This window comes from Bacteroides sp. 44_46, assembly GCF_001915465.1.
Taxonomy (GTDB): Bacteria; Bacteroidota; Bacteroidia; order Bacteroidales; family Bacteroidaceae; genus Bacteroides; species Bacteroides clarus.
On record NZ_MNQO01000001.1, the window covers coordinates 1 to 115,343 of the forward strand.

Annotated in this window: 90 protein-coding genes, 2 tRNA genes and 1 pseudogene (1 of these 93 running past the window's edge); 47 read left to right on the forward strand and 46 right to left on the reverse strand. The window is 44.8% G+C overall.

Going from position 1 to position 115,343, the window contains the following annotated elements:
• From BHV73_RS00005 to BHV73_RS00105, 21 genes are all read left to right on the forward strand, one after another.
• A partial coding sequence (locus BHV73_RS00005) for a glycoside hydrolase family 2 protein (RefSeq protein WP_286735714.1) occupies positions 1-2,472 on the forward strand: 2,472 nt, incomplete at its 5' end.
• Positions 2,473-2,484: 12 nt separating this feature from the next.
• Positions 2,485-3,960: a glycoside hydrolase family 28 protein gene (locus tag BHV73_RS00010; protein ID WP_087413643.1), complete on the forward strand. Its 1,476-nt coding sequence runs from the start codon at positions 2,485-2,487 to the stop codon at positions 3,958-3,960.
• A gap of 15 nt (positions 3,961-3,975) precedes the next feature.
• A complete protein-coding gene (locus tag BHV73_RS00015) occupies positions 3,976-6,522 on the forward strand; it encodes a glycosyl hydrolase 115 family protein (protein ID WP_087413642.1) in 2,547 nt (848 codons plus the stop codon).
• Positions 6,523-6,539: 17 nt separating this feature from the next.
• Positions 6,540-9,389 carry a glycoside hydrolase family 2 protein gene (locus BHV73_RS00020; protein ID WP_286735717.1) on the forward strand — a complete coding sequence of 950 codons (2,850 nt, stop codon included), beginning with the start codon at positions 6,540-6,542 and terminating at the stop codon, positions 9,387-9,389.
• A gap of 488 nt (positions 9,390-9,877) precedes the next feature.
• A complete protein-coding gene (locus BHV73_RS00025; protein ID WP_087413641.1) occupies positions 9,878-10,858 on the forward strand; it encodes a fimbrillin family protein in 981 nt (326 codons plus the stop codon).
• Between the two features lie 26 nt (positions 10,859-10,884).
• Positions 10,885-12,513: a fimbrillin family protein gene (locus BHV73_RS00030; RefSeq protein ID WP_087413640.1), complete on the forward strand. Its 1,629-nt coding sequence runs from the start codon at positions 10,885-10,887 to the stop codon at positions 12,511-12,513.
• Positions 12,514-12,617: 104 nt separating this feature from the next.
• The gene (locus BHV73_RS00035) at positions 12,618-14,561 is read left to right on the forward strand and encodes a rhamnogalacturonan lyase family protein (protein ID WP_087413639.1); all 1,944 of its coding nucleotides are present in this window, start codon (positions 12,618-12,620) and stop codon (positions 14,559-14,561) included.
• A gap of 25 nt (positions 14,562-14,586) precedes the next feature.
• Complete coding sequence (locus BHV73_RS00040; RefSeq protein ID WP_241148730.1) at positions 14,587-17,736, forward strand: SusC/RagA family TonB-linked outer membrane protein; 3,150 nt, start codon at positions 14,587-14,589, stop codon at positions 17,734-17,736.
• A 13-nt stretch (positions 17,737-17,749) separates the two neighbouring features.
• Positions 17,750-19,291, forward strand: a complete 1,542-nt coding sequence (locus tag BHV73_RS00045; protein ID WP_087413637.1) for a RagB/SusD family nutrient uptake outer membrane protein — start codon at positions 17,750-17,752, stop codon at positions 19,289-19,291.
• Positions 19,292-19,327: 36 nt separating this feature from the next.
• Positions 19,328-20,110: a hypothetical protein gene (locus tag BHV73_RS00050; RefSeq protein WP_087413636.1), complete on the forward strand. Its 783-nt coding sequence runs from the start codon at positions 19,328-19,330 to the stop codon at positions 20,108-20,110.
• Positions 20,111-20,132: 22 nt separating this feature from the next.
• Complete coding sequence (locus tag BHV73_RS00055; protein WP_241148729.1) at positions 20,133-22,106, forward strand: rhamnogalacturonan lyase; 1,974 nt, start codon at positions 20,133-20,135, stop codon at positions 22,104-22,106.
• Between the two features lie 202 nt (positions 22,107-22,308).
• On the forward strand, positions 22,309-26,628 hold the full coding sequence (locus BHV73_RS00060; protein ID WP_087413635.1) for a hybrid sensor histidine kinase/response regulator transcription factor: 4,320 nt from the start codon (positions 22,309-22,311) through the stop codon (positions 26,626-26,628).
• Positions 26,629-26,762: 134 nt separating this feature from the next.
• Positions 26,763-27,236, forward strand: a complete 474-nt coding sequence (locus BHV73_RS00065) for an arginine repressor (protein ID WP_009121886.1) — start codon at positions 26,763-26,765, stop codon at positions 27,234-27,236.
• 34 nt (positions 27,237-27,270) lie between these two features.
• Positions 27,271-27,828: a GNAT family N-acetyltransferase gene (locus BHV73_RS00070; protein ID WP_009121885.1), complete on the forward strand. Its 558-nt coding sequence runs from the start codon at positions 27,271-27,273 to the stop codon at positions 27,826-27,828.
• A 92-nt stretch (positions 27,829-27,920) separates the two neighbouring features.
• The gene (locus BHV73_RS00075; RefSeq protein ID WP_022219208.1) at positions 27,921-29,135 is read left to right on the forward strand and encodes an argininosuccinate synthase; all 1,215 of its coding nucleotides are present in this window, start codon (positions 27,921-27,923) and stop codon (positions 29,133-29,135) included.
• A 1-nt stretch (position 29,136) separates the two neighbouring features.
• Positions 29,137-29,334, forward strand: a complete 198-nt coding sequence (locus tag BHV73_RS00080; protein WP_009121883.1) for a PspC domain-containing protein — start codon at positions 29,137-29,139, stop codon at positions 29,332-29,334.
• Entirely contained in the window at positions 29,331-30,299 is a 969-nt protein-coding gene (gene argC, locus BHV73_RS00085; RefSeq protein WP_087413634.1) for an N-acetyl-gamma-glutamyl-phosphate reductase, read from the forward strand. Before BHV73_RS00080 ends, argC begins: the two co-directional genes overlap by 4 nt.
• Positions 30,300-30,332: 33 nt before the next feature.
• Positions 30,333-31,454: an aspartate aminotransferase family protein gene (locus BHV73_RS00090; RefSeq protein WP_087413633.1), complete on the forward strand. Its 1,122-nt coding sequence runs from the start codon at positions 30,333-30,335 to the stop codon at positions 31,452-31,454.
• 123 nt (positions 31,455-31,577) lie between these two features.
• Positions 31,578-32,351, forward strand: a complete 774-nt coding sequence (gene proC / locus BHV73_RS00095) for a pyrroline-5-carboxylate reductase (RefSeq protein WP_009121879.1) — start codon at positions 31,578-31,580, stop codon at positions 32,349-32,351.
• 28 nt (positions 32,352-32,379) lie between these two features.
• Positions 32,380-32,934 (forward strand): helix-turn-helix domain-containing protein, encoded by a 555-nt coding sequence (locus BHV73_RS00100; RefSeq protein WP_022218464.1) that lies wholly within the window; start codon positions 32,380-32,382, stop codon positions 32,932-32,934.
• Positions 32,935-33,039: 105 nt separating this feature from the next.
• On the forward strand, positions 33,040-34,695 hold the full coding sequence (locus BHV73_RS00105; RefSeq protein ID WP_087413632.1) for an AMP-binding protein: 1,656 nt from the start codon (positions 33,040-33,042) through the stop codon (positions 34,693-34,695).
• 109 nt (positions 34,696-34,804) lie between these two features.
• Here BHV73_RS00105 and BHV73_RS00110 read toward each other — a convergent pair whose 3' ends face one another.
• On the reverse strand, positions 34,805-36,433 hold the full coding sequence (locus BHV73_RS00110; RefSeq protein ID WP_239420191.1) for a beta-N-acetylhexosaminidase: 1,629 nt from the start codon (positions 36,431-36,433) through the stop codon (positions 34,805-34,807).
• Positions 36,434-36,578: 145 nt separating this feature from the next.
• Here BHV73_RS00110 and BHV73_RS00115 point away from each other — a divergent pair, with 145 nt between their 5' ends.
• Positions 36,579-37,796, forward strand: coding sequence for an acyloxyacyl hydrolase (locus BHV73_RS00115; protein ID WP_087413630.1), 1,218 nt, complete (start codon positions 36,579-36,581; stop codon positions 37,794-37,796).
• A 423-nt stretch (positions 37,797-38,219) separates the two neighbouring features.
• Here BHV73_RS00115 and BHV73_RS00120 read toward each other — a convergent pair.
• From BHV73_RS00120 to prmC, 7 genes are all read right to left on the reverse strand, one after another.
• Positions 38,220-38,303 (reverse strand) — tRNA-Leu (locus tag BHV73_RS00120).
• Positions 38,304-38,318: 15 nt separating this feature from the next.
• Positions 38,319-38,391 (reverse strand) — tRNA-Gly (locus BHV73_RS00125).
• A 175-nt stretch (positions 38,392-38,566) separates the two neighbouring features.
• Positions 38,567-39,907, reverse strand: a complete 1,341-nt coding sequence (gene argH / locus BHV73_RS00130; protein ID WP_009121874.1) for an argininosuccinate lyase — start codon at positions 39,905-39,907, stop codon at positions 38,567-38,569.
• Positions 39,908-39,919: 12 nt separating this feature from the next.
• Positions 39,920-40,330 carry an SRPBCC family protein gene (locus BHV73_RS00135; RefSeq protein ID WP_087413254.1) on the reverse strand — a complete coding sequence of 137 codons (411 nt, stop codon included), beginning with the start codon at positions 40,328-40,330 and terminating at the stop codon, positions 39,920-39,922.
• A 94-nt stretch (positions 40,331-40,424) separates the two neighbouring features.
• Entirely contained in the window at positions 40,425-41,063 is a 639-nt protein-coding gene (pyrE, locus tag BHV73_RS00140; RefSeq protein ID WP_009121872.1) for an orotate phosphoribosyltransferase, read from the reverse strand.
• A gap of 80 nt (positions 41,064-41,143) precedes the next feature.
• Positions 41,144-41,623 carry a regulatory protein RecX gene (locus BHV73_RS00145; protein WP_009121871.1) on the reverse strand — a complete coding sequence of 160 codons (480 nt, stop codon included), beginning with the start codon at positions 41,621-41,623 and terminating at the stop codon, positions 41,144-41,146.
• A complete protein-coding gene (gene prmC, locus BHV73_RS00150; RefSeq protein WP_195621767.1) occupies positions 41,620-42,456 on the reverse strand; it encodes a peptide chain release factor N(5)-glutamine methyltransferase in 837 nt (278 codons plus the stop codon). The genes BHV73_RS00145 and prmC overlap by 4 nt, the downstream gene beginning before the upstream one ends.
• Positions 42,457-42,511: 55 nt before the next feature.
• Between prmC and ribD the strand changes: the two genes are divergently transcribed.
• From ribD to BHV73_RS00200, 10 genes and pseudogenes are all read left to right on the forward strand, one after another.
• A complete protein-coding gene (gene ribD, locus BHV73_RS00155; RefSeq protein WP_195621766.1) occupies positions 42,512-43,555 on the forward strand; it encodes a bifunctional diaminohydroxyphosphoribosylaminopyrimidine deaminase/5-amino-6-(5-phosphoribosylamino)uracil reductase RibD in 1,044 nt (347 codons plus the stop codon).
• Positions 43,556-43,691: 136 nt separating this feature from the next.
• Complete coding sequence (locus BHV73_RS00160; protein WP_195621765.1) at positions 43,692-45,035, forward strand: DUF6242 domain-containing protein; 1,344 nt, start codon at positions 43,692-43,694, stop codon at positions 45,033-45,035.
• Between the two features lie 79 nt (positions 45,036-45,114).
• Positions 45,115-45,849 carry an isoprenyl transferase gene (locus BHV73_RS00165; protein ID WP_286735734.1) on the forward strand — a complete coding sequence of 245 codons (735 nt, stop codon included), beginning with the start codon at positions 45,115-45,117 and terminating at the stop codon, positions 45,847-45,849.
• Positions 45,850-45,901: 52 nt separating this feature from the next.
• Entirely contained in the window at positions 45,902-48,541 is a 2,640-nt protein-coding gene (gene bamA / locus BHV73_RS00170) for an outer membrane protein assembly factor BamA (protein WP_009121866.1), read from the forward strand.
• A 25-nt stretch (positions 48,542-48,566) separates the two neighbouring features.
• Positions 48,567-49,082, forward strand: a complete 516-nt coding sequence (locus BHV73_RS00175; RefSeq protein ID WP_118469185.1) for an OmpH/Skp family outer membrane protein — start codon at positions 48,567-48,569, stop codon at positions 49,080-49,082.
• Positions 49,083-49,139: 57 nt separating this feature from the next.
• Positions 49,140-49,646, forward strand: coding sequence for an OmpH/Skp family outer membrane protein (locus tag BHV73_RS00180; protein WP_009121864.1), 507 nt, complete (start codon positions 49,140-49,142; stop codon positions 49,644-49,646).
• Between the two features lie 106 nt (positions 49,647-49,752).
• Positions 49,753-49,941: pseudogene (glpT, locus tag BHV73_RS00185) on the forward strand (glycerol-3-phosphate transporter); the annotation flags it as partial.
• Between the two features lie 57 nt (positions 49,942-49,998).
• Positions 49,999-51,411, forward strand: a complete 1,413-nt coding sequence (locus BHV73_RS00190; protein ID WP_009121853.1) for a glycerophosphodiester phosphodiesterase family protein — start codon at positions 49,999-50,001, stop codon at positions 51,409-51,411.
• Between the two features lie 33 nt (positions 51,412-51,444).
• A complete protein-coding gene (locus BHV73_RS00195; protein WP_009121854.1) occupies positions 51,445-52,788 on the forward strand; it encodes a porin in 1,344 nt (447 codons plus the stop codon).
• A gap of 202 nt (positions 52,789-52,990) precedes the next feature.
• Positions 52,991-53,377 (forward strand): rhodanese-like domain-containing protein, encoded by a 387-nt coding sequence (locus BHV73_RS00200; protein ID WP_174263178.1) that lies wholly within the window; start codon positions 52,991-52,993, stop codon positions 53,375-53,377.
• A gap of 187 nt (positions 53,378-53,564) precedes the next feature.
• On the opposite strand, the gene BHV73_RS00205 is transcribed toward BHV73_RS00200, so the two are convergent.
• The 23 genes from BHV73_RS00205 to glpA all read right to left on the reverse strand — a co-directional run bounded on the left by BHV73_RS00205 (position 53,565) and on the right by glpA (position 86,168).
• Positions 53,565-54,518, reverse strand: a complete 954-nt coding sequence (locus tag BHV73_RS00205) for a Rossmann-fold NAD(P)-binding domain-containing protein (RefSeq protein ID WP_087413272.1) — start codon at positions 54,516-54,518, stop codon at positions 53,565-53,567.
• Positions 54,519-54,542: 24 nt separating this feature from the next.
• The gene (locus BHV73_RS00210) at positions 54,543-55,790 is read right to left on the reverse strand and encodes a glutamate-5-semialdehyde dehydrogenase (protein WP_087413271.1); all 1,248 of its coding nucleotides are present in this window, start codon (positions 55,788-55,790) and stop codon (positions 54,543-54,545) included.
• Positions 55,791-55,983: 193 nt separating this feature from the next.
• Positions 55,984-57,651: a beta-N-acetylhexosaminidase gene (locus BHV73_RS00215; protein WP_241148720.1), complete on the reverse strand. Its 1,668-nt coding sequence runs from the start codon at positions 57,649-57,651 to the stop codon at positions 55,984-55,986.
• A 35-nt stretch (positions 57,652-57,686) separates the two neighbouring features.
• Positions 57,687-59,249 carry a family 20 glycosylhydrolase gene (locus tag BHV73_RS00220; protein ID WP_087413270.1) on the reverse strand — a complete coding sequence of 521 codons (1,563 nt, stop codon included), beginning with the start codon at positions 59,247-59,249 and terminating at the stop codon, positions 57,687-57,689.
• Positions 59,246-60,028 (reverse strand): glucosamine-6-phosphate deaminase, encoded by a 783-nt coding sequence (locus tag BHV73_RS00225; protein WP_087413292.1) that lies wholly within the window; start codon positions 60,026-60,028, stop codon positions 59,246-59,248. Before BHV73_RS00225 ends, BHV73_RS00220 begins: the two co-directional genes overlap by 4 nt.
• Before the next feature lie 11 nt (positions 60,029-60,039).
• Positions 60,040-61,227 (reverse strand): N-acetylglucosamine-6-phosphate deacetylase, encoded by a 1,188-nt coding sequence (gene nagA / locus BHV73_RS00230; RefSeq protein ID WP_087413269.1) that lies wholly within the window; start codon positions 61,225-61,227, stop codon positions 60,040-60,042.
• Positions 61,203-62,540: a sugar MFS transporter gene (locus BHV73_RS00235; RefSeq protein ID WP_087413268.1), complete on the reverse strand. Its 1,338-nt coding sequence runs from the start codon at positions 62,538-62,540 to the stop codon at positions 61,203-61,205. The genes nagA and BHV73_RS00235 overlap by 25 nt, the downstream gene beginning before the upstream one ends.
• Before the next feature lie 6 nt (positions 62,541-62,546).
• Complete coding sequence (locus BHV73_RS00240; RefSeq protein WP_162609577.1) at positions 62,547-63,671, reverse strand: acyltransferase family protein; 1,125 nt, start codon at positions 63,669-63,671, stop codon at positions 62,547-62,549.
• A gap of 2 nt (positions 63,672-63,673) precedes the next feature.
• Complete coding sequence (locus tag BHV73_RS00245) at positions 63,674-66,316, reverse strand: glycoside hydrolase family 2 protein (protein WP_241148719.1); 2,643 nt, start codon at positions 66,314-66,316, stop codon at positions 63,674-63,676.
• A 15-nt stretch (positions 66,317-66,331) separates the two neighbouring features.
• On the reverse strand, positions 66,332-67,171 hold the full coding sequence (locus tag BHV73_RS00250) for an ROK family protein (RefSeq protein WP_087413266.1): 840 nt from the start codon (positions 67,169-67,171) through the stop codon (positions 66,332-66,334).
• A gap of 24 nt (positions 67,172-67,195) precedes the next feature.
• Complete coding sequence (locus tag BHV73_RS00255; protein ID WP_087413265.1) at positions 67,196-68,014, reverse strand: hypothetical protein; 819 nt, start codon at positions 68,012-68,014, stop codon at positions 67,196-67,198.
• 13 nt (positions 68,015-68,027) lie between these two features.
• Positions 68,028-69,704: a RagB/SusD family nutrient uptake outer membrane protein gene (locus BHV73_RS00260; RefSeq protein WP_087413264.1), complete on the reverse strand. Its 1,677-nt coding sequence runs from the start codon at positions 69,702-69,704 to the stop codon at positions 68,028-68,030.
• A gap of 12 nt (positions 69,705-69,716) precedes the next feature.
• Positions 69,717-72,854 (reverse strand): SusC/RagA family TonB-linked outer membrane protein, encoded by a 3,138-nt coding sequence (locus BHV73_RS00265; protein ID WP_087413263.1) that lies wholly within the window; start codon positions 72,852-72,854, stop codon positions 69,717-69,719.
• Positions 72,851-74,056, reverse strand: coding sequence for a DNA-binding transcriptional regulator (locus BHV73_RS00270; protein ID WP_087413290.1), 1,206 nt, complete (start codon positions 74,054-74,056; stop codon positions 72,851-72,853). Before BHV73_RS00270 ends, BHV73_RS00265 begins: the two co-directional genes overlap by 4 nt.
• 1,120 nt (positions 74,057-75,176) lie before the next feature.
• Positions 75,177-76,334: a glutamate 5-kinase gene (gene proB, locus BHV73_RS00275; RefSeq protein WP_118047785.1), complete on the reverse strand. Its 1,158-nt coding sequence runs from the start codon at positions 76,332-76,334 to the stop codon at positions 75,177-75,179.
• Between the two features lie 27 nt (positions 76,335-76,361).
• The gene (locus BHV73_RS00280) at positions 76,362-76,601 is read right to left on the reverse strand and encodes a DUF2007-related protein (RefSeq protein WP_009121859.1); all 240 of its coding nucleotides are present in this window, start codon (positions 76,599-76,601) and stop codon (positions 76,362-76,364) included.
• Between the two features lie 80 nt (positions 76,602-76,681).
• Entirely contained in the window at positions 76,682-77,521 is an 840-nt protein-coding gene (gene murI / locus BHV73_RS00285; protein WP_009121860.1) for a glutamate racemase, read from the reverse strand.
• Positions 77,522-77,728: 207 nt separating this feature from the next.
• A complete protein-coding gene (locus tag BHV73_RS00290; RefSeq protein WP_118469319.1) occupies positions 77,729-79,102 on the reverse strand; it encodes an OprO/OprP family phosphate-selective porin in 1,374 nt (457 codons plus the stop codon).
• A gap of 28 nt (positions 79,103-79,130) precedes the next feature.
• Positions 79,131-80,498, reverse strand: a complete 1,368-nt coding sequence (locus BHV73_RS00295) for a glycerophosphodiester phosphodiesterase family protein (RefSeq protein ID WP_087413259.1) — start codon at positions 80,496-80,498, stop codon at positions 79,131-79,133.
• Positions 80,499-80,627: 129 nt separating this feature from the next.
• On the reverse strand, positions 80,628-82,025 hold the full coding sequence (gene pgtP / locus BHV73_RS00300) for a phosphoglycerate transporter protein PgtP (protein ID WP_118481645.1): 1,398 nt from the start codon (positions 82,023-82,025) through the stop codon (positions 80,628-80,630).
• A gap of 24 nt (positions 82,026-82,049) precedes the next feature.
• Complete coding sequence (glpC, locus tag BHV73_RS00305) at positions 82,050-83,303, reverse strand: anaerobic glycerol-3-phosphate dehydrogenase subunit GlpC (protein WP_087413274.1); 1,254 nt, start codon at positions 83,301-83,303, stop codon at positions 82,050-82,052.
• 4 nt (positions 83,304-83,307) lie between these two features.
• Complete coding sequence (glpB, locus tag BHV73_RS00310; protein WP_087413275.1) at positions 83,308-84,552, reverse strand: glycerol-3-phosphate dehydrogenase subunit GlpB; 1,245 nt, start codon at positions 84,550-84,552, stop codon at positions 83,308-83,310.
• An 11-nt stretch (positions 84,553-84,563) separates the two neighbouring features.
• Positions 84,564-86,168, reverse strand: coding sequence for an anaerobic glycerol-3-phosphate dehydrogenase subunit A (gene glpA / locus BHV73_RS00315; RefSeq protein WP_009121849.1), 1,605 nt, complete (start codon positions 86,166-86,168; stop codon positions 84,564-84,566).
• A 326-nt stretch (positions 86,169-86,494) separates the two neighbouring features.
• Here glpA and BHV73_RS00320 point away from each other — a divergent pair, with 326 nt between their 5' ends.
• Complete coding sequence (locus tag BHV73_RS00320) at positions 86,495-87,280, forward strand: DeoR/GlpR family DNA-binding transcription regulator (RefSeq protein ID WP_009121848.1); 786 nt, start codon at positions 86,495-86,497, stop codon at positions 87,278-87,280.
• Between the two features lie 66 nt (positions 87,281-87,346).
• Here BHV73_RS00320 and BHV73_RS00325 read toward each other — a convergent pair whose 3' ends face one another.
• The 6 genes from BHV73_RS00325 to rpmH form a co-directional block, all read right to left on the reverse strand.
• On the reverse strand, positions 87,347-88,033 hold the full coding sequence (locus BHV73_RS00325; RefSeq protein WP_039950720.1) for a NigD1/NigD2 family lipoprotein: 687 nt from the start codon (positions 88,031-88,033) through the stop codon (positions 87,347-87,349).
• 55 nt (positions 88,034-88,088) lie between these two features.
• Positions 88,089-89,228 carry a 1-acyl-sn-glycerol-3-phosphate acyltransferase gene (locus tag BHV73_RS00330; protein WP_087413276.1) on the reverse strand — a complete coding sequence of 380 codons (1,140 nt, stop codon included), beginning with the start codon at positions 89,226-89,228 and terminating at the stop codon, positions 88,089-88,091.
• Between the two features lie 92 nt (positions 89,229-89,320).
• Positions 89,321-90,295, reverse strand: a complete 975-nt coding sequence (locus tag BHV73_RS00335; RefSeq protein WP_087413277.1) for a D-alanine--D-alanine ligase — start codon at positions 90,293-90,295, stop codon at positions 89,321-89,323.
• The gene (locus BHV73_RS00340) at positions 90,292-91,362 is read right to left on the reverse strand and encodes an RluA family pseudouridine synthase (RefSeq protein ID WP_087413278.1); all 1,071 of its coding nucleotides are present in this window, start codon (positions 91,360-91,362) and stop codon (positions 90,292-90,294) included. The genes BHV73_RS00335 and BHV73_RS00340 overlap by 4 nt, the downstream gene beginning before the upstream one ends.
• 60 nt (positions 91,363-91,422) lie before the next feature.
• Positions 91,423-92,076, reverse strand: coding sequence for a PASTA domain-containing protein (locus tag BHV73_RS00345; RefSeq protein WP_286735756.1), 654 nt, complete (start codon positions 92,074-92,076; stop codon positions 91,423-91,425).
• Between the two features lie 223 nt (positions 92,077-92,299).
• On the reverse strand, positions 92,300-92,461 hold the full coding sequence (gene rpmH, locus BHV73_RS00350; protein WP_004292199.1) for a 50S ribosomal protein L34: 162 nt from the start codon (positions 92,459-92,461) through the stop codon (positions 92,300-92,302).
• 190 nt (positions 92,462-92,651) lie between these two features.
• Between rpmH and efp the strand changes: the two genes are divergently transcribed.
• The 6 genes from efp (at position 92,652) to BHV73_RS00380 (ending at position 96,896) form a co-directional block, all read left to right on the forward strand.
• Complete coding sequence (gene efp / locus BHV73_RS00355) at positions 92,652-93,218, forward strand: elongation factor P (RefSeq protein ID WP_009121842.1); 567 nt, start codon at positions 92,652-92,654, stop codon at positions 93,216-93,218.
• Between the two features lie 453 nt (positions 93,219-93,671).
• Positions 93,672-94,661 carry a glycosyltransferase family 2 protein gene (locus BHV73_RS00360; protein ID WP_009121841.1) on the forward strand — a complete coding sequence of 330 codons (990 nt, stop codon included), beginning with the start codon at positions 93,672-93,674 and terminating at the stop codon, positions 94,659-94,661.
• A 39-nt stretch (positions 94,662-94,700) separates the two neighbouring features.
• Positions 94,701-95,387 (forward strand): RadC family protein, encoded by a 687-nt coding sequence (radC, locus tag BHV73_RS00365; RefSeq protein ID WP_039950718.1) that lies wholly within the window; start codon positions 94,701-94,703, stop codon positions 95,385-95,387.
• A gap of 75 nt (positions 95,388-95,462) precedes the next feature.
• Positions 95,463-95,774 (forward strand): metal-sulfur cluster assembly factor, encoded by a 312-nt coding sequence (locus BHV73_RS00370; RefSeq protein WP_009121839.1) that lies wholly within the window; start codon positions 95,463-95,465, stop codon positions 95,772-95,774.
• 22 nt (positions 95,775-95,796) lie between these two features.
• Positions 95,797-96,561 (forward strand): UDP-2,3-diacylglucosamine diphosphatase, encoded by a 765-nt coding sequence (locus BHV73_RS00375; RefSeq protein ID WP_087413279.1) that lies wholly within the window; start codon positions 95,797-95,799, stop codon positions 96,559-96,561.
• Positions 96,562-96,686: 125 nt separating this feature from the next.
• Entirely contained in the window at positions 96,687-96,896 is a 210-nt protein-coding gene (locus tag BHV73_RS00380; RefSeq protein ID WP_009121837.1) for a hypothetical protein, read from the forward strand.
• Positions 96,897-96,952: 56 nt separating this feature from the next.
• Here BHV73_RS00380 and BHV73_RS00385 read toward each other — a convergent pair whose 3' ends face one another.
• From BHV73_RS00385 to pta, 3 genes are all read right to left on the reverse strand, one after another.
• Positions 96,953-98,353 carry an alkaline phosphatase gene (locus tag BHV73_RS00385; RefSeq protein WP_087426688.1) on the reverse strand — a complete coding sequence of 467 codons (1,401 nt, stop codon included), beginning with the start codon at positions 98,351-98,353 and terminating at the stop codon, positions 96,953-96,955.
• Between the two features lie 166 nt (positions 98,354-98,519).
• The gene (locus BHV73_RS00390; RefSeq protein WP_009121835.1) at positions 98,520-99,716 is read right to left on the reverse strand and encodes an acetate kinase; all 1,197 of its coding nucleotides are present in this window, start codon (positions 99,714-99,716) and stop codon (positions 98,520-98,522) included.
• Positions 99,717-99,734: 18 nt separating this feature from the next.
• Entirely contained in the window at positions 99,735-100,751 is a 1,017-nt protein-coding gene (gene pta / locus BHV73_RS00395; RefSeq protein ID WP_009121834.1) for a phosphate acetyltransferase, read from the reverse strand.
• A 231-nt stretch (positions 100,752-100,982) separates the two neighbouring features.
• Here pta and BHV73_RS00400 point away from each other — a divergent pair, with 231 nt between their 5' ends.
• Genes BHV73_RS00400 through BHV73_RS00415 form a run of 4 tightly spaced genes read left to right on the forward strand, consistent with a single transcriptional unit; the run spans position 100,983 to position 104,046 of the window.
• Positions 100,983-101,321 (forward strand): CidA/LrgA family protein, encoded by a 339-nt coding sequence (locus tag BHV73_RS00400; protein ID WP_009121833.1) that lies wholly within the window; start codon positions 100,983-100,985, stop codon positions 101,319-101,321.
• Positions 101,318-102,013 (forward strand): LrgB family protein, encoded by a 696-nt coding sequence (locus tag BHV73_RS00405; RefSeq protein ID WP_009121832.1) that lies wholly within the window; start codon positions 101,318-101,320, stop codon positions 102,011-102,013. Before BHV73_RS00400 ends, BHV73_RS00405 begins: the two co-directional genes overlap by 4 nt.
• 50 nt (positions 102,014-102,063) lie before the next feature.
• Positions 102,064-102,978, forward strand: a complete 915-nt coding sequence (locus BHV73_RS00410) for a DUF2156 domain-containing protein (protein ID WP_009121831.1) — start codon at positions 102,064-102,066, stop codon at positions 102,976-102,978.
• A 54-nt stretch (positions 102,979-103,032) separates the two neighbouring features.
• Entirely contained in the window at positions 103,033-104,046 is a 1,014-nt protein-coding gene (locus BHV73_RS00415; RefSeq protein WP_286735888.1) for a GNAT family N-acetyltransferase, read from the forward strand.
• 6 nt (positions 104,047-104,052) lie between these two features.
• Here BHV73_RS00415 and BHV73_RS00420 read toward each other — a convergent pair whose 3' ends face one another.
• From BHV73_RS00420 to folP, 4 genes are all read right to left on the reverse strand, one after another.
• Positions 104,053-105,372, reverse strand: coding sequence for a TldD/PmbA family protein (locus BHV73_RS00420; protein ID WP_286735889.1), 1,320 nt, complete (start codon positions 105,370-105,372; stop codon positions 104,053-104,055).
• Between the two features lie 68 nt (positions 105,373-105,440).
• On the reverse strand, positions 105,441-106,925 hold the full coding sequence (locus tag BHV73_RS00425) for a TldD/PmbA family protein (RefSeq protein ID WP_286735891.1): 1,485 nt from the start codon (positions 106,923-106,925) through the stop codon (positions 105,441-105,443).
• 211 nt (positions 106,926-107,136) lie between these two features.
• Positions 107,137-107,901, reverse strand: a complete 765-nt coding sequence (gene cdaA, locus BHV73_RS00430) for a diadenylate cyclase CdaA (protein WP_009121827.1) — start codon at positions 107,899-107,901, stop codon at positions 107,137-107,139.
• Positions 107,902-107,943: 42 nt separating this feature from the next.
• Positions 107,944-108,810, reverse strand: a complete 867-nt coding sequence (folP, locus tag BHV73_RS00435) for a dihydropteroate synthase (RefSeq protein WP_009121826.1) — start codon at positions 108,808-108,810, stop codon at positions 107,944-107,946.
• A 212-nt stretch (positions 108,811-109,022) separates the two neighbouring features.
• On the opposite strand from folP, the gene BHV73_RS00440 reads away from it, so the two are divergent.
• Positions 109,023-110,945 carry a tetratricopeptide repeat-containing sensor histidine kinase gene (locus BHV73_RS00440; protein WP_229097151.1) on the forward strand — a complete coding sequence of 641 codons (1,923 nt, stop codon included), beginning with the start codon at positions 109,023-109,025 and terminating at the stop codon, positions 110,943-110,945.
• 115 nt (positions 110,946-111,060) lie between these two features.
• A complete protein-coding gene (locus BHV73_RS00445) occupies positions 111,061-112,359 on the forward strand; it encodes a UDP-N-acetylmuramoyl-tripeptide--D-alanyl-D-alanine ligase (RefSeq protein ID WP_286735896.1) in 1,299 nt (432 codons plus the stop codon).
• Here the strand turns inward: BHV73_RS00445 and BHV73_RS00450 are convergent.
• Entirely contained in the window at positions 112,356-112,748 is a 393-nt protein-coding gene (locus BHV73_RS00450) for a VanZ family protein (protein WP_009121822.1), read from the reverse strand. The genes BHV73_RS00445 and BHV73_RS00450 overlap by 4 nt on opposite strands.
• Positions 112,749-112,851: 103 nt before the next feature.
• Here BHV73_RS00450 and BHV73_RS00455 point away from each other — a divergent pair, with 103 nt between their 5' ends.
• The gene (locus BHV73_RS00455; protein ID WP_087413286.1) at positions 112,852-114,219 is read left to right on the forward strand and encodes a sodium-dependent transporter; all 1,368 of its coding nucleotides are present in this window, start codon (positions 112,852-112,854) and stop codon (positions 114,217-114,219) included.
• A 6-nt stretch (positions 114,220-114,225) separates the two neighbouring features.
• Positions 114,226-115,158, forward strand: a complete 933-nt coding sequence (locus tag BHV73_RS00460; RefSeq protein ID WP_286735897.1) for a ComEA family DNA-binding protein — start codon at positions 114,226-114,228, stop codon at positions 115,156-115,158.
• A 15-nt stretch (positions 115,159-115,173) separates the two neighbouring features.
• Here BHV73_RS00460 and BHV73_RS00465 read toward each other — a convergent pair whose 3' ends face one another.
• Positions 115,174-115,343 carry the 3' portion of an ABC transporter ATP-binding protein gene (locus BHV73_RS00465; protein ID WP_286735898.1) on the reverse strand. 487 nt of this gene lie beyond the right edge of the window, so 170 of the gene's 657 nt are visible here — the last part of the coding sequence; its start codon lies off the right edge, out of view; the stop codon is at positions 115,174-115,176.

The following is a 115,343-nucleotide window of genomic DNA, read 5'->3' on the forward strand; positions in this document are numbered from 1 at the left end:
CCCAAGAACGTATTTCTGTATGTGACGGACGAGGTATATCAGACTCTGCCTCTGTACAGCAACCTGAAAACAACCGGTGTATACATCTACGCCACCGACTTCGACATCAAAGGCCGCAAGGCGAAGATACATGCCGAGTCCGAGGTGAAAAACGACAGTCGCGAGGCACGCAGCTTCAGTTACCGGGTGACCCTGACCGATGCGGACGGTAAGCCGGTAAAGACCTTCCATGGCGGCAAGACAGTGCTGAAAGCCGGTGAGACGGGAACCGTGAAAGCCGCTGCCGATGTGAGCGAACTGCACTTCTGGAGCTGGGGATACGGCTATCTGTACACCGTGAATACAACCCTGCTGGACGACCGTGGTAATGTTTTTGACGAGGTGGTGACCCGTACCGGTTTCCGCAAGACAAAGTTCGGCCGGGGAAAGGTATGGTTGAACGACCGCGTCATCCAAATGAAGGGCTATGCCCAGCGTACCAGCAATGAATGGCCGGCAGTGGGGCTTTCCGTCCCCGCATGGCTGAGCGACTACTCCAATGGCCTCATGGTGGAAAGCAACGCGAACCTTGTCCGCTGGATGCACGTCACTCCCTGGAAACAGGATGTGGAGTCTTGCGACCGTGTCGGCCTTATTCAGGCCATGCCTGCCGGCGATGCGGAGAAAGACCGTCAAGGCCGCCAATGGGAACAGCGTACGGAACTGATGCGCGATGCCATTATCTATAACCGTAATAACCCGAGTATCCTGTTTTACGAATGTGGTAATGAGTCTATCAGCCGTGAACATATGATTGAGATGAAAGAAATCCGCGACAAGTTCGACCCTTTCGGCGGACGTGCCATCGGCTCGCGTGAGATGCTCGATATTAACGAAGCGGAATACGGCGGTGAAATGCTTTATATCAACAAGAGCAAGAAGCATCCGATGTGGGCTACCGAATATTGCCGCAATGAGGGACTCCGCAAGTATTGGGATGAGTACAGCTATCCGTTCCATAAAGAAGGGGCGGGACCATTGCATAAAGGGAAACCGGCAATGAGCTACAATCATAATCAGGACATGCTTGCATTGGAGATGGTTCGTCGCTGGTACGATTACTGGCGTGAGCGTCCGGGTACGGGCTTACGGGTCAGTGCAGGCGGTACGAAAATCATCTTCTCCGACTCCAACACACATTATCGCGGTGAGGAGAACTACCGCCGCAGCGGCGTGACCGACCCCATGCGTATAGAGAAAGACGCCTTCTTCGCCCACCAGGTAATGTGGAACGGCTGGGTGGATACGGACAAGTTCCAGACTTATATCATCGGACACTGGAACTATCCTGAACATACGGTGAAACCGGTATATGTCGTATCGAATGGCGAACAGGTGGAACTGCTGCTCAACGGCAAATCCCTGGGTAAAGGTAAACGGGAAAGCCATTTCCTTTTCACTTTCGATAAGGTCGCTTATCAACCGGGCAGGCTGGAAGCGGTAAGTTACGACGGAAAAGGCAGGGAAGTGAGCCGCTATACATTGTCAACAGTGGGGGAAGCCGCCCGTCTGGAACTTACCGCCATACAGAACCCCGAAGGTTTCCACGCAGACGGAGCCGACATGGCCCTGCTTCAGGTGGAAGTTGTGGACAAGGACGGCAGACGCTGTCCGCTGGATAACCGTACGGTCCGCTTTACCCTGAAAGGCGAGGCCGAATGGCGCGGCGGTATCGCACAGGGGAAGGACAATCATATCCTGGATATGAACCTTCCGGTGGAATGCGGCATCAACCGTGCGCTGATCCGCAGTACGGCCAAAGCCGGCAAAATAGTTGTCACCGCCGAGGCGGAAGGGCTTCCGGCCGCAAGGCTTACGCTGCAGACCGTTCCGGTGAAAGTGGCAGACGGGCTGAGTGACTACCTGCCCCAACTGACCCTGAAAGGCAGGCTGGATAAGGGGGAAACTCCGCTGACTCCTTCCTATACGGATACCAAGCGCGACATCGCCATTGTGTCCGCCGAAGCCGGCGCCAACCGCACCGAAACGGGCAACAGCCACGATGACAACGAGTTGAGCGAATGGGCGAACGACGGTCGGTTAAGTACGGCCTGGATTACCTATACACTGGCTGAAAAGGCGAGCGTCGACGACATCTGCATCAAGCTGAACGGCTGGCGCTCCCGCAGTTATCCTTTGGAAGTGTATGCCGGAGACGAGCTGATTTGGAGCGGAAACACGGAAAAGAGCCTGGGATACGTACATCTGGAAGTGGACAAGCCGGTATGTTCCGATAAGATAACCGTCCGTTTGAAAGGCAGCACTACCGACAAGGACGCTTTCGGCCAGATTGTGGAAGTGGCGGGCGGAGCGGCCAATGACATGGAGAAGAAAGCAAAGGAAGGCAAGGGAAAACATAATCTCCGGATTATAGAAATAGAGTTTCTGGAAAGCATTAAGAAAACATCAGCCTCACCGGCAACTATTTTATAAAACCATAGCTATATGAAAAGAAAAATAACGCTCTTTGCACTGATAGCGACCGGTATTTTAGCGGTTTGTATCCTGTCACAAGCCAAAGACAGTTCTTATGACTGGGGAAACACTTCCCCGGTCAACGACCTGGCATGGACTAAACAAGTAGGCTCCCGCCTGCAACCGGCCGGACAAACTTTGTCCGCCAACTCTTTCGGAGCTATCGCAGACAGTACCGTTCTCAGCACAGAAGCAATACAAAAGGCCATTGACAGCTGTGCCGCCAATGGCGGCGGAACAGTTACCTTACAATCCGGTTACTACCTGACAGGTGCTCTGTTTATTAAAAGCGGAGTAAATCTACGCTTGGATAAAGATGTAACCCTATTGGCTACTCCGGATATTCATTGTTATCCCGAATTCCGTTCGCGCATTGCCGGTATTGAAATGATATGGCCGTCGGCAGTCATCAATATTATCGGTCAAAAAAATGCATCCGTCAGCGGTGAAGGGCGACTGGACTGTCGCGGCAAAAGCTGGTGGAACAAATATTGGGAGATGCGCAGATCTTACGAAACAAAAGGCCTACGTTGGGTTGTGGATTACGATTGCAAAAGAATACGAGGCATACTGGTAGAAGAAAGTTCAGACATCAGCCTGACAGGAATTACTTTAATGCGCACCGGTTTTTGGGGTTGCCATGTTCTTTATTCCGACCACTGCACTGTCAAGGGGATTACCGTTGATAATAATATAGGCGGACACGGGCCAAGCACCGACGGTATAGATATAGACTCATCAACAAATATTCTGATAGAAGACTGTATCATAGACTGCAATGATGATAACATCTGTATTAAATCCGGCAGGGATGCGGACGGACTTCGTGTGAACCGGCCTACTGAAAATGTCGTTATCCGTAACTGTACGGCACGTAGCGGCGCAGGATTGGTAACTTGCGGCAGTGAAACATCAGGGAGCATCCGGAATATTCTTTGCAGTGATCTGAAAGCACAGGGAACATCCACCGTATTACGCTTGAAAAGCGCCTTAAGCCGCGGCGGAACGGTAGAGAATATATATGTAACACGCATAAAGGCAGACAGTGTCCGCCACGTACTCACAGCCGAATTGAACTGGAATCCCAGTTACAGTTACAGCAAACTGCCCGATTCGTTCCAAACAGAAGAACTGCCGGAACACTGGAAAACTTTACTGACTCCGGTGGAACCAGCCTATAAAGGCTATCCCAGATTTCGCAATGTCTATCTGTCGCAGATAGAAGCGACCCATGTAACCGAGTTTATCTCCGCATCCGGAATAAACGACTCTTTACGTTTGGAGAACTTCTATTTACATGATATAAAGGCGCAAACTTTAAAAGCCGGTAAAATCAGTTTCTGCAAGAACTTCAACATGACAGAGGTTACACTCAGTACGGCAGACCGTCGCCCTATCATTTCCGAAAATAATTTGTACAGTAACATTCATCCGACTATCAACTAAAAACATCTAATTACCATGTTTATACGCTCGATTCTATTCGCAGTCTTTATTCTGAACGTTTTCGCCGTATCAGCAAGCAACTTCATCTGGTATGACGGACAACAAGCCATTTCGTACAATGTTCCCCGAAACACCTCACCCGTAGTGAACATCGCTCTCGATATGTTTGCAGAAGACATGAAACTGGTGACGGGGCTCCACCCGAAACAGGTGCCATCCAAACATGCCGCCATCCGCATCATCCAATTGGATAAGGCGGATAATAGAACTCAGAAAGACCTGCATGTTGCAGGGATACCGGTAAATGATTTAATTCGGAAGCAAGATGCTTTCTACATCGCAGTTACAGACAACTCTCCCAAACAACAATTACTCATTGTAGGAAGTAATGGACGCGGAACAGCTTACGGCATCCTTGAGCTATCACGTATGGCGGGTGTATCGCCATGGGTATGGTGGGGAGACGTAACTCCGCGAAAACAAACCCAACTGACGGTTGCAAGCGATTTCAAGAGTATGCAAAGCCCCTCGGTCAAGTATCGCGGTATTTTTCTGAACGATGAAGACTGGAGCCTGCAACCCTGGAGTTGGAAAACCTTTGAACCGGGTAATCCCACAGGACAAATAGGGGCACGTACTTATAAGGAAATCTTCAAGCTGCTACTCCGTCTCAGAGCTAATGCCATATGGCCCGGCATGCATGGCATCACCACTCCTTTTTATCTTGTTCCGGGTGCCAAAGAAGCCGCAGACAGTTGCGGAATAGCCATTGGCACATCACATTGCGAACCATTAATGCGGAACAATGTAGGTGAATGGAAAGTCAAAGAACGGGGCGCTTACAACTACATCACCAACCGTAACTCCGTACAGGCTTACTGGACAGAACGCTTAAAAGAGGTAAACCGATACGAGAACATGTACACCATAGGGATGCGTGGCATACACGACGGACATATGGAAGGGGTAAAAACGATGAAAGAGAAGGTCAATGCCCTGCAACAGGTTATCAACGACCAGCGTTCTCTACTTTCACAATACGTCAATCGTGATGTTACCAAAATACCGCAAGTCTTCGTACCTTATAAAGAAGTGCTCGATATTATGGAAAACGGACTGGAAGTTCCCGAAGACATCACCCTGATGTGGTGTGACGACAATTATGGCTATATGACCCGTTTGAGCGATGAAATGCAACAGAAACGCAGCGGTGGCAGCGGTGTCTATTACCACCTGAGCTATTGGGGGCGTCCCCATGACTATATGTGGTTATGTACGACACAACCGGGCCTCATCTATAATGAGATGAAACAGGCCTACGACCACAATGCCCGTGAGGTATGGATTGTCAATGTACACGATTTGAAACCGGCAGCCTATGACTTGGAACTGTTTCTCGACATGGCATGGGACATCAACTCGGTTAGCGGAACTACTCTGAACAACCATCTTGAAGCATGGCTTTGCCGGGAATTCGGCAACCAAGCCGGAAAGAAGCTGCTACCCGCCATGCTGGAATACTACCGTCTGTGCGGTATCCGCAAACCGGAGCATATGGGATGGACACAAGTCGAATTAAGTAACCGTAAAGTACATCCCAGAGGACGTTCGCAAGTTATCAACACCGAGTTCAGCCTTACAGAATTCGGCGGAGAGTTGGACCGTTATCTGGAATCATACGAAAAAGTCAAAACCACTGTTACGGAAGCGGAAAAGCTGGTTACTCCCGACCGCAAAGACGCCTTTTACTCACATATCAAATATCAGGTATTCGGCACCTCGGCAATGGCGACCAAGATGCTTGAAGCACAGCGCGCCCGTTCCTATTCCATGGGACAATGCGACGAAGCATTATGGAAACGTAAGGACGCCATGCTCACTGCATGCGCAAAAAGCCAGAACGCCTATCAGGAAATACGCCGGCTTACAGACTATTATAACAACAAAATGGCAGGCGGCAAATGGAAACATTCCATGTGCCATGACCCTCGCGATTTATACGTATTCTATCCTCCCATACTCCCCGTCGGACTGACGGATGAGGAAGTAAAAAACTATCTCCCCACCTCTGCCGTGGCCAAAGAGCATCCTATCAAAGCCGATAAATGTATTGCCATGAACGCCTGCCGGTACATCCATGCCACAAAAGGAGCAGAAACCATTCAGGCTTTAGGGCACAGCATGAATGCCGTGTCATTGCCTCAAGGAAGTTCATTGACCTTTGAGTTCGACTGTCCGTGGGAAGGCGAAGCCGTTCTATCCACCGCCGTTATCCCCACACAACCCAATGACAAGGGGGATATTCGTTTCAGCGTAAGTATCGACGGTGAAAAACCGCAGATATGCTCCTTCCGCGAAAAAGGCCGTACAGAAACGTGGAAACAGAATGTAATGAGAGGACAGGCCCGAAAAGAGACTAAGCACACATTAAAAAAAGGCAGGCATACGCTCACCATCACCGCCTTGGACAAGCATGTCGTTATAGACCAGTGGATGCTCGACTTCAAAAAAGACCGTAAATTCTATCTATTTCCGTTAGAAGGAGAAAACCAATCATTATAATATATATCTTTATGTCCATGAATAAATTACGAACGCTCTGCGCATTGGCGGCATGCCTCTGCTGTACGCTTATAAATGCGCAAAATACAGAAAAGTTATATCTCTCCGGTACCGGACTGGGAGATACACGCACCTGGGACTTTTATTGTTCCGCCGGAATGAACAGTGGCAAATGGCGCAAAATAGAAGTTCCCTCACAATGGGAACAACAAGGATTCGGAGAATATACCTACGGACGCTTTTATTTGAATAAAGAAGCCCAGCCCAGCAGCGAAAACGGCTTGTACCGGTATAAATTCAAAGTACCTGCCGAATGGAAAGACAAACAGGTAAGTATCGTCTTCGAAGGAGTAATGACCGACACCGAGGTGAAAATCAACGGAGTATCTGCCGGAACCATCCATCAAGGCGGATTTTACACCTTCAGCTATGACATTACCGACAAACTAAAGTTCGGGAAAAAGAACGAACTGGAAGTACAAGTATGGAAAGAATCCTCCAACAAGTCGGTCAACGCGGCCGAACGGCGTGCCGACTGGTGGTTGTTTGGCGGTATCTACCGTCCGGTTTATTTAAAGGCGGTTCCTGCGGCTCACATCGAGCGCATTGCGGTAAACGCCACGGCCGACGGCACGCTGACCACCCGCCTGCATACCCAAGGCAATACTCCGGGATATACCGTAGCCCTAAGTCTCGCGCCGGTAGGAAGCCAACAAACGGCCAGCAAACAAATCATGCCGCTAAACGCCGACAGTGTCCAGACCTTAACCACCTTCTGGCAAGGCGTCCGACCCTGGGAGTGCGAACATCCCAATCTGTATACACTAACACTGGAACTGCTTAATCCGCAAAAGCAGGTGGTACACATACACGAAGAACGGATAGGATTCCGCACCATAGAGTTCCGTCCGCAAGACGGATTTTATGTCAACGGCACCAAAGTCATCATGAAAGGCGTAAACCGTCATTGCTTCCATCCGGACGGCGGACGTACCACCAACAAGCAACTCTCCCTGCAAGATGCGCTGCTCATCAAAGAAATGAATATGAATGCCGTCCGTTCTCATTACCCTCCCGACAAGCACTTTTTGGACGTATGCGACTCTTTAGGTCTTTTTTATCTGGATGAGTTTACAGGCTGGCACGGACGCTACGACGATGAAGTCGGCATAAAGCTGTTGCGTGAAATGATAGACACCGATGCCAATCATCCCTGTATCTTCTTGTGGAGCAACGGTAATGAAGGCGGCTGGAACAAAAAGCTGGATAAATACTTCTCCGAGTTCGACCTGCAGCAACGTCACGTAATCCATGCATGGGCAGACTTCAACGGAGTAGACACACACCACTACCCTGCCTATCAGACAGGAACAGGGCGTCTTGCCAACGGATACAAAGTATTCATGCCCACCGAATTTCTGCATGCGCGTTACGATCAGGGAGCCGGTTCCGGACTGGAAGACTTTTGGAGTAACTATCGTTCCAATCCGCTCTTTGCCGGCGGCTTCATTTGGGCATTTGCGGATGAAGCCGTCAAACGCTCCGACAAGAACGGAATACTCGACTCTGACGGTTCCAACGGACCGGACGGTATCGTAGGACCCTATCGCGAGAAAGAAGGAAGCTTTTACACCATCCGTGAGGTATGGGCACCCATCCAGTTCAAACCGTTACGCATTACTTCCGGTTTCAAAGGGGAGTTCCTGCTAAGCAACGACTATCTGTTCAGCAATCTGAAAGAATGCAGTATGACCTACCACATATATTCCACTCCTTCCCCACTGAAAGGCGGTAAATGTGCATTGCTGGACAGCGGCAAAGTGGATTTGCCCGCCATCGCCCCCGGTGAAACCGGCAGAGCACGCATGGCACTCCCCGCCCGCTTCTTCGAAGGAGACATACTGGAACTGGAAGCCTGCGACAGAAACGGAAAGAGTATATGTACATGGACATGGCCTATCAAATATACCGCCGCTTATTTTGCGCAACAGCAACCGGCAATATCCGCGTCCAAAGCTCCCGTCATCGAGAATGCAGGGGCACACGTCATATTATCCGCCAACGGTATTGCCGCGACTTTCGATACAGCTAACGGCATGCTGAAAGAAATACGACGGGACGGACAGATTGTTCCTTTCGGTAACGGCCCTCTGCCGGTAGGCATGAAAGCCGATTTAAAGTCAATCACTACTCGTACAGACGGTAATGATGCTCTTCTGATAGTAAAATATACGGGTGCGTTAGATACCGTAATCTGGCGTATGACGCCCGACGGTCTGTTGGGTATGGACGCTCTTATGCTGAACCGTGGTAACGGTGGCAAATATAAAGGCGAATTCTTCGATAAGAAAGTCTATCAGTTGGGACTTACATTCTCTTATCCCGAAAAGGAAGCCAAAGGGATGCGCTGGCTGGGACGCGGTCCTTACCGTGTATGGAAAAATCGTATTCCAGGCACCAACTACGGTATCTGGCAGAAAGACTACAACAATACTATCACCGGCGAAAGTTTTGAAAGCCTGGCTTATCCTGAATTCAAAGGGTATCACGCCAATCTGTATTGGGCTACGATAGAATCGGACACCGCCCCCTTTACCGTGTATTCGGAAACTGATGGTATCTACCTGCGTGTGTTCACTCCGCAGCAACCCGGACAAGGCACCTCCGAAGAAGACAGCATGCATCCTTTCCCCGAAGGTGATATATCTTTCTTATACGATATACCCGCCATGCGCTCATTCAAATCCATCAGCGAGCATGGACCTAAAAGCCAGCCAAGCAGTATCCGTATCAAATCCGGCGATGACGGGCTGCGCATGAAACTCTGGTTCGATTTTAGAAATATGCACAGTAATGTAGCTGAATAAACCGTTATTTCATCCGAAAACAGTTTGCACATTCTCCCCCTTCACCTTTCCATATCCTTTTATATATACGGGATAGCGGGTGAAGGGGGAAACTGTTGCAAACAAATTCATGCTGCGAGACGGCCAAATTCATCCTACAAGATAAAAAAATTCATCCCGTAAGCCGAATAAGTTTATCCCATAAGCTGAAAAAATCCGTCTTACAAGACAATCTTAACGTTGCATCTGTATGTAAAAACGCACTATCCGTTTATGTACGGCACATAGTCTATCAGGCACGGATACATAGTGCGTTTTACCTCAACGGATAATGTGTTTCCCTACGGGGATATTTCTTTTCAAGACTATGTAATCCTGTACATATGTATAGACAAATTGACGCAAAACCGGAAAACACATGAAAAGCACTGAATATTCCAAGCTGACACAAAAGAAGTTGGCTATGTTTGCACTCAGAAAAACAACACTTTTTTTTTAATGTAATATTTATGAGAAACATTCATTTATTGACAGGAGTTATTGCCCTTGTTTTATTAAGCGGCTGCAATAACGACGAGTATGAAGGCCGGGATATTACCGGAGCCAAACTCGCAGTCTACGGAACAGTAGAAAATACCCATACGCGTGTATCGGGTGATAATTGGGAAACGACAGACGCCATCGGTATCACTCTGACTGGCGATAACAGTGACGGCTACAACACAAATATCAAGTATATACTTGCTGATGAAAACGCAACTTCATCCGGAGCATTCACTGTATCAGATGCCGCACATGCACTCTACGTAAAAAGCAGTAATGCGCAAACATTCCAAGCATATTATCCCTATACAGGAGAAGATCTGGCTGCTCCCGAAGAAGTATCTTTCAGCATTGCGGACGGAGACGGTAAATACACTAAGCATGATTTCCTGTATGCCACAGCTGCCGCTACTCTTGAGAAGCCTGAAGTGACATTCGGTTTTGACCACATGATGAGCAAAGTAACTCTAACTTTCAACACCACCGCTGTAACCAAAGCAACAGATGCCGAAATAGAATATACGCTGAATAATATCATTGTAAACGGTACATTCAGTCCGCAAGACGGTACGGTAACATGCGGCAGTACCCTCGGTTCCGTCACAACCGTCTCCGCGATGGGTGGCACGTCATCCGTAATTTTACCTCCGCAAGCCACTACCGGAGTAGAATTATTCATTAAAGTAAATGATAAATATTACGTTACCAACTTTGATTTGAGCACAGAGTCCAAGACCGAGTATAAATACGACGTAAGCATCGATGAAACCGAAGAAGCTCCTACACTCACCATAACAGGTACATCCATCAATCCATGGACCAGCGCAGGAGACGCGAAACCTCTTAATCCGACAGAAGATCCTGCCGAGACGTTACCCGAAATTACCGGCGGACAATGGGAGTCAAGCGGTAATACGGTTACAGACATACCTGAATCCGATAATTAATTTGCCAACTTTAAATAAGTAATGATATGAAACGAAATAAACTTATATACACAATCATGTTTGTTTGCACTCTCGTTGCGACATCCTGCTCTAATGAAGAAGATATCAACTTACCTGTCACAAAAGGAAACATACGCTTTAATTTCAGCGACAGCGGTGTGCATAATACGGTAAGTACCAAAGCGGCTACCGATAAAGAATATCAAACCACATTTGAAGAGGGAGATAAAATAGGATTATATGTTTTTGCAAATGAGGAAACCACTACACCGATTGAAGGTTACAACAATGTATGCCTTACCTACCAAAATGGAGAATGGGTACTAACAGGAGAAGAAGGTAGCGCTTCATTAGACTATGACACGCAATTGAAGGATGCAGTATTCCATGCCTACTACCCATACCAAGAAAATGTTACATTAAGCGGTACACCAAATTCTCCCTTTACTACTTTAATAAGCGATTGGGAAATCAGCTCCGCTAGGTCTTATACAGAGAATGATTTAATGACCGGTTCCGGACATGCTGGTATTAATAGAAATGATATTACCGTATCTATACCCTTGAAGCATGAAATGGCAATGATTGTAGTAGGGCTCTCCGGTGGAACTACTTATAAATTTACCAATAAAAATCCTGAGCTAAGTGATTATACCGCTTCCAGCGGTGAAGCTACATTCTCTATTAATACAGATGATATGACCACCGCGATGGAAACTGTAGACGGAAAGTATCGTTTCCTTGTTAAACCCGACACAGATGCAACATTAAACGTTACTTATGGCGGAAAGACTTATAAACAAAGTGTAAATATTCCGGCAAGCAAATATCAAGAATATTCAGTAGGCAGTAATTCCTCTTCAGAACCCATTGAGTTCGAATTGAGCGTAGGTGATTATTACTGTTCGGATGGTACCTTGATTGAGTCTGATGCAGAACTGACAGATGAAATAAAAGCCAAAATTATCGGTGTAGTATATTATGTAGGTAATCCACAACCCGGTTCAACAGGATTGAATTATAATACCAGCTATATAGATATTCTTGCAGCAGAACATCCAAGTTGTACTCACGGATTAGTATATGCCATTAAAAGTGCCAATACTGATGGTACAATTGCTACATGGGGTGGAGTTTCTTTCGGTGGTGACAAGGTTTCCGATTATTATACCACATACAACTATGCTGTCGGTACAGCCAATAAGTATATTTGGGAAACTAGTAAATCAAATTATGAGGCTCGTATATTAGGCTATGATTATACCGCTGTGCTTAAAGCCAATGGTTCTGATTTTCCTAACTTATTTGAATTCCTGGATAAAGCTGATGCCCCATCAGTAAGTTCCGGTTGGTACTTACCTTCATACGGTGAACTAATACTTCTTGCAAAAGGCGAACTGAAAAAAAGTAACCAATCCACTATCAGCATTGAAACAGAACTTGTAAAAACAAGTTTGAGTAAGATAGGTGCAGAGGCTCTATTTGAAAAGGAAGATGCCCCATACGCCTCAAGTACTTTTACTTATTCCTCAAAAGATACGTTTGCTAACAAGATCCAAGCATACAAGAATGAAGGAGGTCAGATTTCTGGTACAGCTTTACCCATATCCGAAAACAACTTTCCACATAATCTTCGTTTCTCCCTCGCTTTCTAAATAAATAAAAGCCGATACACCTGCACTGTGGCAAGCATTCTGCTTGCCACAGTGCAAGCTATCGAAAGAAATACACATTTCCATACTCCAACACATCAGGCATCATGAGAAGCATCTTTTTTCTTTTCGGATTTTTCAGTTTATTGTTAGTAGGCACTACCGCCTGCACAGACAATGATACATATCTGCTGAATCCGAGTACCGACGAAGAAACATCCGAACCCGCCCCTGAAAAGTCTTCCGGAGCAGGCCGTATGTTATGGGCTTCTATCAATGCAAGAAAAGATGCCACCGGTTCTGTTTTTTCCGGTAACAATAACCGAATATTGGTAAGTTGGCGACTATTGGATACAGACAATAAAGGTATAACTTTCGACCTCTACCGTACAGCGGACGGAAGCAGTGAGACAAAGCTCAATAATGCCCCGATTAACAATACCTGCTACCAAGACAATACGGCAGACCATAACGTGAGCAACACCTATCGGCTGACTCTAAGCGGACAAAACGAGACATTGGACAAACACACTATCACAGCAGAACAAGCCTCAAACGGATTGCCATATATCTCCATACCACTACAAAACACGTCTGACATCAGCAGTACCTACGAATATAAAGCCAATGACGCCAGCATAGGCGATTTGGACGGAGACGGCAAATATGAAATTATACTGAAACGGCTCATAGCCGCTACATCCAACAATGAAAGCAATAATGATGATAGCGACGACACAGGCACTGTAATAGAGAATGCCACACATGCCATGTTATTGGAAGCCTATCGTCTGGATGGCACTTTCTTGTGGCGCATGAAAATGGGACCCAACATAGTAACCGGGAACGGAGGTTCATTCGCCGTCTACGATTTCGATGGAGACGGACGTTGTGAAATAGCCGTACGAACGGCCGAAGGCACAGTGTTTGGCGACGGAAAAAAAATAGGAGATACCAATAATGACGGGAAAACCGACTATCGCGTACCGGGAGCCAGATATGTACATGGCGGACCTGAATTTCTGTCCATCATAGAAGGAAATACAGGAAAGGAGTTAGCACGGACAGACTATATCGAGCTGGGCACCAGTGAAGACTGGGGAGACAACTATTATAAACGTTCCAGCAGTTATCGAATTGCTGTGGCACACTGTATGGGAGAACACCACTCTGTCATTATAGGGCGCGGCTGTTATAGGAAAATCGTAGTAGAAACATGGGACTACAATAACCATGCCCTAACCAGGCAATGGCGTTTCGACACGACTCAAAAAGGCAATGAAGCCTACGGTGGACAAGGCTACCACAGTCTGAGCGTAGGAGACGTGGATGAAGACGGCTACGATGAAATCGTTTACGGTTCGATGACTGTGGATAATGACGGTAGCGGATTGAATAGTTGCGGACTCGGTCATGGCGATGCACTCCATTTAGGGAAATTCGAGCCTTCAAGAAATGGGCTTCAGATATGGTCCTGTTTTGAGTCGGGAACAGTAGGTGCAGCATTGCGTGACGCCCGTAGCGGCGAAGTGATATGGAAACATGACAGTTCGAGCGATGTCGGTCGTGCGTTGGTAGCGGATATCGACCCTGCCAGTCCCGGTTGCGAAATGTGGTGGAGCGGCGGTAACGTACACAGCGCCAACGGAACGGACTTAGGTTATAAAGCCAGTTCGTGCAATATGGCTATATGGTTCAACGGTAGTCTCAGCCGACAATTGTTCAATCAAAAAACCATCGAAGAATATGGTATCGGACGCGTATTCACTCTTTACCGCTATGGGGTGACGGACATTAACGGAAGCAAATCGAATCCCTGCATCTACGGTGACTTTTTAGGCGACTGGCGCGAAGAGATAATAATGCCAACCTCCGACAATACCGAATTGCGTATATTCAGCACTTGGTATCCTACGGAATATAGTTTCCCTTATCTGATGAGCGACCATATCTATTGCATGAGCCTGCTCAACCAAAATATCGGTTATAACCAGCCTACACAACTCAGTTACTATTTAGGTTCTGATTTAGCAATTACTCAAAATAATTAATAGCAATCTCATATATCTGAAAGACATGTTAAACAGATTTATACTTCCAGGCAGACAAATGTATTCCACCTTTTGGAGTATCGTGTTCCTCTTACTCTGTGCGGCCACGGCAACAGCACAAAATACCCGTAACATCTCCGGTGTAGTACTCGATGAAAACAATGAGCCTGCCATCGGTGCCAACATTGTGGTAAAAGACGCGACATCCGTCATGGCCATTACAGGGCTCGACGGTACTTTCAAACTAACCGTTCCCGCACAAGCGCAAACCATGACGGTATCTTATCTGGGATACAAACCGCAAACCATAAAGTTACAAGGTAGAAATACTTTTAAGATTCAACTGGAAGTGGATAACGTTGCGTTGGACGAAGTAGTAGTCATAGGTTACGGTACGGCCAAAAAAGGAAACCTGACCGGTTCTATCGCCAGTGTAAAATCGGATGATATAGAAGACCAGGCCTCAAGCAACATCGCCAGCTCTCTGCAAGGTATGCTGGCCGGTGTAGATGTCAGCGCCAACAGCGGTGCGCCCGGTGAGGAACTTTCTATCATCATCCGCGGTAATGCCTCTATTCATGCCGATGATACCCCGCTTTACGTTGTCGACGGAATTCCGGTTGATGACCTGGGCGGATTGAGCAACAACGATATAGCCTCTATCGAGATTTTGAAAGATGCCTCTTCATCGGCCATTTACGGTAGCCGGGGAGCTAATGGCGTGGTACTCATCACTACCAAAAACGGCGGTGATAAGAATAAACTGTCCGTATCGGTAGCCGCATCGTTCGGTATGCAGCAAATCAATAAAAAGATAGATGTGATGAGTGCCGAAGAATGGATTTCTTTCCGCACCAAGCTGAACAATATACGTTATGTAAATAAGTATGCCGCCAAAGGAGCTAAATGGACAGACGACTATGAAACCCGACTCTCCAAAATGGGTAGCGTCAATTATGAATATCTCAACGACCCTCGCTGGAGCGAAGAGAACTACGGCGGACTGGCAATGCTGGACTGGCAAGACGCGTTCTTTCAATTAGCTCCCGTACAAAACTACTCGGTAGCCGTAGCCAACAGTTCGGCCAAAGCCAAATTCCGTGCCTCGGTGGGGTACTTTGACCAAAAAGGAGTAGCCATCGGTACCGGCTACCGGCGTGTAAGTCTGCGTACCAACTTCGAATCGAAAGTCGGTAAGCGAATTACCATCGGCGGTAATGTCACTCCTATCGTTTCATGGAACTATGGAGGAAATGTAAACGGCCGTTCGGGCGGAGCGGAAACAGCCTTGAGCATGTGTCCCGTAGCGGAAGCGGATGCCGGTTACCATACCAGTTCCGAGCCCTATCCGGCGTACGGTTGGGCTTCATCCAACATCAGTCCTGTAGCCCGTATGGAGCAAGTTACCAATGACAGTGAAACTTTACGTCTGCAAATGGCGGCCTATATCCGTGCCGAAATTATAGAAGACCTGAATTTCGAGGTTTTGGGTTCTTACAGCTTCCGTAGCCAATACAGTCACTACTTCCGTCCCAGCTCAGTTATGAGCGGGTGGAGCAGCAATGATGAGGGGCAAGAAGCCGAGGGTACTCGTAATATCCGGCGTTATCACAGCTACATGGTACAAAGTACCCTTAACTATACCAAAGAGATAGGCGATCATGGATTCAACATAATGGCCGGCGCTTCGGCCGAGATGGGAACCTCTACCACTACCCGTCTGGCAGCTACCGATTTTGCAGATAACACCCAGCTGGGATTCTCCATGAGTTCGGAAGAGGTGACTTCCGCCAGTGCCGGTTTCGGCACTCCGGGACGTATGCTTTCCTTTTTCGGACGCGCGCAATACGAATACGATAACCGCTATGTGGTAACCGCCAGTTTGCGCCGCGACGGTTCCGCCAAATTCGGACGTAATAATCGCTGGGGACTGTTCCCTTCAGTAGGCGCCACGTATCGCATTTCCAATGAAAGTTTCTGGCCGAAGAACTTTTTCATTAATTCCATGAAAATACGCGCCAGTTGGGGACTGAACGGAAACAACAGCATCCGGAGCAATGCCGCAGTAGGTTTGATGAGCGACGCGGGTTACTCACTGGACGGAAATACAGTGAGCGGTTATGCCCCCACCACGATAGACAATGTAGACTTGGGCTGGGAGAAAACCCGCAGTTGGAATTTAGGTTTGGACCTCGGTTTCTTAAAGAACCGCATTACCGTAGCTCTGGATATCTATCGTAAACTGACCGACGGCATGCTCTATGAAGTAACCGTACCCGCCTCCATGGGGTTAGAAGATAACAGGGCTTGGGATAATGTAGGAAGCATAGAAAACAAAGGTGTGGAGCTTGAAATATCTTCCAGAAATCTGACCGGTCCTTTAAAGTGGACTACCTCTTTCAATATCGCTTACAATAAAAATGAGATTCTCAGCATGGGAGACAACAATACGGCTATCTACGGTGGCTGGAACAATTCAAACACCCACGTATTCATGGTAGGCGAACCCATGCGAAGTTACTATATGTACGATGCGATAGGAGTATACCAAACAGAGGAAGACTTACGACGCTATGCCACTATGGAAGGACAAAAAGTGGGAGACATAAGATACCGTGACGTAAATGGCGATGGCATCATCAACGACAATGACCGGACATTGGTGGGTAAAGCCCGCCCGGACTTCACATGGGGACTGACAAATAAATTCAACTATAAAAGGTTCGACCTGACGGTTACGCTAACCGGACAATGGGGCGGTCATCTGTACAGTTTGCTGGGACGTACCATAGACCGTAACAGCGCCGGACCTGGACGTGGAAATCTACTTGCCAAATGGTTACACTCGTGGTTTTCGGAAGAAGATCCCGGTGACGGTATTACACCGAGCTTTCTCTCAACCACCACCAGCGACTTATATGATACGCGCTGGCTTTACAAAAGCGATTTCGTCAAGATAAAGAATGTTATGTTAGGATACAACATCCCTATCAACAAAAAGTTCGCCAGTAAACTGCGTACCTATTTCTCCATACAAAACCTGTATACATGGGATAAATATGATGGTGGATTCTCCCCCGAAGCCAGCACCTACGGCAGTAAGAAAACCGGTTACGATTTCGGTTCTTATCCGATGGCACGGGTTTATACATTAGGAGTGAATATGGAATTTTAATTCAATGTAGAATATGAAACGACTCAATTATATTATAAGTGGGCTGTTAAGCCTCAGCATCAGCCTTTCATCCTGTGATGAATTCTTGAATGTGGAACCTTCGGACGCACGCACCATTCAATATTTCTATACCAACCCTAAAGAAGCGCAACAAGCATTAATGGGCGTATATAATGGTTTACTGCCCATATCCAGTTATTATTTAATGCTGTCTGACGTACGTTCCGATGATGTATGGACTGGCATGCCGGATGATAACGAACAAAATTATATGGCCTTTAATGCTTTCAGGAAACAAATCTCGCAAATTTCCACACTGGAAGCCGCATGGACCGATTATTATGAAATAATAGCCCGCGCAAACGTCTTGCTTGAAAAAATAGAAAACTTGGCGTTCGATGAAAAGATAGAGGGTTTCAGCGTAAAGGAATCTTTCATCGCTGAAGCGCGTTTCTTACGGGCATTCGCTTACTTTGACCTGGTACGTTTCTTCGGGCGCGTACCGGCAGTAACTTCCTCACAGACTGTTGACGAAGCAATGAAAACGCCACAATCCGAGGCCAAAGATATTTATGAAAATATCATCATTCCCGATTTGGAATATGCCATAAATCATATGGGCGATATAGCCTATGGTTACAATGGTAATGAATCAGCATCCGGACGTGCTACCAAACCGGCGGCTCAAGCGCTATTAGGACGTGTATATTGGACAATGGCAGGATTCCCGTTATGGGACAACAGTAAAAAAGCACCTGCCATGGAATTGTTGGAAACAGTAATAGATAATGCCAATGCCGGCAATAAATACTGGGCAAAAGACAGCAAAGAGTGGAAAAAAATATGGATTAGTGACAACGACAACAAATATCATATTTTTGAGATACAATACGCCATGCAATCCGGCTATGGAAATCCGATGATATTCAGTTCCCTGCCGAAAGTGTCATCCAGCTTGTCTCATGTCACTATGTCGGGAAATAAAATCAATTCCTCGAAAAGCCTGAGAAACTTATACCGGGAGAACTCCGGTGAAATCCGTTTCCTGCCCACGATCCGGAAAGGAGAATCTTACTTCGAGAAACTGTTCGAGAATATTATGAAACGGGACACATTGGGATTCAGCAAGATTGACGACCAGATTGTAGACAGAAATTCATTCCCTATCAATTACCCGTTGATTCGTTTAGAAGACGTTATGTTGATGTACGCAGACTTAGCCGGACCTACCGACAAAGGAGTGGAAATGGTAAACAAAATACGTGTACGTGCCGGACTCAAAGAACTCTCCGCTTCCCAGAAAACCACAGAGGCTTTTAAAAATTGCGTTTTGGATGAGCGGCGTCGCGAGTTGGCGGGTGAAGGCATACGTTGGCACGATATCGTACGTTCAGGAAATTTCACAGAATATATTAAGGCCGCATATATCTTGGAAGGAAACGAAGGAATAAGCGCTGCCGGAAACGTGCAAGAAGGCATGTACGTTTATCCCATACCCGACAAACAGTTATTGGTAAACGACGGCTTGTACACACAAAACGAAGCATACAAATAATCAATAAAGCATATTCATATTAAAAAATCAAACATCATGAAAAAAGTAGTATTATCACTGGCTTTAGCCTTTACAGCTATTTTGGGAAATGCCCAAGTCGTAAAAAATGATTTATTGAACGGTTATACAGAAGGGAATGCCCTGGAAAAAGGAGTATATACCGAACGAGGTAAGAAAGCGCCTCTACAAAAAGATACTTGGTGCGCCGCAGCTACTACATCCCCTGTCGAAGGAGCTACAAGTCCGCTTATCGGCACTCCGCTCAAGTATGAAGGATATAGCGAAAAAGGAATGTCTATTGTGTTTGGTGGTATCCCTGAGGGTGCAGGCGGTGAACGCACCACAGTTTATTCAATGGAGAAAGGAAGAACTTATTCATCAGGAACCTATTATCTTGCCTATCTTGTAAATCTTCCGCAGGCATTTCCAAATAAAAGACAATTTGAGTTGCCAACACTCAGTTCCAGCTATAATTTTACCGGAGGCTTCGGACAAGTATTCGCATCCAATTCGGGACGCAAGTTGAAATTCACTTTGGGACAAGGCAAAGAGAATAAAAAATCTGTAGAGATGCTTTATGACTTCGGCAAGACGCACCTTGTCATATTTAAAATGGACTACGCAAACAACCAACTGTCACTGTTTATCGATCCGGAACTGACTAAAGAAGAACCGGCTCCCTCAGTCACCATAGAAGGAAATCCGGAGAAATTCAAAGCTTCCATAAAAGCAATTCAGTTGAAGAACCGGAATGGATTGACAGGTAACGTAGGAAACTTCCGCTTTACAGATAGCTGGACAGGTATCGTCAGTGAATAAGTACGCTAACATATTAAAATAGATGATGAAAACAATCTATAGAAAAAGCTTCCTATGCAGCCTATTGCTTTTCACCGCTGTATCATGCTCCGAAGCAGCCCCTTATCTCCTCTCCCCTGTAGCCGGAGAGGAGAAAGATACTTCCGAGAAAACGGAAACCGCCGTCATCAGCGACAGACGTGCCATGACCGCAAGTTATAACACCAAATTCCAAAGTGACAAAGTAAAAGCGATAGAGCGTAAAGGCGTATTAGTAAGCTGGCGTTTTTTGGATACGGATCCGGATGACATAGCTTTCGACATCTATCGCAGTACGGACGGAGGAAACTTTGAGAAACTGAATAACAACCCTATCGCCAACAGTAGCAATTATAAAGATTTGACTGCCGACGTTACTGTCAATAATGAATATAAAGTCTGTAAGACCGGGAGTACAGAAACATTATGTTCCTATACTTTCACACCGGCTATGGCGCAAAACTTTTATCGCACTATCAAGCTGAATACTAATGTACCCGATCCCTCACTTGTATATCAAGCCAATGATGCCGCCGTGGGAGATTTGGATGGAGACGGAGAATATGAAATCGTATTAAAACGCTCGGTAGTCAACCATGACAATACGGCAAAAACGGTCGATCCCGGAAGTTGTTTGTTGGAAGCCTATAAATTGAACGGGGCTTTTCTTTGGCGGATAGACCTCGGAATCAATATCCGTCAAGGACCGCACTATACTCCTTTCATCGTTTACGACTTAAATGGTGACGGACGGGCGGAGGTGGCTGTACGTACCTCGGAAGGAACAACCTTCGGCGATGGAACCACAATCGGCGACACCAACGGTGACAAGCGTATTGATTACCGAAATAAAACAAATGGCCGCGTATTGGAAGGCCCGGAATTCCTGTCCGTTATAGACGGTAGTACCGGAACCGAACTTGCACGTACCGATTACATTCCCCGCGGTGAAGAAGACACCTGGATGTCCTATTGGGGAGATAACTGGGGAAACCGCATAGACCGTTTCCTCATGGCAGTGGGGCACTTCGGTTCAATGGATGGGCAGGCGAGTATCGTAATAAGTCGAGGATACTATCAAAACTGGCAGATGGCCGCCTACGATTTATCCGGCAATGAACTGAAAAAACGCTGGCATTTCAATACTTATCCCGACAATCAGCAATACAAAGGAGAAGGCAACCATAATTTAGCAGTAGGAGATGTAGATAATGACGGCAAAGACGAAATTATTTTCGGCTCTTGCTGTATAGACCACAACGGAACCGGTTTGTATGCAACCGGCCTTGGACACGGTGACGCTCTTCATTTAGGTAAGTTTGACCCTACACGTGAAGGATTACAGGTTGTAGCCTGCAAGGAAGAGTGCAAACGAAACGGAAATGTCGGTTTGGAATTCCGCGATGCCGGTACCGGCCAACTCATTTGGAGCCTGCAAGGTTCCGGTGGAGATGTAGGGCGCTGCATGGTAGCCGACATTGATCCGGATTCTCCCGGATGTGAGGTATGGGCATCTTATCCGAAAAATCAGATATTCTCCTGTAAGGGAGAGTTGCTCAACCGTTCACAACCTTCGGGCAAAGGTGGCGGCCAAAGCTATAATATGGGAATCTGGTGGAGCGGCTCATTAAATCGACAAGTCTTAGATGGAGTACTGATAAACGGCCGCGCCGGTGAACTGGAGACACGTCTCTTCACCGGAAGTAACTTTGGCGTGAAATCAATCAACAGTTCCAAAGCCAATCCCTGTTTTTATGGTGACATTTGGGGAGACTGGCGGGAAGAAATCATTTATGCAAGCAGTGACAACACCGAATTACGCATTTTTACCACAGACTTTGAAACAGAGCACCGTTTTCGTCCGTTGATGAATGATCACATCTATAAAATGAGCGCAACTTTGCAAAACATCGGCTATAACCAGCCTACTCATACCGGATTTTATTTAGGTTCGGACTTACAGAAGAAAACGAAATAGGACAATTATATTATAAATTGGTTAGAAGTTTCTCAACAGGCAGTAATTTCAAAGGATAAAAGAATCAGGATAACAAATGTCTGAGAAAAAGAGAGAATCACTTTCGGTTCTCTCTTTTCTTTTCAAATACCTTACAAAGGCCTTTTATTATTCAATCAATCTCAGTATATTTGTTCAATATTGGAAAATCCCATATTCTATCATGAGACACAAACTCTTTTTATTCTTAATTCTATTATTAGCTTATACAACCCATGTATACGGTGGAATAAAGTTATACTCCGAACACATGAAAACCAGTGACGGGCTCCCCAGTAACACAATCCGCTACTTACATCAGGATTGCAAAGGTTTTTTATGGATAGGTACTTTAAACGGGTTAAGTCGGTATGACGGAAATTCATTCATCACTTTCCAGCCTCAAGACGAAATTAAACCGGCATTGAGCGATAACCGTATCTATAATATCACCGAAGATAAACACGGCTTTTTATGGATTGGCACCGCATCACGTATATATAGCTGTTACGACCTGCAAAAAGCCTGCTTTGTACATTACACGGAAAAAGATAAACGAGGAGAGAACTATTCCAAACTCTACCTCGCTTCTAATGGAGATATATGGCTGTGGCATCCCACCAATGGATGTTTGAGAGTTACGCATCACTCCGACAGAAGTTTGGTTTCTACCGTATACAAAACGGAAGAAGGCAATATGCCTGACAATCAAATCAATTTTATAGAAGAAGATGCTTCCGGGAGAACATGGATCGGTACCAAGCGCGGCCTGGCCGTTACCATAAACGGAGAAACAAAAATTATAGATAGAGCGCTTAATTGGGCTTCCGTTTTCTCGCATAAGAATATGGTCTACCTTCTTACACAAGACGGTACTATTTACAAGTATAAAGAGCTTGATAACAAACCTATTAAAATCGCATCATTACCCGATAAACAGGAAAAGAAAACGTCCTTCGACAATTTCTTTTTATTGGGTAAACAGATTATCCTGACCTCAACCGGAATTTACAATTATGATTTTGAAACACAACAAGTCACGATTGACCAAGAACTGCATTTGAAAAATGGTAAAATAATCCGTGACAATCATGCAAACTATTGGATATATAATCATACCGGAATTGTATGGTATGTACAATCAGAAAGCGGTAATATTAAAGAATTCCAACTCATTCCGAAAGAGCAAATAAATCATATCGACTTTGAACGTTATCATATTGTACACGATTCAAGAGGCATTATTTGGATTTCGACATATGGAAACGGACTTTTCACATACAACACAAACGATGGTACACTGCAACATTTTACAGCAGATACGGCGAGTACCGGCTGCATCGATACGGATTTTTTATTATACGTGACAGAAGACCGTAACGGTGTAATCTGGGTTGGTTCCGAATTTCTGGGTATAACCCGTATAACTGTACAGAATGAAAGCCCCGAACGTATCTACCCTGAAAACCAGCAATTGTTAGACCGCTCCAACAGTATCCGCATGATCGCTCAGATGCCTGATGGAAATATAGGAATAGGGACACGCAAGGGAGGGGTCTATATGTATAATCCCTCATTGGAGAAAATGGTGCAGAAAACAGACTTCAGTTCCAATATATATGCCATCGCATCGGACTCCAAAGAGCAAATATGGTTAGGAACACGAGGAGATGGAATTAAAATAGATTCCCAATGGTATCGCCACAGTGACTCCGAACCTTATAGTCTGTCCAATAATAATGTATTTACTTTTCATAAGGACAGAGACAATCGTATGTGGATAGGGACATTCGGCGGCGGCTTAGACCTTGCCTTACCGGATTCTAACAATCGATATAAATTTAAGCATTTCTTTCAATACATACACGGAGTAAGTGAAATCCGAACATTGCTTGAAGATGAAAACGGTATGTTCTGGATGGGTACCAGCAATGGTATTTGCCTGTTTCATCCGGATTCCCTGATTAGCAATCCTAACAACTACCATTTATTCAGCCACACCAACGGCAGATTCTGCAGTAACAGCATCATCTATCTTTTTCAAGATAGTAAAAAACGGATTTGGGCAGGTACATCAGGGATGGGAATAGTATTATGCTCTCCCGAAAACAACTATACCAACCTGAGATATGATTGTTTCGATACCCAAGACGGGCTTGTAAACAATACCGTTCAATCAATACTTGAGGACGACAAAGGAGATCTATGGATTGCAACAGAATACGGATTATCTCAATTCAATGTTGAAAGCCATTCCTTTAACAATTACCTGTTCGCCTCGCAGACATTAGGTAATGCGTATAGTGAAAACTGCGCATATAAAAAAGAAGACGGAAAACTAATATTCGGCACCAACTATGGACTTGTCATTATTGATCCGCTAAAAATGCAAGGTAGCATTCCGTCCGTACCGGTAACCTTCACAGACCTGTATATAAATGGAATACAGGTACTTCCCAATGGGAAAGACTCCCCACTCATACAATCATTATCTTACTCCGAAGAAATCCGGCTCAAACACTTCCAAAACTCGTTCCAAATCTATTTCTCAACATTTGACTATTCAAGCAACGGACATCACCAATATATGTACCGGCTTGAAAACTATGACAAGGAATGGAGTACTCCCTCTTCCCTTAATTTTGCCTCTTACAAATACCTCAAACCGGGCAATTACACACTCCACGTAAAAGTACGGAATGAAACCGGTACTTGGGATGAACGGGAAACAACATTAAGAATAATTATTCGCCCGCCCTTTTGGAAAACGGATTGGGCTTTCTCCTGTTATGCATTACTCGCATTGACTTTGCTTTATCTCAGTTACAGAGTCATTCGCAATATCAATACTCTGCGCAACCGTATCAATGTAGAAAAACAACTGACAGAGTATAAATTAGTATTTTTCACCAATATATCCCACGAATTCCGTACCCCCCTCACTTTAATACAGGGAGCGATGGAAAAAATGCAACACATCAGCCATTTACCCCAGGAAGCGGTGCGTCCGTTGCAAACGATGAACAAGAGTACCAACCGAATGTTGAGACTAATCAATCAGCTACTGGAATTCAGAAAAATGCAAAACAATAAGTTAGGGCTTTCATTGGAAGAAACCGATGTGATGGCTTTTCTCTATGAAATCTTTCTCAGTTTTGGGGATGTAGCAGAACAAAAAAAGATTGACTTTCAGTTCAAGCCTTCAATCCCCTCTTACAAAATGTTCATAGATAAAGGCAATATAGATAAGGTAACCTATAATTTATTGTCCAATGCATTTAAGTACACACCCTCGGGCGGTCGTATTATATTGTCCGCCACAATAGATAATACACAAAAACACCTGCAAATCCAAGTATCGGATACGGGGGTGGGTATACCAAAAGAAAAGCGAGGAGAACTCTTCAAGCGTTTCATGCAAAGCAACTTCTCACGCAACAGCATAGGAGTAGGACTTCATTTGTCTCAGGAATTAGTTCTTGTGCACAAAGGAAGAATTGAATATTCAGAAAATGAAGGCGGGGGCTCGATTTTTACAATATATCTGCCCGCTGATAAAGCTGTTTATGAAGAAAAAGATTTTTTGATAGCAGGAAATGCCCTTTTAAAAGAGGAAGAAAACAGTCTTGTTTTTCATCCTCTCGACATATCTTCGTCCGAACAGGACGATATTCAGCAGAATGCTCCAATCACAGAGGATAAACGTAAAATTCTAGTTATAGAAGACGATAATGATATCCGCGGTTTCCTGCAGGAAGAGCTTTCTCCTTTTTTTGAAGTAGAAACAGAAGCCGACGGTAAATCCGGATTTAAGAAAGCATGCACATATGATGCCGACTTGATAGTCTGTGATGTACTCATGCCGGGTATGACCGGATTTGAATTAACCAAAAAACTAAAGTCGGATTTCACTACCAGCCATATACCTATTATATTGCTGACAGCCTTAAGTTCATCCGAAAAGCATTTGGAAGGAATTGAAGCCGGAGCAGATGCTTATATAGCGAAACCTTTCAGCATAAAATTATTGTTGGCACGTATCTTCAAATTGATAGAACAGCGGGATAAACTACGTAGAAAATACTCCAATGAACCCGGTATCATACATCCGGAAACTTGTACAACAGACCGCGACAAAGAATTTGTCGACCGCCTGAATCTCGTACTCGAACAGAATCTCTCCCGTCCGGAACTCAGCATTGACGAGTTTGCCGCGCTGATGCGATTAGGGCGTACTGTTTTTTATAAGAAACTACGTGGGCTGACCGGTTGTTCTCCCAACGAATATTTACGGATGGTACGCATGAAAAAAGCCGCCGAATTATTACTTTCACCGGATAATCCCACTGTGGCGGAAGTAGCTTATCAAGTGGGCATCAGTGATCCTTTTTACTTCAGTAAATGTTTTAAAGCGCAATTCGGAGTAGCCCCCTCGCACTACCAAAAAGGTACGACCAAAGACTCTTCAGTAGTGGAAGAAGCCCCTTCTGATGAGAAGACTTGATAAATGGAAAGCGATATTTTATGCATTTTCGCATACTTATTTGTATAAAAAGCATAAAAAAGCCATCCTTTCTGTATATTCTTTCCAAAATATTCCCTACTTTTGCGCCGTTCTAAGAATAATTATACAGAAAGATGAAAAAGAAAGCTAATCGGTTAGATGCCATCAAGATGATAATCTCAAGCAAAGACATCAGTTCTCAGGAAGAATTGTTGCAGGCTTTGGGGAAAGAGGGCTTTGAACTGACGCAAGCCACCTTGTCGCGCGACTTAAAGCAACTGAAAGTAGCCAAAGCGGCCAATATGAACGGGAAATATGTATATGTACTGCCTAACAACATCATGTACAAACGCAGCAACGACCAAAGCGCCAGCGAAATGCTGATGACCAGCGGATTCGTTTCACTTCATTTCTCCAAGAATATTGCCGTCATCCGTACCCGTCCGGGCTATGCCAGCAGCATGGCCTACGACATCGACAACCGCGAATGTCCCGCCGTACTGGGCACTATCGCCGGGGACGATACGATAATGATGGTTCTGCACGAGGCTGCATCCCATGAAGAGGTGCGTGTTTTTCTGTCACAAATCATTCCTAACATGAAGTAAGTCAGTATAACTATAATATAACGAAATAAAAGAAATGGATTCGAAACAAATTGATGTGATGGTAGCTGATGCCTCACATGAAGTTTACGTGGATAAGATTTTGGATACCATCCGAGAAGCTGCCAAGGTACGCGGAACGGGCATCGCAGAACGCACGCATGAATACGTAGCGACTAAAATGAAAGAAGGAAAAGCTATTATAGCTTTGTGTGGAGAGGAATTCGCCGGTTTCACTTACATCGAGAGTTGGGGAAACAAGCAATATGTAGCTACATCAGGACTTATCGTACATCCCGACTACCGCGGCCTGGGACTTGCAAAACGTATTAAGACGGCTTCTTTCCGCCTGGCACGCCTGCGATGGCCCAAGGCCAAGATTTTCAGTCTGACCAGTGGGGCTGCTGTCATGAAGATGAATACCGAACTGGGCTACGTACCGGTTACTTTCAATGAGCTGACAGACGACGAGTCTTTCTGGAAAGGTTGCGAGGGCTGCATCAACCATGACATATTAGTAGCCAAAAACCGGAAGTTCTGCATCTGTACGGCAATGCTTTACGACCCGAATTTACACGAAGAAGATAAAATATAAATAAATGAGGAATTATGAATGAAGAATTACTATGCAGCATAAAGCGCAGCCAAATTCTTCATTCTTAATTCTTCACTCTTAATTTAAAAGTTATGGAAGCAAAGAAGAAAAAAGTAGTGGTCGCATTCAGCGGTGGTCTGGATACTTCATTCACAGTTATGTATCTGGCTAAAGAGAAAGGATACGAAGTATATGCGGCTTGCGCCAACACCGGTGGTTTCAGCCCCGAGCAGTTGAAAACCAACGAAGAAAACGCCTACAAGTTGGGTGCCGTAAAATATATCACTTTGGACGTAACGCAGGAATATTACGAAAAGAGCTTGAAATACATGGTATTCGGCAATGTGTTGCGTAACGGCACTTATCCCATATCCGTAAGTTCCGAACGTATCTTCCAGGCATTGGCCATTGCACGCTATGCCAACGAAATAGGCGCAGATGCCATTGCGCATGGGTCTACCGGTGCGGGCAACGACCAGATACGCTTCGACATGACTTTCCTTGTAATGGCTCCGGGCGTGGAAATCATCACCTTGACACGCGACATGGCATTGAGCCGCCAGGAAGAGATAGACTATCTGAACAAACACGGCTTTGCAGCCGACTTCGCCAAACTGAAATATTCCTATAACGTAGGTTTGTGGGGTACTTCCATTTGCGGCGGTGAGATTCTGGATTCCGCACAGGGACTTCCCGAAAGCGCTTACCTGAAACATTGTACAAAAGAAGGCAGCGAGCAGTTGCGCCTGACCTTTGAAAAGGGTGAACTTAAAGCGGTCAATGATGAAAAGTTTGACGACCCCATCAAAGCCATCCAGAAGGTAGAGGAAATCGGCGCGGCTTACGGCATCGGCCGTGACATGCACGTGGGCGATACGATTATCGGTATCAAAGGCCGTGTAGGTTTTGAAGCCGCCGCTCCCATGCTGATTATCGGCGCGCACAAGTTCCTTGAGAAATACACATTGAGCAAATGGCAGCAATACTGGAAAGACCAGGTAGCCAACTGGTACGGCATGTTCCTGCACGAAAGCCAATATCTGGAGCCGGTAATGCGCGATATTGAAGCCATGCTGGAGTCTTCTCAGCGCAATGTAAACGGTACCGCCATTCTCGAACTCCGCCCGCTCAGCTTCTTCACCGTAGGCGTGGAGAGTGAAGACGACCTTGTAAAGAACAAATTCGGCGAATACGGCGAAATGCAGAAAGGCTGGACTGCGGAAGACGCCAAAGGCTTCATCAAAGTAACCTCCACCGCACTGCGCGCCTATTACTCAAACCACAAAGACGAAAAAGAAAACATCTGATATGGAAAAGAAACTGACACGTTCCGTCAACGACAAAATGCTTGGCGGTGTATGTAGCGGCCTCGCCAAATACTTCGGTCTGGACCCTACACTGGTACGCTTGGGATATGCCTTTCTCTCGATATTCACTGCCGGGTTTCCCGGAATCGTGCTCTACATCTTGGCCTGTATCATCATACCTAAAGACACTGCAATATGATTAAAGTAGGAATCATCGGCGGAGCCGGATACACAGCAGGCGAACTGATACGCCTGTTGCTGAATCATCCCGAAGCGGAAATCGTATTCATCAACAGCTCGAGTAATGCCGGCAACAAAATTACCGACGTACACGAAGGACTGTACGGAGAAACAGATTTAGTATTCACCGACGAACTTCCGTTGGACGAGATTGATGTGCTTTTCTTCTGCACGGCACATGGCGACACTAAGAAATTCATGGAAAGCCATAACGTACCGGAAGACTTGAAAATAATCGACCTCTCCATGGACTATCGCATCAAGAGCGATGACCATGACTTTATTTACGGACTGCCCGAGTTGAACCGCCGGGCTACCTGTACGGCAAAGCATGTTGCCAACCCCGGATGCTTCGCAACCTGCATCCAGCTGGGATTGCTTCCGCTTGCCAAGCACCTGATGCTGAACGATGACATTATCGTGAATGCCATCACCGGCAGTACCGGTGCAGGCGTCAAGCCGGGAGCGACAAGCCACTTCAGCTGGCGCAACAACAACATGAGTGTGTACAAAGCTTTCGAGCACCAGCACGTGCCCGAAATCAGGCAATCGCTCAAACAGCTCCAGAACAGCTTTGATTCGGACATCGATTTCATCCCCTACCGCGGCGATTTTCCCCGCGGCATTTTTACCACTATCGTGATAAAGACCAAAGTGGCGCTGGAAGAGATTGTCCGTATGTACGAAGAGTATTACGCCAAAGACTCCTTTACGCATATCGTCGACAAGAACATAGATTTGAAGCAGGTTGTCAACACCAACAAATGCCTTATACACTTGGAAAAGCATGGTGACAAGCTTCTTATCATTTCCTGTATAGACAACTTGCTGAAAGGAGCCAGCGGCCAAGCCGTACACAACATGAATCTGATGTTCAATTTGGAAGAAACGGTCGGCCTCAAACTGAAGCCCAGCGCTTTCTAAAGCATTTTTAATTTGTAATCAGTTACTAAAAGAATGAAACTATTCGATGTATATCCCCTTTTCGACATTAATATTGTCAAAGGAAAAGGCTGCCATGTATGGGACGACAAAGGTACGGAATACCTCGACCTCTACGGCGGTCATGCGGTAATCTCTATCGGGCATGCACATCCGCACTACGTAGAGATGATCAGCAAACAAGTAGCCACACTCGGATTCTATTCCAACTCCGTTATCAACAAACTGCAGCAGCAACTGGCAGAACGGTTGGGTAAGGTCTGCGGATACGACGATTACTCCCTGTTCCTTATCAACAGCGGAGCCGAAGCCAACGAGAACGCGTTGAAACTCGCTTCGTTCTATAACGGACGGACACGCGTGGTATCTTTCTCAAAGGCTTTCCACGGACGGACTTCATTGGCAGTAGAGATGACCGACAATCCTAAAATCATCGCCCCTATCAATAACTGCGGACACGTAACCTATCTCCCGCTGAATGACATAGAGGCAATGAAAGCCGAACTGTCAAAAGGCGATGTATGCGCCGTAATCATCGAAGGCATTCAGGGAGTGGGCGGCATACAGCTACCGACCGATGAGTTTATGCAAGCCCTGCGTGAAACCTGTACCAAATACAATACCATACTGGTTCTGGATGAAATCCAGAGCGGTTACGGACGTAGCGGCAAGTTCTTTGCCCACCAGTACAACGGCATTAAAGCCGACATCATCACCGTAGCCAAAGGTATAGGCAACGGCTTCCCGATGGCAGGCGTACTTATCAGTCCGGTGTTCACTCCTGTCTACGGACAGCTTGGAACGACTTTTGGCGGCAACCATCTGGCTTGCAGCGCAGCGCTTGCCGTATTGGATGTCATCGAGCAGGAAGAACTCGTAGCCAACGCTGCCAAAACAGGCGCATACCTGCTGGAAGAACTGAAGAAATTCCCGCAAATCAAAGAAGTGCGCGGACGCGGATTGATGATCGGTCTTGAATTTGAAGAACCTATCAAAGAACTGCGTCTGAAATTACTGAAAGAACAACATGTGTTTACGGGTGTCAGCGGTACGAACGTACTCCGCCTGTTACCGCCTCTATGCCTCGGCATGGACGAAGCGAACCTCTTCCTGGAACGTTTTAAGAAAGTACTTTGATATTTGAAGAATAATCAGCCGACAAAAGAGACGACCGAAAGAAGAATACCTTCCTGTTTCGGTCGTTTTTTATAGAAAATCCATACCTTTGCCGGAAGACAACATTTTAAATAACAAGATGATATGAAAACAGCAATTATCGGTGCAGGAAATATGGGCGGGTCTATCGCCCGCGGTTTGGCCAAAGGAACCATCATCCCGGCCAATGACATCATTGTTTCTAATCCTACGCAAAGTAAATTGGATGTACTGAAGGCAGAATTCCCGGCGTTGCAAACCACACGCGACAACCAGGAAGCCGTGACCGGAGCCGAGCTTATCATACTCGCCGTTAAACCGTGGCTGATGAAGTCCGTAGTGAGCGAACTCAAACTGAAAAGCAAACAGATACTTATCTCCGTGGCGGCCGGCATACCTTTCGAGGAGTTGGCGCACTATGTGGCAGATAAGGAAATGACTATGTTCCGCCTCATCCCCAACACCGCTATCAGCGAGATGGAGAGCATGACGCTTATCTCCAGCCGGAATGCAAGCAAAGAACAGGAACAACTGCTGCTCGACATCTTCAACCAGATGGGACTTGCCATGCTGATTCCCGAGGAAAAAATAGCGGCCGCCACCGCCATGACTTCCTGCGGTATTGCTTACGTACTGAAATATATCCAGGCCGCCATGCAAGCCGGAATAGAGATGGGCATTTACCCCAAGGACGGAATGCGCATGATAGCCCAATCGGTAAAAGGCGCCGCCGAACTGATACTGAACAACGATACGCATCCCAGTGTGGAGATTGACAAAGTATGCACTCCCGGCGGAATTACAATCAAGGGTATCAACGAGCTGGAGCACCGGGGATTCTCCTCCGCCATTATCAATGCCATAAAAGCAAGTAAATAACAGAACTAATCCACTTAATACGAACCACATGGACGAACAGATTAAACAAATCGCCGAACGCCTGCGCGGATTGCGCGACGTATTGGAGCTGACTACCGAAGACATCGCCCGCGATTGCGATATCTCGGCAGAAGAATACCGTCTTGCAGAAACGGGAGAGTTTGACATCTCCGTAAGCATGCTGCAAAAGATAGCCCGCCGTTACGGCATTGCGCTGGACGCATTGATGTTCGGCGAAGAACCGAAAATGAGCAGCTACTTCCTTACCCGTGCAGGAAAAGGAACCAGCATCGAGCGTACAAAAGCCTATAAATACCAATCACTGGCCGCCGGCTTCATGAACCGCAACGCCGATCCGTTCATCGTTACCGTAGAGCCCAAACCGGAAAACGAGCCGATACATTACAACAGCCACTCGGGACAGGAATTCAACCTCGTTCTGGAAGGCCGCATGATGCTGAGTATCGACGGCAAAGATTTAATTTTAAACGAAGGAGACAGTTTGTATTTCAACTCCAAACTGCCTCACGGCATGAAAGCGCTGGACGGAAAGAAAGTACGGTTCCTTGCTGTAATCATGTAACAACATAAATGAAGAATGAAGAACGAAGAATGAAGAACGGGGTGTATGCTTATGCCGTACATCAGGTTCTTAATACCCAATTCCCCATTCTTAATCCCTAAAGTTATGGTAGAAAGATTTTTATCGCAAACGTCCTTCACTTCTCAAGAGGACTTTATCAAGAATTTAAAGATTAACGTACCGGAGAATTTCAACTTCGGTTATGATGTAGTGGATGCCTGGGCTGCCGAACAACCCGACAAGCCCGCATTGCTCTGGACCAACGACAAGGGCGAACAAATCCAGTTCTCATTTGCCGACATGAAGCGCTATACGGACATGACGGCTTCCTATTTCCGGAGTCTCGGCATCGGGCACGGAGATATGGTAATGCTGATTCTGAAACGCCGTTATGAGTTCTGGTTCAGCATCATCGCACTGCACAAACTGGGTGCCGTCGTTATTCCCGCCACACATTTACTTACCAAGAAAGATATTGTATACCGATGCAATGCTGCAGACATCAAGATGATTGTCTGTGCAGGCGAAAGCGTCATTACCGACCATATCACCGCCGCCATGCCGGACTCTCCGAGTGTGAAGAAGCTGGTGAGTGTAGGTCCGGAGATAGCCGAAGGCTTTGAGGATTTCCACAAAGGCATAGCCGATGCCGCCCCGTTCGTAAGACCGGAACACGCCAACAGCAACGATGACATTTCCTTGATGTACTTCACCAGCGGAACCACCGGCGAGCCGAAAATGGTAGCCCACGACTTCACATATCCTTTGGGACATATCATTACCGGAAGTTTCTGGCATAATCTGCATGAAAACAGCCTGCATCTCACCATTGCCGATACAGGTTGGGGAAAAGCCGTATGGGGCAAACTGTACGGGCAGTGGATAGCCGGCGCCAACATCTTTGTATACGACCACGAGAAATTCACTCCCGCCGATATTCTGACAAAGATACAGGACTATCACGTCACCTCGCTTTGCGCGCCGCCTACCATCTTCCGGTTCCTGATTCACGAAGACCTGACGAAGTACGACCTCTCGTCATTGCAATATTGCACCATTGCCGGCGAAGCGCTGAATCCCGCCGTATTCGATACATTCAAGAAACTGACAGGCATCAAACTGATGGAAGGCTTCGGACAGACCGAAACCACCCTTACCGTAGCCACCATGCCATGGATGCAACCCAAGCCGGGCAGCATGGGACTGCCGAACCCGCAATACGATGTAGACCTGATAGACTATGACGGCCGTTCGGTAGAAGCCGGTGAACAAGGACAGATTGTAATCCGCACCGACAAAGGCAAACCGCTCGGTCTGTTCAAAGAATATTATCGAGACGCCAACCGCACCCATGAAGCATGGCACGATAACATCTACTACACCGGCGACGTTGCCTGGAAAGACGAGGACGGTTATCTCTGGTTCGTGGGACGCGCCGACGACGTTATCAAGAGCAGCGGTTACCGTATCGGCCCGTTCGAAGTGGAAAGCGCCCTGATGACGCATCCCGCGGTTATAGAATGCGCCATTACCGGAGTTCCCGATGAAATTCGGGGACAAGTGGTGAAAGCTACCATTGTACTGTCCAAAGAATATAAGGACCGTGCAGGGGAAGAACTGATTAAGGAGTTGCAGAACCACGTAAAGAAAGTGACCGCACCTTACAAATATCCGCGCGTCATAGAGTTTGTAGACGAACTTCCCAAAACCATCAGCGGTAAAATACGCCGTGTGGAAATCCGGAAGAACGATGAGAAATAACCGCTTCGAACAAAGAAGAGGTATACAAGGTTTATAAAAGAAAGGAATGTGCCGAAATGATGATTAACATATCATTTTGGCACATTCCCTTTATTTTTAGGGATGAGACTTACCGTTTCCGCACTATATCCTGCAAACGGAAAAAGGCATCCGAATAACGCGCTCCCCACAATTCATATCTTTCACACTGCGTTTCCACCTTACGTGAAAAGTTATCCCAGCTTTTCTTCTCTACCGGCGACCAGACATTCTCGGCCAACGCCGCCATACGGGGAAAGAGAGAGAACTCCACTTTCCATGTAGTGGGAATATACTCCGTCCATAGGCACCCTTGCGCGCCCCAAATAAGTTCAGTCTGTCGGTCAGTCAAAGAATCGGGAACAATTTGAAACTCATACACCTTCTCCAATGATAAAGGTCCTCTCGGCCCTATCTCGGATTGTGTACGGCTTTCTTTCATGTTGAAATACGACCATGCCGAACAGGCAAATATGGCACGGTGCCCGGTTTTCAATGCTTTCACGCCATAGTTCGGACGGCGCCAATTCATGATAATGCAATCCTCGGATATACCGCCTTCCAATATCTCATCCCAGCCGACAAGCGTTTTCCCTTTAGCGTTGACAACATCCTGTACATAATGGATAAAATAGCTTTGCAAGGCTTTCTCGTCAGCCAGACCATGGTCGCGCATGAACCGTTGCGTTTGCTCGGATTCCTGCCACCAGCGTTTGGCGCATTCATCACCCCCCACATGGATGTATTGCCCGGGAAATAAGTCGCACAGTTCCGAGAATACATCTTTCAGAAAGTCGAAAACTTCCGGCTTGGGAGCAAGCACATTATTGAATTTATTGAAGATTCCCCAGGTAAGCGCACATTTCTTCGGCTCATCCGGTGTAGTGCTGAATTGAGGATAAGTGGCAAGCACAGCCATGCAATGCCCGGGAATGTCAATCTCCGGTATAACGGTGATGTATCGCTCGGCGGCATATCGCACCACCTCGCGGACGTCTTCGTGAGTGTAGTAACCGCCATAAGGAAGCGGCTGATACTTTCCCGGATACAGTCCTTCTATTTCCCCTTCGCGCACAGAACCTTTCGCCGTCAGCTCAGGCCGGCACTTCATCTCTACACGCCAGGCCTGGTCGTCCGTAAGATGCCAATGAAAATAATTCAGTTTGTGCAAAGCAAGATAGTCTATATACTTCTTGATAAACTCTACCGGAAAGAAATGGCGTACCACATCCAGATGCATCCCCCGATAAGCGAAACGGGGATAATCCACGACCTTGGCCGCTGCAAGAATCGGCAATACACCGGCTCGTACGGGCAACATCTGAATCAAAGTCTGTACCCCGTAAAATACGCCTGCCGCATCATTTCCTTCAATACGGATACCCGTACCGGGAATAACTTCCAGCCGATAGCCACCGGAAACCTCACCGTTGTTCCGATTGACCAGAACGATACCGTTTACCGCCTTATCAGCCGTACGCTTTTTCCCCTTCTTTGGCACATCAACCCGCAGAGGGATACCTAAATAACGATTTGTATAATCGGCAAGAAAATCAGCCGACGCAACCAGGGAAGAATCGGACACGCGGACAAGCATGCCTCTTTCAATTTGAACCGTCCCCTCGCCGGCAACGGTTATCTCCGCCGGTTCGGGAATAATGCTGAACTGTTTCTCCTGAGCCTGTCCGGCAAGTGCGGAGATTGCAAAGATTGCAGTCATAAATTTCCTGAATAACATAGATGATGAATTATTAACTTTGCAAATATAAGCTTTTTATGTAGATAAAACGATAAAAGGACTATATTTGCACGTGAATCGGGCTTTGCAAAAAGAATCCAATCACTAACGAAGAACGCCACGACACATGGGTAGTAGAATGCGGGCAGGAAGAGAGATGCTTCTCTTAATGATTATCCTGTTCCTGTCCGGCCATATATGCGCGCAAGATAGCTATATCCACCGCCTCGGCATTGAAGGCCGACCGGGATATATATTCCCCACCAGCTCTTTCCTGCGGGGCGAAAATGATATGCGCAAAAGACTGGGTTCCGCCTGCTCCGCCCATCTGAAATACTCATTCCAACTGCAACCGGGTACGGCCGCCGACCGAGTATACGGAAGTTCTTATCAGGGAATGGGAGTAGGCTATTTCGATTTCGGCAACCGCAGGGAGATGGGAACGCCTGTCGCCCTCTACGCTTTTCAAGGCGCGCGTATTGCCAGGTTCACTCCCCGCTTATCACTTAATTACGAATGGGGATTCGGCGCATCTTTCGGCTGGAAACCATACGATTACCTCGCCAACGCCAATAATACCGTTATAGGAACCAAAGTCAATGCATATCTCAATGCCGGAATTCATCTGAACTGGATACTGTCTCCGCGGTTCGACCTCAATATCGGCGCAGCGGCGGTACATTTCTCTAACGGTAATACCCAATATCCCAATACCGGTTTGAATACGGTAGATTTTAAAATCGGAGTGGTATATAATTTCAATCGGGATATAGACAAAGCGTTACAACCGTCACAACAAATTCCGGTTCCGTCATTCCCCAGGCATGTCAGTTATGACCTGACACTGTTCGGTTCGTGGCGGAGGAAAGCTATCGATGTACCGGGTGGACAGGTCCCGGCTCCCGACAAATATGCCGTAGCAGGATTCTGCTTTGCCCCTATGTATAATTTCGGGTATAAGTTCCGCGCAGGAGTATCTTTGGATGGTGTGTATGATGCAAGCGCCAATATTTACGCCAAAGATTACATTACCCCGCTCGACGGCGGCAATGAGGAAGACGCGTTCGGTATTCCCCCGCTTCGCAAACAACTTTCATTGGGTGTATCCGCACGTGGAGAATGGGTGATGCCTTATTTCACTGTCGGCATAGGTTTCGGCGCCAATATCCTGCATGGCGGTGGCGACCTTCAATCATTCTACCAAATATTGGCTCTCAAAATTGACATGACCCGCGACACCTTTCTGCACATAGGATATAACCTGAAAGATTTCCATGAGCCCAACTACCTGATGCTCGGTATAGGTTATCGGTTTAATAATAAACGTCCCCGTCTGTATCATTAATCCGGACGAATACGCAACATCTCATTTTGACTATAGTGAAAAAGTTTTTTGATATATGGCAAAATGAATTATCACAGTAGAGAAAAACGATTAGAGTATGTATTCAGCAGAAATGCTGTTTATGCAAGATACCCTTTCACCTTTCATATCTTTCTATTTATGCGGGTTAGCGGGTGAAGGGGTACCAAATGTATTGATTTGATTTCATAAGAGTGTCGCTTCCTCCGTCCTGCAAGGCGAAATAATTCATCTCGCGGGATAGATTTATTCATCCCACGAAACAAAATTATCCGTCTCATAAGATGAATCCATCCATCCCGTGAGATGATTTTAAAGGATTTACGGGTTGTGCCTGTAATATACCTGCGGGAAAAGAAAAAGCTCCGCAAATCATTGATTTACAGAGCTTTTATAAAACATTTGTACTCGAAGCGGGACTTGAACCCGCACAGCCGCAATGGCCAAAGGATTTTAAGTCCTTCGTGTCTACCATTCCACCATTCGAGCATCCTTAAAAAGGAGAGCGGAAAACGAGACTCGAACTCGCGACCCTAACCTTGGCAAGGTTATGCTCTACCAACTGAGCTATTTCCGCAGGTTTCCGGAGAACGGATGCAAAGATAAATAGTTTCCCCGTTACAGCCAAACTTTTCACCGGAAAAAAGTTAACTAAGTAGCGTGTACGATGTTAACCGAGCTGTCATTGATTAGTTAACATCCTGAGCAGAGGAAGTTAACATCGTACGCCACAATAAGTTAATTCTCTACGATTACCGACCGAGCAATACTTTCTCGGCCTGTTCCATTGTCTCAAAATTAAAGCCATCTACAACTTTCCGCATCAAACCGGAGATTTCGTCATTGCACAGATTACCTATACTGCCTTCATGCGTATGATGTACCTCTTTGCCATGAGAGAACTTACCGGCTTCAATGTCCAAACCGACTTTCTTATAAGCATCCCGGAACGGCATACCTTCACGAGCCAGACGATTCACCTCTTCCACACTAAAAATAAGCAGGTACTTATCGTCGTCAAGGATATGTTCGTTCACTTTGATTTCGTTCATTATATAAGTCGTCATCTGCAAACAATCCTTCAACTCCTGAAAAGCAGGCAGAAATACTTCCTTAATAATCTGCAAGTCGCGGAAATATCCGGAAGGCAGGTTATTGGCTATCATCATTATCTGCTGGGGCAACGACTGAAGCTTATTGCATTTGGCACGTGTCAGTTCAAAAACATCCGGATTCTTCTTATGCGGCATAATGCTTGAACCGGTAGTGCACTCATCCGGCAACTTCACAAATCCGAAGTTCTGGCTATTGAACATACAGGCATCAAACGCCAGCTTGGAAATCGTACCCGCAATACTTGCCAAAGCAAAAGCTACATTACGCTCCATTTTTCCACGCCCCATTTGGGCATACACCACATTATAATTCAGCGAATCGAAGCCCAACAGCCGGGTAGTCATTGTACGATTCAAAGGGAAGGACGAACCATATCCGGCGGCAGAACCCAGCGGATTACGATTACACATCTTAAAGGCAGCCTGCAAGAACAGCATATCATCCACCAGACTCTCCGCATAAGCGCCAAACCACAATCCGAAAGACGACGGCATCGCTATCTGCAAATGAGTATAGCCCGGCATCAGCACATTTTTATAACGTTCGCTCTGCATGATAAGCACATGGAAAAGTTGCTCCACAGCTTCGGCGATTTCCTTTATCTCCGTACGGGTAAAGAGTTTCAAGTCCAGCAGCACCTGGTCGTTGCGAGAGCGACCGCTATGGATTTTCTTTCCCACATCACCCAACTTACGAGTCAGCATCAACTCCACCTGAGAGTGAACATCTTCCACCCCCTCTTCTATCACAAACTCCCCATTCTCTGCAGCCGCATAGATATTCTTTAATTCCGCGAGCAGCAGGGACAATTCATCTTTCGTCAGCAAGCCGATACTTTCCAGCATCGTGATATGTGCCATAGAACCCAACACATCATGCTTTGCCAGGTAAAGATCCATCTCACGGTCACGTCCCACCGTAAAACGCTCTATATCCTTATTTACCTGAACGGATTTTTCCCAAAGTTTCTGAGCCATAAGATTCAGTAATTAGTAATTAATCAGTGACAAGGTCTCCGCCATTTTCTCCAGTCCTTCCTGCAAAGGTTTCTGCACCATAGTTTTCATAAACGGATTTAATTCCATACCGATGGTGAGTTTCATTTTACATTCCGTTTCTGTAACGGGCACTATCTGTATCCACAGATTGAACGGCAGAGGCGAGGTTGTTGTTGCAAACTTGATACACTTACAAGGTTCTTTCTCCACAATCTGCAATACGATTTTCCCAACCGGAGGTACTTCTATCGACAGCGTTTCCGCATCAAAACTCAAATTCTTCACCTTGTCCTGCGGTAGGCGGTCTTTTACCTTATCCAAATTGCTAAGGTCTGAAAGCTTCTCATAAACAGCATTTTGCGAAGTAGGTATTACCTTCACCGCACTCTCAAATTTTGTCATAATCCAATGGTCTTTAAAAGACAAAAAGAACTATCCGGACAGTATCTATCCGAATGGCTCTTTCGTCATAATCTATCATTATATAAAATAAGTCTTATTTTCCGGCTTCCCAATGCGCAGGGTCTTTACGCCATTCGTTCAGCGTAGCCACATCTTCTTCTTCAATGTAGCCTGTACGAAGAGCGACTTCCATAACAGCTTCATAATTGGTCAGTGTCACCAAAGGAACTTTAGCATCCTTGAATGCTTTTTCCGCGATGGGGAATCCGTAAGTGTAAGCGGCAACCATACCGATTACTTCGCATCCGTCACGACGGATAGCTTCAACGGCTTTTAAGCTGCTTCCACCGGTAGAAATCAAATCTTCCACCACTACCACTTTCATGCCCGGACGAAGTTCGCCTTCTATCAAGTTCTCCAAACCGTGGTCTTTCGGAGTAGAGCGTACATATACAAATGGCAGGTTCAATGCATCAGCCACCAATGCTCCCTGAGGAATAGCTCCCGTAGCAACACCGGCAATAGCATCAACCTGACCGAAACGTTCCAGAATCAGACGCGTAATTTCCAACTTCACGAAATTACGGAGAGAAGGATATGAAAGAGTCTTACGGTTATCACAGTAAAACGGAGATTTCCATCCTGATGCCCAAGTGAATGGATTAGCGGGTTGTAGTTTAATCGCTTTAATCTTCAGCAACTTCTCTGCAAACAATCTTTCTAAAGTTTTCATAGCTAAATTAACTATTATGATAAATATGCCGCAAAAATACAGAAAGCTAACGAGAATAAAAAAAAGAATACGGATAATTTTTACTCCAAATCATCATTTTCATCAGAAAGCGTAATGCAATGACGAATATCCTTCATTTCGAATCCCCGGCTCAGAGCGAAACGTACCAACTTATTATTCAGCTCGAACTCATTTTCCGCGTGAACGCTCTTGCGCTTGGCCGCCAGTAAATCATTCAGAACGGCAAGATATTCATCTTCGTCAATCTCATTCAGGTACTGAAAGAAAACTCTTTGGGGAATTTTCTTTAATTGGAGCGCCTGCCCTATCTTTATTTTTCCCCATTTGGCAAAACGGTACTTATCATGGATAAAGGCGCGGCAAAAGCGTTCCTCATCAATGTATTTTTCCTGTTCCAAACGGTTGATGATACGGTCTATGGCATCATAAGAAATACCCCAACGCTGCAATTTCTCCGTTACTTCCGCACGGCAATGCTCTGCAGTAGAACAATAAGCGGCCAGGCGGCTTAAAGCATCTGTTTCTGTAATTTCTATCATCGTTCTGCGATTACAATTCGGTCATTTCCGGAAATATCTTTTAGAACCCGTAGATTGGTATATCCCTGCTCACAAAGCATCGTCGCCGTAGCTTCTCCATAAGCCCGGTTTATTTCAAAATACAACCGGCCGCCGGGCGCAAGCATCGTCTTGCCCAATTCCGCTATCCGCCGGTAAAAAAGCAATGGATCGTTATCCGGAACAAACAATGCCGAAAAAGGTTCCCAGTCCAGCACATTGCGCTCCATCGTTTGCTTCTCCGACTCTGTGACATATGGCGGATTACTGACAATGACATCATAACATTCGCTGTCTCCCGGTGTATAGGTCAGTACGTTTTGTCGAAGAAAGCGTACATTTCCTCCGAGCATATCGTTATTTCGTCGGGCAATATTCAAAGCTTCATCCGAAATATCCCAGGCTGTTACTTTCGCATCCGGAAAGGCTTTGGAAAGAGAGACCGCGATACATCCGCTCCCCGTTCCTATATCAAGAACACGGGCATCGGACGCAATCTCCTTTAACATCGTTTCCACCAATTCCTCCGTTTCCGGACGGGGAATCAGCACGCCGGGAGCCACGTGATAGGAACGTTCCAAAAAGCGGGCGGTTCCCTGTATATACTGTATCGGTTCAAAATTATGCAAACGAGCGAGAATGCCATCCAAATCCTGCATCGCTTTTGGGGATAAAATTATATCTTTGCCCAGATAATAATCAACCGCCGTCTGTCCCAGTATTTCGCAACAGACAATGCGGGATAGATTGGCAGCTTCTTGTGCAGAGTAACTCTCCTGCAAAGTACGGCGAATATGAGCAACGGAAATATTCATAACGTTCGGCATTTCGAGCTGCAAAAATAGTGGAAGTTTAAGAGTAATACAAAGTATGGAAGAAGAAAAATATATGCGCCGCTGCATTCAACTGGCTCAAAACGGATTATGCAATGCCGCCCCCAACCCGATGGTGGGCGCAGTAGTCGTATGCGACGGAAAAATTATCGGTGAAGGATATCATGTACGTTGCGGTGAAGCGCATGCCGAGGTCAATGCAATCCGCTCTGTCAAAGAGCCTTCACTGCTGAAGCGCTCCACAATCTACGTCAGCCTGGAGCCTTGCTCCCATTATGGAAAAACGCCGCCTTGCGCCGACCTCATCATAGAGAAGCAAATTCCTCGCATCGTGATAGGCTGCCAAGACCCGTTTGCCAAAGTAGCAGGGCGAGGAATCCAAAAGCTGAAAGATGCGGGGCGGGAAGTCACCGTCGGGGTGCTGGAACAGGAATGTAGAAATTTAATCCGCCGCTTTATTACATTTCATACCTTGCATCGTCCATATATTACGCTGAAATGGGCGGAATCCGCCGATAGATACATCGACAACTTCCGGGAAGGCGGAAAACCGGTTATCTTATCCAATCCATTGACTTCCATGCTGGTACACAAGAAGCGGGCGGAACATAGCGCCATTATGGTAGGCACACGTACAGCCGAACTGGACAACCCCGGTCTGACGGTACGCAATTGGCAGGGACGGTCGCCCGTACGAATCGTTATAGACAGAAAGCAAAAGCTCTCCCCCGAGCTACATTTATTTGATGGCAATGTCCGTACGCTCGTATTCACGGAGAAACCGCATTCTCCACAATCCAACATTGAATACCTTCCCATTGACTTCCGGCAGAATATATTGCCACAAATCATGGAGTATTTGTATGCGCAAGGACTGCAATCGCTATTAGTTGAAGGCGGGAACGTCCTGTTACAGTCTTTCATCGATGCGGGATTGTGGGATGAAGCGTTTGTTGAAGAGAGCCCTTCAATGCTGTTTTCCGGTGTTAAAGCACCTGAAATAGGCGATAAAATACCTTATGCCAACGAACAATATTTCGGTAGAAGTTTTCGACATTACACCGCTGCAAGATTAAGCTAACAGCCTTATTCAAGGGCATTTTTATCGAGAAAAACAGCCATATTATCTATAATTTTATATAAAACTTGCCGATAAAGCTGTTTATAGAAAAAAATGTTCCTATTTTTGCAACTTGTAAATAAACACTATCTTTCAAATGAGAATAAAGTTTTTAGCAATAATCGCGAGTTTTCTTTTTGTATCAATCGCAATAAGCTCGTGCCTTGACTCTGACGATACAGTAGAACTAAGCTCCGATGCAACGGTACATGCTTTTGGCATCGACACCGTATACGGCAAATATTATAAATTCACGATAGATCAACTAAGCAGAGAAATCTATAATCAGGATTCATTGCCAATTGGAGCGGATACGATTATTGACCGCATATTAATCGATACATTCACCGTAAGCGGCTGGATTACTTCGAGAGATGAAATGAACATCAACGGCGACACGATATTCAACAAAGCCGATTCGGTAGACCTTAGAAAAGCGGTAAACAATGAAACCGGAATGAAGTTTAAAGTACATGCTCCGGACGGCGTTACTGTAAACGAGTATACTCTCAAAATCAGAATGCATAAGCAAGACCCGGACTCTTTGGTATGGAACCTTATGAGTTCTCCTCTACTTGTGCCCGCTCCTGCAAGTGGTCAAAAGGCAGTATTATTCAATAACGAATTATGGGTATTCACTCAAGATGCAGCATACAAAACGGCTATACAACCTGATGAAAACAATAAATATCCAAGCGATTGCAATTGGACGACAGAAGCATATACAAACTTCCCCAATAATGCCCAATTAAGTTCTCTTGTAACCCTCAGTGGAGATAACGGGCAAAAGCTATATATTGTTGCTGATAATACAGTACACTCTTCTTCAGACGGAAAATTATGGAAGAAAGAAGCTGAATTTGGGGATAAAGTCCAAGCATTGATAGCAAGTTTTCCTAATATCCTTACCGTTATTACCGATAATGGCGTTTATACCACTAAGGACGATGGAGTTACTAAAGAGACTGGTGAATTCAGCGGTACAAACTTTCCTACTGAAAACATATATTCCACCAACTTCGAGTCTAACTACCAGCCTCAGGTTATGATAGTAGGCAAGTCCGGCAATGACCAATCAGAGCAAACAGTTCCTTGGGTTTCCTCTAATGGTAGCTATTGGGTTCCACTTAATAATACAGCCTACAATGTATATTGCCCTAAACTCGCCAACCCTGTTGTGATGTACTACGGTGAAAACTATTACATCTTCGGCAGTAAAGAAGAAAACAAGCTTGATGCCATTTACACTTCCGTTGACGGCATATCCTGGCGTAAAACCCAAAGAAAATTCTTGTTAGACAAAGATATGACAGAAATAACCGCCCCCTATTCCATTGTAGTAAATGCTCCCTATATCTGGGTAATCTTCGGCGGTGACGGAAGCACAAATGCAGTTTGGCGCGGCCATCTCAACAAGCTGATGTCGGCCGAAGTGCAGTAATCTTATTGTTTCTGTTTCCCTTATATATAAGGTATAAAACGAGAATAATAACCAAGACAAGAGATGTAAGTATAGAAAGATGCTAAATAAAGAAGAACTTGATTTAAGCCGAATTCCACAACACGTGGCAATCATCATGGACGGTAACGGACGTTGGGCAAAGCTGCGTGGACAAGAGCGTAGCTTCGGACACCAAGCCGGTGCCGAAACTGTGCATATCATTGCAGAAGAAGCGTCAAAATTAGGCATCAAATATCTGACTTTATATACGTTCTCCACCGAGAACTGGAATCGTCCTTCTAATGAAGTCGCTGCATTGATGGCGCTTCTTTTCGATTCTATCGAAGAAGAAACTTTCATGAAGAACAATATCAGATTCCGAATCATCGGAGACCTGACCAAGTTGCCCGCCAACGTGCGGGAACGCCTGGAAACGTGTGTCGCGCATACCGCCAACAACACAGGAATGTCTCTGGTACTGGCTATCAGTTACTCATCCCGTTGGGAAATAACGGAAGCTACCCGCCAAATTGCAACTCTAATACACAAAGGCGAATTAACTCCCGGACAGATAGACAGCAATCTGGTATCCCAGCATCTTACCACCAGCTTTATGCCCGATCCCGATCTGTTGATACGTACGGGCGGAGAAGTTCGCCTAAGCAATTACCTGCTTTGGCAATGCGCTTACTCGGAGCTTTATTTCTGCGACACCTATTGGCCGGACTTTCGTGAAGAGGAACTTTACAAAGCCATTTATGACTATCAGAAGCGTGAACGCAGGTTCGGAAAAGCCAGTGAACAAATCAGTTGACCGAACAAACACAAATTGTAAAATAGTAAATTGTAAAATAGTAAATAAAAAGATGTACTATCGTATTTTCTCCATACTCGTAACGTTTATCTGCCTCTTTAGCTGTGTACCGACCAGCTCGGCACAGGACATTAGCAACACCGATGAAGCCGAAAAGCCGGTTATTCTTTACTCGGGAACGCCTAAGAAATATGAAATAGCAGATATAAAGGTGGTTGGAGCCAAGAATTATGAGGATTATGTAATCATCGGTCTATCCGGTTTGTCAAAAGGCCAGACCATTACCGTACCCGGTGATGAGATAACGCAAGCTTGTAAACGTTATTGGCGTCACGGTCTGTTCTCTGATGTACAAATCACAGCAGATAAAATCGAGGGCGACCAGATTTGGCTTACAATCCATCTGACAATGCGTCCCCGTGTTTCCGATATCCGTTATCACGGCGTGAAGAAATCGGAACGTGAGGATTTGGAAGCCAGAGTAGGTTTGATTAAAGGTAATCAGATTACACCGAACTTGATAGACCGCGCTAAAACGCTGATAAAGCGTTACTTTGACGACAAAGGTTTCAAGAATGCCGATGTCATCATCACCCAGAAAGACGATCCCAACAATGCCAATCAAGTCTTGGTCGACATCAACATCGACAAAAAAGAGAAAGTAAAAGTACATAAGATTACCATTACCGGTAACCAGGCCATCACCACCAAGAAACTAAAGCGCGTGATGAAGAAAACGAATGAAAAGGGAAAGCTCCTTAACCTGTTCCGTACCAAGAAGTTCGTTGAAGAAAACTTTGAAGCCGATAAACAGCTGATTATAGATAAGTACAACGAATTGGGTTATCGTGACGCCATGATCGTAAAAGACAGTATCAAGCCTTATGACGACCGTACGGTAGATATTTCCATGGAAATCGAAGAAGGTCAGAAATACTACTTGCGTAATGTAACCTGGGTCGGCAACACCCTTTATCCTTCCGAGCAATTGAATTTCCTGCTTCGCATGAAGAAAGGTGACGTCTACAATCAGAAGTTATTGGAAGAACGTACCAGCACAGATGAAGATGCAATCGGTAACCTCTATTATAATAACGGTTATCTCTTCTACTCGCTCGACCCTGTGGAAGTTAATATCGTAGGCGACTCCATCGACCTGGAAATGCGTATCTTCGAAGGCCGCCAGGCTACCATCAACAAGATTAGCATCAATGGTAACGACCGCCTATACGAAAATGTAGTTCGTCGTGAACTTCGTACCCGTCCGGGACAGTTGTTCAGCCGTGAGGACTTGATGCGTTCCATGCGTGAAATCCAGCAAATGGGACACTTTGACCCTGAACAAATCCAACCGGACATTCAGCCGAAACCGGAAGACGGTACGGTAGATATCGGCTATGACCTCGTCTCCAAAGCAAACGACCAGGTAGAATTCTCTGCCGGTTGGGGACAAACGGGTATCATCGGTAAGTTGAGCCTGAAGTTCACAAACTTCTCCGTTGCCAACTTATTGCATCCGGGTGAAAACTATCGCGGTATCCTGCCGCAAGGCGATGGACAGACGCTGACTATCAGCGGACAAACCAATGCCAAATATTATCAGTCATACAGCGTATCATTCTATGACCCGTGGTTTGGCGGCAAGCGTCCGAATGCGTTCTCGGTATCTGCGTTCTACTCTCGTCAGACAGACATCAGCAGCCGTTACTATAATTCGGCATACATGAATAACTATTACAACAGCTATTACAGCGGCATGTACGGTTATGGTATGTACAACTACGGTAACTATAACAATTACGAAAACTATTACGACCCGGACAAATCCATTCAGATGTGGGGATTGGCCGTGATGTTCGGTAAGCGTCTGAAATGGCCGGATGACTACTTCCAATTTACAGCAGAGTTGTCCTACCAACGTTACATCCTGAGTGATTGGCAATACTTCCCTGTTACCAACGGTAAGTGTAACAACCTGAGTATAAACCTCACCTTGTCACGCAGCTCTATCGACAATCCGATTTATCCGCGTCAAGGTTCCGAATTCTCGCTGTCGGCACAGTTGACACCGCCTTACTCCTTGTTCGACGGTACAGATTACAGCAAATACAGTACCAGCAGTCAGGACGACATGAACAAGATGCATAAATGGATAGAATATCACAAGTGGAAATTCAAATCCAAAATATACATCCCGTTAATGGACCCTATCAGCGTAAAACGCACTCCGGTATTGATGGGACGCGTAGAGTTCGGTTTGTTGGGACACTACAACAAGTATAAGAAATCTCCGTTCGAAACCTTTGACGTAGGTGGCGACGGTATGACAGGATATTCCAGCTACGCAACCGAAAGTATTGCCTTGCGCGGATATGAAAATAGTTCTCTTACTCCTTATGGATACGAAGGCTATGCATATACACGTCTCGGTCTGGAATTAAGATATCCGCTGATGCTGGAAACAAGTACCAGTATTTATGCGTTGACTTTTGTTGAAGCCGGTAACGCTTGGCAAGATGTAAACAAATTCAACCCGTTTGATTTGAAACGTTCTGCCGGTGTCGGTGTCCGCATCTTCCTTCCTATGATTGGTATGATGGGTATCGACTGGGCTTACGGTTTCGACAAAGTATTCGGAAGAAGTGAGTACGGCGGCAGCCAGTTCCACTTCATCTTAGGACAAGAGTTCTAATTTGTTTAACTAAAACCAGAACGTTATGAGAAAGAGTTTATTAATCATGTTTCTGCTGTTTACCGTAGGTATGACAGCCAATGCACAGAAGTTTGCCCTGATTGACATGGAATATATCTTAAAGAATATCCCGGCTTACCAAAGTGCAACCAATGAGTTGAACCAGGCTTCCAAACAATGGCAAAGCGAAGTTGAAAAGCTGGGCAAGGAAGCCAAGAGTTTATACGACAGCTATCAGGCGTCTATCAAAACCCTTTCCGAAGCACAAAAATCAAAGAAAGAAGAAGAAATTGTTGCCAAAGAGAAATCTGCGGCGGAATTACGTCGTAAATACTTCGGCCCGGAAGGTGAGCTTTTCAAAAAGCGCGAAGTGTTGATGCAACCTATTCAAGATGAAATTTATGAGGCCGTAAAGGAAATATCCACACAAAAAGGTTATGCCGCAGTAGTAGACCGTGCATCCGCATCAAGCATCATCTTCGCTTCTCCAAGTATTGACATAAGCAATGAAGTGCTTGCAAAATTAGGATATTCAAATTAATTTCATACATTTGCATCCTATACAAGGAATAATCATTCAAAATAAATAATAAACATTATGCTTAAAAAAATCGCACTGCTCGTAGTTATGTTCGCTCTCCCTTTGGGAGCTATGGCGCAAACTAAATTCGCTCACATGAACTCTCAAGAAGTTATTATCACCATGCCGGAATATACAAAAGCTCAAGCCGACCTGGATGCTATGTCTAAAGAGTACCAAACGGAAATGCAGCGTACTCAGGAAGAGTTCAATAAGAAGTATCAAGAATTCTTAGCACAAGCTGACTCACTGCCGAAAAACATTGCCGAAAGACGTCAGAAAGAATTGCAGGATATGGCACAACGCCAGGAACAATTCCAACAAGAAGCTTATCAGTCTATGCAAAAGGCACAGCAAGACGCTATGGCTCCTATCTATAAGAAATTGGACGAAGCCATCCAAGCGGTAGGTAAGGCTGAAGGTGTAATATATATCTTCGACTTGGCTCGTACTCCGATACCTTATGTAGGTGCACAAAGTGTAGATGTAACCGCTAAAGTTAAGACACAACTCGGTATCAAATAATATCGGTATCAAATAAACCGCATACCTCTAAACGAGGAATTCATCGAAAAGGTTAAGCTGCTTGCAGCTTAACCTTTTTTTATATCCTATCACCTTTTATCCCCGTACCAAGTTCTTCGGGTACTTCTTCGGAACAGCCATCCTTGCCAATGTGGTTCTCGGCTATGTAGCCGAAATGGCAGGCTGGGACTGGACTTTCATACTCCTGCTTATTGCTTGCGCCTTGTCCATTTTGTTGATGTCTTTCACTTATAAAGACGAGAAAGCATTGCTTGCAGAAAGAAACAAAAAATAATCTTTTTAAGATAATATAGAATGACTTTAAACCAGTATTTACCTTAAAAATTAAACTATGTTGAAGAATCCAATCAAATTAAGCGCAACCTTGTTAGGTATGGCCTTAGTAGCTTTCACTTCCTGTGAAGACCAAGATTTTACAGATGTGAATAATGATGCAACACGTGTTGAAGTAAACACAATCTCTGCCGAAATGGCAAAAGTGCGCGACTATGTACCCGATTATGCTGTAATGGCGCATCGTGGCTCTACTTTCTGGGCCCCGGAAGAAACAGAGTCTGCCTGGCGCTGGGCACGCGAAATGGGTGCGGACTATCTTGAATCCGACCTTCAGTGTACAAAGGACGGTGTTATCCTTGCCAATCACGATGATAACCTGAAACGTACCACCAACATTGAAAACGTATATAGCGAACTGGTACCTGCAACCCGTAAGGCGTTTTATATGCGTCATGGAATGAGTGAGGCAGAAGCTGAAAAGCTTGTTGCAGCCGATAAAGCCAGTTTTCGTCCTTACTATGCAATGTCCTATATGTATGAGGAATTACTTGCTCTTGATGCCGGTAGTTGGTTTAACGAAACAAGCATTGAACAGGCTCGTGAGTCTTTTTCCGAACAACATCAGTATATCTCGGCTCTTGAAGACCAAATCCGTTATGCTGAAGGAAAAATGCTGGCGCGTGATGCCGACGGTGAGCGTATATACACCGTTACCGGTACTTGGAATCCGGATAAACCCCGTGATTGTTTGACGTATAAGTTTGAATATGTGGATGACCCGCAGGATACCGGTAACCGTCCGGGTGTCTATATTGAGTTTAAAGAGTCATGGCTGAACCCTTCGGATTTTGAAAAACGCGTTTATAACAAACTTGATGAACTCGGCTGGAATATCATTACCAAGCCTTGCGACGGAGAACCTTTCTATAAAAATAATAAAGTTAATGTAGGTAATACTAACGGTAAGGTTATTCTTCAGACATTCTCTCTTGAGAGTCTTCGTCGTACAGCAGAAGAGTTCCAGGGTAAGATACCTATGTGTTTCTTGTTGTGGGAAGGTAATGGGGCTACCGACTTGAAATATGACACACCTCAAGGTTATGCTTCTTTCATTAATCTCGGTTTGGAATATAAGGCTCATATCATCGGTCCTTGTATCGCAGGCGCTCCTAATGACTATCCGGAAATGAATGCTCCGTGGCAGGCTTATCTTATCAAGAAATCAGGAATGCTCAATCATCCGTACTCATTCGACTCTTATGCGCAAATGGGAAAATATTTCGGCCAGTATAACTGGGGAAATACCGTACAATATGATGAAGTTCTGCATGGTATCTATGGTGACGGTTTGTTTACCAACCGTTCTGAAATGAGTCTGAAATACTTAATTGACAATGGTCTGCGTAAAGCACCGGCTCCTCAAACGGTTCCGGATGCGGTTGAAACACTTAAAAGACTTGGTTACTAATTAATTTATTAACACTAATACAGATTATATTATATGAAAAAGTATATTTTAATGCCGGTATTGGCTGCATTGTCACTGTCAGGATCGGTAATCCAAGCTCAGGACTTTGATAATAAGCCGGTTGTTAATGTTAGCAACGCCAAGGAAAACTTGAACTTTACGATTGGTGCACGTTTTATGATGGACGGTGCATACTATCACTCGGACTTCACTCCGGTGAAATCGGGAGCTGCTATTACCGATGCACGCATTCGTACCTCAATGAGTTATGAAGACTGGTACTTCTATGCGGATTTTGATTTTTCCAAGGGTAAATTCTCACAGAAGAATATTTTCCTGCAATACTCGTTGGAAGGTGCAAAGGGCACTCATCGCTTTAAAGCCGGTTACTACAACAATCCGGCATCAATGGCAAACAATACCAGTCGCGGAAGTTTGCACTTCATTTCCCGTTCGGCTGCCGCCAACGCTTTCTCGCCATCCCGTGAGTTGGGGTTGAGCTATATTTTCTACAATGATCATTTCTTTGCCAATCAAGGTGTATTTGCGGAAAATAAATACAATGACCAGCCTGCAGGCTATCAAGGTATGTCATTCGGTGGCCGTTGGGTATGGCGTCCTATCAATAACGAGGACAGAACATTCCACGTAGGAGCTGCTTTCCGCTATGCCAATATTGCTACCGGTACAGTAGAAAATAACGTATTGAAAACAGAGTTGAACATCGGTTCTTCATTGGAAACTTATGTAGACGCCACTCAGGACTTCTTGTCAGCCCAACTGCCGTGGGCGAAAAACGTATTTGATGTGGGTGCTGAGTTTTTATACAAAACAGATAATTTCTTTACTCGTGGTGAGTATATGTACAAGCATGTTACTAAAGACCGTGACGACCAGGCATTGTTTGAGGCTAATTTGGGCTCTATCGATTCTTGGGGAACACTTGAATCATGGCAAAAAGGTAATCCGCTCGGCGAGAACTCTTTCCATGGCGCCTATATTGAAGCCGGTTATAAAATCTTCGGTGATCCGTATCAGTACAGCAATTCTGATGCTTTGTTGAAAGGTTTGAATGGCAGAGCGCTTGAAGTGGTTGCACGTTACAGCTATACCGGATTAAATGATATCGTTGAAGGTGAAAAGTATGTTCCCGGACGTGACCAATACTACCCTAACGGACTGTTGGCAGACTATCCTTCTACTTCATTAAGTGTAGGCGGCGGTAATATGCATTCCGCTACTCTGGGTGTAAACTACTCTTTCAATAAGTTTGCCCAAGTGATGTTGAGCTACACATACAATCGTCTTGACCGTGATAAATTCCAATATGACAAGAATTTCCACGTGCTTCAAGCTCGTTTGATGTTCCAATTCTAATTGTGTGCATTTGTTTATAATAATGGTTAGTGAGCCTCTGTGGTAGAGGTAACAAAAGGAAAGAGGATGCCGGTTAAGCGAGCATCCTCTTTTTTGTTGTATAGTGAAGACTATGCAGATATTTTCCGCGATATCCGGCATCATAAACAAAAAAGTTATAACTTTGATTACATTTTCAATTCCGACTAAAATGAGTAAACTTATGAAAGCGTTTTTTGCAGGTATTTGCCTGTTCTTTTCCACTCTTGTTTCCTGTCAGCAGAAAGGAGAGGATTTCGAATCCGTTTCGACGGATGAGTTTGCAACATTGATAGCTGATCCCGATATCCAGCGATTGGATGTACGCACGGTTGCCGAATATTCGGAAGAACATATTCCGGGCAGTATCAATATCAATGTGTTGGACGAACAGTTTGCTGTTATAGCAGACTCTACACTTCAAAAGGATAAACCGATAGCTCTTTATTGCCGCAGCGGAAAGCGCAGTAAGAAAGCCGCTACTATCTTGAGCCGGAAAGGCTATAAGGTTTATGACCTTGACAAGGGCTTTATCGGTTGGAAAGAGGCCGGGAAAGAAACGGAGAAATAGTTTATCCCTCTATTTTTGATTTTGTACTTTTGGTGCATTCAAAATACCGTTACACTTATGGCTTATGTTTTTCTTCATCCCACAATTGCGGGACGAAGAAAAACATAAGCCATAATAAGATTTTGTATCGTATATAAGCGTATCATCCATAAGAGATACGGAGATTACGACTACGGGAAAGTACTATTTATAAACCTTCTATCAGACGTTTCAACACGACTGTTGCAGAAATCTCACGGTTGGCCGCTTCCGGTATCACAATAGATTGAGGACTTTCAATCACATCATCCGTTACAATCATATTACGGCGTACCGGCAGACAATGCATGAAATAAGCGTTGTTGGTTACGGCCATTTGGCGGTCGCTTACGGTCCAGTCACGGTCTTTACTCAGTATTTGTCCGTAGTTGTCGCCGGTATAGGCAGCCCAGTTCTTGGCATATACGAAATCTGCACCTTCAAAGGCCTTCATCTGGTCATATTCCACGCGAGCGTTACCCACGAATTTCGGATCGAGTTCATAACCTTCGGGATGAGTAATGACAAAATCGTAGTCCGTGGCATTCATCCATTCTGCAAAGGAGTTGGGAACGGCTTGCGGCAACGGACGAGGATGCGGAGCCCATGTCATAACAACTTTGGGACGTGCCGTTTTCTTATATTCCTCAATGGAAATAAGGTCTGCAAAACTTTGCAACGGGTGGCGTGTGGCGGCTTCCATAGAGAATACCGGACGACCGGAGTATTTGATAAACTGATTCAGTATAACTTCGTTATAATCGTATTCGCGGTCTTCAAAGCGGGCGAAAGAACGCACGCCGATAACATCGCAGTAGCAGCCCATTACGGGGATGGCCTCCAGTAGATGTTCCGGTTTGTCGCCGTCCATGATGACGCCGCGTTCGGTTTCCAGTTTCCATGCTCCTTGGTTGATGTCCAGTACAATGACATTCATGCCCAGATTCAGGGCGGCTTTTTGAGTACTGAGGCGGGTACGCAGACTTGAGTTGAAGAATATCATCATCAGTGTCTTGTTACGTCCCAGTTCTACATATTTGAAACGGTCTTTTTTGATTTCGAATGCTTCGTCCAGTGCAGTTTTCAGATTACCGATGTCCTGCACGCAAGTAAAGTTCTTCATACTTTTTTTAGTGATTAATCGTTATTACTTTCTTACCTGTCCTTCTCCTTCAATAATCCACTTGTAGGTGGTGATTTCTTCTAAAGCCATAGGGCCGCGTGCATGCAGCTTCTGTGTACTGATACCAATCTCCGCACCCAATCCGAACTGTGCGCCGTCTGTAAAGGAAGTAGGAGCATTGACATAGACGCAAGCGGCATCCACTTCGCGGCAGAACCAGTCGGCATGTCCCTTATCTTCGGTTACGATACACTCGCTGTGCTTGGAACCATACTGTTGTATATGCGCTATGGCGCTGTCTATGCCTTCAACTATTTTCACGGCCATCTTATAGTCCAGAAATTCTGTACCGAAGTCCTCTTCAGTGGCTTCTTTCAGCAGTTCGGCTGGATAGTGGCCTTGCAAAGAGGCATATGCAAACGGGTCTGCGTAGATAATTACGTTGCTTTCCTGCAACGGCGCACAGAGCGCAGATAGGTCTTTCATGCGGTCACCGTCTACGAGCAGACAGTCCAAAGCATTGCACACGCTAACGCGGCGTGTCTTGGCGTTGTTGACGATAGCTGCCCCTTTCTTTACATCCCCGTAGCGGTCGAAGAAGGTGTGGCATATACCTGCACCGGTTTCTATGACCGGGATAGTCGCATTTTGGCGGACAAAGTTGATAAGATTGCTGCTGCCGCGAGGGATAATCAAATCTACATAACCGTTGGCATGCAGTAATTCCGCAGTAGCTTCACGGTCGGCGGGTAACAGTTCCACGATGTGCAGGTCTACTTCAAATCGTTTCAGCACATCGTGTATCACGCTGATAATGGCGAGGTTGGAATAGTTCGCATCACTTCCGCCTTTCAGTATGCAGGCATTACCACTCTTGAAACAGAGTGAAAATACATCGAAACTGACGTTAGGACGTGCTTCGTAGATGATTCCGATTACTCCGAAAGGTACACTTATACGTTTTATTTTCAGTCCGTTGGGCATCACTCCCTGTTTTTGTACGCGTCCTATCGGTGAGGGTAGTTTGGCAACCTTGCGGATGTCGTCTGCAATGCCTTTCAAGCGCTCTGCCGTCAGCTTCAAGCGGTCGTACTTCGGATTGGGAATATCCATACGTTCCAGGTCTTTCCGGTTCTCGGCGAGAATAAACTCTGTTCTTTCCTCAGCTGCATCTGCAACGGCCAGCAATATCTGGTTAATCTTTTCGTCGTTCAGCGCCAATAGCTTGCGACTGGCATACTGTACGGCGGAAAAAGTCTTTTTTAAATCCATTTTTTGTGATTTATTAATTGATACTTCTGCAAATGTAGTGATTATATCGATAAGTAGTACATTAAATGTAATATCATATAAATGTAAACCTTATATGACAGAGTTGATATCTTGAATGAAAAACACCTTTCCGCAGGCATTGCTCCAATGACTTACGGAAAGGTGTTTTCATTTAGAATTTTATTCGGGCAGGCTATTCCTCTTTAGGTGTTTCACAGCTTTCTACAGGTTGTGAAGTGAAAACGTGTTTGGCATAGTTCAATCCCTCTCTTTGGTAGAGTTTTGCAAGATTGTCCAGGCGTTGCAGGAAGTTTTCATAGTTTTTCTGGGCAGGTTGCATCCATTGTACTTCCGATAATGCTGCCATGCGCGGTAGAAGCATGTATTCTATCTGGTCGACAGAAGTAATGTATTCTGTCCATAAATTAGCTTGCACACCGACGATGTATTTCTTTTGTTCTTCTTTAAGGCCGTTGGTCGGTTCCAGACTATAAACTTTTTCAACCGGTACATAACCGCCGATAGCCATATAGGGTTCATTCTTGGTATCTTTTGCTTGGTAGTAATCGAAGTAACAGAAGTCGTTGGGAACCATAATTACGTTGTGTCCCAGTTGGGCGGCTTTGATACCACCGGCACTGCCCCTCCAGGACATAACGGTGGCAGTCGGGGTGATGTCGCCTTCCAGAATTTCATCCCAGCCAATGACTTTGCGCCCTTTGCTGTTGAGGAATTTCTCGATGCGTGTCATGCAGTAGCTTTGCAGACGGTCTTCGGCAGAGTGTTTTCCATCGTCTTTCAACCCTTCTGCTTTGATGCGTGCCTGGCATTTCGGGCACTTCTCCCAACGGGTGCGTGGTACTTCGTCTCCACCGATGTGTATGTATTCGGAAGGGAATATGTCGATGATTTCACTCATGACATCTTCCAGAAATTTTAGAGTCTTGTCGTTTCCGAGGCAGAGTACATCTTCGAATATTCCCCAGTTGGGACATACTTCGTATGGACCGCCGGTACACCCTAATTCGGGATAGGCTGCAAGGGCTGCTAACATATGTCCAGGCATGTCGACTTCCGGAATAACGGTGATATAACGTTCTTGGGCGTATTTCACGATTTCACGGGCTTCCTCTTGGGTATAGAAGCCGCCGTGGGGGATGCTGTCGTATTCGGGAGTGTTATGGCCGATAACCGTACGGTTACGCATGGAACCGATTTTGATAAGTTTGGGGTATCGTTTGATTTCAATTCTCCAACCCTGGTCGTCGGTTAGGTGCCAGTGCAGGGTGTTCATGTTGTGTAGTGCCAACAAATCTATGTATTCTTTGACAACTTTGATAGGATAGAAGTGGCGGCAGATGTCAAAGTGCATAGCACGGTAACCGAAGCGAGGCTCATCCTTGATTTCTCCTGCCGGAAACAGAATGTCGGCGCCGGTGGCCTTTGCCGGAATGGATTTACGTAAGGTCTGTATGCCATAGAATACCCCCTTTTCCGTTTGTCCCTTTAAAATGATGTTATCGGCGGTAGTCGTCATTACATATCCTTCTTTATTGGGGATATCGGCATCTAATGTCAGGGAGATAGCTCGTTTGACACTTTCTCCTTGAGGGATTGCTTCTATTTTGGGGGCATATCCTGTAGCCTGCCGGATGTACTCGGACAGGAATTGTGCGTTACGTTGTAATAGTCCGTTCCCTTCCGGATAGACGATGCGTGTACTGTTGTTTAATTTAAATCCGCTTTCTTGTGTCGTATTTATCTCCTGTGGCAAGGGGATTACGGAATAAGAAGCTGGTTGCTCGTTGTGGCTACATGCTGTAAAAGCACATGCCATAAGCGGTACTAATAGTTTGTTCATGGCTTTGATTATGTAATGTTTTACGTATAGGTTGATTAATTGTGTTCAGAATATTCTTTAAGATGTTTGTATTGTTGTTGCAATGTCTCGTAGAGACCCTGCATTTTTTCATCTTTTGAGAAAATGATTTCTTCTGCCTGGCAGGGTTTCAAATAGTTCCGGTTGATAGTAGTAAAGCGTTGGTTTAATTTTTTTGCGTCGGCTATAATTACTTTCAAACGCTCTGCCAAGTTTCCGGATTGGCTAATTTCATAATTGTTTGATTCGTAGGCTGCCTCTACTTCTTTGAATTGCAGGTAGTTTATGCGTAAATCCAGCATCAAGCAGTAATGCTCGAATTCTTCCGTATGCGTACGGGGGGCTAATCGGCTGAAATCCTTTTTCAGCTTTTCACACTCCTCTATAAGGGTAGCAATAGGTTGTCCTTTTGTATCCTTGCCCTGTTGAATGGTTTCTTGAGGCATTTGGAAGTAATGGAGAAAAATAGATGCTTCTTTTGCCGAAAGCCCGTAGCGTTCTTGTGCATAGTTTTTAATGAACGTTTCCGGATGAATCGGCTCAGGGCTATCGGCTGCTTGGCAGAAAGCGTCAATCAGTATCTGAAAACCCGACATTGGGTACACTTGCCGGATAGGTTGCATTTCGGTAATTTCCCAGTTTGTATCATAATGGAATCCATACGTTCCGCTGGTAGACCAGGATGTTTGTATGATGCCTTCGTAACCTTGTTGACGGGCGAAAGGCAGGAATGTTGCCAGGTTCTCGAAATGTTTCATCCATTGTGTTAAATAGATGTTGTCCGGATGAGAGCGTAAAGAAGGAGCACCCCACATTTTTACACCTAAGTTAATCAGGTTGTCCAGCTTGCCGAAATAGTCGGGTTCCCAACCGTAATTCCAATCTACGTAGATAATATCTTTAGGAAGTTCCTGTATGGCTTCGGGATGTTTTAAAATGATGTCTGCCCAAATAACAGGCTGTTTCCCCATTTCCCGGACAAGGTCGGACATGGCTTTTACATAGTTTACGAATAAACGCGACTTGTCTACTTTGGAGCATTGCCGGCAGCTCCCCAACAGGTAGGTTTCATCTGCTCCTATATGGAAATAAGGAGAGGGATGCAGCGCTGCCACTTCCTGGAATATTTCTCTGAATATAGCTTTGGCATCTTCAATTTTGAGTGGGCACACTTGTGATACCTCTTTGGAATCTTCGCGTAATAGTGCATAGCGTTCGTGCCTGAGAATATATTCGCAATGTCCGAAACAATTTTGCAGGGGGATGACATCAATACCTAAAGAGTTGCAATAACCAACTATGTCTTTGACCTCTGCTTGTGTAAATGCTTGTTTGTTACGGAGTGTGGCATGCTTTTGAAAAGGAAAGGATGCTTCGTACTCTAAAATCAATGTGTTGATTCCTTTTTGGGAAAGGTCATATGCCAATTTTTTAATGGCAGAAACGGACATGACTTGTGTACGGAAATCCAAATGAAAGGCTCTTACGGCAAATGGTTTTTCTGCCGGATTGGCATACAAGGGAAAACTGATGCACAAGAGGAAATAGAGTATGAATATTTTATGGAGTCTTGTTTTCATAACAGGTTTGTTTTTAAGGGTAATAAAGATGCGCTGTCTTTGTCGCAAAAGAGGGTAGCTTGTGGATGCGTACGCAAAATGGAAGCAGGGCATTGGGTACTGATAGGACCATATAATGTTTCTTTTACGGCATGAGCCTTTTGAACTCCGGGAACCATGCATAATAAGCATTGGGCTTTCATGATAGTAGGGATAGTAACGGTAACGGCTTGTTGGGGGACTTCACTTAAACTGCGGAAACAGCCGTCGTGTACCTGCTGCATCCGGCATATTTCGTCCAGGAATACGGTTTTTACAGACTGTGGGTCGTTGAACAATGCAACATGCGGGTCATTGAAAGCTATATGGCCGTTTTCGCCGATTCCCATGAATACAATGTCGATAGGATACTGGTTTAGAACTTTTTCATATCGTTGGCAAATGGATTGGGGTATTTCGTTTTTTCTATACAAATAATGAATCGATTTGAAAGGAACAATGTCGAAAATGCGTTCTTTCAGAAAATTGCCGAAACGTTGAGGAGCGTCCTGGGCTAATCCGATATATTCGTCCATGTGCAGTGCATTGATGCGCTTCCAGGGAATGTCTTGGTTTTGTAGAGCAGCAAGGAACTCGTTTTGAGAGGGTGCGGCTGCAAACAGAATATTGATTTCTTCTTTTTGGTTCAGTAGCTTATTTACTTTAACGGCCGCCAGGCGAGCGGCTTCTTCACCCAACATTTCTCTGTCGGGGTATATCCGGGTGAGCAAAGTTTCTGTTTTGATTTCTTGAATGTTCATGGTTGTCGTCATTATATTAGTTTTTCTCCGTTAATAAATACTTGTTGAATTTGTACTTCTTTATCAAAAATAACGATGTCGGCATCATAGCCCCGTGCTATTTGCCCTTTGCGGTTTTGGATACCCATGATTTCAGCAGGTGTCTGCGTCATCATACGGACTGCTTCGGCCAAAGGGCGTTCTCCCATTCGGTGCATATTACGTACCAGGCGGTCAGCCGTTGCCACACTACCGGCAAAAGCTTGACGGTCGGGCAATTTGGCAACACCGTCTTCGATAATGACCTTTTGCCCTTTTTCACGGCCTCCCAGGATGCTCTCCCCTTCGGGCATACCGGCTCCGCGCATAGAGTCTGTAATAAGTGCTACCTTTTCTGCACCTTTGTTTTTTACGGCAAGTTTCATTAGCGGTGCAGGAACATGGATTCCGTCGGCAATGAGCTCAATGGTTATGTTGTCCAACAGGTAACCTGCTTCTATACAGCCGGCATAACGGAATGCATTTCTACGGGTAATGCCATTCATACAGGAATAGAAATGGGTGATGTGCGTAAATCCGTGTTTCACGGCTTCGACAATGTCTTCATAAATTGCATCTGTATGGGCAATAGAAGGAAGAATACCTCGTTGACAAAGTAAATCCCCGAATTCAAGTGCACCCGGAAGTTCGGGAGCAATGCTCCAACGAACGATGTCCTGGCTTCTTTCTAATATTGCCAAGTATTCGCTGGGGATAGGGTTACGCAGGTAACGGGCATCTTGCGCTCCGCGGAAAGCATGTGCAAAGTAGGGACCTTCCAGATGCAAGCCTCCGAATGCCGCTCCTTGATGTTGTGTTTTTACTTTGTCGTAAACGTCGAGAAAACGCAATAGTTCTTGATTGTCCGAAGCCAATGTGGTCGGAAACAGCAGGGTTGTGCCATGGCAAAGGTGTGTGCGGGCTATGTTGAGGCAATCTTCTTCCGTACAGTCCATAAAATCGGAGTTACCGGCTCCATGGGTATGAATGTCTATAAATCCCGGTGCGATATAACTACCGTGGGCATCATAGCAGATGCAGTTTGCTACTTCGTAGTCCCCACTTTCTACACCAATGATTTTTCCGTCGGCGATGATAACGGAACCGATGCCTAAATCTTTACCTGATGTCAGAATATGACCGTTATAGATTTTCGTTATTTGTCTTTTTTCAGTTTCCATAATTCAGACCAATGATTGAGTTTATATCCGTAAAAAGCGTAAAATATCAAGTAAAGAAAACATGGTATGAGTACTACATACCCGATACGTAATCCATAGTTATCGGCTATCAAGCCATAGATGACTGGCATGAATGCGTTACCGCACAAAGCCATTACCATGAACGACGAACCTAAATTAGTCCATTTGCCCAAATCGTGGATAGCGAGTGGCCAGATACCGGCATAAATAAGTGCATTGCATACTCCCATTAAACTTAGGCATAGGATAGAGAGCGAAGTATCGTGGCCGTAAATTTCGATGCTTCCTGGAATAAATAAAACGCAGAGTGATAAAATAAGTCCCCCTATCGTACAAAGACGGAATAGCTGTTGCTGACTGGCAAAACGAGGTATTAACAAAATGCCCAGGAAATAACCGAGTAAAGCGCATGTCAGGGTTAAGCTAGGAAATATTTTAGCTTCGTGCAGATTAAATCCCATGCTTTCGGCATAACTGATAATCGTGTCGATAGAAATGACTTGTGCCGCGACGTGGAAAAAGATGGCAAACACTCCGAGTACCAGGTAAGGAAAAGAGCCGATGCTTCTATGACCGTTCTCGCTGGGAATACTTCCTTTTTCTTCTTTTTCATTCCCTAATTCTGGTAACCGGATGAAATGTACAAGGCAACCGAAAAGGAAAAGAAATACGGAAAGAACTGTGTAGGGGGTGATAACGCGTTGTATCAGTTCGTTCAGTAAAGGCTCTTTGTCTATTACAGATAAATTACCCGATTTCAATGTCTCAAACAATATCGTATCGGAGTTTCTCAGGATAATAGCAGCAAATAATAATGGTGCAAGGATACCTGCCACTTTATTACATAATCCCATGATACTAATGCGTCGTGCTGCCGACTCGATAGGACCTAAAATTGTAACGTAAGGGTTGGCAACCGTTTGTAAAATGGATAGTCCTGTTCCTATGGTAAATAGTCCTGTTAAGAAAATCGGATAAGCCCTGGTGTAGGCGGCAGGAACAAAAAGCAGGGTTCCTACGGCCATTAACCACAGTCCGGTAATAATCCCTTTTTTAGAGCCAATATGCCCTATCAGTTTGGCTGCCGGAATGGACATTACCAGATAAGCAATATAAAAAGCCAATGCTACGAAATAAGATTGTGTGTGGGTCAGCTCGCATGCCACTTTAAAGTAGGGTATCAGAATGGAGTTAACCCATGATACCAATCCGAAAATGAAAAACAGTATGCCCAGCATAATCATAGGTAGCAGGTGGGGCACTACTGGAGATTTAGAGTTATCTTTCAACATATCTTTTTACAATTTTATATAAATGCGTCTGCGATATAATAAATAGCCTGGTATCCAAATAAGACCTATATATAATAAAGCATATAGTAGGGAACTTGCTTTTTCGTCTAATACCGGTTGTAGTACTTGCTGATAGACTAAAGCTTTAATGCTAAGGGTTTGTCCTTCATAAGGGATGAAGGACAGGTTGAATAGTACACTGACAATCCATGCTAAGCAATACATGAATAAGGGATTAACTCCAAATGCTTCGAAAAAGCGGGTCCATTTCTTTTGTTGGCGAATGTCTATTACTTCAATTAACAACACTAAAAATAAAGATGCAGCACCACAAGTAACCAATGTGTAAGATGTAGTCCATAACTTTTTGTTGATAGGGTCTAGGTATTGCAGCAAAAAGCCCATAAATAATGTGATAATACCGAATAGAACAATTTTCCGGATTTTCTCCTTGTTATCGGAAGTACTTGTGATAAGATATCCTACATATGTACCCAATAATACATGCGCCCAGCAGGGTATGGTACTGAGCAATCCTTCTGGTTCGAAAGGGAAATTTCCGCCTTTTGCAACTTCCTGGGTTAAATGGTTTGCTCCCAATAACTTGATATCTATAACAGATATCAAGTTATCTGCAGAATGTACATATCCATTGAAATATTGTAATAGAATAATATAGATTAATAGCAAAATCCCTGCCGTACCGAGATAATATTTCTTAGGTAACAATATAGTTAAAAAAGCACCTCCACAGTAAGCCAGCGCCAGACGTTGCATTACTCCTAATATCCGTAAGTTTTCCCATGAGAATATTCCATTGCATAAATTGGAAAAGCATTCTAATGAGATGCCCACTGCAAAAAGTGCTACTGTACGACGAATGATTTTGAATGTTACCCGTTTATCTATTCTATTAAATTTTTGCATGGAAAAATGTATTGCAACACCCATAATGAACATAAAAAAAGGATATACTAAATCGGTTGGTGTCAATCCGTTCCATTGGCTGTGTTGCAAAGGAGAATAAATGTATTGCCAAGAGCCCGGATTATTTACCATAATCATGCCAGCAATAGTAATTCCTCTTATTACATCAAGAGCCAGCAATCTGTGGTTCGACGTTTGTGCCATATTCATTTTTGACTTTGTGTAATAGTTACTTGTTGTTGAGGTACATTCCAACCAGACATAACAAGGGTTATGTTTTGGGAAAGTACAGTCGACTTAGGAATAAGACATTGTATCGTCCGTTTTTCTCCAGGAGCTAATGTTAAGTAGTTGTCTTCCCAGAAAATAGGCGATATTAATTCCTCTTGTTCATCTTTTAAGCTGAGACGGATGAAAAATGCCAATGCTTGGGGGGTATTCTCCAAAGTAATCTGCAATACTTTGTCTTTACCCTGGGGGACAAATTGGGCATTGATTTTACAGTTGCTTTTTGCCATTGTTGATAATTGGGTAAAATCTGCGGTTTGCTTTAGCGGTGTTCTTATCCATGTCGTTTTATCCCAATCGGGCTGGTCGGGTTGTGTTGCAAGATAATAAAAATTATCTGCTTTATACTCTTTTTGGGTATCTTTTGTATTTAAAAATAAGAATGAATTTTGAGATAATGCAGGAAGCTTAAAAACTTCGACCACATTGTATGGGGCAATAACCAAAGATTTTGTTTGTTGATTTTGTAGACGGTTGTCAATACCGTACAAAGACATACTTGCCTGTATGTTACAAGTATCTGCTCCTTCATTGACTGCATAAACTTTATTTTGTATGTAGTCATAAATTAATTGTTGTGGCATATTCGCTTTTTTTACAGAGTAATATGCGGCTGTAGGAATCAGATAGTAATCATATAGTTGCCAGTAGAAAGACGGCCATGCCGAATTCAACATCCATTGTACAATACCTGTTGCTTTAGGAATGTTTACACGAAATGCTTCGAACATAGCACGTGTACCTTCGTAGTTCAATAAGTCGGCCTTTTTTAAGAAATCATCCAGGTTGTCAGGGGTGCCATATCGTGCGGTAATGCTGTTTCTTAATACATACAGCGTGTTCATTGCTTCTGTTGCTGTTGTACAATGATAGTCCCATGTCTTATTTATCGGCCAAAGTTGATTGGCAGGAATCATTTTCTTTATGGATTCTATTACGGGTAATTGTGCTCCGATTCCTGTTTCTGTGTTGAACCCGAATGCACCTCCCGGAGCTTTGGGTGAGTACCAATAGTTAGGTGAAACATAGTCGTATGGCCCTGCCATTTTCATACCCGTTGCGCCTGTAACATTACTTGTTAACTCTTTTGCGGCACATATATAGGGGCGGTTGTCTATTTGTGACAATATTGCTATGTATTTTTTTTCAAGTTCAGGTCTTGGCAGCATGTCGCTTCCTAAAAACCATGCAATAATACTTGGATGATTGCGTAGCCAAAGGACTTGGTCTTTTAATGAGGTTGCGATAAGTTCCATATCCGTTTCGGATTTGATGCCACCGAATTCATCACAGGGACTTCCTAAATAATGTTCCCACTCCCAATGGCAACTCCAACCTACTAAAACTAACAAGCCGTATTTGTCGCACAGATTGTATAAGTTTTGTGAAGTGCCCCAAAAGTTTTCCAGACGGATAGAATTCAGGTTCATATCGCGAACATATTTAAGTTCTGTTTCGTTGCGCTTGGGTGAATTACGCAAAAATATATCATCGGTCCAGCCTGCACTTCTAACAAGTACTTTTTTCCCATTGAGAAAGAAACCTCTGTGTCCTTCTTCAGTAAAATAGTCTTGAATGTCACGTATTCCAAAATGAATGTTTTCTTTATCAGATGTTTTATTATTTATAAGAAATGATAGCTCCATTTGGTACATCTCGGGCTTCCCCATGTTATGGCACCACCATAATCTCGGATTTTTTAGGTGAAGAATGTCTGTTTTAGATGGAGATATCTTCTCGATACGTTTTTCTTTAGGCTGTAAGGTGATAGGAATGTTAAAGGTTTTACCTTCTAATTTTCCGGTTAATACTCCTGTTACTTGTTTGTCTGAATAATTGGTCAATTCGGTTTCTACAGTTAACCATGCCTCATCTAAGGTTTTAAGGTTGACCTTTGAACGTATAGCTGTGTAGTTTATTGAAACTTCATTGTTTAATGCAATATGGACTTCACGGAAGATTCCCATATTTTCATCGGCAGGACGTGGGTTCCAATCGACAAATCCGATATTAGGTTCTCCGGGCTGAGCTTTAAATACTTCTACAGCCAATATGTTTTTTTCTTTAACAAATGGAGTGATATCTATTTGGAATTGTCGAAATGCCCCCCGGATAGAGTTCCGATTGGCTATTTGCGTACCGTTCAACCATATGTTCGCAGAATAACTAATACCGTCGAAACTTAAAGTTGCATGCTGGTTGGGCTCTAAAGGAGGAAGTACAAATTCTTTGCGATACCACCATGATTGTTCAAAAGGACTTTTGTCGATATTTTTATAATTCGTACCTATGAAAATATCCTTGTATTTATCATATTGGCTTAAAACTCCCATAACTGTTGCAGGAAGAGTTGTAGGATACCAATCATCGGTGGTAAATTGAGGAGATGAAACTTCTTTTCCTGAAGCATTTATTTGTTGGGAAGATTGTATTTTCCAATTATCGGTTAATAATATATCAGGCTTTATTTGTATTTGGGTATTTTTATTGCCTGAAATGGCCGGTTGTACTACACAGACGAAACAGCAAATCTGGCAAATTATGGTTATAAGTTTTTTCATGGTGATAATTTTGATTTATAACGAATTGTTTTTCACTAAAGCTGAAGCTCCCAATAAGGCTATGTCTTTGTGCTCCGATGTTAATATCCTTATATTTTTAAGTGTCTCTTTATAAGGAAAACTTTGCATACACTTCCACATGGATTGTTCGAAGAGATTAAATGCAGATGATATTCCTCCTCCTATAATGATAGCATCAGGGTCATAAATATATAAAATTGCTTTTATCATTTCTCCGATATGGCGTCCAAATTCATTCCAAACAGTTTGTATGCCTGTTTCTCCTAATGTTGCTTTTTGAGCTGCTTCTTGAGCAGTCATCTCATAATACGTTTTAAAAAAGTGACTACTGCAATAATGCTCAAAGTCATATTTTAGATAAGGGAGAGAGCCGATTTCACCTGCTCCGGCATTTCGTCCGGCATATAACTTTTTATGGATGATAATACCGGCTCCAAGCCCTGTACCAATTGTTACTCCGACAATATTCTGAAAGTTTATACCTTTACCGAAAAGATTTTCTCCTAAAGCAAAACAGTTGGAGTCATTGTTTATGAATACAGGAATAGAAAAGGAACTTTCCAACTCATCTTTTAAATGAATTTCTTTCCATGAAGGAATATTGGTAACATTATATACTATTCCTTTTTTAACATCTACGACAGAAGGTACTCCGATACCTATTCCTTTTATCTCTTTGTTGATATTGTTTTTAATTAATGTTTTTAATTGACTCAGGACTTCTTCGTCATTTTCGTAGGATGGACATGAAATACATTCTTTTTTAAGAATACTGGCATTTTCTATGACACCAAGTCTTATATTGGTTCCACCTAAATCTATTCCTATATTCATTTGTTTCTGTGATTTATGTTTTATTTACTTTTTTCTAAAACACCAGAATGTGGCATCGGACCATGCTTCCGCATCTGCAGGATTCCAACATAATACCATTCTATTTTCTGTTAATTCAAGAATTTCAAAAGTTGTGATTATGTTAGTTTCATCATAATATGCATGTCCACTCAAAACAGAAACGCCACTAATCGTAAGTTGCCCGATAGACCATTGGGTTCCGTGGTCGGGATTTTGCTTAATGACTGACATATCAAAAGCAAAAGTGCCTTTTTCTATGATATTCCCATTGGCATCTTTCTTAGAAAGATTAGGACCGCCATTTAAGTCGAATACTAATTCACAATTTGCATCTTCTAAATTTTCGGGTTCACAAACATCCCACGAAGGAGCAAATTCTGTTAACCAGCCTCCTGTTCCATAAACTATGCCATTATAGTCTTCCAAATTCCAAACCCAGCTTTTGCCTGATATTTCATTGCCGGCAAATAAGCTCCATTCTTGCGTTATAGGGTGGTCTATCTTATCGATAATAACTTTTCGGGTGGTCGTTACCGTACCTCCCTTACAAAAACCGGTAAAAGTTATCTCTTGTTCTCCCATAAACGGTAGAGTTACAGTTACTGATTTCTGAGCGGCTACTCCTGTTATATAATTCCAGTAACTGCCTACTCCTGGTGTATTATTAGTCATTATGATTTCATTGCCACCTTCGGTTGTGTTATGTACATCCAAAACTAAATCATCTTCTGATACGATTTCTCCTAATGATTTATTATCAACTAAAGGTTCACAGCTACAAAATGCCATGAGTAAAAGGAGTATAGAACATATATTTTTCATATTTATTTATTTTTTAATTTAAGTTACTTTCGTTTCCCCAACCAGGATTTTGCTCTAATAATCCGGCTGATAAGTCAATCTGTGTTTGTGGAATGGGCATCAATCCTTTGGTCTCTTGAATCCGTTGTGCAAGGTCTCCCATATTCATGACTGTTTCAACCATATTATCCAAGACCTTAACACCATTTTGTTTACTCAAGGCATCTCCTGCAATTCCCCAACGTAGTAAATCCCAGTAACGTAATGCTTCGAAAGCGAACTCCCAACGTCGTTCGTCCCGTAATGCCTGTTCAGAGTAGCTAATTGCAGGAAGGCCGACTCTTGCCCGTACTCTGTTTAACGGTGTTGCATCTTGGCTTAACTCTGCAGCCATTAAAAGTACGTCAGCAAAACGAATGATAACAATGTCTTGTGTGTTATTTAGCTGGTAGTCCGAGTCGATATCAGGATACAATATACAGCTATAATTAACACTTTCTCCTGCATCATTGTAAGCGTTGATTGCCATATATTTTTTCTGCCAATATCCAGTTTCATTCATTTGCTTATCGCATCCCCATACATAGCTCGGAAGTTCTTTCTCTACGCTTAAGATGGAGCCTTCACGTCGGATGTCATTGGCCGGCCATTCATCCCATAATTTAGTATTAACAGGAGCTACGCCCCAACCTGTTCCAAAAGGAAATATATCATCTAAACTTTCCGGAGTACGCGGCGAAAAATGTAAACATGTTTCATTGCTGTACCACGGATTATCCCATGTACCTTTCGAAGAGAACTTTATGGCGAATACTGTTTCAATATTATTCCCGTCTTCACCTACCCAACTCAGATTGTTATCTTGTGCGTATTTGTAGTCTTTTTTAGTGTATTCGTTACTATAAGGCCACAAATTACGGAAGTCACCGACAAGGTCGTGCCCACTATTATTTATACAATCATTTAGAATTGTAACAACTTCATCTTTTGTCAAACTGTTATTTTCATCCATGGGGATGTTTGTTTGCTGATAGTATCCGGTATAAAATAGGAATACACGTGCCAATAATGCTTCTGCAGCCCATTTGGTTGCTCTTCCGAGTTCGGAATTATTAGCTGGGTTATATTTATTAGCGGGTAACAAATCAATTGCTTTTTTTAAATCACTGGCCATTTGCCCATATAACTCCGCAGCTGTGGCACGTGGGAGATTTTCTGTAGTTGGAGCTGTTATGAGAGGAACAGTCCCGAACATTCTACATAAATCGAAGTAGAAATATGCTCTTAAAAAATAAGTTTCTCCTTCTATCTTGTTCCGAGTTTCTTCATTTTCCCAAGATACATTATCCAATGAACCTAGTAACATGTTACAACGATAAATGCCACGATAGTTTTGTTTCCAAATATCAGCAAATGTATTCTCATCGACCTTCTTGAGCCTATCCATTGCGTGTTTTCGCCTGTTATCAGGACCGCCTCCACCAAAGCAATTATCAGAGAGAACTTCTGAAGCGATGAAAAAGTTTTGCCTGTCCGAGCCGGGAGTCATTTCGCGTAGCGAGGCATAGGCTCCTGTTAATGCAATTTCCGCATCTGCAGCGGTTTGAGGGAAATTGGAATTGTCTTTTTTGACAAGGTTCTCTGTATCAAGAAAGTCCTCACAATTGGAGAATGTCAATAATACCAGGAAGTATATTAATATCTTTTTCATAATATTTTTTATTTAGAATTTTATATTTGCGCCTACCATATAAGTTCTTGGACTGGGATAGAATCCTAAGTCAATACCGGAAGCCCAGTTGTGATGCCCTCCGTAACCGATTTCAGGATCCATACCGGAATAGCCGGTAATGGTGAATAAATTTTGGGCCGTTATATAGAGGCGAAGTTGCTTTAATGGTAAAGATCTGAACAGTTTCTTGAAATCATATCCTATGGTGATATTTTGCATGCGTAAATAATCTCCATTTTCCATATACAAATCGGAATTGTATTGCCAATTAGTGTGTGTACCAGATGTTAGCCGTGGCAGTTTATTGGATGTTCCTTCTCCGTACCAACGTCCAAAAATATCGGATGTATAATTCTGGCGTGTCAAATCTACATATGAGCGGTAAGATTTCATTATTTGATTGCCAAATGTTCCCGTCATTGCCATGTTTATGTCAAATCCTTTATAAGAAACATTCAAACTTAATCCTAAGTTTACATCAGGATGAGGGTTACCTATCATGCCTTGGTCGTTTTCGTCAATCACGCCGTTTCCATTACGGTCTACCCAAATGACATCTCCAGGTTGTGTTCCTTCAAGTTTTGCTCCTTGATAGTTGGCGATTTCTTCTTCAGTTTGAAAGATACCGGCTGTTGAGTAGCCATAAAAATAGCCGATTGGATAGCCAACTTGTGCCCGGTAAACTTCTGTTGTCAGATTACTTAAAATATCCGGGTCTCCATGAATAATTCTTTCTGAGTTAGCTATGCGCGTAACTTCGTTTTTATTGTGGGCAATGTTTATTGTTGCTCCATATTGAAAGTCACCGATATTATCGTTCCAATTAAATGAGAATTCGAATCCTTTGTTTTGAACGTCTCCACCGTTAATAAAGGGAGCCTGGGTTCCATAGATATCAAGTACTGGTGCTTCGACTAACCAGTCTTTCGTGTTTTTAATATAATAGTCGAAATTGATTCCGAGTCTGTTATTAAATAAATATGCATCGAAGCCTAAGTCGATTTGTTCTGATGTCTCCCAAGTAACCTCTTCGTTGGGTAAAATATCCGGGTAAGAACCGGAAGACAAGATAGATTTGTCAGGTCCGAAGCTGTAGTCGGCATCTTTAAAACGAATTGTGGCTAAATATTGGAACGGGTCTATATTCTGATTACCATTTTGTCCCCAACTTGCACGAATCTTAAGAAAATCCAGCCATTTTTTACTCGGTGCCATGAAACTCTCTTCGGAAATGACCCAACCAGCTGATACAGAAGGAAAGTAGCCCCACCTGTGTCCCCGTGCAAAATTGGAAGAACCATCCATACGCATTACAACGGTTGCCATATACTTGTTTGCGTAGTCATAATTTACACGTCCAAAAAATGAGGCTAATTTATTTTCTTCCCAAGGACTTCCTCCTAAAGTTGTTCTATTTGTAATTAAAGTCGTATTATTGAGATAAGCATGTTTGAAGTCATCGAAAATAGAGTTTATATTACTTCCATTCATACTGTCGCCTAATCCGTGTTTCTCTATAGATTGTCCTACTAAAACATTGATTGAATTTTGTTTGATTTTGAAATCGTAAGTAAGTGTATTTTCCCACATTAGGTTGCCACCCATAGACATTTCCTGGGAGACAGTATTACTATCTTCAAAAACATTACTTGCTAATCGATAAGCTGGCACGAAGCGTCTATAATTATTGGCACTGAATGTGTATCCGAAACTACTACGTATTTTTAAACCTGATATAGGTTGAATGGTTGCAAAAATATTTCCTTGGAGAGTATGAGACTTGGATAGGTTATTACCATTAACATAATCCATTTTTCCTATAGGATTTGCTTCGCGTCCCTCCCAGGGTATAGCATAATGATAATCCCCATTTTCGTCTTTATTAGGCAGAAAAGGGCTGGCATTTAGCATATCTCGTATATCATTGCTCCATGTGTCACCAATAGCAATACCGTTTTTCTCACTATAAGAATAAGATAGGTTCTCACCTATTTTTATTATATCTAATTTACCCTTTTTATACAGCGTGTGTTCTGAATTGATACGTGCAGTATAACGTTTATATTGAGGCTCAACAGGTTTTCCTATCGTTCCTTCTTGTGAGGTATAAGCTAAACCTATAGAATAAACAGACTGTTCTGTACCACCTGTAATATTCAAAGCATGATTTTGGATAGGGGCATTCTCGTTTCTTGCCTCTTCTAACCAATTAGTCCCTTTCCATGTACCATTCTTGATGGTTTTCCAGTTAGGTACTAATGTTTCATAATCATAATCGGGTAAGCCATCCATCATTCGGGCTTCACTCATAATCATCGCATATTCTTGTGCATTTAATATATCGGGCATTCGATATACATTTTGTACTCCATAGTAACCGTCGTATGAGATTTCAGGCTTACCTATACGTCCTTGCTTGGTTGTAACTAGAATTACACCATTTGCTGCTCGTGAACCATAGATTGCTGCGGAAGCTGCATCTTTTAGTACATCAATGGACTCTATATCGGAGGGATTAAGACTGTTTATATCTCCACCGGCTACGCCATCAATAATGTATAAGGGGGTTGCTGAACCGGTAGTACCGAGGCCACGGATTGTAACTTTGAAGCCTTCACCCGGCATTCCGGAACTTTGAGTAATATTAACGCCTGGAGTCTGGCTTTGTAATGCTCCTAATACATTTACAGTGTTTAATTTAGCGATATTATCACCTTTGACCTGTACAGTAGCTCCTGTAATTAGTTTTTTCTTTTGTACACCATATCCTACGACTACAACTTCGTCTAATAGTTCTGTTACTTCTTGTAGAGTAATTGTTAATTCTGTACGTCCATTTAGAAGAACAGTTTCACTTTTCATTCCTATGTAATCAATTTGTAGTACAGCATCTCTGGAAGTTACTTTAATGGTAAACTTACCGTCTACATCAGTAATTACACCGGTTTTACTGTTTGGATCTTGTACAGTAGCACCGATGATTGGTTCTTTGTCAATCCCGATTACCTTGCCGTTTACAGTGAAACTGTTTTGGGCAAACATAATAAGATTACAACACATACATACAGTAAGGAAAATACCTCGTCGTAAGAAAGTACTGTTTCCTGATGAATGAATACAGATTCTCATTGTTTCTCGTTTTTATTAAGGTTAATACTCAAATTTATTTTTCCATATTTATAATAATTTCTATATTGCGTTGGTGTCATTTTATAAATTCGTTTGAATGATTTATTCAAATTAATATAATCTTCATAGCCTAATTCAAAAGCAATATCCATAATCGGTTGATCAGATGTTAATAATTTTTCAGCGAAACAAGAAGTGCGAACTTCTAAAATATATTGATAGATAGAGATACCAATCTCCTTTCGGAAATGTTTCTCTAGAACACGTCGGGACACATATAAGCGATTTAAAATTTCTTTGATATTGATAAGCCCGTTTTTCTCATTCTCGATGAGTTTTAGTACATTAACTACTAACTTATCATTAACGGAATATCCTTCTGTAGATTTCCGTCGTTCAATACGTATTGGATTAATGATGATGTTGAACTGTGGTAAAGAATTATCTTTAATAATAGCATGTAATTGTTTGGCCGCTTGATACCCCCCATTTTTTACATCCAATACAATAGAAGATAGGGGAGGGTCAGACATGTTACATAAAATTTCGTCATTATCTACTCCTAAAACTGCAAGTTCATGTGGAACTTGAATGCCACAAATACCACAGACCTCAGTTATTCGAAGTGCGAATATGTCATCACAAGCGAATAAGGCAGTTGGACGGGGCAATTGTTGTAACCAGGTTTGTAGGGCTTGCAAATTGGCGGTTGAACCGTATCGTATATTTTTTTCTTCGTTGTAAGTGTATACTTTTTGTCCTACTGCAGCAAGTTTTGTACGGAATCCATCTTCACGTTCACGTGACCAAATTGTAGCACTAGTGCCATAAAAAGCGAAATTAGTGAATCCCTTTCGTAGAAAATAACTAGCAGCAATCTCACCTGTACTGTAGTAATCACCAGTAATGTTGGATATTCCTTTTACTCGATTGGTATAGTTCTGTAAAATAATTGGAATGCCAATCTCGCGTAAACGTATTGCATTATTTTCAGATAATTGTCCTAAAATAGCATTTGCTCCCCAACGTTGCGCTATTTCGATCACTGTTTCTATAGCTTTCTCATCTTTTAGGTCTTCTCGAGTCAGAGGTATACGATAGAAACGCCAATTACCTACTTCCATAGAATAATTTAGGAAACCTTTTAATAATAATCGGCTGTAAGCACTAGTAAAATCAGATAATAATAAGACTTTAATCATAATATTAGTATTAGGCATTATTCGCTTTTTATTTATTTGGTGTAAATGTATGCTGTTTTTGTTTGTCTATATGCGATAAAAAGCGGCTTTTTATTGTTTAATTGCGAATATATTGCTTTAATGAATAAGTTATGTTATTATTAGGTAGCTATAATAAAAAGATTATTTGGATATATTTAATGCTAGTGTTTTTAATATATAGGATACTTTGTAGTACAAAATATTGATGTAGTGTGCTTTGGCTGAAAATATCTTGACCACCTCCATTATGTAAACTCAATTATTATATGATTATTTTTGTGGGCTATTCTAAAAATGTGAGCCCATCAGTCATAAGGAACACCGCACCCTCAAAACCGGATTAATAGCACTGAATCATTTTTTTGATACTATGGTATTTTTTCATATCACTGATAAAGGCCCTATTGTAGTACTAAGCTCGGAAATATCCATATCTTTCGCTCTTCATTGGGAGTAAATTCCTATTCTTATGTTTTCTCATATACTAATTTGAATACTATTCAAATTATACTCTACATAACTTGTATACAGCCAGAGTTTAATTTCTGTGTAAAGTAACAGTTATTCTTTCTCTACCACACCTCCTTTTATTATGGATATGTTCCGTGTATGTGAAATCCGGTTAGACAAACTCAAGATTACTGGTACATAATGGGTATTCTTTCATATTATATTTTGACCACATCATCTATTAGGATGGTCTACTTATGTAGAATTATAATCTGATAATTCACTCAGTATTTTGAAAGTATGTATAAATATATTCATAAGGAAATACATTTATTTTCCTTGTAGCTATGTTATTTCAAGCTGAATAATATGGAGCAAGAGGTAAGTTATAGAGATTTTCTTGTCTTGAATGTGAGACAGACACTATTTTTAGGGAGATATATGACGAACTTTGCCTTTTAGAATGAAATGATTATAATATTCATGCTAAAGAGCTTTAAGGATTATTAGTCAAATATCAAACTTAGTGAGTATTAAGTTTATGAGTACTAAAAACTCACTATGGTGGTATTGAATCTTGTGGTATATATCAATTGAACTTTTTAGACCATAAAGATCACGAGAGAATGTTTTAATTATTTATTATAAGTTATTCTATATAAAGATAGTCATAATGCACCACAGGCTTCTTACCATGTTTTCCCATAGCCTCGCGAGCTTGCTCCGAACTGCAATTGGCTTTGCCCACGCCCACCGGATTCCCTTCAAAGTCTATGATACGCACAATGTCGTCCTTTTCAAATTCGCCCCGCACATCAATGATGCCTATGGGAAGAATACTGACAGCCTTGTCGGAAGTAAGCACCTGTGTGGCGCAATCGTTGATGTGCAACTCTCCTTTGGCAAAACCCTCGCTGTGAGCTATCCACTTTTTTACACTGGACACAGGCTGGGGAGAGGGAATGAAGCGGGTGTATTTCAATGAGGAATGAGGAACGAAGGATGAAGAATTGTGCTGTGCTGTCATATCTGATGAAGGTTCTTCATCTTTCATTCTTGATTCCTCATTTCTCAGGATATTGACAAGGATATTGTCACGTTTGCCGTTGGCGATGATAACTGTAATTCCTTCATCGGCCACCTTACGGGCAATATTGGTCTTGGTAAGCATACCGCCGCGCCCGAAACTGGATTTGGAAGTCTGTATGTATGAGGACAGGTCTTTACCATGCTCTATCTCCCGAATGACTTCTGATGAAGGGTCAGCCGGCGAGCCGTTGTAGATACCGTCGATATTGCTGAGGATTATCAAGGCTTGCACATCCATCATGGAGGCTATCAGTCCGGAAAGCTCGTCATTATCGGTGAACATCAGTTCGCTGACGGAAATGGTATCGTTCTCGTTGACGATAGGAATCACTCCGTTTTCCAACATTACGGTCATGCAGTTCTTCTGATTGAGATAGTGGCGGCGGGTGGCGAAGTTCTCTTTCATGGTGAGCACTTGCCCCACGGGAATACCGTGTTCACGGAATAGTTCGTAATAGCGGTTGATAAGTTTGGCTTGCCCCACAGCAGAAAATAACTGGCGTTGGTCTACGCTATCCAGCTTTTTGGTGGGATGTATCTCGCTTCGTCCCGATGCTACGGCTCCGGAAGAAACGAGGATAACTTCTACGCCTGCCTTGTGCAGTTCTGCCACTTGGTCTACAAGGGCGGACATACGGGTTACGTCCAATGTGCCATCACGGCGTGTCAATACATTGCTGCCTATTTTGACAGCAATTCTCGTTAGTTGTTGTTCCATATTTGTGTGTTTCCCGGTGTGGGAAGTTTAATCTCCGTCTTCTTTCTTTTCGTATGAGCGAACAACCTCCATGGCTGCTTCATAATTCGCTTCATTGACGAGCACTGCTACATCGACAGCAGTCTCGGGCAGGACGATGTTGACTACCATCCCATCTTTCAAGGTTGATTCGATGTCATTGTTTCCCAGCAAACTTTTTACAAGTTCAGCTTCCCAAAGCGATCCTTTGAACACTTCGATGAGCTTGCTTTTATCTTCTTCTTTCATAATGGTATGAATTTAGAGTTCTTGTTTTACAAATATAACAAGTTTTTTCGGTTTAATGTTTAATGTCAGGCAATTTGTGCCTACAACTCGATACGCTGTACCGTGACCGCCTCATTCAGAAAGATAGATGCAGATTCGACGAATTTCTCTTCCGCCTCTGTAGTATAATAAGTACATTCGCCGCCTTGTGTACATTTTGCATCTATTTCGGGATGACGGCGGAGATAATCTTTCAAACTGTCCGCCACTAATTTTCCCTGTGATACTATGGTGATACCATCAGGCATATATTGCCGGATTTTAGGCAATAGTATCGGATAATGTGTACAACCCAAAATAGCGGTGTCTATCTCCCGGTCTTTGGCCAGGAGTTCGTTTATATATTTGCGGATGAAGTAATCCGTTCCGTCTCCTTGCGCTTCGTTGTTCTCTACAAGTGATACCCATAGCGGGCAGGCCTCTCCGCTGACTTTGATGTCGGGGAAAAGTTTATGTATTTCCAAAGGATAGGATTCGGACTTGATTGTTCCGCCTGTGGCAAGAACTCCGACATGCCGGCTACGGGTTATATTACCGATACATTCCACAGTAGGGCGGATAACGCCCAATACGCGGCGTGCCGGGTCGAGATGTGGCAAATCGTTTATCTGGATACTACGCAGAGCTTTGGCGGATGCCGTATTACAGGCAAGAATTACCAGGTGACAACCCATTTCAAACAGTTTTGTGACTGCCTGCAATGTGAATTCATAGACAACTTCAAACGAACGTGTTCCGTAGGGAGCGCGGGCATTGTCACCCAGATAGACATAATCGTATTCCGGTAGGGCTTCCCGTATTTTGCTCAGGATAGTAAGCCCACCGTATCCGGAATCGAATACACCGATAGGACCGGGACTGGATGGTAGTTTTTGTTTCATACAATCTTTCTGACGCTAAGAGTATAGTGTGCAGCAAAGATAATGTAATTTGTGAGGATAGGGCACGGATTGCACAAATTTTGTGATACTGCAATTCTACCTTTTGCCGTTCCGTCTTTAATTCATACTTTACATGAGGAGATTCCTAATTAAGTATCCCCATCACATGTGCTCATGTGACGGGGACAGTTTAAATTAATTACAGCATCAGAATTCGAGCTGCAATCTCATTTGCAATGTGTGTAAATTCTTGTCATATCTGAAAGCATCGCTGTACTGTTGGTCCAGATGCGCATAAGAATAGTTGACTTTCATAGCGATATTGTGTGTGAAATAGTAGTTTACTCCTACTGTAAAGGTGTTGGCTACACCACCTACGACGGAGGTATTGGCCATACCCCAACTCGCCATCATCTCATTGGAGTAGAATTTACCGTTCATGAAGATGCTACCCGGCTCGATATAGTTGAGGTCGGTATGGTTGTAACGGGCAATCAGTTCGAGAGAATTTCTGCCGGGACGGTTCATCAAGGCATCTACCTTGTTGTAACGGTAGTTACCGCCACGAATCAACCAACCTGCCTGTACTTGATAGCCGCTGAATTCCGCGTTGGTATCAGGACCGAAAAATGACTTGTAGATTTCCGGTGTAGGGGTAAAGGTACCCATAAGTGTACCGAGTGATGTTTGGAAGTTATAATCCCAGTCTCTTTCGCGTACATACTTTCCATGTGTATATTCGCCTGTCAGATAAAGATTTCTCCAAGTAGCCAATCCCTCTATGTTATACTTGAAAGTCTGTTTAACATTATTGACTTTAGAATAGAGCATGTTTGTCTTATCAATGGCGGATTCCAGTGAAGACGCAAGTATCACGGAGCGGTTATAGTCATCATTGCCATTGGCGAACCCGTTGGCGTCAGGAATACGATAGCTGAAAGCTCCACCGGCATGAACAGCCCAATCTTCACCGGTGTAACGAGCCAGCAAACGAGCTGTTACGCCCCAACCCATATCACCATTGGAATGAGACTTACCTATTTTCTGAGAGAAAATTCCACCTTCGCCCCATAGATAGTTACTGTAATGACGGTAGGAAACTCCCAAAGCACGTCCGGGTGCGAAGGCTTCGTTGGTGGCGGACTTATTGATAAAGTTATAGTCGAATGTACTGGCTATGTTTTCAGCAGAAAACGGTTCGGCAAAATGACCGACGCGCAAGAAGCCGGCACGGTCTGTGTGCCAACGCAAATAGGCATCTTTGATAGATACGCCGGAAGCAAAGTCAATATCGAACTTCACATCAAGTTTACTACCCAATTTGGAGAAGATACGTATACGGGCCGAAGACAGATCGGCACCTGAACTGCGGTCTGTATAGTCATCGATGTAATATGCACCGTCTACCGCTAATCGTCCGCCGACGCGGAAACTATACTGTCCGTCCTGAGATTTGAATGTCACTAAACCGTCATCCATATAAGCATTGAGTTCTGTCTGTGCCTCAGTGGGCTTCGTTTGCCCCCAGCTCTGTGTACTCAGCAGAGCGAAAGCCAGTAACGGGAAAATATATTTCTTCATGATTGTCTTTATTATAATTGGTTGATATTTAGTAGCCTAACTCATCAAGCACTTGCTGTGCGGTCTTTGTACCTTTACCGGCATGTCTGTTACGGGTCTGGTCACGGAAATAGTTCTTACCTGCGTCCTTGTATTTTTGCATTGTATCGTTATAATACCGGATACATAAATCTGTCAGGTTGGTAAATGACATATCCAGATAGTTTTTATCTGCACCGCCTTCTCCCTTTGGATCACTCCAAGGACCTGTATAAGCCAAATATTGCTCATTGGTATTGAATGACCATGCATGAATATCCATGCCTGCCCGACGTATCATTTCTCCTTGCCATATTTTCAGACTGCTTGGATAACCGGTAACATAGTCAATATTGGGAGCCATAATCGTGGCACCGTTTTCAATAGCAAAGTTGATAAGGCGCGCATAAGTAGCAGGGGTCGATTCCATATCTGCATAGAGGTATGCATAAGGAATGGTACGCTTAAACACAGAATTGAAACTTTTGAGACTGGGATCGGAGAATGTCTGCAAAACGATACGTGCCGGTGTATTAGCAATATCAACCAACCCCGGTGTATTGTTTTTGTAAGGAACCCGTTTCAATTGGTTGATGTCGTCGTGATACCAGCCATATTCCACGAAGATATCATGTAAATCCTGTTCTACTCCACTGAAGAGTGACGGTGATTTGGTTTCCACGTAGATACCCGGGCGGTTACCGTTGTCCGCTTCATCCTCTACATACTTAAAGTCATATTTAACTTTTCCATCGGGAAGCTGTATTTTGTCATACATGCGTTCGCCATAACGATGACCATCCAGTACACCATTGGTATCTTTACCCCAACGCTTAAAACGATAACCTTCCGCAATTTTAATAACATCTTGTACTGTGATAATCTCGAGTCCTCTGAATGATTCCCGCCACTGTTCCGGATTAGCATCCTTAAACCATGAACCGATATCAAGTTTCAACAGTTCTTCGTACGTAAAAGCGCTTACGTAATCGTTCTGACGATTGGGGTAGATAACTTCTACATCGGTTGTACGAAGTAAGCTTTCATCGTGGAGGGCGAGTACAACTCCATCTTTAGTACGCTGTACGTCACATTCAAGGTAGTCCGCGCCCATGTTACGCGCCCAGCGCATGGCGGCTTCACTTTCTTCAGGAGCCCAAAACTCGGTACCGCGATGGGCGATGATACAGTCTTTTGGAAGATAAGCCAGAATCTCTTTCTGTACATTACTTAAGGGTAGCAGTTCTGGGATGTCATTGGTTGAAAACCCATCCGTCCGTATATCATCGGAGCAGGATACAGAAATCAAACCTAACACGGAAACAAATGCTATTTTTACAAAGTGTTTCCCCAAGTGTGTGTAAAAGTGTTTTTTCATACTTTTGTCGATAGCGGTTCATTAACAGGATTAGTTCGGCGCATATTCCAATCCTGTCAATCAACCTGTGATTAATTAATACTATACAGTAAGCGCGCCATGCTTACCATGAAGGACGATTTTAAAATTCTAACGTTTGTTTCTTTCTGCAAGCAATGCTTTCTCGTCTTTATACGTAAAAGACATCAACAAAATGGACAAGGCGCAGGCAATAAGCAGGAGTATGAAAGTCCAGTCCCAGCCTGCCATTTCGGCTACATAACCGAGAACCACATTGGCAAGGATGGCTGTTCCGAAGAAGTACCCGAAGAACCCGGTAAGTCCGGCAGCCGTACCGGCGGCATTCTTGGGAGCAAGGTCGAGCGCTTGAACACCGATCAACATTACCGGACCGTAGATGAAGAAACCGATAGCAATCAGAGACAAGGTTACAATTACATAGTTATCGGAGAAATGCCAGTAAAGGAAAATAAACACAGCTACAATAGCCATGAAGATGATAGTAGTCATGGCGCGTCCGCCCTTAAATACCTTGTCGCTTAACCAGCCGCAAACCAATGTTCCGGGTATTGCCGCAAATTCATAAGCAAAATATGCCCAACCGGCTTGCTTGATATCATATCCTTGAGCTTCTTTCAGGAAAGTAGGAGCCCAATCGAGACATCCGTAACGTACCATGTAGACAAATGCATTAGCGATAGCGATGTACCAAAGCATCTTGTTATTGAATACATGCTTAAAGAAGATTTCTTTTGCCGTAAGCACTTCTTCCTGCTTCTCGCTATAATTCTTGGGATAATCATTACGATACTTCTCAATGGAAGGAAGTCCGCAGGATTGAGGAGTGTCACGTATCAGGCAGTATGCCACTAATGCCACAAGGATAGCCACTGCCGCCGGGAATACATACGTACCGATGAGGAAGTAACGGGATGAGTCAGCGCCATAGAACCAGGAACCGAACCACAATGCGCCATAAACAGCCATCGGACCAACCAATGCACCGCCCACATTATGAGCGCAGTTCCAGATGGACATCATCGTTCCGCGTTCGGTCACCGAGAACCAGTGAGTCATGACACGTCCGCAAGGAGGCCAGCCCATACCGTTAAACCAACCTACCAGGAAGTTTAAAGCAGCCATTACGATAATAGCCAGTGATTTCTGTTCCGGACCGAAGAACTGCACCGGTACAATCATAAACATCATGGAGACAGCAGCCAAAATCAATCCTAACGGAAGGAATACGCGTGCATTACTGCGGTCGGACACGCTTCCCATCAAGAATTTGGACAAAGCGTAAGCCACGGCATTCATAGAAAGAACGATACTCAACTCACCCTTTTCAAAACCAAACTGAGCAAGCTCCGGAATGGCCATCGAGAAGTTTTTACGCACGATATAAAAACCTGCGTAACCGATAAATATACCCAGGAAGACTTGCCAACGATAACTTTTATACGTCGAATCAATCTTCTCTGCCGGTAATTCCTGCTTATGAGCAGGTGGTGCTAAAAAATTCCACATAGTACTAAGATTTTAAGAATAATATTATTTGTTACTATTTAGTTTGCTGGTTTCTTCTAAGTCCAGAGCTTCTGCAAGTATCGAAATCGGGTGTTTTACTTTTGCCGGAGTGGACATCTCGATCTGCCATTTACAAGTTTCGCAATCGGTAGCGACAAAATCGGCCGCCACTTCTTCTATCTGACGGAACAGTGAAGCGCCTATTCCCTGTGATGTTTCATAGTTTTCCTTTTTAAAACCGTATGTACCTGCGATTCCACAACATTGGGAATTAAGTACGGTGAGATTTACATTGGGAATACTGCGCAGCAAAGCGATGGAATAATACGCCCAACCGAGTTTTTCCATGTGGCAAGGCGTATGATAGGCTATCTTCATCTTTACATCATCACGGAATTTCAGTTTTACATTTCCCTCTTCGAGCAAGCGGAAAATGAAGCGGGTAGCCAATTCTATGCTGTCGCGTACATCTGCATTATCAATTCCAAGCAAATGCGGATATTCATCCCTCATTGTAAAAATACAAGTCGACGAAGCCCCGACTACCGGACGCTTATCTTCAAAAATCGACTTACGGACAGAGCGGAGATTTGCTTCAGCTTGCTTGCGCGCCTGATTTATCAAACCGTTGGAAATCAAAGCCACTCCGCAGCATTTCTCTTTTTCAAGCAAATGCACTCCATAGCCTATTGCGTTAAGCACACTCACCATATCTTTACCCAACCGGGGGAAATTATAATTGATGTAGCAACCGTGGAAGAAACTTACATGCTTCCCGTAGTTATTCTGCGAAGCCATCGCATTCTTTTTGAACCAGCTCTCGAATGTCTGGGAAGAATACTTCGGAAATACACGATGATGGTCTATTTTCAAGACTCCGTCCATTACCATTTTCACCGGCTTCAGAGACAATGTGGTATTCACTACGGGAGCAAAGGCAGACGCCATAGTACCTACGAAATCCGTATTTGCCAGCATAATATCGCGCAACGCCGGTTTCTTCTTACTATATTTGATACGTGCCAACTGAATGATGTCGCCAATCTTCACATTCGAAGGACAAGCCACTTCACAACGTTTACAATTCAAGCAATATTTCAGCGCTTCATCAAAGTATTCGCCTCTTTTCAAGCGAAGACGCTCTTCGTCCGGACCGGCCTGCTTCGGACCGGGATATTTAGGATTCACCGGGATAACCGGACAATATACCGTACAAACCGTACATTTGATACATTGCTCAAAATTGTTTTCGCTTATATTATTCTGCTGCATATTCATGACATCATCCTTTTATTAAGTTATCCGCTACATATAATGCCGTAAGCATGGAAATACCGGCACCGCAACCTTCATGTATTGTATTGGACCCGCTCAACACCGACCCAATGGCAAACAGATTCCGTTGCGCATCACCCTTAATCTTTATCCGTAACTTATCATCGGTAGCTACACCGAATGTCATATAATTCTGTTTATTGAAGAAAGCCTTGTCATACCAACTGTCACGTCCGGGAGTGAAATCGACATCACTGCCGAAAACAGGTTCGATAACGCTATCCGGCTGCGCAACCAATCCGTTGCTGAAATAGCTGCCCGAAGCAAGGATAAAGTTTTCCGCCACAAATGAGATGTCTCCATGATTGACAGAGTATACCGCCTGCACTTTATTACCGCTGAAATCAGCTTTCACTACCGTATCACCCAACATATAAACTCCTCCCAACTCTTCAAAAGAACGGCGGAGTTGTTGCTGCGCGCGAATACCCGGAACGGAAGGCGGCATTGTAGGAATCAGCCACACCGGAATATCCAACGATTCTTTCAGCTTCTTTACCGACGCCGCGGACGACAATCCGAATACGGCCGGCAAAGCAACGATGTCGAAACCGGATATCTTTCCGGTCAACTCCAGAATCAAAGCTTCAAGCGTTTTTTCATTCTCCAATACTCTGGCAATATTGGTAGAACGCATTTCCGTCGGACTGATCCGTAATCTTTCCAGTTCCGGAAGATTAATAGAGGAAATCCGGCATTCGGCGCCATACTTCTCAAAGCTGTCGGCAACAAACTTCGTGTTGAAATCAAGGAATCCGGCCATATTGACTACCAGAATCTTCTTACCGGCTATATCATTTGCCGAGGAAAGCGGCGTAAAATCAGAGAACGTCAGCCACGTCGGCTTCAACGTACCCATCGGAGTTATGCGTAAATGATTATGCTCGGCGTCACCGTTCACTTCAATGCCGCAATCGAGGAACTGCTGCTTTGCTTCACGAACGTAGTAGGCAAAATTATCGCCCAACTTAGCGTATGGATGGTTCGCACCAACCTTGTCAGCCGCAGCCACAGGATTGTCCACCTTTGTCCCGTCGGCAAGCTCGTTAAGCAAATCAAATGAACCGGAAGAAAAATGCAACGCACTTTGCCCGGTGGAAACGATAGCACATTTCACGCCATTCTTCTGCAAACGGATTCCACACGTCAGACCGGCAAGTCCCCCACCTATTATTAAAGTATCAAATTTCATCTCTATTCATTTTATTCCATTCCACAAACTCCACTGTATACCCACTGGGTATATTCACTTTCACGCAATGCTTCGCCCCATGCCACAGGATACAATCCTTTCCAGCGTTCGTTCAGGAACGAAGCCAGGTCATTCTTCGCTTTTTGAGAACAATTATGCGCCTCACCCAACAATCCTGCCGCACGACAAGCGCAGAGTTCTCCCTGACAGGTTCCCATACCGACGCGTGTGCGACGACGCAAGTCTATCAGATTATGCACATCAAGTTCGTTTACAGCATAGTTTACCTCACCTACGGTCACATCTTCACATTCGCAGACCAGACTGTTGTCATACTTGCTTTCCGACGCAATCCTGGCGGCCATTTCACCGTGACGTCCGACCGAAGAACGTTTGGGTTGATCCGTCGTCACTTGTTTACCGTCAGACCGTCCCTCTTCCAAACGCGAACCGGGAAGGGGTTCATTCATCGTAGTACAAGGCTTGTCAATGCCAAGTTTCTTGCAAGCCAGATTCGTAGCCCATTCCGCCATCAGTCGATAAGTCATCAACTTTCCGCCGGTAATAGTTACAAAGCCCGCAACACCATCACGTATCTCATGATCCAGCAACACGATGCCACGGCTGATGTTACGTCCGGAAGGGTCGTTATCGGCGGCCACCAGCGGACGAACGCCGGCGTATGCGCGCAAAATACGAGTTGTAGCCAAAGCAGGAGCCAACTTCTCCCCCTCCGACAACAACAAATCAACCTCTTCCGACGTAACCCGCACATCATCCACCTCATCAAAGCCCACGCGACTGGATGTCGTTCCAATCAGGCAGATCGTATCTCCAGGAACAAGAATATCTGCATTGGCAGGCTTGCGGCAACGGTTAAGCACAACATTATTGATTCGATGCCCAAAAATCAATAATGAGCCTTTTGCAGGGAACATGTCCACCCTTATGCCTGCTTTTGCAGCAATGCCATGTCCCCAAATACCTCCCGCATTAATAGTCAGAGGTGCGTAATAATTATGTTCTGTTTTCGTTTTATGATTAAATACAGTGACTCCGACGATACTTCCCCGGTCCTGAATCAATGCTGTCACTTCATGATAAACCAGTACTTTCGCACCGTGAGCTTTGGCATCAATAACATTTGCCAGAGTCAGTCTGAAAGGGTCTATCGAACCGTCAGGCACTTTCACCGCTCCTGTTATGGCAGGATTAACAGAAGGTTCTATCAATCTCGCCTCGGCAGGGTCTATCACTTGCGCATTGATACCTGCGGCCCGACACGATTCCACAAATAAGTTTTGATACGAAAGGTCGTCTTCCGGAAGAGAGATGAACAAGCCGCCGTTTTCTTCTACACAATGGCGCGCTATCTTCCGAAGAATCATATTCTCCTTGATACATTCGGCAGCCGATTCCCTATCAGTCACCGCATAACGGGCGCCACTATGAAGCAATCCGTGGTTTCGCCCGGTGGCACCAGCAGCAAAATCAAAGCGTTCTACAAGCAAAACACGCATTCCACGTAAGGAACAATCTCTTGCCGTACCCGCTCCGGTCGCACCTCCACCAATAATAATGATGTCAAATTCGTTAATTTCGCCATTAAGTACCATGTCTCTTATAATATTAGTTAACGTCGTTTGATTTCAAGATTAGGATAACAGCGCTTTTGCTTTCTTATCAAAACGACTTAGGTTTCATTTCGCAACAAATATAAATTCTATTTTTATAATAACGAAACATTTCCTTTGTTTTTTTACTGAAAAGCAGAAAAAAGATCTTCAGATAGGAAGTTTTATATAAAAAAGCAACAACAAGACTTACGTTTCAAAAGAAAAGATAACAGAACTACTGTTTTATAATTTCTTAGCATTATGAGTTTTCCCATACTGTTTTTTTCAAGTATATTAGCGCATTAAATACGATTTTCAAGCTTATTATGACAAAAGAAGAGAGACAATCTATCATATTAGAATTGTTGATACAGCATAATTCGATTCTGGTAACGGACTTAGCCACACACCTTAACGTTTCGTCAGTTACGATACGCAAGGACTTAACCGATCTCGAAAGAGAAAAGAAACTATACCGAAATCACGGAAAAGCGATTTTAATAGACCCCTATATCGACAACAGGAATGTTAGCGAGAAGGAAAAGCTGTATGTCGAGGAGAAGAGACTGATCGGAATGAAAGCCGCAAGCCTCATCGCTCCCAAAGATTCTATACTTATAGCATCGGGAACAACCATGCACGCACTCGCGCGCAGCATAGTTCCGGTGGACGAATTGACCGTCATTACCGCTTCCATGGAAGTATCGAATATCCTGGCAAGCGAAAAGAACATATATATCATCCAACTGGGCGGTATATTACGGCATAGCAGCCTGTCCGTAGTAGGAAAATATGCAGAGAATATATTGGCGGATTTCTCGTGCAGCAAGTTATTCATCGGTGTAGACGGTATCGACCTCGATTTCGGTATCACCACCACCAACATGATGGAAGCAAGTCTTAACCGCGTCATGATGCAAACCGCCCAGAAAACGATTGTGCTTGCAGATTCTTCCAAATTCGGGCGGCGCGGTTTCAGCAAGATTTCCGACATGGAGGATGTCGACCATATCATCACCGACTCCCGCATCCCCCCTTCCACCGCTTTACGCTTAGAGGAGATGGGCATCGAACTGACAATTGCCGATGCCGGTTATCACAATAACATGTAAAAAGAAAACAGGTGCCATAAAGTCCTTATGACACCTGTTTCATATCTATTTATAATGTATATGAAATCAATTCCCCTCTACATGAAGCCCCGTTTCATCCAGGACATAGGTTTTGAAGCTATCGGAATAAGTATAAATACTGAAATAAACATCCACGCCCTGCACACCTTCAGTCATATATTGTTTTAAGGGAACGGACAGATAGGCACGCTTACCGTAATCTTGCACATCGCTACTCACATCGTGATATAAAGTCAACCGCACTTTGGCACGTCCGCTATCTTCATCTATCGAAACTCCATCCTCTACAAAATGAAAAAGATGTTTGCCCTGCTGCTTCACCTCTAAAACAACATTCAGATAATCATATCCCAACCAAATACTCCGTATTTCAGAAGGTTCCGTTTTCACTCCCCCTTCAAATTCACCGGCAGTCAGAGGCAGGGGAGAAATCGTTTGCAACAGAGCATACAGTTTTACGCCTGAAACCCGACCGTCACCGGCGACCGACGTCTCATAATTGGCGACAATACGAACGGATGCATCCGCGTTCGTACGCAGGCCTGACGCATCCTCAAGAATTTGAAACGTCTCGCCCTCATCGGTCAACACCGACTCCAACCGTCCGTCCGCTCCGGAAAACGCAGTCATAAAATCCTGCTTCACGGAAGGATAATGATAGTCATCATCGCCGCATGATACCGACAGGCACGACACAACAGCGACAAACAGGCCACAGCAGTACTTTTTCATACCCACTTACTACACACTGTTACGATTCCTCTTTACGCAATCAATCGACAAGCCCTTACTTGGTCGCAGCCAAATAATTCGTCAACGGATTGGCATACATCAACAACAACTTCTCACGCAAGAAATCCACATCCTTGTCAGGAATAGTGATACGCTCCAGCTGACCGTCAATATAACTTGTAAAGCGCTTCTTATCCTCTGCCGTATAATGTTCGACAAACTCCTCGGCATTGTGCAGCAAGTCGTGAGCCACATAATTATTGGCAAAAATACGATAGTTGGCATGAATACGCTTATCAATCAAAGCGGATATGGCAACGAACAACTCCGGTTTCGGCAATGTTCTGTCCAATTCGCTCAAATCTTCATTGATACAAGATGCCATACGGAAACATACACGGCCTTTGTATCCCAGAAGTCCGGTCTGCATGTTCAGCAAGTCGTCATCCGTGGTTTTCTTAAAGTCGGGTATATCACGCTTCAGCTGGAATTCCTGCGCTTTCAGATAGTCGCAAGGATCATATTCGTACGAAATGGAAAGCGGAACGATATTCAGTTCCTGAAGATTGGTGATGATGTCTCCGTCGCCGCCCATCGCCAACATTTTCAGAACGCTATCCTGCGTGATGTCATTAGAGTCCTTGGCACGTCCCTCGCGTTGGGCTATCCAGATGGACTGCTTCTTTTCCGCAATCGTGTAGTGCATATAACGCGACATACGAATGGACGACTCCAACATCTGGCGCATGGTAAGCGCGCGCTGCACGGTGAAACATTTATTGATACGCACCAATTTCTTAATCCAGGGATAAATCAGCAGATTATCACCGATAGCGATTTCTACGGTATCCAACCCCTGCTCCACCAGAAGAACAGACAAGAAACCGGAGTCGAGAATGATGTCCCTGTGATTGGACACATAGGTATAGGCAGACTGCTTGTTCAACACAGCCATACTTTCCAGTATCAGTCCGTCTGTAGTATCTTTGGCTAATTTATGCAAGATGCCGTAGCAAAGGTTTTCCTGGAACTCCTGCTTGGTCTTGCTCGCACGCATTTTCTGCGCGATAGCCTCAAAAGGAACACCCGGCATAACGGCGCAAGCCACTTGTTGGAAGGCCGGGTCAGCAATTAATTCCTCAAAAATCTGAGGTAGTTCTTCGTCATGATAAGGGCGGATTTCTTCAAATTCCATGATATGCAATTTTAAATTTTAAACAATAAGCATTTGGTTTCAAGACTAATAAACGGGCATCTAATAGTCGGTTGATACCTAATAGTTAATATCTAAAATTGGTTTTCTATTATATCTGTCATTACATCTTTAATATCCAGGTTCGCCGCGCGTACCTGCTGCGGGATAAAACTGGTAGCGGTCATACCCGGAGTAGTGTTTACTTCCAGCAGATTTATCTTCTCTCCTTCGGTAATGATATAGTCTACGCGGATAATTCCGGAAGCTCCGAGGATATCATAAATGGCGGAAGTAAGTTTCTGCACGCGGTCGCGCAGTTCATCGGGAATGCGCGCCGGAGTTATTTCGTCCGACTCACCGTTATATTTGGCTTTATAGTCAAAATACTCATTATGCGATACTACTTCCGTAATAGGGAACACCACAGACTTTTCTTTGGTCTTGTAGCAACCGCAAGTAATCTCCATACCTTCCATAAAAGCCTCTACCAAGACTTCTTTCGCTTCAGCGAAAGCCTTTGCAACGGCAGGTTGTATCTGCTCTTTCGTATTCACCTTCGTCACCCCGAAGCTGGAACCGCCCAGACTGGGCTTGATGAAACAAGGCAAGCCTATCTTCTCAATCACATCTTCGTCGGAAACAGACTGCCCCTGGCGAAGCAGCAAAGAGTCGGCGATACGCACACCGAACGTTTTCAGATATTGATTGCAGGCAAACTTATCATACGTCAGTGCGGCCGCAAGCACTCCGCAACAGGAATAAGGTATATGAAGCATATCGAAATATCCCTGCAAACGCCCGTCCTCACCCGGAGTTCCGTGAATGGTGATATATGCAAAATCGAATACAACCTTCGCGCCGTTCAGCCGGAAGCTGAAATCATTACGGTCTACCGGAGCTTTCGTACCGTCGGGAAGCTGCACGTGCCAGTCCGACCCCTGCATCTCTACTATATATAATGTGTACCTCTCCTTATCGATGAAGGAGTAGATTCCTTGTGCACTACGCAGGGAAACTTCGAATTCGGAAGTGTCTCCTCCGCATACAATAGCAATTGTGCGTTTCATTCTAATTCTCTATTACTAATATAGCCTCTCCACTTATCAATCAGCCGACTCATATCATCCGGCAACTCCGAGGTAAAGTACATTTCCTCCCCGGTGACGGGATGTACGAACCCCAGCGTCATGGCATGAAGCGCCTGCCGCGGACAAGTATCAAAGCAATTGTTTACAAACTGTTTGTATTTGGCAAAATGGGTCCCTTTCAGAATCTCATGGCCGCCATAGCGTTCATCATTAAAGAGGATATGTCCGATATGCTTCATGTGCACACGGATTTGATGGGTACGGCCTGTTTCGAGGATACACTCCACAAGCGTCACATACCCCAGGCGTTCCAGCACACGATAATGGGTAACGGCATGCTTACCCTGGTCATCGGGCAGAACGGTCATCTGCATACGGTCTTTAGGATTACGCCCCACATTACCGATGATTGTACCTTCGTCTTGTTCCACATTTCCCCAGACGAGGGCGCGGTAACGGCGTTTGGTGGTTTTATTGAAGAATTGCAGACCGAGATTGGTCTTGGCATCCGGTGTTTTGGCAATCACCAGCAAACCGGACGTATCTTTGTCGATACGGTGCACAAGCCCCACATGCGGGTCGTTGGCATCGTAATCGGGAATATCTTTCATGTGCCAGGCGATGGCATTGACGAGCGTACCGTGATAATTCCCGTGCCCGGGATGTACCACCAGCCCCGCCGGCTTATTGACAACCATCAGGTACTTGTCTTCATACACTATATCCAGGGGAATATCTTCGGGGATAACCTCGTTTTCGTAACGGGGACGGTTCATCATCACCGTTATCACGTCCAAAGGTTTCACTTTGTAACTGCTCTTGACCGGCTTATCGTTCGCCATCACAAATCCGGCATCGGCGGCTTTCTGTATACGGTTACGCGAAGCATTGGTCAGACGGTCGAACAGATATTTGTCCACACGCATCATCTCCTGCCCTTTATCCACTACCACGCGGAAGTGCTCATAAAGCTGCGACTCATCACCGACAGGTTCTATATCGTCCAGTACATCATTTTCTATGTCGTCCGGTAACTCTTCGATCATCGTTTGTCCTTTTTAAGAATTAAAGACAGCTTCATTCCCGTACACCTACCTGCGTTAAATTCAAAACCAAGACTCATCGGCCGCAGAACCTTCGGAACCAACCGGCTCCTGAGTCTCCGTTCCGTTATTCGCGGACAAAGAATCGCTTTCCAGTACCTCTCTGTCACCATTGCCCACCATCAAAGTCAGCGTTGCGCCCATAGGCACTTTTTCATCGATGGCGAGCATGCGCCCCTGATACTTCACGCCATATACCCAGTCCTTTTCACCTGCCATGTATTCGATGTCGTTCAGCTTGAAGCCCGAAGCCAGAATACGCGCTTCGGCCTGACGCAAGGAACTGTTATCCGCCACATCGGGAACAGCCTGCAAAGGTATATTGATGGCATTGATTGTCAGATAAATGATGCGGCCTTCTTTCACCTTTTGTCCGGCGGCCGGATTATAGTCCCAAATGCAGCCGGCAGGTTTGTCCTTGACGTAAGTGGAATCGGAAACGACACAGGCCAGCCCCCGGTTACCGAACACCGTTCCGGCTTCCGCTACCGTCATGCCCTTCACATCAGGTACTACCACAGCCTCACCGTGGCGGGTATATATATCTATTCCTTTTAAAGTTCCGAACAGCAACAAGGCTACCACAACAATCATTGCCATGACGTTTATCCAGAAGTATTTGTTCTGCCGGAAAGAAAAAAATTCCTTTATAGTCATAATCACTACAATTTGGTGCAAAGATAATGCAAACAGAGAGCAGAATAAAAGAACTTGTTCATTTTTTATGCCGAGGTGCGGTTTATCTTCGCTTTTGTTGCAAAGATAATGCAATTTAGGCGCATTGCAATGATGTTTTCTTGAAAGTTTCACAAAAGAAAAGCCGCAAAACACTGTCACCAGTCCTTTGCGGCTTTCTTATTTCTCTATCAAAAGGAATGACTTACGCCTTCACTCCGTTGTATTCGTCAGAAACAGTCAGTTTCTTTCTGCCTTTGGCACGACGTGCGGCCAATACTCTACGACCATTGGCTGTAGCCATTCTCTCACGGAATCCGTGTTTGTTTTTTCTCTTTCTGTTAGAAGGTTGAAATGTTCTTTTCATTACTTATCTTGTTTTATGTTATTATTCTACGTAATCGGGCTGCAAAAATAGAGACTTTTTCTAAAATAACCAAGAGATAACTCATTTTATCTCAAAACTTTTTGTGTTTTTTACCGATTTCCATTACTTTTGCACCCGCAAATCAAGGGAAACATCTTAATAACATAATAATAATAAAGACTATAAAAGTATGATTAATGCCCAAGACATTAAAAACGGAACTTGCATCCGCATGGACGGCAAACTGTATTTCTGCATCGAATTCCTGCATGTAAAACCGGGAAAAGGTAATACTTTCATGCGTACCAAGCTGAAAGATGTAGTCAACGGCTATGTTCTTGAACGCCGCTTCAACATCGGCGAAAAGCTGGAAGACGTACGCGTAGAGCGTCGTCCTCATCAATATCTCTATCATGACGGCGACAACTACCAGTTTATGAACCAGGAAACTTTCGACCAAATTCCTATCGCTCACGACTTGATTAACGGCGTAGACTTCCTGTTGGAAGGAATGGTTGTAGACGTGGTATCCGACGCTTCTACCGAAACGGTTCTGTATGCCGACGTACCTGTGAAGATTCAGCAGAAGATTACATACACCGAACCGGGATTGAAAGGCGATACAGCTACCAACACCCTGAAACCCGCAACAGTAGAATCAGGCGCGACAGTACGCGTACCGTTGTTCATCAACGAAGGCGAAACCATCGAAATCGATACTCGTGACGGTTCTTACGTAGGTCGCGTAAAAGTATAAAACTCCTTCTTTAAATAGTTGGAAGCCTGTCGGGACAGTTCGCCACGACAGGCTTTTTCTTTTTACAGCACATGGCGATAAAAACGCCGCCACGAACCGAGCAATGTAAGGCCATAACCGACATGCCTGAGGAATGCCGGAACCGGAATTTGTCGTGTCCATCGGATTTAGTTCCTAATAACGGCATTCGCAGGATTTATGCGTTCCCATCGGACTTATCAGTATCTTTAATACTACATGCTAATTCGTTAGACAGCCGTTGCCCGTTCGTTAGACAGCTGTCTAACGAACGGGCAACAGTTGTTGAACGAAAGAATGACATCCGTCTGACGAATTATGACTGACGATGCGGCCTCTTGTTATTTATTGTACCATCCCCTATCTATCACCAAATAAAAGCGTATCTTTGCAACATCAACTTCCGCAACCCGATAAAGAAAAAGACACAGAGATATGCGATACTCCGTTATCATCCCCGTATACAACCGCCCCGATGAAGTGGACGAACTCCTGCAAAGCCTTACCCGGCAAAGCTTTAAGGATTTTGAAGTCATCATTGCAGAGGACGGCTCTTCCGTTCCTTGCAAGGACATCGCAGACCGTTATCAGAACATGCTGGATATCCATTATTACGCCAAACCCAATTCCGGGCCGGGGCAAACGCGCAATTACGGCGCCGAACGCAGCCGGGGGGAATACCTGATTATACTCGACTCCGACTGCATCCTTCCCGAAGGCTATTTTGCGGCGGTGGAAGAAGAGTTGCGGAAAGCCCCCGCCGACGCTTTTGGCGGACCGGACCGGGCGCATGCATCGTTTACCGATATACAGAAAGCCATCAACTACTCCATGACTTCGTTCTTCACTACCGGCGGCATCCGCGGCGGGAAGAAGAAGATGGACAAGTTCTATCCGCGAAGCTTCAATATGGGCGTACGCCGTGAGGTTTACGAAACGCTCGGCGGCTTTTCACGGATGCGTTTCGGAGAAGACATCGATTTCAGCATCCGCATCTTCAAAGGCGGATATCAATGCAGGCTATTTCCCGGAGCATGGGTATATCATAAACGGCGGACGGACTTGAAGAAGTTCTTCAAGCAGGTACACAACTCCGGCATTGCCCGCATCAACCTCTACAAGAAATATCCCGAATCTCTAAAAATAGTTCACCTGCTACCAGCCGTATTCACATTAGGAGTAGCCGTACTGCTGGCAGGCGCGCTCTTCTGTCCGTACAGCCTGCTTCCGATCGCATTGTATGCGTTACTTGTCTGCACGGATTCCGCTATCCGGAACAAGAGCCTGCGCATCGGCATCTATTCCATCGCCGCATCTTTCATCCAGCTTATCGGATACGGAACCGGTTTCTGGCGTGCCTGGTGGAACCGCTGCATACTCGGTAAAGACGAGTTTGAGGCATTCAAAAAGAACTTTTATAAATAACGGGCAGTGAAGGAGCTGCAGGCGGTAAGAAGAAAAGGCATGGAGAAATTAACAATCAACCGGTGGGCAGCCGAAGACCGTCCGCGGGAGAAAATGATGCTGAAAGGCGCGGAAGCCCTGAGCGACGCAGAGCTGCTGGCCATACTTATCGGCTCGGGAAACACCGAAGAGAGCGCCGTAGCACTGATGCAGCGGACACTTGCCTGCTGCAACAACGACCTGAACCAATTAGGGAAATGGGAAGTACGCGACTTCTCCCGCTTCAAAGGTCTCGGACCCGCCAAAAGCATCGCCATCATGGCCGCCCTCGAACTGGGTAAACGCAGAAGACAGCAAGAGCATCCGGAACGCGCCGTGATACACTCGTCCAACGACATCTACGAAATCTTCCATCCGCTGTTGTGCGACCTCACCATAGAAGAATTTTGGGTGCTCCTGCTCAACCAGGCTTCCCGTGTCATCGATAAGGTACGAATCAGCCGGGGCGGCATCGACCAAACCAGCGCCGATGTAAGAAGCATCCTGCGCGAAGCATTGCTACAACGCGCCACACAGATTGCGCTGATACACAACCATCCTTCGGGAAACCCGCATCCCAGCATGAACGACCGCCGGCTGACGCAGTTCATACAGAAAGGCGCGCAAACCATGAACATCCGCCTGATTGACCACGTTATAGTCACAGACGGCAGATATTACAGTTTTAATGACGAAGGAGCGCTGTAATGTAGTGTGTACATTCTTTGTAGTTTCAATTAAAATCTTTAGATTTGCTTCGCTAAACCAACAAACCGTACGAATATGACCAAATTTGAAATAGAAGAGAAAATAGTTGCCATGCTGAAAACCGTATTCGACCCGGAGATTCCGGTAAATGTGTACGACCTGGGGCTCATCTACAAAATAGATGTTGCCGACAGCGGCGACGCAACCATCGACATGACCCTGACGGCTCCCAACTGCCCCGCCGCAGACTTCATCATGGAGGATGTCCGCCAGAAGATAGAATCGATAGACGGAGTGAATTCCGCCACCATCAACCTGGTATTCGAACCCGAATGGGACAAGGACATGATGAGCGAAGAAGCCAAACTGGAATTGGGTTTTCTCTAACGAATAACGGAACTGTGTATAAATGAAGAACGTATATTTCCTATCAGACGCACACCTGGGTTCACGGGCCATCGAGCACGGACGGACACAGGAACGACGGTTAGTCAACTTCCTCGACAGTATCAAACATAAGGCGGCTGCCGTATATTTGCTGGGCGACATGTTCGACTTCTGGTACGAATTCCGTACGGTCGTACCCAAAGGTTACACCCGCTTTCTCGGCAAGTTGTCCGAACTGACGGATATGGGCGTGGAAGTACACTTCTTCACCGGCAATCACGACATCTGGTGCGGAGATTATCTGACTAAAGAATGCGGGATCATCATTCACCGCGAGCCTCTCACTACGGAAATCTACGGAAAAGAATTCTACCTGGCCCATGGCGACGGACTGGGCGATCCGGATAAAAAATTCAAGCTGCTGCGTACCATGTTCCACAGCCGTACGCTTCAAACTCTGTTCTCCGCCCTGCATCCCCGTTGGAGCGTAGAGCTCGGACTGACGTGGGCCAAGCACAGCCGTCTGAAAAGAACAGACGGGAAAGAGCCCGACTACATGGGCGAGAACAATGAGCATCTGGTACTCTATACCAAAGATTACCTGAAAAGCCACCCGAACATCAACTTCTTCATCTACGGTCACCGGCACATCGAACTGGATTTGATGTTGAGCGCCACCGCCCGTGTCCTTATCCTCGGCGACTGGATAAATTATTTCTCTTATGCCGTATTCGACGGTGAGAATCTTTTCCTGGAGGAGTTTATCGAAGGAGAGACCAAACTATAAACCATCCATCTCGACTTTCAAGAATCGTTTATTCTTATAAATGATTACGAAAAAGGACAAAAAGCCGGAACTTTTTGCCCGGTATCTTGTAGTATCATCATAACCATTAAAAAAACAAAAGCGTTATGGATGATATGATTTACAGAAACGATTCGATTGCCGAAGAGAACATAGACCCGAACGGCCGCCCGGCAGAGAATAAATTTGAAGAATGGAGCGAGGAAGTTTCCGAACGGACAGACCTCGGCTATAAAGAGCAAAAAGTAAAATCCGCCAAAGAACGGAAAAAACTCATTAAAGAAATGGATGAGATCATCAAAAAAGAGATAGAATGAAAATAGGGTGTCAATCATAGTTTTGACACCCTATTTCTATTATCTGACCCTTTTTCTCATTTATATCCGGCAGCTTTGGCAATGCGTTTCGGAATTTCCGTATTATCCATCTTGCCGACAAACAGCCCGGAGCCCGCACCTATTGCAAAAACAGGAACATAACCGGCTGTATGGCTGGAACTGGTCCATCCCACCATGGCTATCTGGCTCATTACCTTTTTGGCAGCGGCGGCCAACGGCTCGGTCTTGGCATAAAGGCTCTCCTCGAAAACAATCTTGTTCTTTACGAAAGACGTTTCATATTCATCACGAAGCATCTTTTCCTGTTCCCAGGTTAAAGGCAGCTCTTTCCAGAAGCCCATTTTATCGGCAAGTAACGCCTTTACCTCATCCCATGAAGCCTTACCGGATTTCTCTTTACGCAAGTCGGTAATCGCTTTGGAAAGAAGGTCTTGGGATTGTTTCTGATTCAACAGGGATTTCAAGTGCAATTCATACTTTCCGATGCCCAGACCCAGGCCACCGGTTTCGTGGTCGGCGGTTACGACAATCAGAGTTTCTTTCGGGTGCTTCTTGTAGAACTCATAGGCGACCTTTACCGCATTGTCCAAATCGATAACTTCTTCAAAAACGGTGGCAGGGTCATTACCGTGGCAAGCCCAGTCTATTTTGCCGCCTTCTACCATAAGGAAGAAACCTTTATTGTTTCCTTTTGTCAGGAACGAAATGGCGCTTTCCGTTATTTCCGGTAAGGTAAGGTCGCCTTCTTCACGGTCAATAGCATAAGGAAGGCAAGATGGAACGGCACCCTCTTTCTGGATAAGTATCATCTTCTTCGCATCCGCTGCTTTGGTCTTGTATTCGTCCAGGCCGCGGGCAATCGTATAACCCGCTTCTTCCATAATGGGGAAGATACTCGGCGCTTCTTTCTTATCGGCAGTCGTAGCAGGCTTCAGGAAGCCGCCGCCCGCATAAAAGTCAAAACCGGCTTTCGGCAAGTCGAGCGCGATTTCGTAATACATGCTACGGTTGGGCTGGTGAGCGTAGAACGCCGCCGGAGTAGCGTGGTCTACGCTGACACTGGTAGTGACACCTACTTTCTTACCGGACTTCTTGGCTTTCTCGGCAACTGTCTGCAAGACGTTTTTATCATCGTCCATACCGATAGCCCCATTGTATGTCTTTGCACCGGTGGCAAGAGCCGTACCGGCCGCTGAAGAGTCGGTCACGGAATTAGTGGCGGAAAAAGTCGTAGCCACGGTACCAACCGGGAAGGTCGTAAACAAAAGCGGTTTTACACCGATACGTCCTTCTTGTTCAGCCAGGTACATCTCCGTACCGTTCACCTGGTTCACTCCCATTCCATCACCGATGAAATAGAATACATACTTTGCCTGCTGCGCATAGGATACGCCCGTCAGCAATACAAAGAGCAATACATACATTAATCGTTTCATAAACTGTTCTATTTAAAATTATCTGTAATGTCAGTGTTTTTCCTTTATAGGGAAACAAAGATAAGAATTTTAAATCATTCACATATGACGATGTTATGAAAAAGAAAGTGCCGGAAACAGTCAAGACTGTTTCCGGCACTCGTATCAAGTCCTTATTACAATACTGTTATTTGCTCAAGATAGCCATTGTGTCAGAAGCAATCATCAGTTCTTCATCGGTCGGGATAACCACTACCTTCACCTTAGAATCGTCTGTGGAGATTACAGCTTCTTCACCGCGAACCTTGTTCTTTTCCAAATCGACCTTGACGCCCATAAATCCGAGGCCTTCGCATACTTCGCTGCGGCAGTTGCACTGGTTCTCGCCAACACCGCCCGTAAATACGATGATATCCACACCGCCCAAAGCAGCGGCATAAGCGCCTACATACTTCTTGATGCGGTAGAAGTACATCTTTTCCGCCAGAATAGCTCTCGGATTACCGGCAGCTACGGCATTCTCCAAGTCGCGCATATCGCTTGACTCACCGAAAATACCCATCACGCCGCTCTTCTTGTTCAGCAGATTGGATACTCCGTTTGCATCCAGATTTTCCTTATCCATGATGAAAGTAACGGCACCGGCATCGATGTCACCGCTACGAGTACCCATCATCAGACCTTCCAACGGAGTCAGACCCATGCTGGTATCCATGCATTTGCCGTCTTTAATGGCAGAAACGGAGCCACCGTTACCGATGTGGCAGGTAATGATTTTCTTTCCTTCCGGCTGTACACCCAGGAATTCGCACACACGCTTTGATACATAACGATGAGAGGTTCCGTGGAAGCCATAACGGCGAACGCCATATTTTTCATACAGTTCGTAAGGAACGGCATACATATATGCATAATCAGGCATTGTCTGATGGAAAGCGGTATCAAACACACCGATCTGCGGAACATCAGGCAGAATGGCGGAAACCGCATTTACACCCTTCAGGTTGGCGGGATTGTGAAGCGGAGCCAAATCATTACAAGCGGTAAACGCGTCCAGCACTTCCTGAGTCAGCAATACGGATTCGCTGAATTTCTCACCTCCGTGTACCATACGGTGGCCTACCGCATTGATTTCGTCCAAAGACTTGATGGCGCCGTATTCGGAGCTGATCAATGTATTCAGGATGAACTCTACACCTACGGTGTGTTCCGGTATGTCTTTTTCCAGAATCTTTTTCTCGCCATCAGGCAAGGTCAATTTCAGGAAGGAGCCTTTCAGCCCGATTTTTTCAATACCACCTTGAGCGATAACCTCTTTGTGGTCCATATCAAACAATTTGTATTTGATGGACGAGCTACCGCAGTTCAATACTAAAACTTTCATATTATATCAGATTTAAAGTTATTTGGTGTGTTTAGCGGCGATAGCCTGGTTCGCAGTAATCGCAATCATGCGGTAAACATCTTCGATAGAGCAGCCGCGCGACAAGTCGTTTACCGGACGTGCGATACCTTGCAGAATCGGACCGACTGCATCGGCATGTCCGAGGCGCTGTACCAATTTGTAGGAGATATTACCCACTTCAAGGCTCGGAACAACGAGTACATTCGCATTACCCGCGATAGCGGAACCCGGAGCTTTGCTGGCGCCGACTTCGGGAACCAACGCCGCGTCAGCCTGCAATTCGCCGTCGATAGCGATATCAGGAGCCATTTCTTTAGCAATCTTCAAAGCTTCCACTACTTTGTCCACCACTTCGTGTTTTGCAGAACCTTTCGTAGAGAAACTCAACAGCGCCACTTTCGGGTCCAGACCTGCGACAGCCTTAGCCGTACGTGCAGTACAAACAGCGATTTGAGCCAATTGAGAAGCATCGGGAACCGGAGTTACGGCAACATCACCCATTACCAGAATACCATTCTTACCATATTCGGGAGCATGCGTCAGCAACAGCATCGCACCGGAAACACAAGTAATGCCGGGAGCCGTCTTGATAATCTGCAAAGCCGGACGAAGCACATCGCCGGTAGTATTGCGCGCACCGGCCAACTGACCGTCCGCATCACCGTTCTTGATAATCAAACAGCCCAGATAAAGCGGATTGGTTGCCAGCTTACGAGCTTCTTCAATGGTCATGCCTTTTTTCTTACGTAACTCGAACAGCAACTGTGCGTATTCTTCCAATCTCGGATTGTTTTCCGGATCGATAATGGTCGCCTTGGAAATATTTCCAAGTCCCCACTCCGTTGCACAAGCGTTGATTTCAGCAGGATTGCCCAAAAGAATCAGGTCTGCAATACCATCTGTCAAAATTTGATTGGCAGCTTTCAATGTGCGTTCTTCCGTACCTTCAGGAAGAACAATGCGTTGACGATCGGCTTTCGCACGCTCTAAAATTTCATTAATTAATCTTTGCATGATATTTTAATTGTGTATAAGAATCGGTAGTTCGTGTTATTCACGCCGCAAAAGTACATAATTTTGCAATATACACATTGCAATTTCGAGGCTTTTTCTACATCAAATGAGAATTATTATAATATTTAACACTAACAGATGATTTACGGGATAGTTCCTCACTCCAAATAGCTAACTTTGCAGCGTTTTCAATGTTTTCAACAGGTAGGTATTATTTAATAATCAGGTATTATGATCCGTCAATGCGCCATCCTTTTCGGATGTTTGGCTTTGGGTGAATTGATTGTATTCTTAACGGGTATCAAACTTCCGTCCAGCATCATCGGCATGCTGCTGCTCACCCTTTTCTTAAAGTTGGGTTGGATAAAACTGCACTGGGTGCAGGGAATGTCCGACTTTTTAGTTGCTAACCTGGGATTCTTCTTCATTCCGCCCGGTGTAGCCCTCATGCTCTATTTCGACATTATCGCCGCCGAATTCTGGCCTATTGTCATCGCCTCATTAGTCAGCACCCTGTTGGTACTCGTGGTTACCGGATGGGTTCACCAATTAACACGTAAAATCAAATGAACTTTTTAGAAAACGAATTCTTCCTGCTGGCTATTACTTTCGGGATATTCTTCTTAGCCAAGCTTCTTCAAAAGAAGACAGGAATCATGTTGCTGAACCCCATCTTGCTCACTATCGCCATACTTATCATTTTCCTGAAAATGACAAATATCAGTTATGACACTTATAACAAAGGCGGACATCTGATTGAATTCTGGCTCAAACCGGCCGTCGTCGCACTGGGCGTTCCTTTGTATCTGCAATTGGAGACCATCAAAAAACAATTGCTGCCTATCCTGCTTTCACAATTGGCCGGATGTATTGTAGGAGTTATCTCCGTAGTCCTGATAGCGAAACTGATGGGAGCTTCCGACGAGATTATTTACTCGCTGGCTCCAAAATCCGTTACCACCCCGATAGCCATGGAAGTTACGAAATCAATAGGCGGCATTCCCGCACTGACCGCCGCCGTAGTGGTTTGCGTAGGTCTGTTGGGCGGAATACTTGGCTTCAAGACAATGAAACTCACCCATATCGGGAGCCCCATGGCGCAAGGACTTTCCTTAGGGGCAGCCGCCCATGCTGTCGGCACGTCCACAGCAATGGACATCAGCAGCAAATACGGTGCGTTTGCCAGCCTCGGACTGACGCTTAACGGAATATTTACGGCCTTGTTAACCCCAACTATTTTACGATTGTTAGGGTTACTCTAACAAAATCTTCTTATTTTTGTTATTATATTCTTAACCAATAGAAATTATTTATGATTCCATTTAAAGATATCGAACTAAAAGACAAAGACCTGATTACTTCCTTTACTCTGAACAGTCCGCGACGTAACTGCGACCTTTCATTCTCCAACCTGTGCAGTTGGCGTTTCTTATACAACACTAAGTTTGCCATTATGGACGGTTTCCTGTTATTGAAATTCTGGGCAGACGGAGAACTTGTATATATGATGCCTATCGGTAACGGCGATTTAAACAAAGTGCTGGACGCGCTGATAGAGGATGCCAATCAGGAGGGAGAGCCTTTTTGCCTGTTGGGGATCTGCGCCGGAATGTGTTCCGAACTGGAAACTTTCATGCCCGGCAGGTTCCACTTCACAGCGGACAGGGATTACGCCGATTACGTATATCTGCGCTCTGACCTCGCCACCTTGTCCGGCAAAAAGTTTCAGGCCAAACGGAATCATATCAACAAATTCAAAAAGACTTATAATTACGAATATACTCCTATTACAGCCGACCGTATTCAAGAGTGCCTCGATTTGGAAGCGGAATGGTGCAAAGTCAACAACTGCGACCAGCATGAAGGTACAGGCAACGAACGTCGCGCATTGATATACGCCCTGCATAACTTTGACGCGTTAGGACTGACGGGCGGCATTCTCCATGTAGAGGGCAAGATTGCGGCTTTTACATTCGGCATGCCTATCAACCAGGACACATTCGGAGTGCATGTAGAAAAGGCCGACACCCGTATAGACGGCGCTTATGCCATGATTAATTACGAATTCGCCAACCACATCCCGGAACAATATATTTACATCAACCGGGAAGAGGACTTGGGCATTGAAGGACTGCGGAAAGCAAAGCTCTCCTATCAGCCCGCCATTATCCTGGAGAAATATATCGCTTGCTTAAAAGAACAGCCGGTAGAGGCTATCAAGTGGTAAATCAGGGAATAAGGCAGGTGACAGAATGGTACAATTATGATAAAGGGTGAAACAATGCGGGAAAAAGTAAAGAATTTATGGAAGCTATGTTTTAACGACAGCGATGAATTTACAGATATGTATTTCCGCTTGCGTTACAGTAATGACGTCAACATCGCTATTCAAAGCGGTGAAGAAGTGATTGCCGCCCTGCAAATGCTGCCCTATCCCATGACTTTCGGAAAGAACGAAATCAAGACAGGATACGTATCGGGCGCCTGTACACATCCCGATTATCGTAATCGCGGGGCTATGCGCGAACTATTATCGCAGGCCTTTACCCGTATGCTGCACAATGACATGGCCGTTTCGACCTTGATTCCGGCGGAGCCTTGGCTATTCGGGTACTATGCCGGCATGGGCTACGCACCCGTATTCAGGTACTCCTCAACAATCTTTACGGCTTCAGAGGTTACTACCGCTAACGAAGCAGTTGTTCTGAACAAGATAAATGATTATCAAGAAGAGGTATACCGCTATTTGGACCGGAAATTACGGGAACGTCCCTATTGCATCCAGCATACGGAAACAGACTTCCGGGTGATTCTTGCCGATTTACAATTGGGGGAAGGATGTGTCTATATATTGAAGCAAGGTGATAAAATTCCGGCATTAGCCATTGTATACCCGGCAGGCAGTACTTGGCAGGCAGGAGAAGTCGTTGCGGAAACCCCTGAGATGCACTCATTATTGCTACAACGCATTTGCGGACAACTGAATATCCCGTCCATTCGAGTTATCGCTCCGGCTGCGGCAGGGCAAAACCCGCAAGTATTGGGTATGGCGCGCATCATCAATGCCAAAACGGTACTGCAACAATATGCCGCCGAGCACCCGGAACAGGAAATGAGCATTGCTCTTACAGATCCGCAAATCAGCGCCAATAACGGTTACTACTATCTAAATAACGGCAAGTGCATGAATAGCGCCAAGCGCCTGCCGGGCAGTCACTTGGCACTCACTATCGGCGAACTTACCGAAAAGATATTATCGTCCTTACACCCTTACATGAGTTTAATGCTGAATTAGCGGTTATTACAATCCGCTGAAGTCCACGTCCTCGAATACCAAGGACGGAATACGCCATGAAGAAGACAAACGGGGATCATTACCCACAGCCGATAAAGACGCCCAAAGCGTAATCATATTGCCCGTGACATTCATTTCGCTGATTGGCCGGGTCGGTTTGCCGTTCTCAATCAGAAATCCTTCGATGCCGTACGAGAAATCTCCGGAACTGCTGTTACAGTTACCGCCATTGAATCCGGTAACCAGAATGCCTTTCCGCACATCCGCCACCAAACCGTTCAAATCTTTGTTTCCCGGTTTGAGTACCAATAAGGAAGGAGAGCCAACAGTAGGTTCCACTCCCATCTTCCGGGAATTGTAAGTGTCGATGAAGTATGTTTTCAGCACTCCGCTTTCAAAGATAGGGCGTGGCTCCGTAGCCACTCCTTCGCTGTCGAAATAACGTGCGCCCCTTGCTCCTATGATATGAGGCTCGTCCATAAGATTCAACAGCCCGCCACCAACCTTGGCATTCAGCTTATCCAGCAGGAAAGAGTTCTTTTGCTGCAACGCAGAACCATACAGCGCGCTCAGCATCGGACGAAGCAAACTACTTGAATTCACAGAATCTACCACCATCGTATATTTGCCGGAAGCCACCTTCTTTTGTCCGAGTTTGCGCAGTGCGCGTTCCAAGGCCGTTGCGCCTATACCCGACTTCACCAGTTCATCGTAAAACAAAGCCGAGTCATACCAGTAAGAGGACGGACGCGCCTCTCCCTCTCCCCGCAATGCCACATCGGCAGATACTGAGAACCAGGTAGACTTGGACTCTCCTTCGAAACCATTGCTCGTCAAACGGTAAGAGGAGTTTTCACCGTCACCATACGAGGTGCTTACGGATATAACGCGGTTGTCTTTGCCCAAAACCTCCTCGGCGGCGGCACGTGCGACAGCCACCTTATCATCCGGATTGATAGTCTCGAACCGCTCGTCGAATAATTGTAAATCAGGTTTTCCACCCTTATAATAACGGGAAGTATCGGGCAGTATACGCGCCTCGTCCACGGCCAGATAACGCGTAGAGTCGATGCCATTCTTTATAAACGACTCCAGTTCCTTTTTATCCAAACGATTGGTTGAATAAGAACCGTATTTGCCATCAACATACAAACTGATACTAAGCCCGCTTTCCGAGGCTTGCTGCAATCTGTCCATTTTGCCATCGCGTAATTCAAATGAAGCGTTGGAGTTGGAGTACAGCGCCAACTTCACTGCCCGGCATCCGTTTTTCAAGGCATAATCCATTGCCCACTGCGCCAGTTTTTTATTATTGTCTGTAATCATATTCTTAGTTGACTGTGGATAGCTGATAGCCAAAGAAACATTATCAGTTATCAATTATCCGTTAGTATTTAGTTTTCCCCTCCTACGGTGAGTTTGCTGACCAGCGCCGACGGCATACCGCACGTCACCGGGCAAGACTGCCCGTCTTTACCACAGGTCCATGTACCATTGTCAATCCTATCATTGTCGGCTACCATCGTGATGTCCGCCAATGCTTTCGGCCCATTGCCTATGATATTGATATCCTTAACGGGCTGCGTCAGCTTTCCGTCCTCAATCAAGTAACCGGACTTCACAAAGAACGTAAAGTCACCGGCCCCAATCTGAACCTGCCCATTCGTAAACGTATCTACGAAAATACCGTTCTTCACCGTAGAAATAATATCCGCTTCTTTCATATTGCCGGCTTCCATATACGTAGCGCGCATACGGGGAATAGGTACGTTGCGGAATGTATCGCGGCGACCGTTTCCGGTGGGGTTCACGCCGTAATGTCTGGCACTGATACGGTCGTGCAGGTAGCTGGTGAGCACGCCTTCCCGGACGATGTACGTTTTCTGTCCCTCCACACCTTCATCGTCAAAATTCACAGCACCGCGGTTAAAGGGAATCGTACCGTCGTCCACCACATTGATATGCTCGCTGCACACTTTCTTATTCAGCTGACCGGAAAATATAGATATGTCCTTACGGTTGAAGTCCGCCTCAAAAGCGTGGCCGATAGCCTCGTGCAACAAGATTCCCGAACCGCCCGCGCCCATTACAACAGGCATTTCACCACCTTTAGGTTTGATGGCTTTAAACAGAATGGCTGTTCGGTCTACTACCTCACGGGCAATCACGTCTATAATATCATCTGTCATAAACTCAAAGCCTCTGCGATAAGACCTGCCGGCATAACCGTTCTCCATTTTTCCGTTTTCTTCCATGATACAAACGGCCATGAAAGACGCCATCGGGCGGTAATCGTAATAGCTGATACCTTCCGAATTACAAAACAGCACATGCGACGTACTGTCCTGCAAGTATGCCTGCACCTTCCGAACGCGACTATCCAAAGAAAAGATTTTCTCATTCAGCTTTTCCAGATAAGGAATCTTTTCTTTTACGCTTACGTCTTCCCAGGGAATCGTCACAGCATAACGGTTTTGAGATATCGTCCGCTCCGTCAGCCCAACAGGCACACCCGCCTTACCCGAAGACGCAATACGGGCGGCAGTGCGTGCGGCACGCAACATTTCTTCCAAAGTAACACCTTCTACGTACGCATAACCGCTCCTATCTCCGGCCAGTACGCGCACTCCCATACCAAAATCTATGTTGGAGCCGCAATTGTTTACCTTACCATCCATCAAACTCACATTGTTATTGAACGTATGCTCAAAATAAAGGTCTGCGTAATCCCCGCCTTTTTCCAAAGCAGTCGCCATTACTTTCCTTAAATCGGCTTCCGTCACACCAAAATGATTGATGGCAGCAGCGACAGCGGATTTGTTATCCGCCCCGTCCGGAGCGGTCATCCCGCCGGTTCGTAAAAAGTTTCGTCCATCCATTTTATCCAGTTATAAATTATGAATTATAAGTTACTTATCTTTACAGAGAGAGAATCTTGGGAAATAAGCCGCATATCGAGATAGCCTCAGTCGCATACTTAGGGTACCTCTGTCGCACACTTAGGGTATCTCAGTATACGACAGAGACTGCTTTATACAATTACTATTGATTATCAGATTGTTATAAATCAGCAAAACAAAGTCAATCCATTTAAATATCTTTTGTCAAAAGACTCTCCAGTTCTTCCGCGTTCAAACGCAGATAGAACTGCCCTTTATAGGCAACCGAAATGGCCCCTGTCTCCTCTGACACAATGATGGCATGAGCGTCCGATACCTGAGAGATTCCCATGGCAGCACGATGCCGCAAGCCCAATTCTTTCGGAATATCCAGATTGTGCGATACAGGAAGGATGCATCCCGCCGCCTTGATACGTTTCTTGCTGATAACCATAGCCCCGTCGTGCAACGGACTATTCTTGAAAAAGATATTCTCTATCAAACGCTGGTTTATATTGGCATTGATAATTTCGCCCGTACGCACCACATCGTCCAACGGCATATTATGTTCAATGACAATCAACGCACCGACTTTCTGCTTGCCCATACTGATGCAAGCCATTACAACGGGCATAATTTCATCGTGCTCCATACTCTCCTTCTTGTTTCCCGTAAAGAAACGCACCAGTGCACTGGCATGTTGATGCGAACCGAGCGTAAGCAGAAAACGCCGTATTTCGTCCTGAAACAAAATAATCAGCGCTAACACTCCTACACTGACCAGCTTATCAAAAATAGAACCCAGCAGTTTCATCTCCAACACCTGCGAAACCACCAGCCAAATCAAGATAAATACCAGAATACCCGTAAACACGTTGATGGACCCGGAAGCTTTCATCAGCTTGTACGTATAGTAAAGCAGGAAAGCCACCAGCAATATATCTATAAAGTCTTTTATGCCAAATTCAAAAAACACGGTTCTCTAAATATTAAGTATTAACTAATCAGCTATCAATTCTCATTCCATAGGCTTTGCACCCTCTTTCTTCATAGCCTCAACGATTTTCACCGTTTCCACCGCTTCGCGCACATCGTGCACGCGAAGGATATCGGCACCCTTCAATAAACAAATGGTATCCAATACGGTTGTACCGTTCAGCGCCTCTTGCGGAGTAGTTCCCAACAAGCGATAAATCATAGACTTACGGGAAACGCCGGCCAGCAAGGGAAGTTCAAAAATACGGAACTCTTCCAGATGGGCCAGCAACTCGTAATTATGTTCAACAGTCTTGCCAAAGCCGAATCCCGGATCCAATATAATATCCTTTACTCCTAAATCGCGCAGCTGCTGAACCTTGCGGGCAAAGTACATAAACACCTCTTTCAGTAAATTATCATAATGAGGGTTTTGCTGCATATTTTGCGGCGTGCCCTGCATATGCATCATGATATAAGGAACATTCAAGTCGGCAACCGTACGGAACATATCACCGTCCATTTCTCCGGCGGCTATGTCATTAATGATTGCCACACCGTACTCCTCAACGCACATCCTTGCCACATCCGCCCTAAAGGTATCTACCGAAACAACGGCGTCGGGCTGCACCTTTCTTAGAATACCCAGCCCCATACGCAAACGTTCCATCTCTTCCGCAGGCGACACATTCTCCGCATTGGGGCGCGAAGAGTAAGCGCCGACATCAATAATACCGGCTCCCTCGCCCACTATCTGTTCTATGCGGTGTGTTATGTCGATTTCCGTCTGCATACGGCTGCCTGCATAAAAAGAATCGGGAGTGACATTAAGAATTCCCATGACGCAGGGAGAGGAAAGGTCTAACAAGAAACCATTGACATTTATATATTTGGATTGCAGAGCTTTCATGGACAGTTCTTTTTTACTTATATATCTGCAAATGTAAACAAAAAAGGCGTTGCTGGTACACCAAGTCCAAAAAATAAAGTATCTTTGTTTAGAATATACAAGTATTTATCATGAAGGTAAGTTCAAAATATATTTTTCCCACGTTATTCTGCATTTTGCATTTCCTGCTTATGCCACATAACGTATCGGTTTGGGGACAACAGAAAAACGCGATGGAAGAATACCGTGTAGACAGTATTTTATACAAATACTATCTCCGTTGCAAAGCCGAAATATCGTCCCCCGTCATTATGCAGATGGCTGACACGCTGTTCCAAATGGCTGGCGAAAAGCATGATTTGCGTATGCAGGCAGTAGCCCTGACCAACAAACTGGATTACCATTACTTTCGAGGTACCGACAAAGACAGTATTTTATACTATGTGGAACTTGTGAAGCAGTTTGCCACAGAAACCCGGCAACCCAAATACTACTACTTTGCCTGGAGCAAAAGACTTATCAACTACCACATCAAACAGCAGCAATACAATACCGCTCTTTACGAAGCCGATAAAATGATGAAGCAAGCCGAAGCGGACAACTACCCCGCCGGCATGGCAAACGCCTATAATATATTAAGCTCCATCTATCAAGTCAAAAGGCTTTTCAAATTGGCAGCCGAGAATCGGGAAAAGGAAATCGAGATAATCCTGAAATATAAAATAGACACCTATAATTTATCAAACACTTATTCCTTACTGGCCTCTTTCTATTGTTCCCTGGGAGAAATGGAGAAAGCCAAAGAAAAACTGGACAAGGCCAAGGAAAACATATACAGCGATTCGCAGGAGTTCTATTTTTATTTGAGATCCGCCGATTATTACCAGGCCCTTAAGGACTATCCCCAAATGAAAGGATGCTTGCAAAAAGCCAAAAAGCTGTTGGACGAGAAGAAAGAAGTGAAACGGATGGCAAGCGATTATTATCTGAATGAAAGGAATTATTATATGGCCACACGCCAATATTCCAAAGCATTATCCGTTCAAGAGTATATCTCTCAAAACTATATGGACAAAATCAATCGGGGAGACGCCTTGCGGAACACGGCAATCATCTATCAGGAAATGGGAAATAATGCCAAAGCAGTAGAGTATTATCAGGCGTATATCCAGAAAACAGATTCCGCGAACCGGATTTACGAAGATATCGCCGCCGGAGAATTCTCGGCCATATTAGGAGTGGAGAAACTCAACATCGAGAAAGCAGAACTTCAGCAAGAAGCCCAACAACGGGATTTAGCCAACAAACAGCGCATCATCATCCTGCTTGTTGTATTGTTGGTTCTCGGCGCCATATTTTTCTATCGTGAACATCTGCTCAACGGAAAACTCAGGGCATCGCAAAAAGCCGTCTCCGAAAAGAACAAACAATTGCTCATCTCCGAACAGGAACTGCTCGTCGCCAAAGAGCGTGCCGAGAAAGCGAGCATGATGAAAACCGAGTTCATACAGAATATGAGCCATGAGATTCGTACCCCGTTAAATTCCATTGTAGGTTTCTCCCAAATATTAAGCAGCATCAGCGGTGACAGTACGGAAGCGCAGGAATATGCCGGAATCATAGAGCAAGGCAGTAACAACCTGCTGCAATTGGTAGAAGACGTGCTGGACATTTCGAGTTTAGACAGCGGAACGGAAATTCCGACCCATATCATGGCCGACGCCACAGAGTTATGCCGGAAATGTATAACCAAAGCCCGGCAAGACCTGAAGCCGGGAGTCAGTCTCGAATTGCAGGCCGAACAAAGCGAATTCCATTTTCATACCAATCCGGAGCGTGTCAGCCAGATACTCTCACATTTACTGAAAAATGCAACGAAGTTCACCACGAACGGACATATTCTTCTTGAATGGCATACGGACAAAGAGCGGCGGCGCATTATTTTCAGTGTATCGGATACCGGAACAGGAATTTCCGCCGATAAGCAGGAATTCGTATTCGAACGGTTTGCCAAAGTGGATACTTTCGTGCAAGGCACCGGTCTGGGACTGCCCATAGGGCGTATCTGCGCAGAAAAGATGGGTGGAAGCCTGGTGCTCGACCCCGACTACACCAACGGTTGCCGCTTCCTATTAACTTTGCCGCTAAAAGGCTAAGGAAATATAACAGTCTTTTTTTTCCACGCCGCCCCATGCAATGTAGCAAATTAAACCATATCTTTGCAGCCGTATAAACAGATTTTTCAACCGTACTTCAAAAGAAGGGGAAACCATGGATATAACTGCTCTTTATCAGATATTTCTTAGCTGTACCGGCGTAACCACCGACAGCCGCAACTGTCCGGAAGGCTCACTGTTTATCGCCTTGAAAGGCGATACGTTCAACGGCAATGCCTTTGCCTCCAAAGCGCTGGAAACGGGAAGCGCCTATGCCGTCGTGGACGAAGCCGCCTATGTTCCTGCCGGAGACACACATTACATATTAGTGGACAATTGCCTTCGCACCCTGCAACAGCTTGCCAATTATCACCGCCGCCAACTGGGCACGCGCATCATCGGCATTACAGGAACCAATGGTAAAACCACAACAAAAGAACTTATATCCGCCGTATTGTCCCAAAAGTACAACATACTGTACACGCTGGGAAATCTGAATAACCCGATCGGCGTGCCGCTCACCCTTCTCCGCCTGAAAGCAGAGCACGAACTCGGTGTAGTGGAAATGGGCGCCAGCCATCCCGGCGACATTAAGGAACTGGTGGAAATAGCCGAACCCGATTATGGAATTATCACCAATGTAGGAAAAGCGCATTTGGAAGGATTCGGCTCTTTCGAAGGTGTCATCCGGACTAAAGGCGAACTGTACGACTATCTGCGCCGGCAGGGTAACCCCACCATCTTTATCCATCAGGACAATCCTTACCTCACCCAAATAGCATGGGGGCTGAATCCGGTAACTTACGGAGAGGAAGACAATCTCTATATCAACGGTCACGTCACCGGCAACTCTCCTTACCTTACTTTCGAATGGAAAGCCGGAAAAGCAGGAGAACGTCATGAAGTGCAAACCCAACTGATTGGCGACTATAACTTCCCCAATGCCTTGGCAGCCATCACTATCGGACATTTCTTCGGAGTGGAAGCGGCAAAAATAGACAAGGCACTGCATGAATACGAACCTCGAAACAACCGCTCGCAACTGAAAAAGACCGCGGACAACACACTGATTATCGATGCCTACAATGCCAACCCTACAAGCATGCTGGCGGCCATCGGTAATTTCCACAACATGCAGGCAGGAGGCAAAATGCTGATATTGGGAGATATGCGTGAATTGGGGAAAGACAGTCCCGGGGAACATCAGAAGATAGTGGACTGTCTGGAAGAATACGGTTTTAAAGACGTGGCGCTGGTAGGTGAACTATTCGCGGCGACCCGTCACACCTATCCCACCTATCCCGACGCTCCGGCTTTAATAGCCGAACTCCAAAAGAATAAACCTTGCGGAAAGACCATCCTGATAAAAGGTTCAAACGGCATAAAACTGAATACGGTAGTGGATTATCTTTAAGACTGGCGCATCATTTTAGGTTTCAACACGAAATAGGCTACCAATGACGCCAGCACAGCCCCCGTGGTATTGGCTGCAAAATCCAGCCAATCGCCGCCACGGTAGGTAGTGCAATACTCCTGCAAAAGTTCCACCGCCCCGCTAAACAATACCGGGCAGACAAACGCTCCCAACCATGCGTGCCATATAGGAGTACGGTCTCTCCTATGCGCCCTCAAGAACTCCAACCATAACATGCCCGACATACCGAAATACATACAAATATGTACCACCTTGTCAAGATTAGGGATAGTGCCCAGCTCGGTAGCAGGCGGTTTGAAGAACGACAAATAGATTACAGCAAGTATTACTGTCAGCGATACCGGATATTTCTTAATATAATATAGCATATCTCAAATTATGAACAATCTGTGCGCAAAAGTATGGAACATTTTCTATATTTGCACGTTTTAAGAGGTATTAATAACGAATTGTAAGAAAAATCCACGTTTTATGACAAGAAATGAAAGAGCTAACTTTGGAAGTAAACTGGGGGTGATACTTGCTTCAGCCGGTTCCGCAGTTGGTCTGGGTAATATATGGAGATTCCCTTTCGAGACAGGTAATCATGGCGGCGCAGCCTTCATTCTGATTTACCTGGTATGCGTACTGATATTAGGTATTCCTATCATGATAGCCGAATTTCTTATCGGACGCCGTTCACGCGCCAATACTGCCGGAGCGTATCAAAAACTGGCTCCGGGAACCCAATGGCGTTGGGTGGGACGAATGGGCGTATTAGCCGGATTCCTGATTTTGGGCTACTACTCGGTAGTAGCGGGCTGGACTCTGGAATTTATAGGAGAGGCCGCTACCAACAGTTTTGCCGGCAAGTCCGCCGCAGAATTCATCGCCTCCTTCAACGGTTTTGTCAGTAATCCGTGGCGCCCTGTTATCTGGCTGATAGTATTCCTGTTGGTCACCCACTTCATCATCATAAAGGGAGTGGAAAAAGGCATTGAGAAATCAGCCAAAATAATGATGCCCATGCTGTTCATCCTGCTGATAGTACTTGCCATTTGTTCCGTATCATTACCCGGTGCCGGTGAGGGTATCGAATTCCTGCTGAAACCAGACTTCAGTAAAGTGGACGGTAATGTATTTTTAGGCGCGATGGGACAAGCGTTCTTTTCACTCAGTCTTGGCATGGGATGTCTCTGTACATACGCGTCCTATTTCAGAAACGATACCAACCTGCCTAAAACAGCGCTCAATGTAGCAGGTATAGACACGTTAGTAGCCATTCTCGCCGGGTTCATCATCTTCCCCGCTGCGTTTTCAGTCGGCATTCAGCCGGATGCAGGACCGAGTTTACTGTTCATCACATTGCCCAATGTATTTCAACAGGCATTCGGCAACATACCTTGGCTGGCAATTGTCTTGTCCATCATGTTCTACGTTTTACTGGCGCTTGCAGCATTGACTTCAACGATTTCCTTACACGAAGTGGTAACGGCATACCTGCATGAGGAATTCAAATTCACGCGTGGTAAAGCCGCAAGATTAGTTACAGCCGGTTGTATCATACTGGGAGTATTATGTTCGCTGTCATTAGGCGTAGGAAAGGATTACACGATTTTCGGCCTTAACCTGTTCGATTTGTTCGACTTCGTCACCGCCAAAATCATGTTGCCTTTAGGCGGTTTCTTTATCTCTCTCTTCACCGGCTGGTATCTGGATAAAAAGATTGTATGGGAAGAAGTCAGCAATAACGGAACTTTAAATATACATATATACAGATTACTTATCTTCATTCTGAAATATATCGCCCCAATAGGAATCGGACTTATTTTCATCAACGAGTTGGGTTTCTTCAAATAAACAGTAATGAAGAATCCGTTTAAAGACTTCTTATACTTCTCCCGGGGAGAAAGGCGAGGTATCCTTGTTCTCATCATTGGGATAATCCTCATCTTTCTCTCCGGATATATTTATTCTTTCCGGCAAAACAACAGGCAGCTTTCTGAGGAAGAAGCCAGGATACAGGCTGCCGCCTTGAAAGAATACGACAACTTTATCAGCTCTGTGCGGGAACAAGAAAGAAACGAGAACAGCCGTTTCAAGAAATCGGAGAGATATAAAAAGAGAACAGTTGTATTGGCTCCTTTCGACCCTAACCGTACGGACTCCGTCACCTTCTGCCGCTTAGGCCTTCCCGCATGGATGGCAAAGAACATCTTACGCTATCGAAGCAAAGGAGGAAAGTTCCGCAAGGCCGAAGACTTCAAAAAAGTATATGGGTTGACAGAAGAACAGTACCAAACGCTCTCTCCCTACATCTATTTTACGGCAGAAGACACTATAAGAAAGGCGACCTCTTTACTCACCCTTCGGCAGGCCGGGAAAGACAGTACTTATAAATATCCGGCAGGCACAATGCTCGACTTAAACCGCGCAGATACCGCCGAATTGAAAAAGATTCCCGGCATAGGCAGCGGTATAGCCCGGTTAATAGTAAACTACCGGCAACGTTTAGGCGGTTTTTACCAAATAGAGCAATTGCAGGAGATTCATTTGGATTATCGCCAACTGCAAGCATGGTTCACCGTTACGCCCTCTGAAATCCGGCGCATCAATCTGAACCGCGTCGGCATAGAACGTCTTCGCCACCATCCCTATATAAATTTTTATCAGGCAAAAGCCCTTGTGGAATACCGCAAGAAGAAAGGAACGCTCCATAGCCTCAAGCCGTTTACCCTCTATGAAGAATTCACCGAAAGTGATTTGGAACGGCTGAACCCCTATGTCTGCTTTGAATAAGAAAAGAACAGACAGCTATTCTTTGCAAACTTCACCGTCTTTCAGATGAATGGTGCGGTCGGTAATTTGCGCCAGCCCCTCATCGTGCGTCACAATCACAAACGTCTGCCCTAAACGGTTGCGCAAATCAAAGAACAACTGATGCAGCTCCTCTTTGTTATGGGTGTCCAGACTTCCGGACGGTT

What these genes read in the sequence shown, in the direction of transcription:
- BHV73_RS00440 (WP_229097151.1), top strand. Translation starts at nt 109,023, where the DNA reads ATGGAAGAATACCGTGTAGACAGTATTTTATACAAATACTATCTCCGT.
- BHV73_RS00110 (WP_239420191.1), bottom strand. Translation starts at nt 36,433, where the DNA reads ATGACTGCAATCTTTGCAATCTCCGCACTTGCCGGACAGGCTCAGGAG.
- BHV73_RS00295 (WP_087413259.1), bottom strand. Translation starts at nt 80,498, where the DNA reads ATGAAAAAACACTTTTACACACACTTGGGGAAACACTTTGTAAAAATA.
- BHV73_RS00020 (WP_286735717.1), top strand. Translation starts at nt 6,540, where the DNA reads ATGAATAAATTACGAACGCTCTGCGCATTGGCGGCATGCCTCTGCTGT.
- BHV73_RS00240 (WP_162609577.1), bottom strand. Translation starts at nt 63,671, where the DNA reads ATGGCACAAACGTCGAACCACAGATTGCTGGCTCTTGATGTAATAAGA.
- rpmH (WP_004292199.1), bottom strand. Translation starts at nt 92,461, where the DNA reads ATGAAAAGAACATTTCAACCTTCTAACAGAAAGAGAAAAAACAAACAC.
- BHV73_RS00135 (WP_087413254.1), bottom strand. Translation starts at nt 40,330, where the DNA reads ATGACAAAATTTGAGAGTGCGGTGAAGGTAATACCTACTTCGCAAAAT.
- BHV73_RS00025 (WP_087413641.1), top strand. Translation starts at nt 9,878, where the DNA reads ATGAGAAACATTCATTTATTGACAGGAGTTATTGCCCTTGTTTTATTA.
- glpB (WP_087413275.1), bottom strand. Translation starts at nt 84,552, where the DNA reads ATGAAATTTGATACTTTAATAATAGGTGGGGGACTTGCCGGTCTGACG.
- BHV73_RS00190 (WP_009121853.1), top strand. Translation starts at nt 49,999, where the DNA reads ATGTTGAAGAATCCAATCAAATTAAGCGCAACCTTGTTAGGTATGGCC.
- BHV73_RS00035 (WP_087413639.1), top strand. Translation starts at nt 12,618, where the DNA reads ATGAGAAGCATCTTTTTTCTTTTCGGATTTTTCAGTTTATTGTTAGTA.
- BHV73_RS00200 (WP_174263178.1), top strand. Translation starts at nt 52,991, where the DNA reads ATGAAAGCGTTTTTTGCAGGTATTTGCCTGTTCTTTTCCACTCTTGTT.
- BHV73_RS00175 (WP_118469185.1), top strand. Translation starts at nt 48,567, where the DNA reads ATGAGAAAGAGTTTATTAATCATGTTTCTGCTGTTTACCGTAGGTATG.
- BHV73_RS00070 (WP_009121885.1), top strand. Translation starts at nt 27,271, where the DNA reads ATGGATTCGAAACAAATTGATGTGATGGTAGCTGATGCCTCACATGAA.
- BHV73_RS00145 (WP_009121871.1), bottom strand. Translation starts at nt 41,623, where the DNA reads ATGATAGAAATTACAGAAACAGATGCTTTAAGCCGCCTGGCCGCTTAT.
- prmC (WP_195621767.1), bottom strand. Translation starts at nt 42,456, where the DNA reads ATGAATATTTCCGTTGCTCATATTCGCCGTACTTTGCAGGAGAGTTAC.
- BHV73_RS00015 (WP_087413642.1), top strand. Translation starts at nt 3,976, where the DNA reads ATGTTTATACGCTCGATTCTATTCGCAGTCTTTATTCTGAACGTTTTC.
- BHV73_RS00215 (WP_241148720.1), bottom strand. Translation starts at nt 57,651, where the DNA reads ATGAACAAACTATTAGTACCGCTTATGGCATGTGCTTTTACAGCATGT.
- BHV73_RS00040 (WP_241148730.1), top strand. Translation starts at nt 14,587, where the DNA reads ATGTTAAACAGATTTATACTTCCAGGCAGACAAATGTATTCCACCTTT.
- BHV73_RS00290 (WP_118469319.1), bottom strand. Translation starts at nt 79,102, where the DNA reads ATGAAGAAATATATTTTCCCGTTACTGGCTTTCGCTCTGCTGAGTACA.
- proC (WP_009121879.1), top strand. Translation starts at nt 31,578, where the DNA reads ATGAAAACAGCAATTATCGGTGCAGGAAATATGGGCGGGTCTATCGCC.
- BHV73_RS00060 (WP_087413635.1), top strand. Translation starts at nt 22,309, where the DNA reads ATGAGACACAAACTCTTTTTATTCTTAATTCTATTATTAGCTTATACA.
- BHV73_RS00400 (WP_009121833.1), top strand. Translation starts at nt 100,983, where the DNA reads ATGATCCGTCAATGCGCCATCCTTTTCGGATGTTTGGCTTTGGGTGAA.
- BHV73_RS00245 (WP_241148719.1), bottom strand. Translation starts at nt 66,316, where the DNA reads ATGAAAAAACTTATAACCATAATTTGCCAGATTTGCTGTTTCGTCTGT.
- nagA (WP_087413269.1), bottom strand. Translation starts at nt 61,227, where the DNA reads ATGGAAACTGAAAAAAGACAAATAACGAAAATCTATAACGGTCATATT.
- BHV73_RS00335 (WP_087413277.1), bottom strand. Translation starts at nt 90,295, where the DNA reads ATGAAACGCACAATTGCTATTGTATGCGGAGGAGACACTTCCGAATTC.
- BHV73_RS00280 (WP_009121859.1), bottom strand. Translation starts at nt 76,601, where the DNA reads ATGAAAGAAGAAGATAAAAGCAAGCTCATCGAAGTGTTCAAAGGATCG.
- radC (WP_039950718.1), top strand. Translation starts at nt 94,701, where the DNA reads ATGGAGAAATTAACAATCAACCGGTGGGCAGCCGAAGACCGTCCGCGG.
- argH (WP_009121874.1), bottom strand. Translation starts at nt 39,907, where the DNA reads ATGGCTCAGAAACTTTGGGAAAAATCCGTTCAGGTAAATAAGGATATA.
- BHV73_RS00450 (WP_009121822.1), bottom strand. Translation starts at nt 112,748, where the DNA reads ATGCTATATTATATTAAGAAATATCCGGTATCGCTGACAGTAATACTT.
- BHV73_RS00360 (WP_009121841.1), top strand. Translation starts at nt 93,672, where the DNA reads ATGCGATACTCCGTTATCATCCCCGTATACAACCGCCCCGATGAAGTG.
- BHV73_RS00225 (WP_087413292.1), bottom strand. Translation starts at nt 60,028, where the DNA reads ATGAACATTCAAGAAATCAAAACAGAAACTTTGCTCACCCGGATATAC.
- pyrE (WP_009121872.1), bottom strand. Translation starts at nt 41,063, where the DNA reads ATGAAAACTTTAGAAAGATTGTTTGCAGAGAAGTTGCTGAAGATTAAA.
- BHV73_RS00255 (WP_087413265.1), bottom strand. Translation starts at nt 68,014, where the DNA reads ATGAAAAATATATGTTCTATACTCCTTTTACTCATGGCATTTTGTAGC.
- BHV73_RS00405 (WP_009121832.1), top strand. Translation starts at nt 101,318, where the DNA reads ATGAACTTTTTAGAAAACGAATTCTTCCTGCTGGCTATTACTTTCGGG.
- ribD (WP_195621766.1), top strand. Translation starts at nt 42,512, where the DNA reads ATGGAAGAAGAAAAATATATGCGCCGCTGCATTCAACTGGCTCAAAAC.
- BHV73_RS00195 (WP_009121854.1), top strand. Translation starts at nt 51,445, where the DNA reads ATGAAAAAGTATATTTTAATGCCGGTATTGGCTGCATTGTCACTGTCA.
- folP (WP_009121826.1), bottom strand. Translation starts at nt 108,810, where the DNA reads ATGAAAGCTCTGCAATCCAAATATATAAATGTCAATGGTTTCTTGTTA.
- pgtP (WP_118481645.1), bottom strand. Translation starts at nt 82,025, where the DNA reads ATGTGGAATTTTTTAGCACCACCTGCTCATAAGCAGGAATTACCGGCA.
- BHV73_RS00270 (WP_087413290.1), bottom strand. Translation starts at nt 74,056, where the DNA reads ATGATTAAAGTCTTATTATTATCTGATTTTACTAGTGCTTACAGCCGA.
- BHV73_RS00260 (WP_087413264.1), bottom strand. Translation starts at nt 69,704, where the DNA reads ATGAAAAAGATATTAATATACTTCCTGGTATTATTGACATTCTCCAAT.
- BHV73_RS00370 (WP_009121839.1), top strand. Translation starts at nt 95,463, where the DNA reads ATGACCAAATTTGAAATAGAAGAGAAAATAGTTGCCATGCTGAAAACC.
- BHV73_RS00030 (WP_087413640.1), top strand. Translation starts at nt 10,885, where the DNA reads ATGAAACGAAATAAACTTATATACACAATCATGTTTGTTTGCACTCTC.
- argC (WP_087413634.1), top strand. Translation starts at nt 29,331, where the DNA reads ATGATTAAAGTAGGAATCATCGGCGGAGCCGGATACACAGCAGGCGAA.
- efp (WP_009121842.1), top strand. Translation starts at nt 92,652, where the DNA reads ATGATTAATGCCCAAGACATTAAAAACGGAACTTGCATCCGCATGGAC.
- pta (WP_009121834.1), bottom strand. Translation starts at nt 100,751, where the DNA reads ATGCAAAGATTAATTAATGAAATTTTAGAGCGTGCGAAAGCCGATCGT.
- BHV73_RS00165 (WP_286735734.1), top strand. Translation starts at nt 45,115, where the DNA reads ATGCTAAATAAAGAAGAACTTGATTTAAGCCGAATTCCACAACACGTG.
- BHV73_RS00410 (WP_009121831.1), top strand. Translation starts at nt 102,064, where the DNA reads ATGATTCCATTTAAAGATATCGAACTAAAAGACAAAGACCTGATTACT.
- BHV73_RS00220 (WP_087413270.1), bottom strand. Translation starts at nt 59,249, where the DNA reads ATGAAAACAAGACTCCATAAAATATTCATACTCTATTTCCTCTTGTGC.
- BHV73_RS00105 (WP_087413632.1), top strand. Translation starts at nt 33,040, where the DNA reads ATGGTAGAAAGATTTTTATCGCAAACGTCCTTCACTTCTCAAGAGGAC.
- proB (WP_118047785.1), bottom strand. Translation starts at nt 76,334, where the DNA reads ATGGAACAACAACTAACGAGAATTGCTGTCAAAATAGGCAGCAATGTA.
- glpA (WP_009121849.1), bottom strand. Translation starts at nt 86,168, where the DNA reads ATGGTACTTAATGGCGAAATTAACGAATTTGACATCATTATTATTGGT.
- murI (WP_009121860.1), bottom strand. Translation starts at nt 77,521, where the DNA reads ATGAAACAAAAACTACCATCCAGTCCCGGTCCTATCGGTGTATTCGAT.
- BHV73_RS00425 (WP_286735891.1), bottom strand. Translation starts at nt 106,925, where the DNA reads ATGGATGGACGAAACTTTTTACGAACCGGCGGGATGACCGCTCCGGAC.
- BHV73_RS00390 (WP_009121835.1), bottom strand. Translation starts at nt 99,716, where the DNA reads ATGAAAGTTTTAGTATTGAACTGCGGTAGCTCGTCCATCAAATACAAA.
- BHV73_RS00385 (WP_087426688.1), bottom strand. Translation starts at nt 98,353, where the DNA reads ATGAAACGATTAATGTATGTATTGCTCTTTGTATTGCTGACGGGCGTA.
- bamA (WP_009121866.1), top strand. Translation starts at nt 45,902, where the DNA reads ATGTACTATCGTATTTTCTCCATACTCGTAACGTTTATCTGCCTCTTT.
- BHV73_RS00065 (WP_009121886.1), top strand. Translation starts at nt 26,763, where the DNA reads ATGAAAAAGAAAGCTAATCGGTTAGATGCCATCAAGATGATAATCTCA.
- BHV73_RS00265 (WP_087413263.1), bottom strand. Translation starts at nt 72,854, where the DNA reads ATGAGAATCTGTATTCATTCATCAGGAAACAGTACTTTCTTACGACGA.
- BHV73_RS00330 (WP_087413276.1), bottom strand. Translation starts at nt 89,228, where the DNA reads ATGGAATTTGAAGAAATCCGCCCTTATCATGACGAAGAACTACCTCAG.
- BHV73_RS00160 (WP_195621765.1), top strand. Translation starts at nt 43,692, where the DNA reads ATGAGAATAAAGTTTTTAGCAATAATCGCGAGTTTTCTTTTTGTATCA.
- BHV73_RS00320 (WP_009121848.1), top strand. Translation starts at nt 86,495, where the DNA reads ATGACAAAAGAAGAGAGACAATCTATCATATTAGAATTGTTGATACAG.
- BHV73_RS00100 (WP_022218464.1), top strand. Translation starts at nt 32,380, where the DNA reads ATGGACGAACAGATTAAACAAATCGCCGAACGCCTGCGCGGATTGCGC.
- BHV73_RS00045 (WP_087413637.1), top strand. Translation starts at nt 17,750, where the DNA reads ATGAAACGACTCAATTATATTATAAGTGGGCTGTTAAGCCTCAGCATC.
- BHV73_RS00460 (WP_286735897.1), top strand. Translation starts at nt 114,226, where the DNA reads ATGAAGAATCCGTTTAAAGACTTCTTATACTTCTCCCGGGGAGAAAGG.
- BHV73_RS00380 (WP_009121837.1), top strand. Translation starts at nt 96,687, where the DNA reads ATGGATGATATGATTTACAGAAACGATTCGATTGCCGAAGAGAACATA.
- glpC (WP_087413274.1), bottom strand. Translation starts at nt 83,303, where the DNA reads ATGAATATGCAGCAGAATAATATAAGCGAAAACAATTTTGAGCAATGT.
- BHV73_RS00210 (WP_087413271.1), bottom strand. Translation starts at nt 55,790, where the DNA reads ATGGATTTAAAAAAGACTTTTTCCGCCGTACAGTATGCCAGTCGCAAG.
- BHV73_RS00445 (WP_286735896.1), top strand. Translation starts at nt 111,061, where the DNA reads ATGGATATAACTGCTCTTTATCAGATATTTCTTAGCTGTACCGGCGTA.
- BHV73_RS00455 (WP_087413286.1), top strand. Translation starts at nt 112,852, where the DNA reads ATGACAAGAAATGAAAGAGCTAACTTTGGAAGTAAACTGGGGGTGATA.
- BHV73_RS00090 (WP_087413633.1), top strand. Translation starts at nt 30,333, where the DNA reads ATGAAACTATTCGATGTATATCCCCTTTTCGACATTAATATTGTCAAA.
- BHV73_RS00080 (WP_009121883.1), top strand. Translation starts at nt 29,137, where the DNA reads ATGGAAAAGAAACTGACACGTTCCGTCAACGACAAAATGCTTGGCGGT.
- BHV73_RS00205 (WP_087413272.1), bottom strand. Translation starts at nt 54,518, where the DNA reads ATGAAGAACTTTACTTGCGTGCAGGACATCGGTAATCTGAAAACTGCA.
- BHV73_RS00180 (WP_009121864.1), top strand. Translation starts at nt 49,140, where the DNA reads ATGCTTAAAAAAATCGCACTGCTCGTAGTTATGTTCGCTCTCCCTTTG.
- BHV73_RS00055 (WP_241148729.1), top strand. Translation starts at nt 20,133, where the DNA reads ATGATGAAAACAATCTATAGAAAAAGCTTCCTATGCAGCCTATTGCTT.
- BHV73_RS00250 (WP_087413266.1), bottom strand. Translation starts at nt 67,171, where the DNA reads ATGAATATAGGAATAGATTTAGGTGGAACCAATATAAGACTTGGTGTC.
- BHV73_RS00415 (WP_286735888.1), top strand. Translation starts at nt 103,033, where the DNA reads ATGCGGGAAAAAGTAAAGAATTTATGGAAGCTATGTTTTAACGACAGC.
- BHV73_RS00235 (WP_087413268.1), bottom strand. Translation starts at nt 62,540, where the DNA reads ATGTTGAAAGATAACTCTAAATCTCCAGTAGTGCCCCACCTGCTACCT.
- BHV73_RS00345 (WP_286735756.1), bottom strand. Translation starts at nt 92,076, where the DNA reads ATGACTATAAAGGAATTTTTTTCTTTCCGGCAGAACAAATACTTCTGG.
- BHV73_RS00115 (WP_087413630.1), top strand. Translation starts at nt 36,579, where the DNA reads ATGGGTAGTAGAATGCGGGCAGGAAGAGAGATGCTTCTCTTAATGATT.
- BHV73_RS00050 (WP_087413636.1), top strand. Translation starts at nt 19,328, where the DNA reads ATGAAAAAAGTAGTATTATCACTGGCTTTAGCCTTTACAGCTATTTTG.
- BHV73_RS00075 (WP_022219208.1), top strand. Translation starts at nt 27,921, where the DNA reads ATGGAAGCAAAGAAGAAAAAAGTAGTGGTCGCATTCAGCGGTGGTCTG.
- BHV73_RS00010 (WP_087413643.1), top strand. Translation starts at nt 2,485, where the DNA reads ATGAAAAGAAAAATAACGCTCTTTGCACTGATAGCGACCGGTATTTTA.
- BHV73_RS00375 (WP_087413279.1), top strand. Translation starts at nt 95,797, where the DNA reads ATGAAGAACGTATATTTCCTATCAGACGCACACCTGGGTTCACGGGCC.
- BHV73_RS00325 (WP_039950720.1), bottom strand. Translation starts at nt 88,033, where the DNA reads ATGAAAAAGTACTGCTGTGGCCTGTTTGTCGCTGTTGTGTCGTGCCTG.
- BHV73_RS00420 (WP_286735889.1), bottom strand. Translation starts at nt 105,372, where the DNA reads ATGATTACAGACAATAATAAAAAACTGGCGCAGTGGGCAATGGATTAT.
- BHV73_RS00340 (WP_087413278.1), bottom strand. Translation starts at nt 91,362, where the DNA reads ATGATCGAAGAGTTACCGGACGACATAGAAAATGATGTACTGGACGAT.